At 72.5% G+C, this 113757-nt stretch carries 102 protein-coding genes, 1 tRNA gene and 4 pseudogenes (2 of these 107 running past the window's edge); 56 read left to right on the top strand and 51 right to left on the bottom strand.

Annotated elements, in window-relative coordinates:
• Together ABZ079_RS24450 and ABZ079_RS24445 are read left to right on the top strand one after the other, a co-directional pair.
• A protein-coding gene (locus tag ABZ079_RS24450) for a hypothetical protein (RefSeq protein ID WP_356941573.1) crosses the window boundary here: on the top strand, positions 1-318 show its 3' portion. Its footprint begins 63 nt before the window's first position; 318 of the gene's 381 nt are visible here — the last part of the coding sequence; its start codon lies off the left edge, out of view; its stop codon occupies positions 316-318.
• Positions 315-782 carry a peroxiredoxin gene (locus ABZ079_RS24445; RefSeq protein ID WP_356941572.1) on the top strand — a complete coding sequence of 156 codons (468 nt, stop codon included), beginning with the start codon at positions 315-317 and terminating at the stop codon, positions 780-782. Before ABZ079_RS24450 ends, ABZ079_RS24445 begins: the two co-directional genes overlap by 4 nt.
• 216 nt (positions 783-998) lie before the next feature.
• Here ABZ079_RS24445 and ABZ079_RS24440 read toward each other — a convergent pair whose 3' ends face one another.
• Complete coding sequence (locus ABZ079_RS24440) at positions 999-1433, bottom strand: cupin domain-containing protein (protein ID WP_356941571.1); 435 nt, start codon at positions 1431-1433, stop codon at positions 999-1001.
• Between the two features lie 405 nt (positions 1434-1838).
• Here ABZ079_RS24440 and ABZ079_RS24435 point away from each other — a divergent pair, with 405 nt between their 5' ends.
• Complete coding sequence (locus tag ABZ079_RS24435) at positions 1839-2813, top strand: TauD/TfdA family dioxygenase (protein WP_356941570.1); 975 nt, start codon at positions 1839-1841, stop codon at positions 2811-2813.
• Positions 2814-2994: 181 nt separating this feature from the next.
• Here ABZ079_RS24435 and ABZ079_RS24430 read toward each other — a convergent pair whose 3' ends face one another.
• From ABZ079_RS24430 to ABZ079_RS24405, 6 genes are all read right to left on the bottom strand, one after another.
• The gene (locus ABZ079_RS24430; RefSeq protein ID WP_356941569.1) at positions 2995-4491 is read right to left on the bottom strand and encodes a metallophosphoesterase; all 1497 of its coding nucleotides are present in this window, start codon (positions 4489-4491) and stop codon (positions 2995-2997) included.
• Positions 4492-4707: 216 nt separating this feature from the next.
• Positions 4708-5907 carry a glycoside hydrolase family 64 protein gene (locus ABZ079_RS24425; protein ID WP_356941568.1) on the bottom strand — a complete coding sequence of 400 codons (1200 nt, stop codon included), beginning with the start codon at positions 5905-5907 and terminating at the stop codon, positions 4708-4710.
• Between the two features lie 170 nt (positions 5908-6077).
• Positions 6078-6833, bottom strand: coding sequence for a dienelactone hydrolase family protein (locus ABZ079_RS24420; protein ID WP_356941567.1), 756 nt, complete (start codon positions 6831-6833; stop codon positions 6078-6080).
• A gap of 132 nt (positions 6834-6965) precedes the next feature.
• A complete protein-coding gene (locus ABZ079_RS24415) occupies positions 6966-7586 on the bottom strand; it encodes an L-threonylcarbamoyladenylate synthase (RefSeq protein WP_356941566.1) in 621 nt (206 codons plus the stop codon).
• Between the two features lie 477 nt (positions 7587-8063).
• Positions 8064-9314: a serine hydrolase domain-containing protein gene (locus ABZ079_RS24410; RefSeq protein ID WP_356941565.1), complete on the bottom strand. Its 1251-nt coding sequence runs from the start codon at positions 9312-9314 to the stop codon at positions 8064-8066.
• 475 nt (positions 9315-9789) lie between these two features.
• The gene (locus ABZ079_RS24405) at positions 9790-10257 is read right to left on the bottom strand and encodes a hypothetical protein (RefSeq protein ID WP_356941564.1); all 468 of its coding nucleotides are present in this window, start codon (positions 10255-10257) and stop codon (positions 9790-9792) included.
• Between the two features lie 340 nt (positions 10258-10597).
• Between ABZ079_RS24405 and ABZ079_RS24400 the strand changes: the two genes are divergently transcribed.
• Together ABZ079_RS24400 and ABZ079_RS24395 are read left to right on the top strand one after the other, a co-directional pair.
• Positions 10598-11947 (top strand): transaminase, encoded by a 1350-nt coding sequence (locus ABZ079_RS24400; protein WP_356941563.1) that lies wholly within the window; start codon positions 10598-10600, stop codon positions 11945-11947.
• 37 nt (positions 11948-11984) lie between these two features.
• The gene (locus ABZ079_RS24395) at positions 11985-12425 is read left to right on the top strand and encodes an Lrp/AsnC family transcriptional regulator (protein ID WP_356941562.1); all 441 of its coding nucleotides are present in this window, start codon (positions 11985-11987) and stop codon (positions 12423-12425) included.
• 90 nt (positions 12426-12515) lie between these two features.
• Here the strand turns inward: ABZ079_RS24395 and ABZ079_RS24390 are convergent, their stop codons facing one another.
• Complete coding sequence (locus tag ABZ079_RS24390; RefSeq protein ID WP_356941561.1) at positions 12516-13622, bottom strand: PP2C family protein-serine/threonine phosphatase; 1107 nt, start codon at positions 13620-13622, stop codon at positions 12516-12518.
• 245 nt (positions 13623-13867) lie between these two features.
• On the opposite strand from ABZ079_RS24390, the gene ABZ079_RS24385 reads away from it, so the two are divergent.
• Positions 13868-14776 carry a GNAT family N-acetyltransferase gene (locus ABZ079_RS24385; RefSeq protein ID WP_356941560.1) on the top strand — a complete coding sequence of 303 codons (909 nt, stop codon included), beginning with the start codon at positions 13868-13870 and terminating at the stop codon, positions 14774-14776.
• 176 nt (positions 14777-14952) lie between these two features.
• On the opposite strand, the gene ABZ079_RS24380 is transcribed toward ABZ079_RS24385, so the two are convergent.
• The 7 genes from ABZ079_RS24380 to ABZ079_RS24350 all read right to left on the bottom strand — a co-directional run bounded on the left by ABZ079_RS24380 (position 14953) and on the right by ABZ079_RS24350 (position 21397).
• Positions 14953-15840 carry a Gfo/Idh/MocA family oxidoreductase gene (locus ABZ079_RS24380; protein ID WP_356941559.1) on the bottom strand — a complete coding sequence of 296 codons (888 nt, stop codon included), beginning with the start codon at positions 15838-15840 and terminating at the stop codon, positions 14953-14955.
• 35 nt (positions 15841-15875) lie between these two features.
• Positions 15876-16859 (bottom strand): ATP-grasp ribosomal peptide maturase, encoded by a 984-nt coding sequence (tgmB, locus tag ABZ079_RS24375; RefSeq protein WP_356941558.1) that lies wholly within the window; start codon positions 16857-16859, stop codon positions 15876-15878.
• Positions 16860-16876: 17 nt separating this feature from the next.
• Positions 16877-17068: a putative ATP-grasp-modified RiPP gene (tgmA, locus tag ABZ079_RS24370; protein WP_250402083.1), complete on the bottom strand. Its 192-nt coding sequence runs from the start codon at positions 17066-17068 to the stop codon at positions 16877-16879.
• 245 nt (positions 17069-17313) lie between these two features.
• Complete coding sequence (locus ABZ079_RS24365) at positions 17314-18150, bottom strand: fructosamine kinase family protein (protein WP_356941581.1); 837 nt, start codon at positions 18148-18150, stop codon at positions 17314-17316.
• Positions 18151-18658: 508 nt separating this feature from the next.
• Positions 18659-19537, bottom strand: a complete 879-nt coding sequence (locus ABZ079_RS24360; protein WP_356941557.1) for a hypothetical protein — start codon at positions 19535-19537, stop codon at positions 18659-18661.
• 104 nt (positions 19538-19641) lie between these two features.
• Positions 19642-20637, bottom strand: a complete 996-nt coding sequence (locus ABZ079_RS24355) for a hypothetical protein (RefSeq protein WP_356941556.1) — start codon at positions 20635-20637, stop codon at positions 19642-19644.
• A gap of 241 nt (positions 20638-20878) precedes the next feature.
• Complete coding sequence (locus ABZ079_RS24350) at positions 20879-21397, bottom strand: hypothetical protein (RefSeq protein WP_356941555.1); 519 nt, start codon at positions 21395-21397, stop codon at positions 20879-20881.
• A gap of 349 nt (positions 21398-21746) precedes the next feature.
• On the opposite strand from ABZ079_RS24350, the gene ABZ079_RS24345 reads away from it, so the two are divergent.
• The gene (locus tag ABZ079_RS24345) at positions 21747-22331 is read left to right on the top strand and encodes a hypothetical protein (RefSeq protein ID WP_356941554.1); all 585 of its coding nucleotides are present in this window, start codon (positions 21747-21749) and stop codon (positions 22329-22331) included.
• A 153-nt stretch (positions 22332-22484) separates the two neighbouring features.
• Positions 22485-23156, top strand: a complete 672-nt coding sequence (locus ABZ079_RS24340) for a class F sortase (RefSeq protein WP_356941553.1) — start codon at positions 22485-22487, stop codon at positions 23154-23156.
• A 15-nt stretch (positions 23157-23171) separates the two neighbouring features.
• Here the strand turns inward: ABZ079_RS24340 and ABZ079_RS24335 are convergent, their stop codons facing one another.
• From ABZ079_RS24335 to ABZ079_RS24325, 3 genes are all read right to left on the bottom strand, one after another.
• The gene (locus ABZ079_RS24335; RefSeq protein ID WP_356941552.1) at positions 23172-24338 is read right to left on the bottom strand and encodes an SGNH/GDSL hydrolase family protein; all 1167 of its coding nucleotides are present in this window, start codon (positions 24336-24338) and stop codon (positions 23172-23174) included.
• Between the two features lie 28 nt (positions 24339-24366).
• Positions 24367-24936 (bottom strand): WHG domain-containing protein, encoded by a 570-nt coding sequence (locus ABZ079_RS24330; protein ID WP_356941551.1) that lies wholly within the window; start codon positions 24934-24936, stop codon positions 24367-24369.
• Between the two features lie 423 nt (positions 24937-25359).
• A complete protein-coding gene (locus ABZ079_RS24325) occupies positions 25360-25722 on the bottom strand; it encodes a helix-turn-helix domain-containing protein (protein ID WP_356941550.1) in 363 nt (120 codons plus the stop codon).
• 68 nt (positions 25723-25790) lie between these two features.
• On the opposite strand from ABZ079_RS24325, the gene ABZ079_RS24320 reads away from it, so the two are divergent.
• The 3 genes from ABZ079_RS24320 (at position 25791) to ABZ079_RS24310 (ending at position 30569) form a co-directional block, all read left to right on the top strand.
• A complete protein-coding gene (locus tag ABZ079_RS24320) occupies positions 25791-26678 on the top strand; it encodes an NAD(P)-binding domain-containing protein (RefSeq protein WP_356941549.1) in 888 nt (295 codons plus the stop codon).
• Between the two features lie 833 nt (positions 26679-27511).
• Positions 27512-28465, top strand: a complete 954-nt coding sequence (locus ABZ079_RS24315; RefSeq protein ID WP_356941548.1) for a LysR family transcriptional regulator — start codon at positions 27512-27514, stop codon at positions 28463-28465.
• A gap of 148 nt (positions 28466-28613) precedes the next feature.
• Positions 28614-30569, top strand: a complete 1956-nt coding sequence (locus ABZ079_RS24310) for a collagenase (protein WP_356941547.1) — start codon at positions 28614-28616, stop codon at positions 30567-30569.
• A gap of 72 nt (positions 30570-30641) precedes the next feature.
• Here ABZ079_RS24310 and ABZ079_RS24305 read toward each other — a convergent pair whose 3' ends face one another.
• On the bottom strand, positions 30642-32087 hold the full coding sequence (locus ABZ079_RS24305; RefSeq protein WP_356941546.1) for a glyceraldehyde-3-phosphate dehydrogenase: 1446 nt from the start codon (positions 32085-32087) through the stop codon (positions 30642-30644).
• 198 nt (positions 32088-32285) lie between these two features.
• On the opposite strand from ABZ079_RS24305, the gene ABZ079_RS24300 reads away from it, so the two are divergent.
• The 4 genes from ABZ079_RS24300 (at position 32286) to ABZ079_RS24285 (ending at position 36109) form a co-directional block, all read left to right on the top strand.
• Positions 32286-33494 (top strand): hypothetical protein, encoded by a 1209-nt coding sequence (locus ABZ079_RS24300; protein ID WP_356941545.1) that lies wholly within the window; start codon positions 32286-32288, stop codon positions 33492-33494.
• Between the two features lie 212 nt (positions 33495-33706).
• Positions 33707-34027 carry a hypothetical protein gene (locus tag ABZ079_RS24295; protein ID WP_356941544.1) on the top strand — a complete coding sequence of 107 codons (321 nt, stop codon included), beginning with the start codon at positions 33707-33709 and terminating at the stop codon, positions 34025-34027.
• A gap of 120 nt (positions 34028-34147) precedes the next feature.
• Positions 34148-34990 carry a PP2C family protein-serine/threonine phosphatase gene (locus tag ABZ079_RS24290; RefSeq protein WP_356941543.1) on the top strand — a complete coding sequence of 281 codons (843 nt, stop codon included), beginning with the start codon at positions 34148-34150 and terminating at the stop codon, positions 34988-34990.
• A 60-nt stretch (positions 34991-35050) separates the two neighbouring features.
• The gene (locus ABZ079_RS24285) at positions 35051-36109 is read left to right on the top strand and encodes an MASE1 domain-containing protein (protein ID WP_356941542.1); all 1059 of its coding nucleotides are present in this window, start codon (positions 35051-35053) and stop codon (positions 36107-36109) included.
• A 56-nt stretch (positions 36110-36165) separates the two neighbouring features.
• Here the strand turns inward: ABZ079_RS24285 and ABZ079_RS24280 are convergent, their stop codons facing one another.
• On the bottom strand, positions 36166-36414 hold the full coding sequence (locus tag ABZ079_RS24280; protein ID WP_356941541.1) for a hypothetical protein: 249 nt from the start codon (positions 36412-36414) through the stop codon (positions 36166-36168).
• Between the two features lie 263 nt (positions 36415-36677).
• Here ABZ079_RS24280 and selA point away from each other — a divergent pair, with 263 nt between their 5' ends.
• Together selA and ABZ079_RS24270 are read left to right on the top strand one after the other, a co-directional pair.
• Positions 36678-38000 carry an L-seryl-tRNA(Sec) selenium transferase gene (selA, locus tag ABZ079_RS24275; RefSeq protein WP_356941540.1) on the top strand — a complete coding sequence of 441 codons (1323 nt, stop codon included), beginning with the start codon at positions 36678-36680 and terminating at the stop codon, positions 37998-38000.
• Positions 38001-38005: 5 nt separating this feature from the next.
• Positions 38006-38425 (top strand): annotated as a pseudogene (locus tag ABZ079_RS24270) (GTP-binding protein); the annotation flags it as partial.
• A gap of 1050 nt (positions 38426-39475) precedes the next feature.
• Here the strand turns inward: ABZ079_RS24270 and ABZ079_RS24265 are convergent.
• Positions 39476-39643 carry a hypothetical protein gene (locus ABZ079_RS24265; protein ID WP_356941539.1) on the bottom strand — a complete coding sequence of 56 codons (168 nt, stop codon included), beginning with the start codon at positions 39641-39643 and terminating at the stop codon, positions 39476-39478.
• Here ABZ079_RS24265 and ABZ079_RS24260 point away from each other — a divergent pair.
• Positions 39623-39700: pseudogene (locus tag ABZ079_RS24260) on the top strand (SelB C-terminal domain-containing protein); the annotation flags it as partial. The gene ABZ079_RS24265 and the pseudogene ABZ079_RS24260 overlap by 21 nt on opposite strands.
• An 83-nt stretch (positions 39701-39783) precedes the next feature.
• Here ABZ079_RS24260 and ABZ079_RS24255 read toward each other — a convergent pair.
• Positions 39784-39876: transfer RNA gene (locus ABZ079_RS24255), tRNA-Sec, on the bottom strand.
• Between the two features lie 34 nt (positions 39877-39910).
• Here ABZ079_RS24255 and selD point away from each other — a divergent pair.
• The gene (selD, locus tag ABZ079_RS24250; protein WP_356941538.1) at positions 39911-40921 is read left to right on the top strand and encodes a selenide, water dikinase SelD; all 1011 of its coding nucleotides are present in this window, start codon (positions 39911-39913) and stop codon (positions 40919-40921) included.
• Positions 40922-40964: 43 nt separating this feature from the next.
• Here selD and fdh read toward each other — a convergent pair whose 3' ends face one another.
• A complete protein-coding gene (gene fdh, locus ABZ079_RS24245) occupies positions 40965-44222 on the bottom strand; it encodes a formate dehydrogenase (RefSeq protein ID WP_356941537.1) in 3258 nt (1085 codons plus the stop codon).
• Positions 44223-44489: 267 nt separating this feature from the next.
• Between fdh and ABZ079_RS24240 the strand changes: the two genes are divergently transcribed.
• Genes ABZ079_RS24240 through ABZ079_RS24225 form a run of 4 tightly spaced genes read left to right on the top strand, consistent with a single transcriptional unit; the run spans position 44490 to position 47714 of the window.
• On the top strand, positions 44490-45143 hold the full coding sequence (locus tag ABZ079_RS24240; RefSeq protein ID WP_356941536.1) for a cytochrome c oxidase subunit II: 654 nt from the start codon (positions 44490-44492) through the stop codon (positions 45141-45143).
• Positions 45140-46816 carry a cbb3-type cytochrome c oxidase subunit I gene (locus ABZ079_RS24235; RefSeq protein ID WP_356941535.1) on the top strand — a complete coding sequence of 559 codons (1677 nt, stop codon included), beginning with the start codon at positions 45140-45142 and terminating at the stop codon, positions 46814-46816. The genes ABZ079_RS24240 and ABZ079_RS24235 overlap by 4 nt, the downstream gene beginning before the upstream one ends.
• A complete protein-coding gene (locus ABZ079_RS24230; protein ID WP_356941534.1) occupies positions 46813-47172 on the top strand; it encodes a hypothetical protein in 360 nt (119 codons plus the stop codon). Before ABZ079_RS24235 ends, ABZ079_RS24230 begins: the two co-directional genes overlap by 4 nt.
• 5 nt (positions 47173-47177) lie before the next feature.
• The gene (locus tag ABZ079_RS24225; protein ID WP_356941533.1) at positions 47178-47714 is read left to right on the top strand and encodes a hypothetical protein; all 537 of its coding nucleotides are present in this window, start codon (positions 47178-47180) and stop codon (positions 47712-47714) included.
• A 22-nt stretch (positions 47715-47736) separates the two neighbouring features.
• Here ABZ079_RS24225 and nrfD read toward each other — a convergent pair whose 3' ends face one another.
• Genes nrfD through ABZ079_RS24210 form a run of 3 tightly spaced genes read right to left on the bottom strand, consistent with a single transcriptional unit; the run spans position 47737 to position 51376 of the window.
• Positions 47737-48762, bottom strand: coding sequence for an NrfD/PsrC family molybdoenzyme membrane anchor subunit (gene nrfD, locus ABZ079_RS24220; RefSeq protein WP_356941532.1), 1026 nt, complete (start codon positions 48760-48762; stop codon positions 47737-47739).
• A complete protein-coding gene (locus ABZ079_RS24215) occupies positions 48759-49772 on the bottom strand; it encodes a 4Fe-4S dicluster domain-containing protein (protein WP_356941531.1) in 1014 nt (337 codons plus the stop codon). The genes nrfD and ABZ079_RS24215 overlap by 4 nt, the downstream gene beginning before the upstream one ends.
• The gene (locus ABZ079_RS24210) at positions 49769-51376 is read right to left on the bottom strand and encodes a cytochrome b N-terminal domain-containing protein (RefSeq protein WP_356941580.1); all 1608 of its coding nucleotides are present in this window, start codon (positions 51374-51376) and stop codon (positions 49769-49771) included. Before ABZ079_RS24210 ends, ABZ079_RS24215 begins: the two co-directional genes overlap by 4 nt.
• 239 nt (positions 51377-51615) lie before the next feature.
• Here ABZ079_RS24210 and ABZ079_RS24205 point away from each other — a divergent pair, with 239 nt between their 5' ends.
• From ABZ079_RS24205 to ABZ079_RS24195, 3 genes are all read left to right on the top strand, one after another.
• Positions 51616-53343 (top strand): thiamine pyrophosphate-binding protein, encoded by a 1728-nt coding sequence (locus ABZ079_RS24205; RefSeq protein WP_356941530.1) that lies wholly within the window; start codon positions 51616-51618, stop codon positions 53341-53343.
• Positions 53344-53564: 221 nt separating this feature from the next.
• Entirely contained in the window at positions 53565-57836 is a 4272-nt protein-coding gene (locus tag ABZ079_RS24200; protein WP_356941529.1) for a HAMP domain-containing protein, read from the top strand.
• The gene (locus tag ABZ079_RS24195) at positions 57796-60309 is read left to right on the top strand and encodes a SpoIIE family protein phosphatase (protein WP_356941528.1); all 2514 of its coding nucleotides are present in this window, start codon (positions 57796-57798) and stop codon (positions 60307-60309) included. Before ABZ079_RS24200 ends, ABZ079_RS24195 begins: the two co-directional genes overlap by 41 nt.
• A 13-nt stretch (positions 60310-60322) precedes the next feature.
• On the opposite strand, the gene ABZ079_RS24190 is transcribed toward ABZ079_RS24195, so the two are convergent.
• The gene (locus ABZ079_RS24190; protein WP_356941527.1) at positions 60323-60772 is read right to left on the bottom strand and encodes an ATP-binding protein; all 450 of its coding nucleotides are present in this window, start codon (positions 60770-60772) and stop codon (positions 60323-60325) included.
• 289 nt (positions 60773-61061) lie between these two features.
• Entirely contained in the window at positions 61062-61235 is a 174-nt protein-coding gene (locus tag ABZ079_RS24185) for a CsbD family protein (RefSeq protein WP_356941526.1), read from the bottom strand.
• Positions 61236-61390: 155 nt separating this feature from the next.
• Between ABZ079_RS24185 and ABZ079_RS24180 the strand changes: the two genes are divergently transcribed.
• Positions 61391-61561, top strand: coding sequence for a hydrophobic protein (locus tag ABZ079_RS24180; RefSeq protein WP_356941525.1), 171 nt, complete (start codon positions 61391-61393; stop codon positions 61559-61561).
• Between the two features lie 105 nt (positions 61562-61666).
• Here ABZ079_RS24180 and sph read toward each other — a convergent pair whose 3' ends face one another.
• Positions 61667-62650: a sphingomyelin phosphodiesterase gene (gene sph, locus ABZ079_RS24175; RefSeq protein ID WP_356941524.1), complete on the bottom strand. Its 984-nt coding sequence runs from the start codon at positions 62648-62650 to the stop codon at positions 61667-61669.
• 378 nt (positions 62651-63028) lie between these two features.
• On the bottom strand, positions 63029-63205 hold the full coding sequence (locus tag ABZ079_RS24170; RefSeq protein ID WP_356941523.1) for a hypothetical protein: 177 nt from the start codon (positions 63203-63205) through the stop codon (positions 63029-63031).
• Between the two features lie 243 nt (positions 63206-63448).
• On the opposite strand from ABZ079_RS24170, the gene ABZ079_RS24165 reads away from it, so the two are divergent.
• Both ABZ079_RS24165 and pgm read left to right on the top strand, forming a co-directional pair.
• Positions 63449-64288 carry a chitosanase gene (locus tag ABZ079_RS24165; RefSeq protein ID WP_356941522.1) on the top strand — a complete coding sequence of 280 codons (840 nt, stop codon included), beginning with the start codon at positions 63449-63451 and terminating at the stop codon, positions 64286-64288.
• Positions 64289-65073: 785 nt separating this feature from the next.
• Complete coding sequence (gene pgm / locus ABZ079_RS24160) at positions 65074-66714, top strand: phosphoglucomutase (alpha-D-glucose-1,6-bisphosphate-dependent) (protein ID WP_356941521.1); 1641 nt, start codon at positions 65074-65076, stop codon at positions 66712-66714.
• A gap of 50 nt (positions 66715-66764) precedes the next feature.
• Here pgm and ABZ079_RS24155 read toward each other — a convergent pair whose 3' ends face one another.
• Together ABZ079_RS24155 and ABZ079_RS24150 are read right to left on the bottom strand one after the other, a co-directional pair.
• Positions 66765-67682, bottom strand: coding sequence for an SGNH/GDSL hydrolase family protein (locus tag ABZ079_RS24155; protein WP_356941520.1), 918 nt, complete (start codon positions 67680-67682; stop codon positions 66765-66767).
• 221 nt (positions 67683-67903) lie between these two features.
• Entirely contained in the window at positions 67904-68161 is a 258-nt protein-coding gene (locus ABZ079_RS24150; protein ID WP_356941519.1) for a DUF5133 domain-containing protein, read from the bottom strand.
• A 625-nt stretch (positions 68162-68786) separates the two neighbouring features.
• Here ABZ079_RS24150 and ABZ079_RS24145 point away from each other — a divergent pair.
• From ABZ079_RS24145 to ABZ079_RS24095, 11 genes and pseudogenes are all read left to right on the top strand, one after another.
• On the top strand, positions 68787-69314 hold the full coding sequence (locus tag ABZ079_RS24145; RefSeq protein WP_356941518.1) for a hypothetical protein: 528 nt from the start codon (positions 68787-68789) through the stop codon (positions 69312-69314).
• A gap of 400 nt (positions 69315-69714) precedes the next feature.
• Positions 69715-71841 carry a hypothetical protein gene (locus tag ABZ079_RS24140; RefSeq protein ID WP_356941517.1) on the top strand — a complete coding sequence of 709 codons (2127 nt, stop codon included), beginning with the start codon at positions 69715-69717 and terminating at the stop codon, positions 71839-71841.
• Positions 71842-71984: 143 nt separating this feature from the next.
• A complete protein-coding gene (gene pelF, locus ABZ079_RS24135; RefSeq protein ID WP_356941516.1) occupies positions 71985-73496 on the top strand; it encodes a GT4 family glycosyltransferase PelF in 1512 nt (503 codons plus the stop codon).
• Positions 73493-74887 carry a hypothetical protein gene (locus ABZ079_RS24130; RefSeq protein ID WP_356941515.1) on the top strand — a complete coding sequence of 465 codons (1395 nt, stop codon included), beginning with the start codon at positions 73493-73495 and terminating at the stop codon, positions 74885-74887. Before pelF ends, ABZ079_RS24130 begins: the two co-directional genes overlap by 4 nt.
• Positions 74888-74930: 43 nt before the next feature.
• Positions 74931-75932 (top strand): GDP-mannose 4,6-dehydratase, encoded by a 1002-nt coding sequence (locus tag ABZ079_RS24125; RefSeq protein WP_356941514.1) that lies wholly within the window; start codon positions 74931-74933, stop codon positions 75930-75932.
• 49 nt (positions 75933-75981) lie between these two features.
• Entirely contained in the window at positions 75982-76695 is a 714-nt protein-coding gene (locus ABZ079_RS24120; protein ID WP_356941513.1) for a sugar phosphate nucleotidyltransferase, read from the top strand.
• Between the two features lie 7 nt (positions 76696-76702).
• A complete protein-coding gene (locus ABZ079_RS24115; RefSeq protein ID WP_356941512.1) occupies positions 76703-77608 on the top strand; it encodes an NAD(P)-dependent oxidoreductase in 906 nt (301 codons plus the stop codon).
• Positions 77605-78276 (top strand): spherulation-specific family 4 protein, encoded by a 672-nt coding sequence (locus ABZ079_RS24110; RefSeq protein WP_356941511.1) that lies wholly within the window; start codon positions 77605-77607, stop codon positions 78274-78276. Before ABZ079_RS24115 ends, ABZ079_RS24110 begins: the two co-directional genes overlap by 4 nt.
• 39 nt (positions 78277-78315) lie before the next feature.
• Positions 78316-78903: pseudogene (locus tag ABZ079_RS24105) on the top strand (1,4-alpha-glucan branching protein); the annotation flags it as partial.
• Between the two features lie 320 nt (positions 78904-79223).
• Positions 79224-81080 carry a M1 family aminopeptidase gene (locus ABZ079_RS24100; RefSeq protein WP_356941510.1) on the top strand — a complete coding sequence of 619 codons (1857 nt, stop codon included), beginning with the start codon at positions 79224-79226 and terminating at the stop codon, positions 81078-81080.
• A 136-nt stretch (positions 81081-81216) separates the two neighbouring features.
• On the top strand, positions 81217-82065 hold the full coding sequence (locus tag ABZ079_RS24095) for a lysozyme (RefSeq protein ID WP_356941509.1): 849 nt from the start codon (positions 81217-81219) through the stop codon (positions 82063-82065).
• A gap of 2 nt (positions 82066-82067) precedes the next feature.
• Here ABZ079_RS24095 and ABZ079_RS24090 read toward each other — a convergent pair whose 3' ends face one another.
• The gene (locus ABZ079_RS24090; protein WP_356941508.1) at positions 82068-82550 is read right to left on the bottom strand and encodes a MarR family transcriptional regulator; all 483 of its coding nucleotides are present in this window, start codon (positions 82548-82550) and stop codon (positions 82068-82070) included.
• Between the two features lie 376 nt (positions 82551-82926).
• Between ABZ079_RS24090 and ABZ079_RS24085 the strand changes: the two genes are divergently transcribed.
• Together ABZ079_RS24085 and ABZ079_RS24080 are read left to right on the top strand one after the other, a co-directional pair.
• On the top strand, positions 82927-83124 hold the full coding sequence (locus ABZ079_RS24085; RefSeq protein WP_356941507.1) for a hypothetical protein: 198 nt from the start codon (positions 82927-82929) through the stop codon (positions 83122-83124).
• Between the two features lie 133 nt (positions 83125-83257).
• Positions 83258-83914, top strand: coding sequence for a hypothetical protein (locus ABZ079_RS24080; RefSeq protein ID WP_356941506.1), 657 nt, complete (start codon positions 83258-83260; stop codon positions 83912-83914).
• A 6-nt stretch (positions 83915-83920) separates the two neighbouring features.
• On the opposite strand, the gene ABZ079_RS24075 is transcribed toward ABZ079_RS24080, so the two are convergent.
• The 3 genes and pseudogenes from ABZ079_RS24075 to ABZ079_RS24065 form a co-directional block, all read right to left on the bottom strand.
• Positions 83921-84781, bottom strand: coding sequence for a hypothetical protein (locus tag ABZ079_RS24075; protein ID WP_356941505.1), 861 nt, complete (start codon positions 84779-84781; stop codon positions 83921-83923).
• Positions 84782-85355: 574 nt separating this feature from the next.
• Positions 85356-85747, bottom strand: a pseudogene (locus tag ABZ079_RS24070) (GNAT family N-acetyltransferase); the annotation flags it as partial.
• A gap of 75 nt (positions 85748-85822) precedes the next feature.
• Positions 85823-86995: an AI-2E family transporter gene (locus ABZ079_RS24065; protein ID WP_356941504.1), complete on the bottom strand. Its 1173-nt coding sequence runs from the start codon at positions 86993-86995 to the stop codon at positions 85823-85825.
• A 355-nt stretch (positions 86996-87350) separates the two neighbouring features.
• Between ABZ079_RS24065 and ABZ079_RS24060 the strand changes: the two genes are divergently transcribed.
• Positions 87351-87500, top strand: a complete 150-nt coding sequence (locus tag ABZ079_RS24060) for a hypothetical protein (RefSeq protein ID WP_356941503.1) — start codon at positions 87351-87353, stop codon at positions 87498-87500.
• Here ABZ079_RS24060 and ABZ079_RS24055 read toward each other — a convergent pair.
• Positions 87494-87859 (bottom strand): ANTAR domain-containing protein, encoded by a 366-nt coding sequence (locus tag ABZ079_RS24055; RefSeq protein WP_356941502.1) that lies wholly within the window; start codon positions 87857-87859, stop codon positions 87494-87496. The two genes, ABZ079_RS24060 and ABZ079_RS24055, sit on opposite strands and share 7 nt — an antisense overlap.
• A gap of 134 nt (positions 87860-87993) precedes the next feature.
• The gene (locus ABZ079_RS24050; protein ID WP_356941501.1) at positions 87994-88425 is read right to left on the bottom strand and encodes a DUF2267 domain-containing protein; all 432 of its coding nucleotides are present in this window, start codon (positions 88423-88425) and stop codon (positions 87994-87996) included.
• A gap of 1063 nt (positions 88426-89488) precedes the next feature.
• Between ABZ079_RS24050 and ABZ079_RS24045 the strand changes: the two genes are divergently transcribed.
• The 9 genes from ABZ079_RS24045 to hypE all read left to right on the top strand — a co-directional run bounded on the left by ABZ079_RS24045 (position 89489) and on the right by hypE (position 98663).
• Positions 89489-90016 (top strand): hypothetical protein, encoded by a 528-nt coding sequence (locus tag ABZ079_RS24045; protein ID WP_356941500.1) that lies wholly within the window; start codon positions 89489-89491, stop codon positions 90014-90016.
• Between the two features lie 334 nt (positions 90017-90350).
• Positions 90351-90575, top strand: a complete 225-nt coding sequence (locus tag ABZ079_RS24040; protein WP_356941499.1) for a hypothetical protein — start codon at positions 90351-90353, stop codon at positions 90573-90575.
• Between the two features lie 66 nt (positions 90576-90641).
• Positions 90642-92357, top strand: coding sequence for a hydrogenase maturation protein (locus ABZ079_RS24035; protein ID WP_356941498.1), 1716 nt, complete (start codon positions 90642-90644; stop codon positions 92355-92357).
• Positions 92354-92935 (top strand): hydrogenase maturation protease, encoded by a 582-nt coding sequence (locus tag ABZ079_RS24030; RefSeq protein ID WP_356941497.1) that lies wholly within the window; start codon positions 92354-92356, stop codon positions 92933-92935. Before ABZ079_RS24035 ends, ABZ079_RS24030 begins: the two co-directional genes overlap by 4 nt.
• 59 nt (positions 92936-92994) lie before the next feature.
• Complete coding sequence (gene hypB / locus ABZ079_RS24025; protein WP_356941496.1) at positions 92995-93720, top strand: hydrogenase nickel incorporation protein HypB; 726 nt, start codon at positions 92995-92997, stop codon at positions 93718-93720.
• Positions 93717-96128 carry a carbamoyltransferase HypF gene (gene hypF / locus ABZ079_RS24020; RefSeq protein WP_356941495.1) on the top strand — a complete coding sequence of 804 codons (2412 nt, stop codon included), beginning with the start codon at positions 93717-93719 and terminating at the stop codon, positions 96126-96128. The genes hypB and hypF overlap by 4 nt, the downstream gene beginning before the upstream one ends.
• Positions 96129-96131: 3 nt before the next feature.
• Positions 96132-96422, top strand: a complete 291-nt coding sequence (locus ABZ079_RS24015; RefSeq protein WP_356941494.1) for a HypC/HybG/HupF family hydrogenase formation chaperone — start codon at positions 96132-96134, stop codon at positions 96420-96422.
• A complete protein-coding gene (gene hypD / locus ABZ079_RS24010; RefSeq protein ID WP_356941493.1) occupies positions 96419-97561 on the top strand; it encodes a hydrogenase formation protein HypD in 1143 nt (380 codons plus the stop codon). Before ABZ079_RS24015 ends, hypD begins: the two co-directional genes overlap by 4 nt.
• Positions 97562-97673: 112 nt before the next feature.
• Complete coding sequence (gene hypE / locus ABZ079_RS24005; protein ID WP_356941579.1) at positions 97674-98663, top strand: hydrogenase expression/formation protein HypE; 990 nt, start codon at positions 97674-97676, stop codon at positions 98661-98663.
• Between the two features lie 19 nt (positions 98664-98682).
• Here hypE and hypA read toward each other — a convergent pair whose 3' ends face one another.
• The 9 genes from hypA to ABZ079_RS23960 all read right to left on the bottom strand — a co-directional run bounded on the left by hypA (position 98683) and on the right by ABZ079_RS23960 (position 105639).
• On the bottom strand, positions 98683-99039 hold the full coding sequence (gene hypA / locus ABZ079_RS24000; RefSeq protein ID WP_356941492.1) for a hydrogenase maturation nickel metallochaperone HypA: 357 nt from the start codon (positions 99037-99039) through the stop codon (positions 98683-98685).
• Positions 99040-99047: 8 nt separating this feature from the next.
• On the bottom strand, positions 99048-99227 hold the full coding sequence (locus ABZ079_RS23995) for a hypothetical protein (RefSeq protein WP_356941491.1): 180 nt from the start codon (positions 99225-99227) through the stop codon (positions 99048-99050).
• 20 nt (positions 99228-99247) lie between these two features.
• Complete coding sequence (locus tag ABZ079_RS23990; RefSeq protein WP_356941578.1) at positions 99248-99454, bottom strand: hypothetical protein; 207 nt, start codon at positions 99452-99454, stop codon at positions 99248-99250.
• A 21-nt stretch (positions 99455-99475) separates the two neighbouring features.
• Positions 99476-100072 (bottom strand): DUF5947 family protein, encoded by a 597-nt coding sequence (locus tag ABZ079_RS23985; RefSeq protein ID WP_356941490.1) that lies wholly within the window; start codon positions 100070-100072, stop codon positions 99476-99478.
• A complete protein-coding gene (locus tag ABZ079_RS23980; protein ID WP_356941489.1) occupies positions 100069-100635 on the bottom strand; it encodes a NifU family protein in 567 nt (188 codons plus the stop codon). Before ABZ079_RS23980 ends, ABZ079_RS23985 begins: the two co-directional genes overlap by 4 nt.
• Complete coding sequence (locus ABZ079_RS23975) at positions 100628-102421, bottom strand: nickel-dependent hydrogenase large subunit (protein WP_356941488.1); 1794 nt, start codon at positions 102419-102421, stop codon at positions 100628-100630. Before ABZ079_RS23975 ends, ABZ079_RS23980 begins: the two co-directional genes overlap by 8 nt.
• Before the next feature lie 62 nt (positions 102422-102483).
• A complete protein-coding gene (locus ABZ079_RS23970; protein WP_356941487.1) occupies positions 102484-103572 on the bottom strand; it encodes a hydrogenase expression protein HypE in 1089 nt (362 codons plus the stop codon).
• Entirely contained in the window at positions 103569-104114 is a 546-nt protein-coding gene (locus ABZ079_RS23965) for a hemerythrin domain-containing protein (protein ID WP_356941486.1), read from the bottom strand. Before ABZ079_RS23965 ends, ABZ079_RS23970 begins: the two co-directional genes overlap by 4 nt.
• Positions 104101-105639, bottom strand: a complete 1539-nt coding sequence (locus tag ABZ079_RS23960) for a hypothetical protein (RefSeq protein WP_356941577.1) — start codon at positions 105637-105639, stop codon at positions 104101-104103. The genes ABZ079_RS23965 and ABZ079_RS23960 overlap by 14 nt, the downstream gene beginning before the upstream one ends.
• A 659-nt stretch (positions 105640-106298) precedes the next feature.
• Here ABZ079_RS23960 and ABZ079_RS23955 point away from each other — a divergent pair.
• A complete protein-coding gene (locus ABZ079_RS23955) occupies positions 106299-107870 on the top strand; it encodes a hypothetical protein (protein ID WP_356941485.1) in 1572 nt (523 codons plus the stop codon).
• Between the two features lie 246 nt (positions 107871-108116).
• On the opposite strand, the gene ABZ079_RS23950 is transcribed toward ABZ079_RS23955, so the two are convergent.
• The 3 genes from ABZ079_RS23950 to ABZ079_RS23940 all read right to left on the bottom strand — a co-directional run bounded on the left by ABZ079_RS23950 (position 108117) and on the right by ABZ079_RS23940 (position 109913).
• Positions 108117-108530 carry an SRPBCC family protein gene (locus ABZ079_RS23950; protein ID WP_356941484.1) on the bottom strand — a complete coding sequence of 138 codons (414 nt, stop codon included), beginning with the start codon at positions 108528-108530 and terminating at the stop codon, positions 108117-108119.
• A gap of 131 nt (positions 108531-108661) precedes the next feature.
• Positions 108662-108892 carry a helix-turn-helix transcriptional regulator gene (locus ABZ079_RS23945; RefSeq protein ID WP_356941483.1) on the bottom strand — a complete coding sequence of 77 codons (231 nt, stop codon included), beginning with the start codon at positions 108890-108892 and terminating at the stop codon, positions 108662-108664.
• A gap of 202 nt (positions 108893-109094) precedes the next feature.
• Positions 109095-109913 carry a serine hydrolase gene (locus tag ABZ079_RS23940; RefSeq protein ID WP_356941482.1) on the bottom strand — a complete coding sequence of 273 codons (819 nt, stop codon included), beginning with the start codon at positions 109911-109913 and terminating at the stop codon, positions 109095-109097.
• A 194-nt stretch (positions 109914-110107) separates the two neighbouring features.
• Here ABZ079_RS23940 and ABZ079_RS23935 point away from each other — a divergent pair, with 194 nt between their 5' ends.
• The gene (locus ABZ079_RS23935) at positions 110108-111145 is read left to right on the top strand and encodes a permease (RefSeq protein WP_356941481.1); all 1038 of its coding nucleotides are present in this window, start codon (positions 110108-110110) and stop codon (positions 111143-111145) included.
• Positions 111142-111876: a TIGR03943 family protein gene (locus ABZ079_RS23930; protein ID WP_356941480.1), complete on the top strand. Its 735-nt coding sequence runs from the start codon at positions 111142-111144 to the stop codon at positions 111874-111876. The genes ABZ079_RS23935 and ABZ079_RS23930 overlap by 4 nt, the downstream gene beginning before the upstream one ends.
• A gap of 146 nt (positions 111877-112022) precedes the next feature.
• Here the strand turns inward: ABZ079_RS23930 and ABZ079_RS23925 are convergent, their stop codons facing one another.
• On the bottom strand, positions 112023-112418 hold the full coding sequence (locus ABZ079_RS23925; RefSeq protein ID WP_356941479.1) for an STAS domain-containing protein: 396 nt from the start codon (positions 112416-112418) through the stop codon (positions 112023-112025).
• A 430-nt stretch (positions 112419-112848) separates the two neighbouring features.
• Here ABZ079_RS23925 and ABZ079_RS23920 point away from each other — a divergent pair, with 430 nt between their 5' ends.
• On the top strand, positions 112849-113757 hold the 5' portion of the coding sequence (locus ABZ079_RS23920; RefSeq protein WP_356941478.1) for a zinc-dependent alcohol dehydrogenase family protein. 159 nt of this gene lie beyond the right edge of the window; only the first 909 of its 1068 coding nucleotides appear in the window; its start codon is at positions 112849-112851; its stop codon lies off the right edge, out of view.

Below are 113757 nucleotides of genomic sequence, written 5' to 3'. Positions count from 1 at the left end.
CACTTCGCCGCCCCACGCCAGTTCGACGCCACCGTTCCCCGGATGCTGCCGGGCTCGCCCCGGGCATGGACGTACGGCAGCGGCGCCGTCGAGCTCGCCCTGGCGGCCGCGATCGCCGCGCCCCGCACGCGCGCGGCGGCCGCGAAGGCGGCGGCGGCGTTCTTCGTCGGGGTGTTCCCGGCCAACGTCCAGATGGCCGTGGACTGGCGGCACCGGCCCGCGCCGCTGAAGACGGCCGCCCTGGCGCGGCTGCCGCTGCAAGTGCCGTTGGTGCTGTGGGCCCGCGGGGTCGCGCGGAACGGGGAGGGGCGGTCGTGACGGAACGCATCCAGGTCGGGGACAAGGCCGCGGACTTCGCCCTGCCCGACGAGACGGGCACCAACCGCCGGCTCACCGAGCTGCTTGCCGGGGGACCGGTGGTGCTCTTCTTCTATCCGGCGGCCCTCACCCCCGGCTGCACCGCCGAGGCCTGCCACTTCCGCGACCTCGCCGCCGAGTTCGCCGAAGTGGGCGCCCACCCCGTGGGCATCAGCGGGGACAGCGTGGAGAAGCAGCAGGAGTTCGCCGGGCGGCACACCCTCGGCATGCCGTTGCTCTCCGACGCCGACGGCGCGGTCCGCGAGCGGTTCGGCGTCAAGCGGGGCTTCTCCCTCGCCCCCACCAAGCGCGTCACCTTCGTCATCGCCGAGGACCGCACGGTGCTGGAGATCGTCCGCAGCGAACTGCGCATGAACACCCACGCCGACCGGGCCCTCACCGCCCTGCGTGCCCACCGGGGCTGACGTGAGCCGGTTCCGCGGCTGATGCGCCCGGACGACCGGATCGCAACGGGGCATTCGGAGCGTGTTCCCGCCGTGGCCGTCATCGACGGCCGGGGCGGTGTGACCGGACGGAGGTCGGGAGGGCGACTGCTGCCACCCGCGCCGGGCGCACGCCTGTGAGGAGGGGGGCGGCGGGCCGCTGCCGGCCGGCCGGCTCACCCGGCGCTGGACGCCCGATCACTGGAACGGGCAGCCGGGGTTCGGCGCGTCCTCCGAGAACGGGGAGCCGTGCGGCAGCACGTAGAGCACATCGAGGACGAGCGGGGTGTCGCCCAGATTGCGGCCGATATGGACGTGTCCCGGGCCGGACGGCTCCTGGATCGTCGCACCCGTCCGGTACACGCCGTCGGAGGCGCAACCGGAGTCGAAGTGGCTGAGGGTGCCCTGCTTCACCACGCCGTACAGCGGTCCGTCGTGGTAGTGCCATCCGGTGCTCTGACCGGGAGGGACCGTGATCTCCCGCAGGGTGTAGTCGGTGCCGCCGATGGTGGTCCGGCCGAGGAGCGTGGCCGTCACCCCGGGCCCTGGTGGGGTCGCACGGGCGGGGCCGCAGGTCAGAACGGTGGTGGCGGTCAGCGCGCCGATGACGGCGGTGCGGAGTGTGGTGCGCATGTGGGAACCTCCCGGGGAGCCGGCGGGTGTCGCCGCGAACATAGAGCCACGCACGGCCAGTTGGGGCCGGAACCCGGTGATCCGGATACAGCCGGCCGCGCGCTCCCGCGGTCTCACGTCCTCCCGCGGCCCGGGGAACCGCGGATGCCGCGGCATCCCGTGAACGCGCGTTGCGCGACCAGCTCCGGCTCCACCCAGCGGGCGCGCGACTCCCGTACCACGTCGGTGAACGGCGGGGTCCCGGCGCAGCCCGTACAGCCGCTCGGGCAGCGCCACCAGTGAGTCGGGGTCCCGTCAGTCGTGGCGGGTGAGCTTTTAACGCGGAGACAACAGGCTGCTGGTCACTTGGCATCCGGGAGTGCCACGATCTTCCCGGAGCCGGTACGGACGAGCATCGGAGCGCGCATGACGACGCACAGGACCACTGCCGACCAGACGGAGCAGGTGGCGGGTGTGGAGGTGAAGCCGGTCGCCGGGCACATCGGGGCCGAGATCACCGGCGTCGACCTCGGCGGGCCGCTCGACGACGCCGTGGTGGCTCTGATCCGGCAGGCCGTGCTGCGCTGGAAGGTGGTGTTCTTCCGCGGACAGGAGCTGGACCACACCGGGCATGTCGCGTTCGCCCGCCGGTTCGGGGAACCGGTCGTCCTCGGCCGGCGGGGCAGCGCCTCACCGGCCGGCTTCCCTGAGGTGGAGACCACCGCGGACCGGCTGGAGCTGGGCGGCCGCTTCGGCATGGAGCACGAGGAGTGGTTGCAGCGCCGTCGGCACACTCTGCTGCGCGGCTGGCACTGCGACCACGGTGCCCGGATCGATCCGCCGTCCGCGACCATCCTGCGCGCGGAGACCGTCCCGCCCTACGGCGGCGACACCACCTGGGCCAACCTGGCCGCCGCCTACGCCGGGCTGTCGGCGCCGGTCCGCGCCTTCGTGGACGGGCTGCGCGCCGAGCACCGGCTCGGCGTCGGCTATCAGCCACGGCCCGGCGACGACGCGTACCTCCGCCACCTCCTGGACCACCAGGTCGCCTCGGTACATCCGCTGGTGCGGGTGCACCCGGAGACGGGCGAGCGGGTGCTGTTCGTCAACGGCTACTACCTCGAGCAGATCGCGGACGTCTCCCGCCCGGAGAGCGCGGCGCTGCTGGAGATGCTGCTGGAGCAGGCGGTCCGCCCCGAGTACACGGTCCGATTCCGCTGGGAGCCCGGCAGCGTCGCCTTCTGGGACAACCGGGCCACCATCCACCTCGCCCCCGGCGACAACGCCCATCTAGGCTTCCCCCGGATCATGCACCGGGTGATGCTCGCCGGAGACGTGCCCGTGGGGGTGGACGGGAGGCCGTCCGAACCGGTCACGGGGACAGCGGTGGGCCGTTGGTGATCGGACGGGCGCGGCCGCCCGGACGGAGGTCAGCCCGACGGCAGCCACACCCGCGGCGGGCCCGGCTTCGTCGCCATGTCCGTCAGGATCCGGATGTGGTCCTCGTGCGCGTAGGCGAACGGCGGCGCGAACGCCGCGGCTCGGTTTCGACAGCCCCTGGGCCCGCGTGATCAGTCGCGTGTCAGTTCAGCAGGACGGTGACCTCGTCCTCGACCGGAGGATCGAGTTCCTGCGCGCGGTTGCCGGTCGCGGCGAAACAGCGCAGCCGGACCCTCTCCGCCGTGACGTCCAGACGCAGGAAGCTCTTGAAGAACGGCGGGCTGTAGGTGGTGGAGGACGGCGAGAACAGCTGGGTGTAGATCTTCCGCACCGGCAGCCGGAAGCGGGAGGCACGCTCGGGGCGGCGTCCGGTGCCGAGGAGGCCCGCGACCAGCCGGGTGCGCCGGGTGACCCGTGCGCCGGCGCCCGGCGCCCGGCCCGGCTCGATACCGAGGCGTTCGCTGACGACCGCGGTCGCCTCGTCCTCGGTCAGGGTGAAGAAGCGGCGCAGCCGCAGCCGACGGCCGTAGAGGCGGCTGTAGAAGGCCAGCGAGTCACCGCGCAGCGGATAGCACCGGCGCTCTGTGACGCCTGCGACCGACACCCGCGGGATGGTGTGCGTGGCGTGCATGAACGCGCCGCCGCCGCCCGCGACGACGTACTGGATCGTGCGGCCGTCCACGTCGACCGGATATCGCTGGTAGTTGTGGATGTCGCCGCCGATGGCGGCCACGTAGTGATGCTCCGGGGCCCGGACGATCTCGTCCACGGTGCCGCCGCCCTCGATGGGGCAGGGGTGGTGCTCGCCGTCGACGTAGAGCGGTGCCCCGGTGATCAGGATCTTCGGCTTCGGTCCCTGGGACACCTCGCGCAGCCAGGCGCCCTGTTCGGCGTCGATCCTGCCCAGCAGGCCGGTGTCGATGCCGACGATTCTCACCGGCCCGGCGTCCATCGCCCAGTACGGGCCGGGCTGTTCGGCCTGTTGAGCCGGGGCCGACCGCAACGTCCGTGCCGCCCCGAGACGTTGCTCGTCCGCGGGGCCGGGCCGGTGCCACAGCAGGGTGCGCCACCAGGCACGGGTGAGCGGGCGGGAGCGGGGCTGGGGATCGAGCGGTGGGGTGTCGGCGCAGAAGACGCGCATGAAGGAGCCGAGGTCCTCGTACCAGTCGTGGTTGCCCGGTATCGCGTAGATGGGCGCCGGATACTCCTGGTACGGCCGGAAGAACTTGTCGCCGTAGTCGTCGGCGCTGCCCACCGGATAGATGACGTCGCTCGCGATCACCGCGAACTCGGTGTCCTGACCCACCTTCAGAAAGCCCGGCACGACGGCGTACTGGGAGGCGTCGCCCTCGCCGGTGTCCCCGATGACCATGAAGGAGAACCGTTCCGGAACCTCGCGCCGGACCACCTTGTCGGCGGGTACCCCTACCGCTTCCCGCCGCGCGACCCAGCGGCTGCGGGTACGGCCGGTGGGATCACCGAACCAGGACGCCAGCACGCCGTTGCGTGCTGCCCACAAGATCCTGGGATTCAGCCAGGACAGCTTCTCGACGTGGTCCGGCATCAGTTGCCGGTAGGCACCGCGCTCGGCGGCGCCCCAGCCGGCGCCCTGGGGGGTATCGCGTGAGGAGTCAGACACGCCGTGCACCGTAACAACGTGCCGGACGGGAATGGGACCCGGGTCCGGGCCACGCCAACTCACCTGGTCGCACAGGGATGTTCGTGCCGGATTCAAGGGTGTGGAGGCCTCGTCGCCGCGGGCCGGCCTCGTCGTGGACGGCACGGCCCTGAGGACGAGCCGAGCCGTACGGCCGCGGTCCCGCACCCTGCTGTCCGGGAGCGGGACCGGGCCATGTCAGCTCAGCGGATCCAGCGTCAGATACGCCTGCCGCGGGCTGCCGTCGTGGACCAGTGACTCCTGGTGGCCGACGTCGTCGAAGGCGAACGCGTAGGCCTTCCCGTCGGCCATCTGCGCGTGCACCTTACGGGCGTAGTGGTTGGTCACCGTGTCCTGGTAGAAGTTCGCCGTCCCGGTGTCCGGCTGGTTGGGGTTGGTCAGCAGCGTCGAGCGGTTGAAACCGGCGCACAGGGTGCGGGAGATGGGGCCGCGGACGTTGTCGTTGGGTGCGTCCAGCAGCTTGTGGCAGCCGAAGACGCTGGAGGCGTCCGGTTTCCGGAAGCTGGTGACGACCGCGCCGGAGGAGTCGGTGAAGTTCATGACGCTGCCCGAGACCCGGCCGTAGTACTTCGTGTTCGGCTGGTCGGCGAAGGGCGTGACGGTCAGCGTCGACGTCGAGTACTTCTGCCAGACCCGGTTGACGTAGTCGTCCATCACGTTCGCCGGCAGCGCGCCGGTCTCCACGCCGTACAGCGGGGACAGGGCGCGCAGCACGGTGCCGTCGGAACGCGTCTGGATCAGCTTGGCCCAGCCGCCCGGCTGTCCACGCAGAGCGTTGAAGAAGCCGGTGTAACCACCCGACTTGAGGTGCCCGGTGCTGCTGAGACTGCCGTCGGCCCGTTGCACGCCGACCGCGTACGGTGCCGAGAACATGTCCACCTGGGTGCTGTTGAGCCACAGCCCGGAGTCGTTGAGCGTGTACTCCGACCAGTTGAAGAGGATGTCCCGGTTGGGGTCGGACGGGTTCTGCACGGCCGGCTGCACCAGCCCTCCGGTGGTCAGCCTGAAGTCGAGCTTGCGGCCGTAGGAGAAGTAGATCCGGCCGGAGAACTTCGGTATGCGGATCGTCTTCGACTGTCCGGCGGCCGGCCCGGGAATCGCCGCGTCCGGTGCGGGAGTCGGGGGATTGCCGCCCGCCGGCCAGGCGTGGAAGGCGCCGTTCGCGTCGGCCCAGCCCTGCTGTCCGGAGGACAGCTGGGTGCCGAGGTCGTAGACGTAGACGGGGTCGGAACGGCCCGAGTTGTTGGTGATCTTCAGCGGGATGGTGTCCGGTACGGCGGCATGGGCGCGGTCCGTCACGCCGAGCGCGAGCACTCCGCCGACCAGGGCCGCGGCGGCCGCCAAGGGCAGCGCGGGGCGTGTGAGCGTGTGAGGCACTCTCCACCTCCGTGTGGGGTCGGGGTCGTACGGACATTGGTCCGTACCTGTTCTGAGAGCGCTCTCAGATTGGTGCCGGGATGCGTCCATGTCAATAAGTTGGACCGGACCGGCTTGGCGCCCCCATGCGGCGGGCGCCGTGAGCCGGTGTCGGGACCGGGGGGTCGGTGTCAGAAGGTGCGCTCGAGCAGGTCGAGTAGTGCCGACCAGTGCCGCTCGTCGGCTTCGCGGTGGTAGGCGGTCGTGTCCGCCTGCGTGTAGCCGTGGGGAGCGCCCGGGTACACCTCGCAGGTGTGCCGGACCCCGGCGGCGGACAGGGCCTCCTCGAAACGCGCGATCTGCTCCGGGGGCAGTGAGGGATCGTCGTCGGCGTGCCCGAAGTACAGCTCCGCGGTGATGTCCGGGGCCCCCAGGTGCGGGCTGCCCGGGTCGTCGGTGGCGAGCCGTCCGCCGTGGAACCCGGCCGCCGCCACGACCCGGTCGGGGTGGGCGGCCGCCGTCCACAGGGCGAGGCGGGCGCCCATGCAGTAGCCGGTCAGCGCGACCGGGCCGTCGGCCGCCAGCGGGCTGTCGGCCAGCCAGCGCAGATAGGCGCCCGCGTCCCGCTCGACCAGGTCCGGCGTCAGCGAGGACACGATCGGGCCGAGCCGTTCCCAGAGGGTCGGGTCCGCGTCCGGGTCGATGAACTCGGGCAGGTCCACGACCGGGGCCCGGCCGAGGCGGTAGAACACGTTCGGCACCAGCACCGTGTAACCGGCGCCGGCGAGCCGGTCGGCCATCGACCTCAGGTGCGGGCGCAGGCCGTAGGCGTCCTGGTGGAACAGCACGGCCGGACGGGGGCGCCCGTCTGCGGGATGGGCGAGATAGGCGTCCGCGACGCCGTCTCCCGTGGGGATGTCGATGTCGGATCCCTGCACATCGGGCATGTCGAGAGGGGCCCTCCCTCGGGGAATTGAGTGGGCGAACGGGCGCCGGGGGGCGATAGCCGGCTCGACGCCGCGGCTATGGCCCATGCTGTCACGCAAGGTCCCGATCGCCGCACCCGGTGTGCCGCGTCCTCACTCGAAGCGGCTGGTGTCTCCCGCACCCCGCCGGACGATCTCCACCCCACCGCCGGAGAAGTCCACCACCGTCGTCGGCTCCGTACCGCAGTCGCCGGAGTCGACCACCGCGTCCACCGTGTGGTCGAGCCGGTCCTTGATCTCCCAGCCCTGGGTCATCGGCTCCTCCTCGTCCGGCAGCAGCAGCGTGCTGGACAGCAGCGGCTCGCCCAGCTCTGCCAGCAGCGCCTGGGTGACCACGTGGTCGGGGATGCGCACGCCCACGGTCTTCTTCTTCGGGTGCAGCAGCTTGCGCGGCACCTCGCGGGTGGCCGGGAGGATGAAGGTGTAGCTGCCGGGCGTGGAGGCCTTCACCGCCCGGAACACGTCGTTGTCCACATGCACGAACTGTCCGAGCTGCGCGAAGTCCCGGCACATCAGCGTGAAGTGATGCCGGTCGTCGAGCCGGCGGATGGAACGGATCCGGTCCATGCCGTCCCGGCTGCCCAGGCGGCAGCCCAGCGCGTAACAGGAGTCGGTCGGATATGCGATGAGTGCTCCCGAACGCACCGCGTCGGCGACCTGGGCGACGCTGCGCGGCTGCGGGTTCTCGGGGTGCACGTCGAAGTACTTCGCCATCCGCCGAGCTTATGCCGTCGCCGGGCGTGGTGCGCGCAGGCCCGGCGTCCGGCCGTACGCACCTGGCCGGCCCGTCCTCGCGGCCCGCGGCTCATTCCGGAATCCGGTGTGTACGGCGTCGATTCCGGGGCATCGGATGTACGAGCAGCCCGGGGCCTTCCCCCCGCTCCGGGCGCGGCGTCTCCGCCGGCGGCCCCACCCCCCCCGGGCCGCCGGCGGAGCCGTGCCCCGCCCGGCCAGGGCATGGGGGTGCGCTGCGTCGGGTCACGTCCTGGGGCGTATGCCCTTCAACGCGGAGTCGAGCGGAAGGGCCCCGTGGCCGGCCGGCCGGGCGGACAGGGGCCCGGCGTCCCCGCTCCGGCAGCGGCGCCGACCGGCCATGCCCGGCCCGGAGAACTCGCACCGACCGGACTCGCCTGTGCGCCGGTGCGCCACCCCGGCCCGGCTGTGGAACCGCCGGGCCGCCGTCACCTCACCTCACCTGGCCGCCGGCGCGGCCGGCAGGTTGAAGATGTGCCGCGGGGAGACGATCTGCGTGATCGCCTGGCCGAACAGAGTGCTGGGTTCCTCGTTGTCGTGGTCGATGTCGGTGTTGAGGAGCACCACGACGGTGGTACGCGTCGCCGGGAGGTAGATGGTCAGGGACTCGTAGCCCGGCAGGGAGCCGTTGTGGCCGACCCACCCCTCTACGTTGAAGATGCCCAGCCCGTAGCCGGCGCCCGGGATCGGTGTCGCCGGGGTCATGAGCCGCTGCTTCTGCGTTTCCGGGCTGATCATGCGGTTCCCGTCGGGCAGTTCGCCGGTGGCTACGGTGCGCGCCCAGATGTGCAGGTCGTCCAGTGTCGAGATCATCGCTCCGGCCGCCCAGCCCCAGGACGGGTTCCAGCCGGCCGTTTCGGTGACCTTCCCGTCGGCCGTCTGGTCGGTGTAGCCCTGCGCGTGCGGTGTGGGGAACTCGCTGCCCGTCGGGAAGAGCGTGTCCTTCATGCCGGCCGGGTCGAGGATGTGCCGCTCGATGTAGTCGCCGAGGTGCTGACCGCTCTCCTTCTCCACCAGCAGGCCGAGCAGGATCAGGTTCGTGTTGGAGTAGTAGAACTTCTGCCCCGGCTCGAAGAGCACCGGATGCTTGAAGGCGTAGTCGAGCAACTGCTGAGGCTTGAAGGGCCGTTGGGGATCGGATGTCAGGGCCTTGAAGAAGTCGTCGTCGTCGGAGTAGTTGAACAGCCCGCTGCGCATGCCGGCCAGTTCGCGCAGCGTGATCCGGTCGCCGTTCGGGACGCCGTCGATGTACTTGCCGATCGGATCGTCCAGCCCCACCCTTCCCTGGTCCACGAGTTGCAGCAGCGCGGTCACGGTGAACGTCTTGGTCTCGCTGCCGATGCGCATACGCAGGTCCGGCGCCATCTTCCGGCCGCTCGCCTTGTCGGCGACACCGAACGAGCGGACGTAACTCTCCTGCCCCGGCGTCCAGATGCCGACGGTCACGCCGGGCACGTTCGCCTCGCGCATCACCCGCTGTACCGATGCGTCGAGCTGGCGTGCCACGTCGGGGGTGAGGGCGCGGACGTCCGGCCCCGAGGGCCCCGGGGGAGACGGGCTGGGCGACTCGGCGGCGAACGCGGCCGGTACGGAGGCCGGTACGGCCCCTGCGGCGAGCGGTGCCAGCAGCGTACCCGCCGTCACGGCGACCAGGGCCCCCCTGCGCAGGCGTGCGGTTGGATGCGGCATGGGCTGACTCCAAGCACGTGAGGCGAGACCGTGCGATGAGCGGGACGTCGGAGCCCGGACCTTCCCAGCATAGGAGCGGCCGCCGCACCGCGCCCGTCGGGCCGAGGACGCTGGACCGGCGGGCGGGACGGGCCTGCGGGATGCTTGTCCGACGGGTGGAACGCACCCGTCGGGCGAGGGCCTCAACCGGCCGGTGAGGCGGAGCGGTACCGACGGCGGGTCAGGAACCTTGCCCCGGCACGAAGCGCCTGAGCCGGATCGGCCCCCTGGATCGGACTCGCCGGGTGGATCGGACTCGCCGGGTGGATCGAACGAGCCGGCTGGATCGGATCCGGGAGCCGAACCACGCCCGGCAGGTCGCGAAGTTGGCGGGCGCAGCAGCGGACCGTCCCCGCCGAACCGGACCGGCTCTGGGCCCCCTTCCCCGGGCTCGCCGCCCGGCGGGTGCGAGCCGAGCCCGAGCGCATGGGACCGGCTACCGCCCGCACAGCGGCGCCAGGACGGCCAGGGAGCCGTTGGCCTGCCGCAGCGCTTCCTCGAGGGTGCCGGGCGAGTGCAGCGCGCCGGTGCCGTCGGGCGGCACGAGCCACTCGAGGGAGCGGGCAGGCCGGTACGGCGGCGGTACGGCGACCCAGGAGCCCCTGCCGGAGTACCGCAGGCCGGCGCCCACCCAGCCACCGGACGGGTCGGGTGGCAGGAAGAACCCCACCCGGCCCGCCGCGGTGTCCACCAGGGTCGGGCCCGGTACCGGTAGCGAGGGCCGCCACAGCAGGTCCAGGGTGAGCATTCCCAGCCGGTCGGGAACGCTGAGCAGGTCCCAGAAGCGGCCCGCCTCCAGCAGGGCGATGCCCTCCCCGTGGTCCCACTCCCATTTGCAGGCTCGTGGGTCGGCCGCCGCCGCGGCCAGCCATTCCACGCCCCGCATCCACATCGTGTTCGTCATGCACTGCTCCGGGTGTCCTCGCTGGCCTGCTCTGGGCGCAGGGAACGGCTACGACCGGGCACTTCGTGCGCCTGCACCCCAACCCGGCACCTGCATGCTCGTAGATGGTCCTACCTGGCGGAAGGGGTGGCGCGGCCTGGCGTTTGAGGCGGGACGTTCGAACTCCGCTTGCTGGTTCGTCAGCCGCAGGAGGGGGGATACGTCACCCTTCCGGTCGCCGCATGTCGCTTCGCCATCGATTCCATCGTGGTGGCAATCGATTCGTGCTTCCTACCTTGAATGAGCCGCTGATCCAGTCGTAGAGTCACGGCATCCTTCATCGCCCGCAGCGAGGTACTCCATGGACCGCACGCGTCTGCACGCCCTCCTGGCCCGCGAGAGCGCCGAGGCCGAACGCCGCAACCCGCGTTCGCGAGCGGCCTACGCGCGGGCCGACCACCTCTTCGGCCGGGTACCGATGACCTGGATGAACAAGACGGCCGGCGCCTTCCCCCGCTATCTCGCCGGGGCCCGCGGCGCCCGGGTCACGGACGTGGACGGGCACGAGTACATCGACTTCTGCCTCGGTGACACGGGGGCGATGGCCGGCCACTCGCCGGCCCCCGTCACCGAGGCGGTGCGGCGGCGGTACGCCGTACTGGGCGGGGCCACCGCCATGCTGCCCACGGAAGACGCCGAATGGGTCGGCGCCGAGCTGACCCGCCGTTTCGGCCTGGCGCGCTGGAGCTTCTCGCTCACCGCGACCGACGCCAACCGCTGGGCGATCCGGCTCGCCCGGGCCGTCACCGGCCGTCCGAAGATCCTGGTGAACAGCTACTGCTACCACGGCAGCGTGGACGAGTCGCTGATCGTCGTCGGTCCAGACGGCGCGGGCACCGCACGCCCCGGCAACGTCGGCGCGCCCTGCGACGTGACGCTGACCAGCCGGGTCGCCGAGTTCAACGACCTGGCCGGACTGGAGCGTGAGCTGGCCCACGGTGACGTCGCCGCCGTCCTCATGGAACCCGCCCTCACCAACATCGGCATCGTGCTGCCGGAGCCCGGTTACCTCGCCGGCGTCCGTGAGCTGACCAGGCGGTACGGCACGCTGCTCATCAACGACGAGACCCACACCTTCTCCGCCGGCCCCGGCGGCTGCACGGCCGGGTGGGACCTCGAACCCGATCTGCTGACCATCGGCAAGGCGATCGGCGGCGGCATCCCGGCCGGTGCCTACGGGCTCTCCGCCGAACTGGCCGAGCGGCTGCTGGCCCGCACCGACCTCGACCTGGTCGACATGGGCGGCGTCGGCGGCACCCTGGCCGGCAACGCGCTGTCGGTCGCCGCGACCCGGGCCACGCTGGAGCACGTCCTCACCGACGACGCGTTCGCCCGGATGGTCAAGCTCTCCGAGCGGTTCGAGGCCGGAGTCCGGGCCGGTATCGAGGCGCAGGGACTGCCCTGGTCCGTCAGCAGGCTCGGCGCCCGTTCCGAGTACCGTTTCACCTCCCCGGCGCCGCGTACCGGCACCGCGTCCGCGGCGGCCTCCGACGAGGAACTGGAGGACTTCCTCCACCTCTACCTCGCCAACCGGGGGATCCTGCTGACCCCGTTCCACAACATGGCGCTCATGTGCCCCGACACCACCGAGCAGGACGTCGACACCCACACCGAGGTCTTCGCCGCCGCCCTCGAAGAACTGGCCGGCTGAGCGCGGATTCCGCCGCGGACGGCACGAAAGGAAACCCGTGGACGAGATCGACCGGGCCATTCTGCGCGAGCTGCAGACCGACGGCCGTATCGCCTACGCCGACCTCGGGCCGAAGGTCGGCCTGTCCGCCTCGGCGGCCCGGCAGCGGCTGCAACGCCTGCTGGACTCCAAGGCCGTTCAGGTGGTCGGGGTCACCGACCCGATGGCCATGGGCGGGCAGGCGATGGCCCTGCTCGGTATCGGCGTGGACGGCGATCCCCGTATCGTCGCCGACGCCCTCGCCGAACGCCCCGAGGTCGTCTACGCGGTGCTGACCTCGGGCGGATTCGATCTGTTCGCCGAGGTGGTGGCCTCCGGCCCGAAGGCCCTGCTGGACTTCGTCAACGACGTGGTCCGCCCCACCGAAGGCGTCCGCGAGATCCAGTCCTTCCCGTACTTCGGCATCCACACCCACCGCTTCCTGTGGGACGTGGGCTGACGGGGCTCCGGCCGAGGGAGTCGGGAGCCACGAGGCGGGTGCCCTGTGAGGCCGGTGGGCTTCGCGCGGAGGCCGGTGGGCTTCGCGCGGTCAGGCGGCCGGCGGCCCGGGCGCCAGCACCAGCATGGTGGCGTCGTCCCGGACCTCGTAGCGCAGCCGTAGCAGATCCGTCCACACCGCACCGGGCAGTGCGGCGGAGGGCGTGCCGGTCAGGGCGGCCAGCCGCTCCGTCAGCGGATAGAAGGCGTCGGTGGCGTCCCGGGCCTCCCACACGCCGTCGGAGGCCAGGAACAGCCGGTCGTCCGGATCGAGCGCCACGGTGACCTCCTTCGGCGGATCGACGCCCACCAGCCCGAGCCCCAGCGGCGGACCGGGCGCGACGGTCATCTCCAGGGCGTACCCCCCGCGCAGCAGCACGGGCGCCGGATGCCCGCACGACACCAGCCGCACGGCACGCGCGTCGGACGGGAATTCCAGCAGCACCCCGGTGGCGAACAGCTCCGCGTGCCGCACGCCCGCCGAGTCGACCCCCAGCCTGCGGTCCATTCGCGCCGCCACCGACTCAAGGTCCGGCTGGTCCAGCGCCGCCTCCCGGAACGCGCCGAGCAGCGACACCACCGTGGCGACCGCCGACAACCCGTGCCCCTGCACGTCACCCATCACCGCCCGCACCCCGGACGGCCCCTGCCGCACGTCGAAGAAGTCGCCGCCCACCAGCGTCCCGTCCTGCGCGGCCCGGTAGAAGGCCGCGCACCCGACGCTCCCGACCCGCTCCGGCAGCGGCGGCATGACCGCCCGTTGCACGGCCTCGCCGATCGCCCGCTCCGTGTTCAGCTGGGCGTCCCGGTGGCTGCGCACATAGGACACGAACACACTCAGCGCGGCCACGAAGACGATGGTGAGCAGATCGGTGCTGCCGGGGCGGTTCAGATGGGTGGCGGGAAGATGCAGCACCACGATCACGCCCAGGCCGAGGACCGCGGTCGTCAGTGGGCCGTAGGACAGGACCGCCAGCGGCGGAATCGCCCCCAGCAGGAACCCGAGATCGCGCGCATGGGGAGTGACCAGCGTCGCCGCGGTCACCGCCGTGAGCAGCAGCACGGGCAGCACCCGGATCCACCACGGCGGCGGCGCGCCCCGCAACCAGCCGCGATCCTCCCGGCGTCCCTGCGACACCCGGCCGCGCACCGATCCCACATCCCCACGCTACGCCGCCCACCACGACCGGGCCTCCTCCCGGCCGGGCAGGGCGGGAGCCGATGAAAAAGCGGTGGACGCGCGAGCCGCGGCCCGCGTACCGTCTGACCGCACGCCCGAGACCGACGGAAGGAGGCGAGCGTCATGGCCACTGTCATCCTGCGCTCCCCCCTCCCCGTCGCCCGGGTGTGCCACGCCTGACCGGGAGCGCGCCCGCTGAACGCAAGCCGCATCCCGGAGGATCCGTGACCGATCTGGTCATCCGCACACTCGACGAGAGCAGTGCGCACCTGTTCGACACCATGCCCGACCCGCTGGGCTTCCGCGAGAAGCACCGGCAGACCCGCTATCGCGCCGACTGGCGGCGCATCGCCGTCCGCGACGGCCGCACCGTGGCCCGCGCCGCCTGGTGGGGCCGGCCCGAGGACACCGAGCCGCTCCTGATCAACTGGTTCGACGTCGCCGCGGGCGAGGAGGAAGCCGGGGCCGAGCTTCTGCGGACCGCGCCCTGGCAGCCCGACGAACTCGACCTCGACCTGCCCGCCGGCTGGCGCGACGACCCGCACCTGCGGGCGGCCGCCGACACCCGTGCCGCCGCCGCGCGCGCAGCCGGCTACGAACCGCTGGTGGAGCGCTTCCTGTACCGCTGGACCCCGGACCGCGGCCTGCCTAAGCGGCCCGGACGCCTCGTGTTCGGCGCCGAACCGGACGACGCCGTCTTCTTCGACCTCCTGCGCCGCATCCACTCCGTCACCCTGGACGCACACGCCCGCCGGGCCATCGAGCAGGGCGGGGCGGACCAGGCCGCACAGGAGGAACTCGACGTCTTCCACTGGATGCCCTCACCGCGCACCTGGTGGCAGATCGCCCGCACACCCGAGGGCGAGCCGGTCGGCATGCACATCCCCGCCCGCAATCCCTCCGGACCGTGCATCGGCTTCATCGGCGTCGTGCCCGAACAGCGCGGCCACGGCTACGCCTACGACCTGCTCGCCGAGTGCACCCATTTCCTGGCCGAACGCGGCGCCGAGTTCATCGCCGCCGCCACCGACCAGGGCAACTTCCCCATGGCCGCACACTTCACCCGGGTCGGCTACCCGGTCGTGCGAGAACGCGTCAACTACTGGAGGGACCGCGCTGACAGCGCCGGGTGACGTGCTGACGGTGCGGTGATCGCGGGGTGCACGCGCCGCTCTTCCGTACCCGGCTCCCGGGAGCCGACCGGGCGGCGGATCAGGTGCCGGGGCGCGGGCCCCGGCACCTGATCCGGCGGAAGCCCGACGGGGGCGACCGGACCGCAGGACCCTCTCGCGCCGCCGGGTGAGCAGGCCTAGTCCGCGCCGCCCGCCAACCGGGTCTCGGCCGTCGACAGGATCTCGGTGACGCGCAGGCCGAACGCGGCGTCGCAGGCGTGCGGGCGGCCCGTGCGGACGGCCGTCACCAGAGCGTCGGTGGCACGGGTGAGCGCCGGGACCGCTCCCTCGGAGCTTCCCGGCAGCGACGACACTCCCGCCTCACCCCGGAGTTCCACATCGGCCCCGGCCGCCGCGGGCGGGGCCGTCAGGCTCAGCGTGAGGGTGCTCGACGCGCCGGTGGCATGGTCGAGGACCAGGTGGACGGTGTCCGCGGGGCCGTGCGCGGCCGCGACGACCTGCCGTACGTCACCGAGTACCGGCAGCAGCACCGACAGGGCGTGCGGGCCGACGTCCCACAGCGCTCCCTTCTCCCGCCGCCACGGCGACGCCGCGAACGGACTGTCGGTCGTGAACACCGCCCCCAGCCACTGCGCCCGCGCCGTGAACCAGCCGGACACGGCGGCCTGTTCCTCGATCCAGGCATCCGGCTCCTTCTGGAAGCGGGCGGTGAAGAAGACCACCGAGGCCACCCCGGCCCGCTCCACCGCCTGCGCCACGGCCCGCCCCTCGGCGACCGACACCGCCAGCGGCTTGTCGAGCAGCAGATGACGGCCCGCCCGCGCCGCGCGCACCGCCAACTCAGCCTGCACGGACGGCGGAAGGGCCACCGCAACCGCGTCCACGTCGGCCAGCAGCGCGTCCACGTCGGCATAGGCGGCGACGTCGTACTGTTCCGCCAGCTCGGTGGCCGCCTCCGGCCGGCGCCCCCACACTCCTGCGAACTGCACCCCGGTGTGCCCGGCGAGGGCGGGAGCGTACGCCGCCCGCGCCCACGGGCCCGTTCCCAGCAGTCCGATGCGCATGTCGCGTTCCCTTCTCCGAGCCGTTCCCCGCACCCTCAAGATGCTGGGCTCCGATCGCCCTCCGCACACGTGCGGCCCGAATCCCCCCATCCGGCGAGCCACTGGGCGATGGTGGCGGCGATCGGCTGTCCGGTGTCCATCTCGACGAACCCGAACTGGCCGGACTGGTTGCACTCCAGGAACCACCAGATCCCGTCGGCGTCCTCCGCGAAGTCGAAGGCTCCGTAGGTCAGTTCGGCGTCACGCAGATAGCGCAGCACGCTCTCGGCGATCCGCGGGGGCACGTCCGCGGGCAGCCAGGGGGAGACCGACGGGGCGAAGCGGACGTCCACGTCGTCCGGATGGGCGTCCGGATCGGCGGGCTTGCGCGCGGCCAGCAGCGTGTCGCCGACGGCGGTGAGGCGGATGTCGGCCCGTTTGGCGACACGCCGCTGCAACAGCGTCGGGCCGAAGGCGACCGCCGCGAAGTCGGTGTCCGGGGCGACCCGGCTGGTCGGCACCGCGCGCGGCGGCTCCTGCGGATGCGCGCCGGAGACCGGCTTGACCACCAGGTCCGGGAACCGCGCCGCGAACTCCCGTGCCGCCTGCGGGAACGTCGTGATCAGCGTGGCCGGCACCGGCAGCCCGCTGCGCTGGGCGAGGTCTAGTTGCCAGGGCTTGTGGCGGGCGCGGCGGGCGGCGTCCGGATGGTTCATCCAGCGCGCGTCGGTGGCGCGCAGCATGCCGTACAGCGCCTGCGACGACTCCTCCGTCAGCCAGGCGGACGGCTGGGCTGCGCGGGCGGCCGCGTCGCCGGGCCTGCGCACCCAGATGGAGCGCAGGCCGTTCATGCTCACCAGGCGCCCGCCGACGGACAGATGCCCGCGGCAGGCGCCCCGCACGTACTCGCCCGACAGCGCCACCCCGTTGGTGAGATCGGCGGGATCGAGCCGGACGACGGGCACTCCGGCCTCGCCCAGCCGGAGGACCACCATGTCCGCCGTCACGTCCTCTTCACTGGTCAGGATGAGCACGGTCATCTTCCGAGGCCCGCGGTTCAGTCGTCGAAGTGCGTCTTGGAACCGGCGGTCGACGTCGTCGTCCCCAGTGCTCTCAAGGTCGCGTGGTCGGTGGCGGCGATCCGCCCGTCCGGGAGAACGTTCAACTGCAGTCCGGAGTCGTACGCATACGGAGTGGCGACGTCCAACTGCACAGCCGGGCGCGCGTAGTTGAGCGTGAACGGTTGCATGGTCTCTCCCTGATTCGGCTTTCACGTCCTTATACGAATCGAACGGGTGAATGGTTTCCTTACGCTGCGTGACCATGGCTCGGAAGAGGTGCGCGCCGGTGCGGCATCCGAGGAAGGCCGCGGGGTCGCCGACGCACCGGATCACCCGGGACGCGGCATTCCTCGGCGCACCGCGGTCGGCGGCCGACCGCCACCGGGGCGGTGACGGAGTGTCGGATATCACAGTCGACGACACCACCGCCGGATCACCTCGCGAGCGCGTCCCGCGCCACCGCCAGGGCCTGGTCCGCGTACCCGCGCCCGAACAGCACCGCGTGGACCAGGAGCGGGAAGAGCTGATGCACCCCGACCCGGTCCCGCCAGCCGTCGGCCAGGGGCACCGCCTCCTCGTACCCGGCGAGCACCCGGTCCAGGTGCGGGCAGCCGAACAGCTGGAGCATGGCCAGGTCGGTCTCCCGGTGTCCGCCGTGCGCGGCCGGGTCGATGAGCCGGACCTCGCCGTCGGCACCCCACAGCACGTTCCCGTTCCACAGGTCGCCGTGCAGCCTGGCGGGCCGCTCGGCGGGCCCCGCCAGCTCCGGCAGCCGTTCGCAGACCCGCGCGAACACGGCCGCCTCGGCCGGGCGGAGCGTGCCGCGGTCGGCGGCGCCGCGCACATAGGGCAGTACGCGGTGCTCCGCGTACCAGCCGGGCCAGTCGGTCCCCGGCGCATTGCGCATCGGGGCGAGGCCGATGTACGCGTCCTCCGGGCCGCCGGGCGGTGGGGCCCCGAAGTGAGGTGCGCCGGCGGCGTGCAGCGCGGCGAGCGCCTGGCCGAAACGCAGCGCCGCCTCGGGGCCGGGACTCCCGGTCGGCACCCGCTCGGTCACCATCCAGCGCTCGTCGTGACCGAGCACCGCCGGCACCGCGACCGCCTTCGCCGCGGCCAGCCAGCGCAGACCGGCCACCTCGGCGCGTACGGCCCCGGGAGCGTCGCCACGCTTGACCATCACCGGCGTCCCGCCGTCCAGCATCACTTCGGCGGGCCACCCGGACGCCGCCCGGGTACCGGTGACCGGGCGTCCGGTGAGCCGGGACGCCACCTGTCCTGGATCCTCGTCTCGGTTGACCACGGTCCAAGCGTACGACCGGCAACAGGGGCCTCCCGTCAGGTGGTTCACCCACTGCCACGACTGTTTTCGGTCAAACCCAGGGAGTCGCTGCCCGTGCGCGGCACAGCGTCCGTGCTGCTGGCCGAGGTCGTCGGAGTCCAGCCGGAAACTGCGCACCGGTGTGCCGCACCGGCTTCAGGAATCCCATGCCGGAGCGGCTGCCGGTGACCTGGTAGCCCGCAGCCCTTCTCGGTACGGCGTCCCCGGCCCGGCATCCCGGGCGGGCCGCCGGCGGACGCGGTGTCAGCGGCCGATGGGGTATGTCCTCAGGGGCGGCCGGCCGGTTGCCGGGCGGCAGGCGATGCTGTCAGCGGCCGGCGGGGTGCGGGCCCGGGGCCGGCTCGATCGGATCGCCGGGTGGCAGGCGATGATCTCAGCGGCCCGCGGGGTACGGCCGCCGGGTCAGTCCCACGGGGTTGCCGGGGGGCAGGCGATGATCTCAGCGGCCCGCGGGGTACGGCCGCCGGGTCAGTCCCACGGGGTTGCCGGGGGGCAGCAGTCCCGCGCCCTCGACGGTGCGGGCCAGCGGTTCCAGCAGCTCGGCCAGGCGGGTGGTGCGGTCGGCGCCGAGCGCTCGCCACGGCCCTTCGGCCGCCGCGTCGGTCAGCGCCTCCACCTCCGCACGCAGGGCCGCCCCGGCCGGGGTGAGCGCCCCGTCCGCCGTGAGCCGGCCGCGCTCACGCAGCCGTGACTCGGCCGCCGCCCAGTCCGCCTGCTCCCATTTGCGCGTCTCCCGCAGAAACGACCCGTCGGACTCGCCGGCCGCCGCCTTGAGCACCATGGCGTCGACCGGCCCGAGCCCCTGGCTCACCAGCACCGCGACATGCCCGTCCCCCCGGTGCTCGCGAAGGGTCGTGAGGGCCTGCCACAGACGCGCGGCGGGCCGCTCCGGGCGCTCCAGCACCTGGTTGGCGGCGGCCAGCACCCGGCCCGTGGTGTCCGCGGCCGCCGCGGCCTGCCATGCGAGGTCCGCGGCCTCGGCGAACTCGGCCGAGCCGACGACGTCCGGTCCGAACAGACCCGTCATCGCCGCGTCCATGGCCTCGCGGCGCGCCGCCAGTACCTCCGCCGGAGTCGCGTACCCCCAGGCGTCCGGCAGTGCCCGGGCCACCCGGGCGGGGTGGAAGACGTAGAAAGAGCTGGTCACCACGGACGGGGAGACAGCGCCGAGCGGCGCGGCGCGCAGCGCGAAGTACCCCATCCAGAAGCCGCGCAACCCCAGCGTGTCCGCCGCCCGATGCGCCTCCGGGGCGAAGTACACGAGATCGTGCACCGGCTCGTACCGCTCCCACAACGCCCGCGCCATCCCGTGCGCCACCGCTTCCTCCCACCGACCAGGCCTGCCGTGCTGTCGGCACCAGCCTGCGTTATGACGGCGGTCATAACAAGGGGTGTGAGGAGATTCCGATGCGGTGTCCGGGCCTACCGGGGGAGCGCCTGGACGCGGCCGATGGCGTTGCCGAACAGTTCGGTGAACCACACCGCGCGGTCGGGGCCCGGTGTGACGCGGAAGGGGCCCTTGTCGGCGCCGCCCGGGACCGGGAAGGTGGTGACCTTGCCGTCCGGGGAGATCCTGCCGACGCGGCCGGCCTGGTCGGCGTACCAGACCAGGCCGTCGGGCCCGCGTGTGATGCCGCTCGGGAGGCTGTCCGGATCGGGCAGCGTGAACCGGGTGACGCGACCGCTGTAGGCGACCCGGTCGACCGAGTGCGCACCGGACGGGGTGAGCCACATGCCGCCCGGCCCGGCGGCGATGTCGTCGGGGAAGTCGGAGTCACCGGGCAGCGGGAACTCGGTGATCCTGCCGGAGGTGCTGATCCGCCCGACCTTGCGGCTGCTCAGTTCGGTGAACCACAGGGCGCCGTCCGCGCCCGCCGCGATGGAGTACGGGTGGGCGTTCGACGTGGGCAGCGGATACTCCGAGAACCGGCCCGAGGTCGTGATGCGGCCGATCCTGTTGCCGTTCGACTCCGTGAACCACACCGCCCGGTCCGGGCCGAGCGCGATCCCGGCCGGGCCGCTGGCGGCCGTCGGGATCGGGAACTCGGTGAGCCGGCCGGACGGGGTGATGCGGCCGATCCTCCCGGCGGTGGCCTCGGTGAACCACAGAGCCCCGTCGGGTCCCTGGGTGATCCCGATCGGACCGGTGTCCGGGCCGGTCGGGAAGTCGGTGACGGTGCCGTCGACCGCCACCCGGCCGATCCGCCCCACGCCGTTCTCCGCGAACCACAGGGCGTGGTCCGGACCGGAGGTGATGCCGGCGGGGATACTGTCGGCCGCGGTGGTGATCGGATACTCCGTCGTGTCCCCCACGTCGGCACGGGCCGGTCCGGCCACGGCGGTCATGGCGATCAGGGCGCCGACGGACGCCGTGAGCAGTCGGCGGCCACCTCGTCTCAGCGGGGTGGTCTCGGGCATGGGGCGGCTCCCTCCCGGCGAGCGGTCCGCTGGGCGACGCCGGAATCTGATGGAGTGTGGGATCCAGGCTAGGGCTGCCCGCATCGTCGTACGACTCGACCGCCCCGGAAGGGCTACGCCGGCTCCGCCGGGTGGCAGGGTCAGGCCGAGGCCCGTACCCGCTCCACAGCCGGACCGGGTGCGCGCCGCCCGGGTTCCCGGCGTTGTGCCCGGTTCACCGCGGGCGGCGCGAGGAGGCCCGTCACGGCGAACAGGACGCCCACGACGTACCAGCCCGGCCGCCCCAGGTGATGCGCAGCGCGATCAGCAGCCCCGGGCCGAACGCCTCGGCGAGGCCGGCGCCCAGCCCGAACACCCCGAGGTACTGGCCCGTGGCGTGGTCCGGGGCGAGCGCGAACGACACCTCGAACCCGGCGGCCGCGTGCCACAACTCGCCGCCGTAATGCCGGATGAGCGGACTGCGCGCGGCCACCCCCGCCCCCTTCGCCCCCAGCGCCACCGACACCACGAGCACGAACGACCAGAAGCCGTGCGCCAGCGTGAAGGCGGCCGTCGCCAGCGCCTGCACTCCCAGCGTGCCCGCGTAGACACCCCGCGCCCCACGCCGGTCCGCGAGATGACCGCCGGCGATGCCCAGTGCCAGCGCGACGCACCCGGCGATGCCGAGCCCGAGACCGACCTTGCCGGCGGGCAGGTCCACCGCCTCGGTGAAGTACAGCACTCCCGCGGTCAGATACAGCCCGCTGCCGATGGTGAACACGAGGTTCGAGAGGGCGAGGACACGCTGCGGACCGGTGTCGGTACAAGGCGAGGCATGGCGGAGCTCCGCATCCCGAGAAGGGGAGGTAAGGGATGCAATAGCCTCCTGATTATTACTTGCACAAGCAAGTCATTGCAGCAGCCTCGAAGGACGGCCCCGTGCACCCGCTGGTACGCCCGGACGAGGGGGCGCAGGGCGGGCGCGCTGGGTCAGATGGGTGGTGCGGTGCCCCGGCTGGGTGGCTCGAATGGTGGGAGGCGTGGCCCTCACTGACGGTGGTTCATGTCGAGGCCGGGTCTTTCCAGCTGATGAGGTATCCGCTGCCCGGCCACGTCGGAAGGACATCACTATGCGTTCTGCACGCATGCTTCTGGCCACGGCGGCCGCCACCGCTGCCCTCGCCGTCACCACGCCGGGCGCCGCGTTCGCCTCCCACGGCGGCGACGACGGAGGCCGTGACGACTCGTCCTACAGCCGGGACCACGACTCCGACGGCGACCACGACAAGGGCTCCGGCAGGGACCACGACAAGGACTACGGCAAGGAGCACGACGACGACGGCGGACGCGACGAGCCGCGCGGCGGAATGCACACGGGTGGCGGAGCACTCGCCACGGTGCTGCGGGGCGACGACTGGGGCTCGGGCTCCGGTCACGACGACGGCTACAAGGAGAAGGGACACGACAGCGGCCGTGGCAAGGACGAGTGGGGCGACGACGAGGAGAAGGAGAAGGAGAAGGGGCACGACAGCGGCCGTGGCAAGGACGAGTGGGGCGACGACCAGGAGAAGGAGAAGCCGCACGGTGGCATGCACACCGGTGGCGGCGCGCTCGCCACTCCCGGTGTCACCGCGGGCGGACTGGCCGTGCTCGCCGTAGGCGCCACCGGCATGTACGCACTGCGCCGGAAGAAGGCCGCCGCGCCGGCGTCCTGACGGGGCGGCACGTTCCAGGGGCTGCGGGCGCCGTCGGCGCGTCCACCGTGTCGGCGGCCCGCGCCACCTGCGAGACGCCCAGGACGCCGGTTCCGGCGCCCTGCCCCCCGTCCCGATCCCCGGTGCTGCCGTGCCCGAGTGAGGTGATGTCCGATGGCAGCAGATCCGTCCTCCCCGACCCCCGCCGAACCGGCACCGGCCGAGCCGGATTCCGGCCGCGGTGGGCGGCTGGCGCTGTGGGGCGTGGCGCTCGCCGTCCTCGCCGTCAGCATGTTCGGCGGCCACCACGGGTCCGGTGACGCGTCGGGCGCGTCCCACGCCTCGAGGGCGACCGCCGCCGCACAGACCGAGCCGCAGCAGGTCGGCAAGGCGCTGCCCCGCTCCGCACCGACCCGCCTGCTCATCCCCAAGATCTCGGTGGACGCGCCGTTCACGTCCCTGGCGATCGGGCCCTCGGGCCAGCTCCAGCCCCCGCCGGCGGGCGACACCAATCTCGTCGGCTGGTACGCCAAAGGCGCCTCGCCCGGTGAGCAGGGCACCTCGATCATCGCCGGGCACGTCGACACGACGACCTCCGCCGCCGTCTTCGCCGGCCTGGAAGCACTCGAGCGCGGCGACAGGTTCTCCGTGAAGCGGGCCGACGGGCGGACGGCGGAGTTCGTGGTGGACAGCGCCGAGTCCTTCGCCAAGGACGACTTCCCCAGCAAGCGGGTGTACGCCGACACGACGCGCCCGGAGGTCCGGCTGATCACCTGCGCCGGGGATTACGACCACTCGGTGCGGGACTACACCGAGAACCTGGTGGTCTTCGCCCACCTGGTGTGATCCGTCGCGTACGGCTCAGGCCGCGCGGTCGGCGAAGGGGCCGCCCGCGGCGAAGGCCAGCGCCGCGAACCGTTCGCCGATCCGGCGGTGCGCGGCGGCGTCCGGGTGCAGGTCGTCGGGCAGCGGCAGCTCGCCGAAGTCGGCCTCGCCGTACAGCTCACGGCCGTCGAGGTAGTGCAGGCGCGGGTCGTCGGCGGCCCGCTCGCGCACGATCCGGCACAGCTCCTCCCGGATGACACCCAGGGTGAGTTTCCCGGCCGCCTTGTCCGCCGGGTCGCCAGCGGCCCGGAACCGCAACCGCCCCTCGCTCAGGGCGGCGAGGTCCGGGAGGGTGGGACCCGGAGTGTCCTCGTGGAGGGGGCACAGGATCGGTGAGACGACGAGCAGCGGGGTGTCGGGATGCCCCTCGCGGACGGTGTCGAGGAAGCCGTGGACGGCGGGGCCGAAGGCGCGCAGCCGCATCAGGTCGGTGTTGACCAGGTTGATGCCCGGCTTGACGCTGATCAGGTCGGCGGGGGTGTCGCGCAACGCGCGAGCGGTGAACGGGTCGAGCAGGGCGCCGCCGCTCAGCCCCAGGTTGATCAGCTCCACCCCGCCGAGGGACGCGGCGCGCGCCGGCCAGGTGGTGGTGGGGCTTGCCGCGTCGGAGCCGTGGCTGATGGAACTTCCGTGGTGCAGCCACACCTTGAGGCCCCGGTCCGGTACGGGCTCCACGGGTGCGTCGGTGCGCAGCGCGACGAGTTCGGTCGTCTCGTTGTGCGGCAGCCAGATCTCCACGTCCTTGGCGGCGTCGGGCAGGCCGGTGAAGCGCAGGGTGCCGACCGGGCCGGGCCGGTGCTCGGCGGCACCGGTGGTCATGTCGATCGTGAGGGTGTTGCCGCCGGTGACCGTGGCGCTGCCGGCCGGGCGTCCGTCCACGAGCAGCTCGTAGAGGCCGTCCGGGCGGGGTGGTGCGCCCACGTAGACCCGCTTGGTCGGCAGGGTGTCCAGTTCCACGGCGGTCGCGCGGGTGCGGAAGGCCAGTCGTACTCCGGAGGGCTGGGACTCGGCCAGGGCCAGCTGCGGGTCGGCGCACTGGGCGCGGGCCCGTGCGGGCAGCCGGTGCGGCAGCAGGCCGTGGGCGGTGCGTTCCAGGTCGAGGGCGCCGCGGATCAGCTCAGGGGTGAGGGGCGTGGTGTGCATGGTGGGCCGTGTCTCCGGGGGAGTGGTGTCAGGGGCCGGGCCAGTTGCGCAGCAGGGCGTCGAGGGCGTCCAGGATCCGGGTCCACGACTCCTGCGAGTCGGGGGCGCTGTGGCCGAACCCGCCGGCCGTCTCCAGGCTCACGTAGCCGTGGAAGACGCTGCCGAGGAGGCGGACCGCATGGGTCTCGTCCGGCTCGGACAGGTCGTAGCCGCGCAGGATCGCCCGGGTCATCTGCGCGTGCCGGCCGCCCGCGCTCGCTGCCGCCATCCCAGGGTCCAGCGGGTGGCGGGCCGCCGCATAGCGGCCGGGGTGCTCGCGAGCGTAGTCGCGGTAGACGTTCGCGAAGGCGCTGAGGGCGTCCTTGCCGGCCCGCCCTGCGAGCGCGTCGGCGGCGCGGTCGGCCAGCTCCTCCAGGGCGAGCAGCGCGATCCGCGTCTTCAGGTCCCGGGAGCTCTTCAGGTGCGAGTAAAGACTCGCGACCTTGACGTCGAACCGCCGGGCCAGCGCCGACACCGTCACCTGGTCGAACCCGACCTCGTCCGCCAGCTCGGCACCCGCACGGACCAGGCGTTCCGTGGTCAGGCCTGCGCGGCCCATAAGCACCCTCCCATCGGCCGTAAGGGATTATGGCAGTTCCTAAAGCCTTTAGGCAAACGACGAACTTCTGTAGCCAGGCAAGTGCGCTGCGCCGTGCGACCAGCAGGGCGACCGCCCGCTGGAACACCCCGTCGAAGTCCAGCCCGGCGGCCCGCGAGCGCGCGAGGCCCGGCTCGCCGAGCAGGGCGTGCCCGTACGGTGCCTGGTCGTCGCGGACGGCTCGGCGGCCTGGTGGCGCCATGTGCCCGCGCGGGAACCGTCAGCGGCGCCTTGCCCTCTCCGCATGGCTCGTCCGGCGGTGCCGGGCTCTCCCGGATACCCACTTTTTTGTGGGTACTTGGCAGTGATCGGTTGGCCGGGAGAGGCTGTTCCACGAGGTCAGGGGCTGCCGGAAACGGGACGGGAGGTGACGGTGAGCGTGTCTCAGGATGCCGCTTCGCGTGCCGCCCCGCGCTCGCGGAGCTGTTCCAGACGGCGGTGGCCCCAGTCGGACAGGGGGCCCAGGGCATCGGCGAGGTCGCGGCCGAAGTCGGTCAGTGAGTACACGGTCTTCGGCGGCAGCACATCGTGCACCTCCCGGTGGACCAAGCCGTCCTCCTCCATCTCACGCAGCGCCTGAGTCAGCACCTTCTCGCTCAGCCCCGGCAGCCGACGGCGCAGTGCGCCGGGCCGGTGCGCGCCGGACTCCAGCACCCACAGCAGGGATGTCTTCCACTTGCCGTCGATCACGGCGATCGCGGCGGTCACTCCGCAGACGTCGGGGTCCAGGGCACGGCTGCGCGTCATCGGCGACCTCTTCGCTTCTCCACCGGCCGTTCGGCCGCTTTTTCCTTCACACGTACGGGAGTTCAAACATGTCCACATCCGCGAATCTTCCTGCCGTCACGGTGCTCGGCCTCGGTCCGATGGGCCGCTCGCTCGCAGGCGCCTTCCTGAAGGCGGGGCTGCGGACCACCGTCTGGAACCGCACACCCGGAAAGGACGGTGAGCTGATCGCGCAGGGAGCGGCCGGCGCCGGATCGGCCGGGGAAGCCGTCGCCGCGGGTGACGTGGTCGTCGTCTGCGTGGTGAACTACGACGCCGCCGACGCCGTACTGCGGCCGGACCCCGTCGCCCGGGCGCTGAAGGGCCGTACCATCGTGAACCTGACCGCCGACACCCCGGACCGCGCCCGCACCACGGCGGACTGGGCGGCCACGCACGGCGTCGGCTACCTGGACGGCGCGATCATGACACCGGCCCCCAGCATCGGCACACCAAAAACCGTCTTCCTGCACAGCGGACCCAAGGCCCTGTACGAGGAGTGCCGGTCCGTGCTGGAGGCGCTGGGTGGGACGCACACCCACCTGGGTGAGGAGATCGGGCGGGCCGCCACGTTCGACATCGCCCTGCTCGACATCTTCTGGACCGCGATGGGGGGCTACGCGCACGCCGTGGCGGTCGCCCGGGCCGAGGGTGTCACCGCCCGGGAACTGGCACCTTTCGCCCAGGGCATCGGCGCGATCCTGCCGCCGTTCTTCGCTGAGTTCGCGGAGGACGCCGACAGCGGCAGCTACTCCGGGGAGATCAACCCCATCACCTCGGCCGCCTCGACCATGGCCCATGTCGTCGCCGTCTCCGAGGCCCACGGTATCGACGCGGGAGTGATGCGGGCGGTGGAGGGCATGGCCCGCCGGGTCATCGGTCTCGGGCACGGCACGGACGGCTTCCTCCGCGTCGCGGAGGTGCTGGGCCGCCACTGACAGCGGCAGCCGGCTTGCCGGGCCGTCCTGAGGAGGGCGGCCGGGCTCGGCGGTCCGTTTCTGCGGGGGCGGCCGGATCCACCGGGCCCTCTCTGAGGGGGCAACCGGACTTGTCCACTGAGGGGGCTGAACTCGTCGTGCCGCCCTTCAGGAAAGCAGTCGGCTCGTCGGGCGGCTACTGAGGGGGGCGGCCGGGTTTGCCGGATCGTCATTGAGGGGGCCTGCGGATTGCTGGGCAGTCGCCGAGGAAGGCAGCCGGCTTGCCGGGCCGTCATCGAGGGCCGGCAGCTGAGCTTGCCGCCCCCCGGCACGGCACCGGTGCCCGCCCTGCGGCACTCCCTCACCCCCCCCGCGGCACTCCCTCACCGCCCTGCGGCATCCCTCACCCCCCCCCCGCGGCACTCCCTCACCGCCCTGCGGCATCCCTCACCCCCCCCGCGGCACTCCCTCACTGCCCTGCTGCGCCTCCCTCACCGCACCGCGGCCGTCGGCAGTGCCTCCCCGGTCGGCGCCCAGGACGTCGGGTCCAGTGCGCCGCGCCGGTTCCCGGGCGACCCGTATCCCGCGCCCGTTCGACTCGGCGTACCGGCGTACCGGCGTACCGGCGCACCCGCACCCGCGTAACGGCGCACCCGCGTACCGGCGCCCGGACGCAGGGTGGGCACAGCGTGTACGCGCAGGACGGCGCACCCGCGACTTGTGCGTACGAGGGCACAATGGAACGCTTCGGTCCGCCGGCCGCGACCTCGGCCGGCGGTGGCTGTGAGCACCGGTTCCACGAGTGGCGCGCGCTCTCGGGCGACCGGCCGTGGGACGAAACGGGGAGTGGACGGATGGAGCTGGAGCTTCGGCACCTGCGGGTGCTGTGCGCGATCGCCGACGCGGGCAGCGTGGGCCGCGCCGCCGCGCAGCTCGGGTATTCGCAGCCGGCCGTCAGCACCCAGCTGCGGCGCATCGAGAGCCACCTGGGCGAGCCGCTCTTCGAACGGGGCACGAGCGGGGTGCGCCCGACCCGCTACGGCGCCGAGGTGGTCGCCCAGGCCCGCGACGTCCTGGCCCGAGCCGATGCCATCGGCCACCGCCCGGCGGCCGAGCGGCCCCACCGTAGCCTGCGCGTGGCCGCGACCAACTCGCCCATGCTCTCCGGCACGGTCTCCCGCGTCCGCACCCGGCTGCCGGAACTGTCCCTCGCGGTGACCAGCGTCTACGCCTCCTCGCGGATCGTGGAACTCCTGGAGGAGGGCGCGGCGGACATCGCCATCGCCGCCGACTACCCGGGCATGGAGCTGCGCCACTCGAGCGCCGTGCGGCACCGGGGCATCGTCACCGAGCCGACGTTCGTCGCCCTGCCCTCCCGGCACCGGCTCCGGCAGTGCGCCCAGGTACAGCTCGCGGATCTGGCCGAGGACGCGTGGTTCGTGACCCCGGACGACGGCGCGGGCTGGCCCGGGGTGTTCTACGACGCCTGCAAGACGGCCGGGTTCACCCCGGTCACCGTTCATGAGTTCCTCGGCGACCAGACCCAGCTGCAGAGCATGATCGCCGACGGCCTCGGCGTGTCGCTCGTGCAGCCGACGCTGCGGCCGATTCCGCACGTCGTCGTCAAGCCCCTGGCCGGCTCCCCGCTGTGGTGCCGTTATGTGCTGGCATGGCGCCCCGAGACCGTCACCGACGACGTGGTGGAGACGGTGTTCCAGTCCGCCACCGCCGCGTACCGCGATCTCGTCGCCCAGGCTCCGCACCTGCGGACCTGGGCCTCGCGGACCTGGAGCGTCGCCGGGGCGTAGGGCCACGCCGAAGGCGGACCGCGATGTTATGAGCGGTGTGTGTCATGTGCTATGTCACACACCATTGTTGGGGCGGGTGGCCCGCTGGGACAGTGCGTCACACGCCTCAACACCCCACAGAGGCGCATCCTTTCGTGGAGGAATCCAGATGCGCTATCGCTTCGCGCTGCCCGGGCGCGGGTCCGGCCGGACGGCCAGACGCATGGCCGGCGCCGCCGCCGTCTGCGTCACCATAACCGGCCTGCTGTCCGCACCGGCTCTGGCAGCACCTCAGCCGCACACCGGCACGGCCATAGCCGTACCCCGCAAGGCCGTTCCCCCGCCGTCGCCCACCGGTGCGACCACCACGGCCACCGAGCGCCCCGCGAGCCAGGCCCGGCGACTCAGCCCGGCCCAACTTCCCCCGCGACAAACGACGCTGACGCGCTTTCGGCACGCCGGACGCAACGCCAAGGCGGCCTCCTGCACCCCGGCCGACTTCGGTAGCCGCACCGGATCCGCCCTCGTCTCCTTCGTGAAGGCCTCGTCCACGGACTGCGTCAACACCCTCTTCTCGGTCACCGGCAAGGACGCCCGCGACATCTTCCGCCAGCCCCAGATGCTGACCGTGGCGAACGCGTTCAAGAGCACGGCCGGCCAGTACCGCGGTGACAACTCCGGAAGCCTGGAGCAGCTGGTGCTGTTCCTGCGCGCCGGCTACTACGTGCAGTTCAACCACTCCGGTGACGTGGGCGCGTACACCTCCCGGCTCACCACCGCCGTCACCGCCGGCCTCGACACCTTCTTCGGCCGCTCCCACTCGCGTGACGTCAGCGCGGCCAACGGCGACATCCTCGGCGAGACGGTCATCCTCACCGACAGCGCCGACCAGCAGAACCGCTACCTGTACGTGTACCGGCGGCTGCTGAACAGCTACGACAGCTCCTACGACTCCGTCGACAGCATGATCAGGGCCGTCAACGACGTCTACACGCCTCTGTGGCGCGGCAACTGGAACCCGGAGTACGTGAAGGCGGTCGAGGCCGACCCGCGCATCATCGACACCCTGTACGACTTCGCGCTGGCCAACACGGACCAGCTCGGCACGGACCTGGCGTTCCTGGACTCCAACGCGGGAATGAACGTGGCCCGTTACGTCGAGCACCCGGGACTGCGGGACACCGTACGTCCGTTGACCAAGGACCTGCTGGACGAGACGGAGATCGACGGCCCGACGGCCGGCCTCTGGGTGGCCGTGGCCACGCAGGCGAACTACTACGACAGCGCCAACTGCTCGTACTACGACGTCTGTGACCTGCCGGACAAGCTCACCAAGGTTGTCCTGCCCACCGTCCACCGCTGCGACGCGCACGTCACCATCCGCGCCCAGTCCCTGACCGCCGCCGACTTCGACGCGGCCTGCGCGAGCGTCCTCCGCCAGGACGCCTCCTTCCGCTCGCTGGTGAAGGCCGACGGCCCGATACCGGGCCAGTACGTCTCGACCATCCAGCTCGTCGTCTTCGCCGGCCGTGCCGACTACCAGACCTACGCCGGCGCCATCTACGGCATCAGCACCGACAACGGCGGCATGACCCTGGAGGGCGACCCGTCGGACCCGGCCAACCAGGCCACCTCGATCATGTACCAGAAGGACTACGACGACGGATTCGTGGCTCGGATCTGGAACCTCAACCACGAGTACACGCACTTCCTGGACGCCCGCGACGACATGAAGGGCACCTTCACCCAGCAGATCTCCGTGCCGGACGTGTGGTGGATCGAGGGTCTCGCCGAGTACGTCTCCTACAGCTACCGGGGCCTCGCCGACGAGGGGGCGGTCCAGGAGGCCGGGAAGCACACGTACAAGCTCAGCACCCTGTTCGAGAACACCTACGACAACAGCGACGTGACCCGCACCTACCCGTGGGGCTACCTCGCCGTGCGCTACATGACCGAGAAGCACCCCGACGACATCCAGCGCATGCTCGCCCGCTTCCGTGTCGGTGACTACGCCGGCGGATACGCCGTCTACCACGACGGCATCGGCACCCGCTATGACGCCGACTTCGACCAGTGGCTCACGGCGTGCGCCGCGGGCGCGTGCGCCAAGCCGGCCTCGGCCTGACCGGACGCGCCCCAGCAGAACGGCCGCCGACCGGAACCCCGGTCGGCGGCCGCATGCCGCAGCGGATACCCGTCAGACCGCCGTCGCCGGGTACGTCGGGTACTCCACGCCCGAGACGTGCTGGACGACCCGGACGACCTGGCAGGAGTAGCCGAACTCGTTGTCGTACCAGAGGTAGAGGATCGCGTTGTCCCCGTCGACCTTGAGGGCGCCGGCGTCCACGATCGAGGCGTGGCGCGAGCCGATGAAGTCGCTGGAGACCGCGTCGGGCGCCGTGGTGAAGTCGATCTGGCGCTTGAGCGGCGAGGTCAGCGACACCTCGCGCAGGTACTCGTGGACCTCCTCGCGGGTGGTCTCGCGGGCCAGCTGGAGGTTGAGGATCGCGATCGAGACGTCCGGTACCGGGACGCGGATCGAGCTGCCGCTGATCTTGGCCTTGAGGTCGGGCAGCGCCTTCGCGACGGCGGAGGCGGCACCGGTCTCGGTGATCACCATGTTGAGCGGCGCGGAGCGGCCACGGCGCTCGGACTTGTGGTAGTTGTCCAGCAGGTTCTGGTCGTTGGTGAACGAGTGAACGGTCTCCACGTGGCCGCGCAGGACGCCGTACTCGTCGTCCATCGCCTTCAGCGGGGGGACGATGGCGTTGGTGGTGCAGGAGGCGCAGGACAGGATCTGCTCGTCCGGCTTGATGGTGTCGTGGTTGACGCCGTGCACGATGTTCGGGACGTCGCCCTTGCCCGGCGCGGTCAGCACGACCTTGTCGATGCCGGGGCGCAGGTGCTTCGACAGACCCTCGCGGTCGCGCCACTTGCCGGTGTTGTCGATGAGGATGGCGTCGCGGATGCCGTACTCGGTGTAGTCCACGAACGACGGGTCGTCGGCGTAGATCACCTTGATCTCGTTGCCGTTGGCGACGATCGTGCTGCTGTCCTCGTCCACGGTGATCGTGCCCTGGAACTGGCCGTGGATGGAGTCGCGGCGCAGCAGCGAGGCGCGCTTGACGATGTCCTGGGCGCCGCCGCCGCGGACCACGATGGCACGGAGCCGGAGGCCGTTGCCGGAGCCGGCCTTCTCGATCAGCAGACGGGCGACGAGCCGCCCGATGCGGCCGAAGCCGTAGAGGACGACGTCGCGCGGCTCGCGGCGCTCGATCTTGTTGGCGCCCGCGGCACCGGCGACGGTCTCGGCGGTGAACTCCTCCACGCTCAGGCCGCGGTCGTCGGCCGCGTGCATGGTGGCCAGCATGCCGAGGTCGATCTGGGAGGGCCCGAGGTCGAGGGTGGTCAGAGCCTTCAGGTACGGCATGGTCTCGGTGACCGACAGCTCCGCACCGGCGATCTGCCGGGCGAAGCGGTGCGTCTTGAGGATGCTGACCACCGACTTGTTCACCAAGGAGCGGCTGTGCAGCAGGACGGTCACGTCCCGCTCGCGGTGCAGCTTCCCGATGAGCGGGATCATCGACTCCGCGATCTCCTCGCGGATCTTCCAGTTGGTGAACGAGTCGTCGTTGACAGTCACAGATCTATCTTTCGAGCTAGGCAGCGCTCATATGGTAACCACACCCTACTTCGATCATCCGGCGGGTCCGTCACGGGGGTGCCCGGAGCACCGGATCCCGCCGCGGTCCCTGGGCTCGTTCCTGAATCAGGGTGGAAGTGCGTAGGAAACCCGGGTCGCGGATTGCATGTCCGAACGGGCCTGCCCAAGGTCAAAACCGTGAGCACCTCTTCCGTCCCCCGGCCCGAGCCGGCCGCCCCCTCGGGTCCCCTCCGCCGACCGGCCCTGCCACCGTTCGTCCGGCGCGGGATCGTCGAGGGCGCGCTCCCGGCCCTCGCCCTGTTCGCGGCCGTCCGGCTCGCCGGGATTCTCGTGGTGATCCTCACGAACGACCTCAGGGGACACCCGCTCGTCAGGAACCTGGCGCACTCCTGGGACTCCCGCTGGTACCTGCACATCGCCACCCAGGGCTATGGCCACCTGATCTGGATCACCCCGAAGGGCGCCATCCAGACCGACTGGGCGTTCTTTCCGCTGTATCCGGCGCTCATCAGGGCGCTGACCACCGTCCTGCCGGTCACCCCGGCCCAGGCCGCGATGCTCATCGCCTGGGCCGCGGCGGGCACGGCCGCGTACGGCGCCTACGCCATCGGCCACCACCTGTACGGGCGGGGTGTCGCCACCGCGCTGGTCGCCCTGTGGGCCGTACTGCCCCATGCCGTGGAACTGACCATCGCCTACACCGAGTCGCTGTTCGCCGCGCTCGCCGCCTGGTCCCTGTACGGCGTGCTCAAGGGCCGCTGGCTGTGGGCGGGTTCGCTGGCCGCGCTGGCGGGCCTGGCCCGGCCCAGCGGATTCGCGGTGGCGGTCGCCGTCGCCCTCGCGGCCGCGCACGAGGCGTGGCGGCAGCGCGGCCGGGTCCCGGCGAGCCTGTGGGCCGGGGCGGTACTGACGCCGCTGGGCTGGCTCGGCCATGTGCTGTGGGTGGGCAGCCAGACGGGTGACGTGCTCGGCGGCTACCTGGAGGTGCAGCGCGCCTGGGACTCCCGCTTCGACTTCGGCGCGGGCTCGCTGCGTTTCCTGAGGGCTCTGCTCCTGCACGGCGGCGGCTTCGTGTACCCGGCGGCCCTGGTGATCGTCGCGGCGGGCGTCCTGCTGTTCGCCCTGCTGTGCCTGGACCGGGCCCCGCTGGCCCTGGTGGTCTACACGGGGGTCCTGATGCTGCTCGTGGTCGGCGGCTCGGGTTCCTTCTCCTCCAAGCCGCGTTTCCTCCTGCCGGCCTTCCCCCTGCTCCTTCCGATGGCGCGCGCACTCGCGCGCACCTGGCGCCTGCGTCGGGCCCGGGCGGTGCTCGTCTACGCCGCCCTCACCGGGGTCTCCCTGCTGTTCGGCGCCTATGTGCTGGCGGTGGCCCACTCCCCGCTGTGAGCCACCGCCGGGTGGACGGCGAGCGGCTTCTCGGCGAGGTCGGGGGAGAACCGGACGACGGCCGCACCGCTCGTCCCCCACCCATTGCCGCGCGCGGGCCCGGCGGCCGGCGCGCGCGGGCACGTCCCCCGTCCGGAGGCGCCCGGATGGGCAGAGCGCTGTGCGAAGGCCGTGAATCGGGGTAGGCGAGGGGGCCCGAGGAAAGGATCGTCATGACGACCTACGTGATCAGCGTCCCCGGCACCTTCACCACGGCGGTCGCGGCGGACACCCGAACCCGGCTGGCCCGCTCGCTCCGGCCCGCCGATCCCCACGGCACGCGGATGGGCAGCGTCGAGGACCTGGACGTGCTCAGCGTCAACGAGGACAACACGTTCACCCTCCGCCTGACCGTCGAGGCGGACACCGGCCCGCATGCCGAGGAGGAGGCCCGCCGCCTCGCGGTCTCCGCTCTGTGGGACGCGGGACTCGATGAGGGGAGCGCACCTCTGGGGCCCGCCGTGATCACCGGTATCGACTCCGAGGTCCACTGACCGGGACCGCGCTGCGGCCACTGCAGGGGGCGAGATCATCCTCCCTGGGTAAAATCTAGGCGGTGCCGAAAGTCCAGGCGGCCGGTCCACCGCGGGCCACCGCCCCGCCGGAAGTGATCGATGCCCCGCAAGCGCTCCACGGACGAAGGCGACGAGCTGCTGGCCAGACTCGGTTCGCTCACCGCCCAGGCGCGCCAGCGCGCGGAGCAGCAGCGCACCCAGGTCGAGCTGGCCATCGCCCTGCAGCGGGGCATGCTGCCCCGGGACCTGCCCACCGCGCCCGGTCTGCGCCTGGCGGTGCGGTACGCGCCGGCCAACCTCGGTCTCAACGTGGGCGGCGACTGGTACGACGCCTTCGCCATGTCCGACGGCCGGATCGGGCTGTCCATCGGCGACGTCCAGGGGCACAACATCGAGGCCGCCGCCTTCATGGGCCAGGTGAGGGCCGGCCTGCGCGCACTCGCCTCCGTCACCGGCGAGCCCGGCGAACTCCTCGCCCGCACCAACGAGCTGCTGCTCTCCCTGGGCAGCGACCTGTTCGCCACCTGCACCTTCATGCGGCTCGAACCGGCCACCGGAGTACTGGAGAGCGCACGGGCCGGCCACATCCCCTTCGTGTGGGCCACAGCCGACGGTCAGTCCGGCGTCGCCGATGACGAGGGAGGACCGCCGCTCGGCATCGAGAAGGGGGTGCAGTACCCGGTCACCCGCCACCGGCTGACCACCGGCGGCGTCTTCGTCCTGGTCACCGACGGCGTGGTGGAGGGGCCGTCGCTGAACATCGAGGACGGGCTCGACCAGGTGGTGCGCCTCGCGGGCATCGCCGCCGTCGCCGGCCTGGAGGCCCGCGCCCTGGCCGCCGCCGTGATCAAGGGCGCGGAGAGCGTCGGACACGAGGACGATGCCGCCGTCCTCGTCGTGGGCCTCGACGGCCTCGGCGGCCGGCCCGGTATTCAGCCATAGGGCCGGACGGCACCGTCTCCCGCCTCGCAGACCCGGGGCCGCCGGTGTGAGATAGCTGCTGTGGTCGGTTACGAGGATCTGCGCCGGCCGGGCGGCTACATCGTCCAGGTGCTGGCCGTCACGGCCTGCTACTACGCGGCGAGCCGGCTCGGCCTGCTGCGGGAGCTGTCCGTCGAGGGCGCCGTCGTCACTCCCATCTGGCCGCCGACCGGCGTCGCCGTCGCCGCCCTGCTCATCTTCGGCCTGCGCTGCTGGCCCGGTATCACCCTCGGCGCCTTCTTCGCCGTGCTGTCGCTCACCACCCCCCGCCTCGACGTGCTCGGCGTCCTCGTCGGCAACACCGCAGCACCCCTGTGCGCGGTGCTCCTGCTGCGCCGGGCCCGCTTCCGCAACGACCTCAGCCGACTGCGGGACGGCCTCGCCCTGGTGTTCCTGGGCGCCCTGCCCGCCATGCTGATCAGCGCCACCGTCGGCGTCGGCCTCCTGTTCGTCACGGACCGGCTGGCCGCCCACAGCTTCTGGCCCGTCTGGCTGGCCTGGTGGGTCGGGGACGCGATGGGCGTCCTGATCGTCACCCCGCTCCTGCTGTTGCTCCACGGGACCCGCCGGCCACCACCGCCGACCCGCTGGAAGGAGGCGACCGCGCTGGCCGTCGCCGCCTGCCTTCTCGTACCGCTGGCCGCCTACAGCTCGCTCAGCATGCTCTTCCTCGTCTACCCGCTCATCATCTGGGCCGCCCTGCGCTTCCAGCTCGTGGGCAGTGTCCTGTGCGCGCTGTTCACGTCCGTCGTGACCACCGTGGCCGCGACCGACGGCGTCGGGGCCTTCGCCGGGCTGAGCCGGATCGAGGTCATGGTGAAACTGCAGGCCTTCAACGGCGCGATGGCCCTGACCGCGCTGCTGCTGTCCGCCGTGATCATCGAGCAGCGCAACACCCGGCGCTCGGTGGAGAAGGCCTGCCAGGAGCTGGTGGAGGTGCTGGAACACCTCACCGCGGGCGACGCCCCGCCACCCCGCCCGCACGCGGGCACCGACGACACCGACGACCGGCCGTCGCCCAGCGGCATGCCCGTGAGGCGTCCGGACCGGCTCGATGGTCCCTCGGAGCCGTCCTCGTGACGCGCGGCACGGCAGTGCGGGTGATCCATCCCCCGGGGGTCACCGGCCGGACCGGTTCACTCGTCGTCGCCGGCGGAGCCGGACCGGCCGCCGCCGGTCGTTCCCTCACCCCCGGGGATACCGGGCGGCGTGTCCGCGGCGGCCCCGGCCCGCTGATGCGGCGCCGGGCCCGGACCCCCCGCCCGGCGCTCCGGATACGGGTACTCGGAAGGCTGGGCGGCGGCACCCCCGCGCTCTGCCGCGTGCCGCCGCTGTGCGGCCCGCTCCGCGTCCGTGGCGGTCTCGTGCCGGCCGCGGTCGCTCATGCGGCGGCAGGTACCCGGGCGGGGCCGGCGCCGAGTCCGTCCGGCGTGTCGGACGGCCGGTCCTGGGCACTGGGAGACGATGGGCGGAGCCCGTACGGGCAAGGAGCCCGGACCGGAGGGACAGGCGCGGCATGGAGCAGCGGGTGGCACCGCGGACGGCTGGCGCGGCGGATGAGAAGCGCGGGGCGGCCGGCCCCGCGTCCGGCGGCCCGGGACGCTGCCGAGCCGGGGGCACAGTACGGTCTCCGGACGACGGCGGCGACGTGCGCCGCCGTATCCCGCGCACCGACCTGCTCCTGCGCGAGCCCCGCCTGTCCGCGGCCGTCGACCGGCTGGGCGCGCGGGTGGTGAAGGCCGCCGTCCGTCAGGCACAGCAGCAGGCCCGGGAAGGGAGCATCGCACCCGACCAGGTGTCCGAGACGGCCCTCGCCCTGCTGCCCGCCACCGCCGGCGGCCTGTGCCCGGTGATCAACGCCACCGGCGTGCTGCTGCACACCAACCTCGGCCGGGCCCCGCTGTCGGCCGCCGCCCGGCAGGCCGTCCAGGAGGCCGCCGGACCCACGGACGTCGAACTCGACCTGGCCACCGGTGTACGGGCCCGCCGGGGACGCTCCGCCCTCGCCGCGCTGCACGAGCGGGTCCCGGCCGCCGGTGCCGTGCACGTCGTCAACAACGGCGCCGCCGCGCTGGTGCTCGCCGCCACCGCGCTCGCGGCAGGCAGGGAGATCATCGTCAGCCGGGGCGAGATGGTGGAGATCGGCGACGGCTTCCGGCTGCCCGACCTGCTCGTCTCCACCGGCGCGCGGCTCCGTGAGGTCGGTACGACCAACCGCACGACCGCCGCCGACTACGCCGGCGTGATCGGCCCGGACACCGGGTTCGTACTGAAAGTGCACCCGTCCAACTTCCGCATCACCGGCTTCACGCGGGCGGCCGAGGTAGCCGAACTCGCCGGCCTCGGCGTCCCGGTCGTCGCCGACATCGGCTCCGGGCTGCTCGCGCCGCACCCGGCCCTGCCCGAGGAACCCGACGCCGACACCCAGCTCCGCGCGGGCGCCGCGCTCGTCACCGCGAGCGGCGACAAACTGCTCGGCGGACCCCAGTGCGGACTCCTGCTCGGAGACCGGGACCTGGTCCGCAGCCTCGCCCGGCACCCGCTGGCCCGCGCCCTGCGCGTCGACAAGCTGACCCTGGCCGCCCTCGAGGCCACGCTCACCGGCCCGCCCACCCCGACCGCCCTCGCCCTCACCACCGACCCGGCCCGTCTGCTGACCCGCGCCGACCGGCTCGCGGGCGACCTCGCCGCCGACGGCATCGACGTCCGGGCCGTGGAGTGCACCGCCACGGTCGGCGGCGGAGGCGCGCCCGGGGTCGCTCTGCCCAGCGCGGCACTCTCGCTGCCCGAGCCGTACGCCGCCGCGCTCCGCACCAGCCGCATCCCGGTCGTCGGACGCCTGGAGGCGGGCCGCTGCCTGCTGGACCTGCGGGCGGTGCCGGAGGAGGACGACGAACTGCTCGCGCAGGCCGTCCGCACAGCGGGGCCGGGAGACGGCGAGCGGCCGGCCCCGACCGCTGCGGAGAGGTAGGCGCGATGCGCGTCCTCGCCACCGCCGGGCACGTCGACCACGGCAAGTCGGCTCTGGTCCGCGCCCTCACCGGCATGGAGCCGGACCGCTACGAGGAGGAGCGCCGCCGGGGCCTGACCCTCGACCTGGGCTTCGTATGGACCAGGCTGGGCCCGGACGGAGAACACCTCGCCTTCGTGGACGTACCCGGGCACGAGCGGTTCGTCGCGACCATGCTGGCCGGTGTCGGACCCGTACCCGCCGTGCTGTTCGTGGTCGCCGCCGACCAGGGCTGGCAGCCCCAGTCGCAGGAGCACCTGGCGATCCTCGACGCACTCGGCGTCCGGCACGCCGTCCTCGCGGTGACCCGCGGCGACCTCGCGGACCCCGAGCCCGCACGCGCCGACGCCGTCGAGCGTCTGGCCGGGACCTCCCTCGGCAAGGTGCCGTCGGTCGCGGTCAGCGCGGTCACCGGCGCGGGCCTGGACGAGCTGCGCGGTGAACTGGCCCGGTTGGCGGACGGGTTGCCCGTGCCCGACGTCGATGCCGATGTCCGCCTGTGGCTCGACCGGTCCTTCACCGTCCGCGGTCACGGCACCGTGGTGACCGGCACCCTCGGGGCGGGCACACTGCGGGTCGGCGACCGGCTCGTCACCGGGGACGGCGGGGCCGTGCTCCGGGTGCGCGGGCTGCAGAGCCTGCACGAGGAGCGGACAGCCGTCAGCGGGGTGGCCCGGGTGGCCGTCAACGTGCACGGTCCCGGGGACGACTGCCTGTGCCGCGGGAAGGTCCTGCTGACCCCGGACCGCTGGCTGTCCACCGAGCTGATCGACGTCCGGATCACCGGCGAACCGGTGGCTGGCCTGCCCCGCTCCGTCACCCTGCACATCGGCACCGCCGCCGTACCGGTGGCCGTCCGTCCGCTCGGCGAGGACACCGCCCGGCTCACCCTGGGCCGGGGACTGCCGCTGCGGGTCGGCGACCGCGCGGTGCTGCGTGAACCCGGCGGGAGCCGCATGCCCTGCGGGGTCACCATCCTCGACGTACGGCCGCCCCGGCTGACCCGGCGCGGCGCCGGCCGGGCCCGCGCGGCCGAACTCGCCGGCCTGACCGGCCGCCCCGAAGGCGCCGCGGAGCTGCGCCGGCGCAAGCTGATCCGGAGCGCCGACCTCCGGGCGATGGGCGTCCCGGCACCCGTCGAACCCGTCGCAAAGGACTGGCTGGCCGACGCTGCGTACTGGAAGACCCTCGGGGAGCGGTTGGCAGCCGAGGTCGAACGACACGCCCGCGCACATCCGCTCGAGCCCGGGCTGCCCGCCGAGGCGGCCCGCCGTCTGCTCGGCCTGCCCGACCGCGTCCTGGTCGACGCGCTGGCCGAAGCGACGCCCCGACTTCACGCCCGGCAGGGCCGGCTGTTCGCCTCCGACAGCCTCCGGCCCGCCCTGCCCCCGCCCGTCGGCGCGGCCGTGGAAGCCGTGCGCCGCGACCTCGCCCGGTCACCGTTCCGCGCACCCGAGGCCGGCCGGCTCGGCGCACTGGGCCTCGACCGCAAGACGTTGGCCGCCGCGGTGGCCGGCGGTGCCCTGCTGCGCGTCGCCGAAGGGATCGTGCTGCTGCCCGGCGCGGACGCCGAGGCCGCCGCCGTGCTGCGCGCCCTGCCGCAACCGTTCACGCTCAGCGAGGCACGGCGCGCGCTCGACACCACACGCCGGGTGGCCGTACCACTGCTGGAGTTCCTGGACGCCCGGGGCTGGACCGAGCGCGTCGACGACCAGCGCCGGCGGTGCCGTACGGACACGGTGAACGGAGGCGGACAGGAATCGAACCTGCCTGCCCGAGATCCCCGGGCACCTCGGTTTTGAAGACCGGGAGGGCCACCAGGCACCCACACGCCTCCACCGCCCGCCAGGCTACTGCCCCAGGAGACCGGCATGACACGACCGACCCGCCGAGCGCCCGTACGGCTCACGCAGTTCGCCCACGGCGGCGGCTGCGCCTGCAAGATCCCGCCCGGGGAGCTGGAGGAGCTGGTCGCCGGGCTCACCGCGCCGCCGCTCGCCGGGGGCGACACCCCGCTGCTCGTCGGGCTCGCCACCGGGGACGACGCCGCCGTGGTCGGGCACCGGGGAACGGCGGTCGTCTGCACGGCCGACTTCTTCACCCCGGTCGTGGACGATCCCTACGACTGGGGGCGCATCGCCGCCGCCAACGCCCTGTCCGACGTGTACGCCATGGGCGGCCGGCCCCTGCTCGCCGTCAACCTCCTGGCCTGGCCGCGCGACCGGCTCCCGTTCGGCCTGGCCCGTGAGGTGCTGCGCGGGGGACTGGACGTCGCCACGGAGGCGGGCTGCCACGTCGGCGGCGGACACAGCGTCGACGACCCGGAACCCAAGTACGGCATGGCCGTCACCGGTGTCGCCGATCCCGGGCGGCTCCTGCGCAACGACGCCGGCCGCCCCGGGCTGCCCCTGTCACTGACCAAACCGCTGGGCCTCGGCGTCCTGAACAACCGGCACAAGGCCACCGGAGAGCGGTTCGAGCAGGCCGTCGCCACGATGGCGGCCCTGAACCGTGAGGCCTCCGAAGCCGCGCTGGCCGCCGGGGCCACCTGTGCCACCGACGTCACCGGGTTCGGCTTCCTCGGCCATCTGCACAAGCTGGCCCGTGCCTCCGGCGTCACCGCCGTGGTCGACACCGCCGCCGTGCCCTACCTGGACGGCGCCCGGGAGGCCGTACGGGACGGCTACGTCAGCGGCGGCACCCGGCGCAACCTCGAATGGGTCGCGCCGCACACCGACTTCGGGCGCACGGACGCCGACACCCGGCTGCTGCTGGCCGACGCGCAGACCTCCGGGGGTCTCCTCGTCGCCGGCAAGGTGCCGGGAGCGCCGGTGGTGGGGGAACTGGTGCCACGCGGGACGCATTCCCTCGTGCTGAAGTGACCCACTCGCCGGTCCGCTCCCCCCAGCCCGGGTAACCGCCGCGTCACGGCTCCGTGCCCGTGTGCTCGTCGATGCCCGCCCGCGTCCGGTACGCCCGCACCAGCTCTGCGGAGGCCGGGCCCCGGGGCCGGCGGCCCGGGCGGATGTCGACGGCGAACGCCTTCGTCTCCTGGATATGGGTGTTCGGGTCCAGGGAGAGATGCAGCAGCTCGTTGGCCGCGTCCCCGGTGCTGTAGCCGTTGGGGCCCCAGTGATAAGGGAGGCCCACCTGGTGCAGCGTGCGCCCGTGCACGGTGAGCGGCGTCATGCGGTCGGTGACCAGCACCCGTGCCTCGATCACGCCACGCGCGCTGACGATCGTCGCCCACCCGGTGTGCTCCAGACCCCGCTCCGCGGCAAGTTCCGGGGACACCTCGCAGAAGAACTCCGGTTGCAGCTCGGCCAGGTACGGCTGCCAGCGGGACATGCCGCCCGCGGTGTGGTGCTCGGTGAGCCGGTAGGTCGTGGCCACGTACGGGAACACCTCCGAGCCGGGCTCGTCGCCGCTCGGCTGGTAGCGGTTGTCCGGGTGCGGGGGCAGCAACTGGCGTACCGGGTTGCGCTGCTGCTCGTACAGCAGGTTCGGGAACGGCGAGTCCTGCGGCTCGTAGTGCGCCGGCAGCGGCCCGTCGGTGAGCCCGGACGGCACGTACAGCCAGGCCTTGCCGTCGGCCTGCATGATGAACGGGTCCGTGCCCGACAGCGCATCCGGGCCGGTCGCGTCCTTCGGTGGCCGGTGGCCGGGTGACCTGTCCTTCTTGAAGTCGGGCACGTCGTGCCCGGACCACTCACCCTTGTCCGGGTCCCACCACACCAGAGCCTTGCGTTCGCTCCAGGGCCTGCCCTGCGGGTCGGCGGAGGCGCGGTTGTACAGGATGCGGCGGTTGGCCGGCCAGGCCCACGCCCACTCGGCCGCCACCCAGTCCTGCTCCCGGCCGGGCTTGCGCCGGGCCGCCCGGTTGACGCCGTCGGCGTAGACACCGCAGTAGATCCAGCAGCCGCAGGCCGTCGAGCCGTCCGGCCTCAGCTGCTCGGAGGAGGAGAGCGGGCCGCCCTCGGCGTCGTGGCCGTTGATCTCGGCGAGGACGGCCTCCGCGTCCGGTTCGGCGTGCCGGCCCTTGACCGGATAGTCCCAGGCCAGGTCGAGCACCGGACGGTCCATCTCGTCGGTGGACCCGGCGAGCTTCTCCCGGATCCGCCGTCCCAGATGGTAGGCGAACCACAGGTCGCTGCGTGCCTCGCCCGGCGGCTCGACCGCCTGGTGGTGCCACTGCAGCAGCCGCTGGGTGTTGGTGAAGCTGCCGTCCTTCTCGGTGTGCGCGGCGGCCGGCAGGAAGAACACCTCGGTGCGGATGTCCTCCGTGCGCAGCTCCCCGGTCTCGATCTCGGGGCCGTCCTTCCACCAGGTCGCCGACTCGATCAGCGAGAAGTCGCGGACCACCAGCCAGTCCAGGTTCGCCATGCCGAGCCGCACCAGCTTGGAGTTGGCGTTGCCCACCGCCGGGTTCTCACCGACCAGGAAGTAGCCCTTGCAGGCGCCTTCCAGCTGGGCCATCGTCGTCTCGTACGTCGAGTGCGAGCCGGTCAGCCGGGGCAGGTAGTCGAAGCAGAAGTCGTTCTCGGCGGTCGCCGCGTCACCCCAGTACGCCTTGAGCAGGCTCACCAGGTACGCGCGCATGTTGCCCCAGTAGCCCTTGCGGGCCGCCCCGGCCCGCACGAAGGAGTCCAGGTCCTGGTGCTGGTGCGCGTGCGGCATCGGGATGTAGCCGGGCAGCAGGTTGAACAGGGTCGGGATGTCCGTGGAGCCCTGGATGGAGGCGTGCCCGCGCAGCGCGAGGATGCCGCCGCCCGGCCGGCCGATGTTCCCCAGCAGGGTCTGGAGGACGGCGGCCGCGCGGATGTACTGCACGCCCACGGTGTGCTGCGTCCAGCCGACCGCGTAGGCGAAGGCCGTCGTCCGGTCCCGGCCGGAGTTCTCCGTGATCAGTTCGCACACCCGCCGGAACAGGTCCCGCGGCACCCCGCAGACCTGCTCGACCATCTCCGGCGTGTAGCGGGAGTAGTGCCGCTTGAGGACCTGGAAGACGCAGCGCGGATGGGTCAGCGTCTCGTCCCGCTCCGGCTCGCCCTCCCCGATGTCGGCGCCGCCCGACCCGTGGGCCTCACCGCGCGCCGCCTCGGTCACCGAACCGCCACCGGTGCGCTTGTCGTACTCCTGGTCGCGTGCGCCGGAGGCCGCCTGCGTCTCCGTGCCCTCGTACTGCCAACTGCTGTTGTCGTAGGCGCGGTTGGCGGTGTCGAGGCCGGAGAAGACACCGGGCAGGTCCTCGGTGTCGCGGAAGTCCTCCCGCAGGATCACCGGGGCGTTGCTGTAGGCGACGACGTAGTCGCGGAAGTACTTCTCCCGCTGCAGGACGTGGTTGATGATCCCGCCGAGGAAGGCGATGTCCGTGCCCGCGCGCAGTGGCACGTGCACATCGGCCAGCGCGCTGGTGCGGGTGAACCGCGGGTCGACGTGGATCACCTTCGCGCCCCGCGCCTTGGCCTCCATCACCCACTGGAACCCGACCGGATGGCACTCGGCCATGTTCGAGCCCTCGATGACGATGCAGTCCGCGTTCTGCAGGTCCTGCTGGAAGGTGGTCGCGCCGCCGCGTCCGAACGAGGTTCCCAGACTGGGAACGGTGGAGGAGTGTCAAACACGCGCCTGGTTCTCGATCTGGATCGCTCCCAGCGCGGTGAACAACTTCTTGATCAGGTAGTTCTCTTCGTTGTCGAGCGTTGCCCCGCCCAGGCTCGCGATGCCCAGGGTGCGCCGGGTGCGGGTCTCGTCGACCTCCCACTGCCAGCCGGCCCTGCGCGCCTCGATCACCCGGTCGGCGATCATGTCCATCGCGGTGTCGAGGTCCAGCCGCTCCCACCCGGTGCCGTGCGGGCGCCGGTAGAGGACCTGGTGCTCGCGGGCGTCCCCGGTCGTCAGCTGCAGGCTCGCCGCGCCCTTGGGGCACAGCCGGCCGCGCGAGATCGGCGAGTCCGGGTCGCCCTCGATCTGGGTGACCCGCTCGTCCTGGACGTACACGTTCTGGCCGCAGCCCACGGCGCAGTAGGGGCAGACGGACTTCACCACCCGGTCGGCGGTGGCGACCCGCGGCTGGAGCCGTTCGCTGCGCGCGCTCCTGGCGGCGGCGCCCCGGCCCAGCGGGTCCGTGCCGGTGAGCTGGCGGTAGACCGGCCAGGAGTCGATCCAGGTGCGTACGCCCACAGCCACTCCTCTCCTGCCCGTTCCCTCGATTTTCCCGCAGCCTCGCCGCCGCGGCATCTCCTGCCGCTGGGCAGCGGTGTACCCCCGCCCGCCAGGGCCGGACGGACTCGCCTGGTCGTGCGGGGCGAGCGGGGGACTCCGCCGCGCGGCGGAGTGTCTGCGTCCGGACCGTGACGGCTGACCGTAATGTCCGGATGGTCGCCATCCCGGACGAGGCGACGGGAGTGATCGCATGAGGGTCAGGGTCGTCGGGGTGAAGGCGGCGCGGTGAGGCAACGTCACGTCTTCGGGATCGTCTTCGCCCTGGAGTCGATCGTCGCCTGCTTCGTGTTCCTCGTCGTGTGCGGCCTGCTCGCCTGGGTGCTGGTGCGCCGGCGGGCCGGCTGGCCCGCCGCCGTGTCCGAGCGGCCGGAACGGCCGCGGCCGGAGGCCTTCTGCGCCGGCGCCCTCGCCGCCTTCGCGGTCTTCCTGGTGGCCTGGACGGCCTGGCAGAACCACCAGGAACACCACGCCGCCGCTGCCAAGCCCCTGCGCGTCGACGTCACCGGCTTCCAGTGGTGCTGGACCTTCCGCTACCCGCAGTCCCCGGAGCACCGCGGCGTCTCCGGCACCTGCAGGGGCGAGAACACGCCCACGCTCGTCGTGCCGACCGGCCGTACCGTCCAGCTCCGCCTCACCTCACGGGACGTCATCCACTCCCTCTGGGTGCCGGGCCTGCGCTACAAGATGGACGCCTTCCCGCACCACGTGAACACGTTCACCCTCACCCTCGACCGGAAGGGCCGCTGGCGCGGCAGGTGCGCGGAGTTCTGCGGGCAACGGCACTACGCGATGGACTTCTGGATCAAGGCGGTCTCGCCCGAGGAGTACGACCGCTGGCTGCACGGCCACCCCGCCGGCGCCGGGACGGAGGCCGTATGACGGTCGCACCGCCCGATTCCGAGCGGCGGCACGACGCGGGCCGGCCGGTCCCGCCGGGCAGCTGGCTCGGCTGGGTCTCCACCACCGACCACAAGCGCATCGGGCTGCTGACCGCCGGCACCTCCCTCGTCCTGCTGCTGCTCATGGGCGTCTTCGCGCTCCTCATGCGCGGCCAGCTCACCCAGCCCGAGGAGACCTTCCTCACCGCACAGACCTACGACCAGCTGTTCACCCTCCACGGCTCCGGCATGATCTACATGGTCATGACGCCGTTCGCGATCGGCATGGGCGTCTATCTGGCCCCCCTGCAGATCGGTGCCCCCGGGATCGCCCTGCCCCGCCTGACCCTGCTCGGCTACTGGCTCTACGTCCTCGGCGCACTCACCATGCTCGCCGGCTTCGCCGCGCCCACCGGGGCGCACGCCGACGGCTGGTTCTCCTACCCGCCGCTGGCCGACACCGAGCACTCGCCGGGCACCGGCACGGATCTGTGGATCGCGGGTGTCCTCCTCGCCGCCACCGGAGCCCTCATCATGGGCTGGAGCGTGCTCTGGACGATCCTGCGCCGCCGCACCCGCGGGATGACCATGCTGCGGCTGCCCGTGTTCTGCTGGGCGATGATCGCCACCTGCCTCATGGTGATCGGCGCCTTCCCCGCCCTGCTCGCCGCGCTGACCCTGCTCGCCGTGGGCCGCGCCGACGCCTCGGTCTTCGCCTCCCCCGTGTGGAACATCGGCTACCAGCACATCTTCTGGTTCTACGGCCATCCGGTCGTGTACGTGATGTTCTTCCCCTACCTCGCCGCCGTGGCCGAGGTGCTGGCCGTGTTCTCGGGCCGCCGCTTCTTCGGCTACCGGGGCATGGTGCTGTCGCTGCTGGTGTTCGCCGCCCTGTCGATGAGCGTGTGGGGCCACCACATGTTCGCGACGGGCCAGGCGGCCAACGACTATTACTCCCTGACCTCCATCGCGCTCCTCGTCCCCGCCGGGGTCGAGTACTTCGGCATGCTCGGCACGCTCCTCGGCGGCCGCCTCCGCCTCTGCACACCGATGCTGTTCGCGCTCGCCTTCGTCCCGCAGTTCCTGATCGGCGGCCTCACCGGGATCATGGTCGGCACCCCGGTGATCGACTACCACGTCACGGACAGCTACTTCATCGTGGCCCACCTGCACTACGTGCTCTTCGCCGGCAGCGCCTTCGGCCTCTTCGCGGCCATCTACTTCTGGTTCCCGAAGGTCACCGGCAGCACGCTCGACGAACGCATGGGCCGCCTGCACTTCTGGCTGCTGGTGATCGGCACCAACCTGACCTTCCTGCCGATGTTCGCCCTCGGTTACCTCGGCATGCCGCGCCGGGTCGCCACCTACGCCACCTTCGACGGCTTCGGCCTGCTCAACCTGCTCGCCACCATCGGCGCGGCCTTCCTAGCGGCCGGAATGACGGTGTTCGTCGTCAACGTGCTGTGGACCCTGCGGCGGCGCAGCCTCGGCCGTGCCGCACCGGCCGGTGACGACCCGTGGGACGCCCACACCCTGGAGTGGGCCACCACATCCCCGCCCCCGCGCCTCAACTTCCCCGCCGACCGCCCGCTGCCGCCCGTCACGAGCTTCGCCCCGCTGCTCGACCTCAGGCGCCGGGAGAGCCGGGACGGCCGGGAGAGGAGCGGCGCGTGAAACGGCACCTGCCCGCCGCGGTGGTCGCCGGCTGGGGCCTGCTGAACGGCGTCCTCCTCGCCGTACTCGCTGTCTACGGCGAGAGCGCGATGGTGTACTGGCTGTGGGGCGGAGTGGTCCTCGTCCTCGAACTGGCCGCCCTCGCCGTGCTGTCGTCCTCGCGCACGGCCCCCGACCAGCACGTCCGCTACCACGTCCCGGACCGGGGAGCGGGCGCGGTCCCGCCCGCCGCGATCGGCCTGCTGCTGGTGGCCCTGTGCTTCGTCTACGGCCGCTGGCTGCTCTTCGTCGCCGTACCCCTGCTGGTCCTGGCGGTCGCCCTCGCGGCGCGCGGCACGACGGCGCGGGAGAGGTGACGGCGGTGGATCACTCCCCGCACCCGTCCTCGCCGGCGTCGGTGGCCGCGATGGCCTGGTCGGGCCTCCTCGTGGCCGCGCTAGTCCCGGCCGCCGTCCGGCTCCTGCGGCGGTCCCCGCTGTGGGAGCGGATCAGCCTGCCCGCGGCGGTGGCGCTTCCCCTGCTCGTGCTGCTGCACGCCTGGGCGGTCCTCGGGGACGCGGTGGGCCTCAGGCCTCCGGGCGGTGCCCTGGTCACGGAACCGGCGCTGCTCGTGGCCGCGGTCCTGTTCTGGCTGCCGGTCGTCGCCGGCACCCGGCACCGCCTGAGCGATCCCGGCCGCTGTCTGTACCTGTTCCTCGCCGCACCCCTGCTCGACCTGCCCGCGGTCGGTACCGTCGCGGCCGGGCACCCGGCGGCGGGACTCGCCATGATCGTCGCCATGCTGCCGGTCGGCGTCACCGCCGCCGCGATCACCTGGTTCTGGGTGAACCGGGAGGAACGCGAGGCCGCGGCCGGCCCGGACCCGTACCCGCGGGGCGGTGATCCCGTCGCCCGGTGACGGCCGGCCCCGCGTCCGGGCGTCAACGGCCGCGCGCCCCGGCCCTCTCCCGCTGCGGTACGACCGTGTACCTGGGGTCCTCGGCCGAGGTCACTCCCGCGTGGAACACCCCGAACCGCAGGGCCGCCGACCCGGTCAGCAGAGCGGCACCCGCGGCCACGGCCAGGCGGCGGTCGCACAGCCGCCCCGACAGAACCGCCAGCGCCGCGCCACCCGCAGTGAGCACCTCCGTCGCCCGCAGCAACCGGCGCGGCCCGCCCTGCTCGAAAGGCTCGGCGGTCAGGCCCATCCGCCGCTTCATGAGCTGGAAGGTGCCCAGTTCCAGCGCGGCCCCGAGCACGGCCATCCGGCGTGCGGGTCCGGCCTCGCCGGCCGGAACCGTGACCAGGGCGAGTCCGGACGCCGCGGCCGCACCGGAGCCCGCGAAGACGAACGGCAGCTGACGGTAGCCCTCGTGCCAGGACGGCACCGCCGTGTCCGCGATCAGCACCGCGGTGTAGGTCGTGACCGCCGGGCCCAGGACTGCGGCGGCCGCCGTCGCCGCCGAGCCCACCAGCCGGTAACGGCCGGCCACGTCGGTCGCCGCCGCGGCCAGCGTCAGCGGCGCGTAACCGGCCAGCAGCCACGAGCCCACGCTCATAGGCGAGGTGGGCTTGCACACCCGGAGCATGTTCAGGAAGCGGCCGGGCCGCCCCAGATCGTGCACCAGTGCCGCCAGCGACAGCGAGATGGCCCCGGCGGCCCCCAGCTTCGCCGGCCTGCCCAGGGCGGGCAGGCCGGTGGCCTCGGCCCCCGCCGCCAGCAGCGAGGACGCACCGGCCAGGCCGCCCAGGTACAGATAACCCGCGATGTCCAACGGCTTCCACGTCGGCTTGTTGAGTACGGGCCTGCCGTAGTACGACGAGAACTCGGCGTCCGGCACCATCGGCTGCTCGCCCCGCCCGCGCCCGCGCCTGCGCCTGCGGCGTCCGGCGTGAGCGTCGGGTCGCGCCTCCCGGCCGGGCCGCGCGCCCTGTACACCCTCGGGGGTGACATCGGAGCCGGTCATCGCGGCCTCCTCACGAAGCTGCCGACGGCCAGGGCGGCCAGGGAGACGGCGGCCAGCGCCGCGTGCCGCCACATGTCAGGCAGGTCCCGGGTGGTGACCACCGGGTCCGGGGGCAGGCCGTAGACCTCCGGTTCGTCCAGAAGCAGGAAGAACGCCCCGTCGCCGCCGACGCCGTCGTCCGGGCTCTCGCCGTAGAGGCGGGCGTCGCTCACGCCGGCCGCGTGCAGCTGCGCCACCCGGGCCCGCGCCCGCTCGCGCAGTTCCTCCAGCGGGCCGAACTGGATGGAGTCCGTGGGGCAGGACTTGGCGCAGGCGGGCTCCATCCCGACGCCGAGCCGGTCGTAGCACAGGGTGCACTTCCACGCTCGGCCGTCGCCCTGGCGCTGGTCGATGACACCGTACGGGCAGGCGGGAACGCAGTAACCGCAGCCGTTGCAGACGTCCTCCTGGACGACGACCGTGCCGAACTCGGTGCGGAACAGCGCCCCGGTGGGGCACACGTCCAGGCAGGCCGCGTGCGTGCAGTGCTTGCACACGTCCGAGGACATCAGCCAGCGCAGCTCGGTGCGCCCGTCGGGGGAGACCGGGGAGATCCGTGCCGCGGGCGCGCCCTCGGACGCCCCGCCCGGCGGGGGAGCGGTGGCGCCCGGGGCGGGTGACCCGGCGTCGGTGCCGAGCCGGGAGGCGGCCGCGAACACATCCACGTCCTCGTGCGCGACCGCGGGCCCCTGCCCGCCGAACGGCCGCCGCTGCTCGATGAAGGCCACGTGCCGCCAGGTGTCGGCGCCCAGCCCCCGCGTGTTGTCGTAGGACATGCCGGTCAGTTCCAGACCGTCCTCCGGGATGGCGTTCCACTCCTTGCAGGCCACCTCGCACGCCTTGCAGCCGATGCACACCGAGGTGTCGGTGAAGAAGCCCATCCGAGGGGGCGCGTCCGGATAGCCGGCGGCGCCGGCCACATCCGGTTGCGGTCCGTACAGAACGTTGCCGCGGTCCTCGTCCCCGCTCATCCCGCACCTCCTCGCTCACGGCTCCCCGTCTCCCCGGGTACCTCGCCCGGCGCCGCCCGCACGAACTCCACTCGGCGTTTCTCCCAGGCGGTGGCCGGCATCTGCACGCTCCTGCCGAAGTACCAGCGGCTGAGGGCGTTGCGCAGCCGGTGCCTGTGGAACCAGCGCCAGGCCTCCGTGCCCTCCGCGCGCGGCCTGGGGGTGTCGCGCACGAGGATGCGGTAGACCTCCTCGCGGGACAGCAGCGTGTACGCCTCCTCGTAACCGCCGCCCGCGGTACGCCGCACCTCCGCGGTCGTCTCGCCGTCCAGCAGCCGGCGCCGGTCGGCTGCCTGAAGCCCCAGACACGCCCGTCTGGTGGCGTGGTACGTCAGGAACGGCACCGCGAACAGCGCGGTACGGAAGGTCCGGGTCAGCGGCTCCACCGGCAGGTCGAACCGGTAGGCCAGCACGTCCTGCCCGCCCGCCAGCAGCAGTACCGCGTACCCCGAGACGGCCGCCGCGCCCAGCGCCGTGCGGGTGGGCTGGTTGCGCGGCCGGTCGCACAGATGCTGCTCCGGCCGGGGTCCGGTGATCCACCGCTCGAAGAAGGGATAGCCGTAGAGGATGAGGAAGAGCACCGTGGGCAGCATGACGCCCGGAAGGAACGCGTCCCAGGCGATCGTGTGTCCGGCGGCGTCCGTCTCCGCCGCCGGCATCAGCCGCAGGGCGCCCTCCAGATAGCCCACGTACCAGTCGGGCTGGGAGTCCAGGGAGACGTGGTCGGCGCGGTACGGCCCGAACGCCCACACGGGGTTGATCTGGAACAGCGCGCCCATCAGGCTCAGCACACCGGCGAGGACGAAGAACAGGCCCGCGGACTTCGCCGTGTACTGGGGGACGAGAGGCTTGCCGATCGCGTTCCTGTTGGTGTGGCCGGGCTGCGCCCACTGGGTGTGCTTGTGTACCACGACGTAGGTCAGATGCACCGCGACCAGCGCCAGCAGCAGGCCCGGTACCAGCAGAACGTGCGCCACGTACAGGCGGGAGATGATGTCGTGTCCCGGGAACTGGCCGCCGAAGACGAAGAACGACAGATAGGTGCCCACGACCGGGGCGGACAGCATGATGCCCTGTGCGGTGCGCAGGCCCGTGCCGGACAGCAGGTCGTCGGGGAGCGAGTAGCCGCAGAAGCCCTCCAGCAGGGCCAGCAGGAACAGCGTCACGCCGACCGTCCAGTTGACCTCCCTGGGCCGCCGGAACGCCCCGGTGAAGAAGATCCGCAGCAGGTGCAGGCCGATCGCCGCGACGAACACCAGCGACGCCCAGTGGTGCACCTGCCGGACCAGCAGACCGCCGCGTACGTCGAAGCTGATGTCCAGCACCGACGCGAACGCCTCGGTGGTCATCGTGCCGCGCAGCGGCAGATACGAGCCGCTGTACGGCCGTTCCGCCATGTCGGGGTGGAAGAAGAACGTCAGGTAGACGCCGGTCAGCACGAGCACGAGCAGGCTGTAGAGGGCCAACTCGCCCAGCAGGAACGACCAGTGGTCGGGAAACGCCTTGCGCAGGAACTCCTTGCCGGCGGAGGAGACCGGCAGCCGCCGGCCGAGCGCGGTCACCAGGCGTTCACCACGCCCTTCGCGCCCGGACGACCGCCGCTCCTCCGACACCGCCACTGCGTGCTCGCCCTCCACCCCGGTGCTGGTTCCTCACTCCCGGTGCTCCCCTCCGAGCCTGGCACGGGTGCCCCCGCTCCGCGCGCCCGAAGCGACCCGGACGGACGCGCACCGGCCACCCGGACCGTTTGCGGGGGCCCGCGTGCGGCTACCCGGTGCCCGGACGCCGGTCCGAGGAGGTCAGCGTGGTGAACGTGTCCGAGGTCGTCGCCGCCGGACTGCGGGCCCGGGGCGCGGACCGGGTATACGGCGTGCCGGGCCTCGAGATCGACCCACTGCTCAGCGCCCTGCGTGGCGGCGCGGAGGCCGCGGAGTTCGTCCAGGCGCGCGGCGCCGAGTCCGCCGCCCTGATGGCCTGCGCCCACGCCAAGCTCACCGGCCGCCTCGGCTGCTGCGTCGCCCCGCCCGGCGCGGGTGCACTCCGCCTGCTGGCCGGACTGTACGACGCGGCGACGGACCGGGCGCCGGTGCTGGCCGTGGTGGGAGAGGATCCGGCGCCGCGGGGGAGGGGCGGCCGTGGGCTGCGCCATCTGGCGGAGGTCTCCGTCTTCTGCGAGCAGGTGTCCGGGCCCGAGCTGATGGGCGACGCCCTCAACCGGGCCGTACGGGCCGCGCTCACCGACCGGGGCGTCGCGAGCCTCGTCGTGTCCCGTCGCGTTCTTGCCGCCCCGGCACCCACCGGGCCGCTCGGCGAGGGTGGCACTCGCCCCGTGCCCCTTCCGGTACGGCAGCCCGGGGAGGGGGACGTCCACCGCGCGGCCGAGGCGCTCAACGCCGCCGGCGAAGTGGCCGTCGTCGTGGGCAACGCGGGGCGGGCGGCGTCCGGGCAGGCGGTGGGCGTCGCCCAGCTCCTCGGTGCCGGCGTCGCCACGACGGCCCTGGCCCGGGACGCGCTGCCCGACGACCTGCCGTACCAGACGGGCGTGGCCGGCCGGCTCGGCAGTGAGGCCGCGGCGGCCCTGCTGCGGGAGTGCGACACGCTCCTGCTCCTGGGAGCCGAGGACCTGGACCGCGCCCTGTTGCCCGACCCCGGCCGGTGCCGCGTCGTCACGGTGGATCCGGAGCCGACCGACTGCCCCCTGGACCGCGGTCGCGCGGCCATCCGGGTGACCGGCGACGTCACCGCGGCCCTCGACGCGCTCATCCCCCAGCTGCGCCGCGCCACCGGCCGGACATGGCGCACACAGGTCGAGAAGGCGGTACAGGCCTGGCGGGCCGAGGGACGGACCAAGGCGAACCGCTACTTCGGTACGTCGGTGAACCCGCGCTCGGTCGTCGCCGAACTGTCCGAGCGGCTGCCCGACCGGGCCGTCGTCGTCACCGACTCCGGCACCTCGCTGGACTGGTGGACCCGCCATCTGCGGATCCGCAACGGCATGCGCTCCCTGCTCTCGGGCCACCTCGGTACGCCCGGCGCTGCCGTACCCTACGCCGTCGCCGCCCGGTTCGCCGCCCCCGACCGGCCGGTGATCGCCCTCGTCGGCGACGGTGCCTTCCAGAGCGGAGGCCTGAACGAACTGATCACCGTCCGCCGTCACTCGGAGTGGCTGGCCGGCCTGCCCCCACTGGTGTTCTGCGTTTTCAACAACGGGGACCTGAACCGGCTGACCTGGCGGCGCAGGGCCGCGGCCGGTGACCCGCTCATCCCGCTCTCCGCCGAGGTTCCCGCCATGCCCTACGCCGAGTGGGCACGCCTCGCGGGTCTGCCCGCAGTCCGCTGCGACCGGCCGCGGCACGTCGCCTCCGTCTGGGCCGATGTGCTCACCCTGCGCGGGCCGGTCCTGCTGGAGTTCGTGGTGGACGGGGAGAACCCGCCGGACTGGGCGGCCGGCACGGCCCGGACGATCAGCGCCAGCGATCCGGTCGAACCCCTGCCGGCGTCTTCGGTCAAACCTCTTCGACTACCCGGTTAGCTTGCTCTCATTCCTGTCATCCCTGGGTGACTTTCGTGATCCCCAAGGGTTGGCCGATTGCTTTGTCCCGGGCCCGGAAGGTGGGTTAGCCTGCGGCGTATTTTTCTCATCACGCAAATCCGTGAACAGCGGAAATGCACACACCAATCACCGGGTCAGGCCGTGTGCCCGGGAATGGTTCCGAGCCCTCCGCACGGGGGCTCCTGGGGAGCGGAACGAGGATGCGCATGGCCGGCAAGGTGACCGGGACGACCGACGTGGTCCCGGGGGACCACGAACTGAGAAGACTGCTCGCGGGGCTGACCGCGGTGCGCGACGGAGACTTCGGCACCCGGCTGCCGGACGACTCCACGGGGCTCATGGGTGACATCGCCACCGTGTTCAACGGCATGGTGGACCAGTTGTCCGTGTTCACCTCCGAGGTCACCCGCGTGGCCAGGGAAGTGGGCACCGAGGGCACCCTCGGCGGCCAGGCGCAGGTACCGGGTGTCTCCGGAACCTGGGCCGACCTCACCGACTCCGTCAACGCGATGGCGGGCAACCTCACCACGCAGGTCCGGGACATCGCGCAGGTCGCCACCGCCGTGGCCAAGGGCGACCTGTCCCAGAAGATCGACGTCCCCGCGCGCGGTGAGATCCTTCAGCTGAAGGAGACCGTCAACACGATGGTCGATCAGCTGTCCGCGTTCGCGGACGAGGTGACCCGGGTGGCCCGCGAGGTCGGCACCGAGGGCCGCCTGGGGGGTCAGGCGCAGGTGCCCGGCGTCGCCGGTGTCTGGCGCGACCTGACGGACTCGGTGAACTTCATGGCCGGGAACCTGACGGCGCAGGTGCGCAATGTCGCCCAGGTGACGACCGCGGTGGCGCAGGGTGATCTCTCGCAGAAGATCACCGTGGATGCGCGGGGCGAGATCCTGGAGCTGAAGAGCACCATCAACACGATGGTCGACCAGTTGTCCGCGTTCGCCGACGAGGTGACCCGGGTGGCCCGCGAGGTCGGTACCGAGGGCCGGCTCGGCGGGCAGGCGGACGTCAAGGGCGTCAAGGGCACCTGGCGCGACCTGACGGACTCGGTGAACTTCATGGGCGGGAACCTGACGGCGCAGGTGCGCAATGTCGCCCAGGTGGCCACCGCGGTGGCGCAGGGTGATCTCTCGCAGAAGATCACCGTGGATGCGCGAGGCGAGATCCTGGAGCTGAAGAACACCATCAACACGATGGTGGACCAGCTGTCCGCGTTCGCCGACGAGGTCACCCGGGTGGCCCGTGAAGTGGGTACCGAGGGCCGGCTCGGCGGGCAGGCGCAGGTGCGTGGCGTCGCCGGCACCTGGAAGGACCTCACGGACAACGTCAACGTGATGGCCTCCAACCTCACCGGACAGGTCCGCTCCATCGCCCAGGTCGCCACCGCCGTCGCCAAGGGCGACCTCTCCCAGAAGATCACCGTCGAGGCCAAGGGCGAGGTCGCCGCCCTCGCCGACGTCATCAACACCATGGTCGACACCCTCTCCGCGTTCGCGGACGAGGTGACCCGGGTGGCCCGCGAGGTCGGCACCGAGGGCCGGCTCGGCGGCCAGGCCCACGTGCCCAACGTGGCCGGCACCTGGAAGGACCTCACCGACAACGTCAACTCCATGGCCAACAACCTCACCGGCCAGGTGCGCAACATCGCGCTGGTGACCACCGCCGTGGCCAAGGGCGACCTGTCCAAGAAGATCGACGTCGATGCCCGCGGCGAGATCCTCGAGCTGAAGACGACCATCAACACGATGGTGGACCAGCTCTCCGCGTTCGCCGACGAGGTCACCCGGGTGGCTCGCGAGGTGGGCACCGAGGGCCGGCTCGGCGGGCAGGCCGAGGTCGAGGGCGTCTCCGGCACCTGGAAGCGGCTCACCGAGAACGTCAACGAACTCGCCGGCAACCTCACCCGGCAGGTCCGCGCCATCGCCGACGTGGCCAGCGCGGTCGCCGAGGGCGACCTGACCCGGTCCATCACCGTCGACGCCTCCGGCGAGGTGGCCGACCTCAAGGACAACATCAACTCCATGGTGGAGTCCCTGCGCGAGACCACCCAGGCCAACCAGGAACAGGACTGGCTCAAGACCAACCTCGCCCGGATCTCCGGCCTCATGCAGGGCCACCGAGACCTGCCGGTCGTCGCCGAACTCATCATGGACGAGCTCGCGCCCCAGGTGTCCGCCCAGTACGGCGCCTTCTACCTCGCCGAGGACGGCGAGTCCGGGTCCGAGCTGCGGCTCGTCGGCTCCTACGGCCGGCCCGAGGAGGACACCCGGCCCGTCCGTATCCCGTTCGGCCGTTCCCTGGTCGGCCAGGCCGCGCGCAGTCGCCGTACCATCGCCGTGGACCAGCTGCCGCCCGGGTACGTCACCGTCTCCTCCGGACTCGGACAGGTCGAGCCCACCGCGCTGCTGCTGCTCCCCATCGTCTTCGAGGAGCAGGTCCTCGGCGTCATCGAACTGGCCTCGGTCACCGAGTTCACCCAGATCCAGCGTGACTTCCTGCAGCAGCTGGTGGACACCATCGGCGTCAACGTCAACACGATCGTCGCCAACGCCCGTACCGACGAACTGCTCGAGGAATCGCAGCGCCTGACCAGCGAACTGCAGTCGCGCTCGGCGGAGTTGCAGGCCCGGCAGGAGGAACTCCAGCAGTCCAACGCCGAACTGGAGGAGAAGGCCTCGCTGCTGGCCGACCAGAACCGCGACATCGAGGCGAAGAACCTCCAGATCGAGCAGGCCCGCCAGGAACTGGAGGCGCGCGCCCAGCAGTTGTCGCTCGCCTCGAAGTACAAGTCCGAGTTCCTCGCCAACATGAGTCACGAGCTGCGCACCCCGCTGAACAGCCTGCTCATCCTCGCCCAGCTGCTGGCCCAGAACCCCTCCCGCAACCTCACCCCGAAGCAGGTCGAGTACGCGGGCATCATCCACTCCGCAGGCTCGGACCTGCTCCAGCTGATCAACGACATCCTCGACCTGTCCAAGGTCGAGGCCGGCAAGATGGACGTGACGCCCGAGCGGGTCTCGCTGCGCCAGCTGATCGAGTACGTCGAGGCCACCTTCCAGCCGATGACCTCGCAGAAGAGCCTGGACTTCACCATCATCACCGCTCCCGGGGCCCCCGCCGACCTGCTCACCGACGACTCCCGGCTCCGGCAGATCCTGCGGAACCTGCTGTCCAACGCGGTGAAGTTCACCGAGCAGGGCGGAGTCGAACTGCGCGTCGAACCGGCCGCCGACGACGAGGTGCCCAACGGTGTGGTGCGGGGCGGCCCGATCGTCGCGTTCCGGGTGAAGGACACCGGCATCGGCATCCCGGAACAGCAACTGGAGACCATCTTCGGCGCGTTCCAGCAGGCGGACGGCACCACCAGCCGCAAGTACGGCGGCACCGGACTCGGCCTGTCCATCACCCGGGAGATCGCCCACCTCCTCGGCGGCGCCGTCAACGTCGACAGCACCCCCGGCAAGGGCAGCACTTTCACCCTCTTCCTGCCCGTGGCCCGGCCGGACTTCGAGGAGATGCTGCGCAGCGGACGTACCATGCCGAAACCCGTCGAGCAGGCGCCTGCGGACGGCACGAGCGGGCACGCGCTCACGGTGGGGGCACCGCTGGTCACCGCCAAGCGGCCGCGCGCGCGCCGCCTGCTCGTGGTGGAGGAGCGACCGCGCGGTCTGCTGACGCTCGTCGCCGAGAGCGTGGTCAGAGACCTCGAACACGGCCGCGCCGACGGCGGCGGCACCCCCGTCGACATCATCACCGCGGTCGGTGCCCAGGAGGCGGCGGGCGCCCTGGCCGCCGAGCCCTGCCACTGCGTCGTCGTCGAGCTGGGCGTGCCCGACGGGGAGTCCGCCCGCTTCCTGGAAGCCCTGCGGGGGGACTCCGCCCTGGCGAGCGTCCCCGTCCTGGTGCACAGCTCCCACCGCACCGAGCAGGCCACCGACGGCGCTGACGGCCCGCTGGAGTACCTGTACAGCCTCGACGAGCTGCGTGAGCGGATCGCGCTGCACCTGTCGGCCGAGGAGCCCGGCGAAGTGCTCACCCTGGTCCGCAGCGACGAAGCGCAGCAGATCACGGCACCGCACTTGATCGACGAGCACACCCGCGGCCGTACCGTCCTCGTCGTCGACGACGACGCCCGGAACCTGTTCGCGCTCAGCGGCATCCTCGAACTGCACGGCTTCCGCGTCCTGCACGCGGAGGACGGCCGCAAGGGCATCGAGACGCTGATGAACAACCCGGACGTCGAACTCATCCTGATGGATGTGATGATGCCGGAGATGGATGGGTACACGGCTACGGCGGAGATCCGCAAGATGCCGCAGTACGCCGACCTGCCGGTCATCGCGGTGACCGCCAAGGCCATGCAGGGCGACCGGGAGAAGAGCCTCGCCTCCGGCGCCAGCGACTACGTCACGAAACCGGTGGACACCCATGACCTCATCGCCTGCGTGCGGCGCTGGCTCCCCGCATGAGGACACCACAGCGCGCCCGCCCGACCGCAGGCCGAGAGGTACGGACCCGGTGAACACCCATGAAGCCCCCGTCGCACCGGACACGCCCCACGGTGTCTCCGTCCAGTTCCCGGACGTGGACGTCGCGTTGTCCGACGTCCCGGCCGCCTCGCCGGTCGGCCGGCTCGCCGCCACCGTCGAGCGGCTGCGCCGGGAGGTGCGGGCGGCGCAGGCCGAGGCCGAGGGCCGGGCACTGATCGAGCTGGCCAAGGGCATCCTGGTCGAGCGGCTCGCCTGTGGCCCCGCCCAGGCCGCCCGCCAGCTCGCCGAACTCGCCGAGCAGGCCCGGATGACCCCGCTGGAGTTCTCGGTGGACGTCATCAACCAGGCGGCCCGGGACCGTGTCTCGGAGGTGACCGAGGCGTTCCTGTCCGTCGCCGCGGACCCGGCCGGACCGGTCGAGGAGTCCGCCGCCGTACGGCTGCGTGCCGCCGAGAGCGGCGTCCTCGCCGCGGACGACACCCAGGCGATGGCCGACTCCCTGCTCGAACACGCCCTGCGGCCGCTGGGCGCGGTGGCCGTGGCGATCTGGGCGGCGGGTTCGGACGGCTCGCTGACCCTCGCGGGCAGTGCCGGCTTCCCGCCGGCCGAGGCGGCCCGCTGGCGGTACGTCCCGCCCGACGTGGCCACCGTGGCCCGGCGGGGCCTGACCGAACCCGAGGGGCAGTGGCTGTCCTCGCTCGCCGCCTCCGGGCTGCCCACGATAGGCCGCCGGGAGTACGCCGACGGAGCACGGATGGCCGTACCCGCCGGCGCGGGCGGCCGTGTCCACGGCGTCCTGGAGATCGCCTGGTCCACCCCCGAGGAGCCGCTGCCCCGCCCGGTGATCCGGCAGGTGGAGGCCCTCGCCGAGCTGTGCTCGCACAGTCTGGAGACCCTCGCGCTGCCGCCCGAGCCCGGGCAGGAGCTCCGGGCGCTGCCCGACGTGGTCGAGCTGATGGACCTTGCGGACGGGCTGCACGACCCGGCGCTGGTGCTGGCGCCGCACCTCGACGACGCCGGGCAGCTCGTCGACTTCCGCATCCAGCACGTCAACGACCGTTTCCTCGACCCGGCCGGCCGCCCGCGGGCCGTCGTCAACGGCGCCCTGCTGCTGGAGGCCTACCCGATGGCCGCCGGCGCCAGCGAGCTGTTCCAGCGCGTGGAGCGCGTCTATGCCACGGGGGAGCCGTTCCGTGCCCGCCGCATGCGGCTGACCGCCCTGGTCGACGAGGTGCCGCTGTCGGCCGTCGCGGACATCAGCGTCAGCCGCCACGGCTCCAGCGTGCTGCTGATCTGGCGCATCGAGGACGAGACGGCCCGCCTGGCCAGCCTGCTCCAGAACGCGCAGCGGCTCGGCCGGATCGGCGGCTTCGAGGAGAACCTCCTCACCGGTGAGATCACCTGGAACGGACAGCTGTTCAGCCTCTACGGCCGTCCGCACACCAGCTCCCCGGTCGCCCTAGAGGACCTGCCCGCGCACGCACATCCCGACGACGCCGTCTCCATCCGCCGTTTTCTCCGCACCGTGCTGCACCACCGCAGGCCCGCGTCCGCCGCCTTCCGGCTGCTGCGCCCGGACGGGGTCACCCGGCACATGCGCGTGGTCGCCGAGCCGGTCCTCGACACCGACGGCCAGCTCTTCGTCGTCCGTGGCGCCTACCAGGACATCTCCGCCCAGCACTGGACCGAGGTCGCCCTCGCCGCCACCCGCGACCAGCTGGCCCACACCGAGCAGCAGGCCGACGAGCGCAACCGGCTCGCCCTGCAGCTCCAGCACGCGATCATGCCGCCCACGCAGGCCCCCCTGCAGGTGCCGGGCCTCCAGGTGGCGGTGCGCTACCGGCCCGCCGAGACCGAGCAGCTGGTCGGCGGCGACTGGTACGACGCCGTCGTGCTGCCCTCCGGCCTGGTCCTGCTGTGCGTCGGTGATGTCGCCGGGCACGGCATCGAGGCGGCGACCAGCATGGTCGTCCTGCGCAACGCGCTGCGTGGTCTCGCGGTCACCGGGGCGGGCCCGGCACAGCTGCTGTCGTGGCTGAACATCGTCGCCCACCATCTGACGGGCGCCGTCACCGCGACCGCCGTCTGCGGCCTGTACGACAGCGAGCGGCGGACCCTGCGCTGGGCCCGGGCGGGCCATCTGCCGCCGGTTCTGGTGCGGGAGGCGGAGGCCACCGCCCTGCCCACGCTCAAGGGCCTGCTGCTGGGCGCGCTGCCGGAAGCGGTGTACGAGGAGACCGAGGTGCGACTCGCCGCCGGTGACACCCTGCTGATGTACACCGACGGTCTGATCGAGCGCCGGGACCGCTCGGTCGAGGAGTCCCTGTCCCATCTGCTGGAAACGGCGCGCGCGGCGCCCAGGACCCTGGACCAGCAACTGGACCGACTGCTCACCTACAGCCGCTCGGACACCGACGACGACACCTGCATCGTGGGCATCAGGGTCGGCTGAGGCCCCGGCGGCCTCACATGGCCGGTTCGCAGGTGAGCGGCACAGTGGCGGTGACCCGTTTGCCGTGGGAGAACCGGGTCACCTCCAGATCGGTGGAGAGCATCGTCACCAGGTGCAGCCCATGACCGCCGACCCGCCGGGGATCGGGAGGGCGCCGCCGGGGCGGCTCGTCCGACGTGTCCGTCACGGTGATGCGTACCGCGGACGCGTCGGGCATCACCTCGAGGCGCAGGGCGCACGGGCCCGGGGCGTGCTTGGCCGCGTTGGTGACGAGTTCGCTGACGACCAGCTGGGCATCCTGCACGGAGCGCCGTTCCGGTGCGGGCCGTACCCGGGAGAGCACGGTCGCGACGGCGTCTCTGGCGTCGGCGATGTCGGTGACGCCGGTGTCCCAGGTGCGGCTGTAGCGCAGGGATGCGGGGCGGTCCTGCGTCGTCGCGTGCGTCCTGAGCGGGATGTCCATACCTCGTTGCCCTTTTCCTCTGGGGTCAGGGTCCCTTTCTGTACACGGGGATCGTGCCGTCCTGCTTCGGCTACCCGCTGAACCGTCGATCAAAGGGACGTCCGCAAGGAATCCTCCGGTTGCACACGGACTCCTGGTGGGAGGCGGCCGATCGGGGTGGCGACGCGGGAGGGGCACGCCGCATGGACGGCGAGGCGGATCCCGTCGCCCGCGCACAGCGGAACGGGTCCGGGAAATCCGCTTCCGCGCGATTTCCCGGACCCGTTCCGAATCCGAATAGCCGGCCGATTCAGTGCTTGAAGACGTCCTTCACCTTCTCCTTGGCCTGCTGGGCGTCCCCGCGTGCGCCTTCCATGCGGCCTTCCGCCTCCATGCTCTCGTTGCCGACTGCGCGGCCCGCGGTCTCCTTGGCCTTGCCCTTGGCCTGCTCCACCTTGCCCTTGGCCTTCTTGTTGCCAGCCATGGGGTTCACATCCCAACGTCTTCGCGGTGTGTGGTCACCCTTCGGTTTGCCACTGTGCCGCCATCCAAACCGGAAAACGGGATCCGGCACTAGATCGAATACGGGGGGCTGAGCGCTTGATTCGCGGGAACCCGCCGGTCCGGAGGTTGATAAACATGGTTCCTTTGCTTCTGGTTCTCCTGCTGGCCCTTATTCTTTTCGGTGCGGGCTTTGCGTTGAAGGCGCTGTGGTGGATCGCGGTCGTCGTGCTCGTACTGTGGCTGCTGGGCTTCTTCGTCCGACCGGCCGGGGCAGGAGGCCGGCGCGGTCGCTGGTACCGCTGGTAGGCGCGGTCCCCGTCGGTGAGCGGGCCCCGGCTTCGGCCGGGGCCCGCTGCCATGCCCGGAGGAGCCGGACCGTTCGGCCGAAGGCCGGCCGCGCGTTCCCTCGTCCTAGCCCGCGTGGGCCCGCAGCGGATAGTGGTCCGAGAGGTCGGTGTACGTGTACGACGTACCCCAGCTGGTCACGGTCCAGGGGGCCGACTGCTCCCTGACGACCTCGTTGTGCCAGCCGGCCGGCCGGGTGTGACCCGAGCGGCTGAGGACGTAGTCCAGGTCCTCACGCGGATCGTCCGGATAGCGCTCGTGGGCGATGGAGTTCTCCCGCGTGTCGAAGGAGTACGGGTGCCCGGTGCGCGCGTCGGCTCCGACCAGATCCGCGTCGGCGAGCAGGGAGGCGTACTCGCCGCCGCGGGAGTCGACGTTGAAGTCGCCCGCGACCAGGACCTCCTCGTCCGCGGGGATGTTCTTGGCGTCCAGGAAGGCGTCGACGGCCCGGAACTGCCGGCTGCGCATCGTCACCGCCTCACCCGGGCCGCATCCGGGGTCCGTGGACTGCGCGTGGGTGCCGACGACGTGCACCTTGGTGCCGTTGACGTTCAGCACCACGTAGGCGAAGCCCTTGTTGGACCACCAGTCCGCGCCGCACGCGTCCCGGTAGACGTACTGCTCCTTGTGCAGGATCGGCCATTTGCTCAGCACGGTCACCCCGCCGTCCTCGGGCGTGGTGGACGAGTACGCCCCGCCGGTCGCGTCCCAGCCTGAGCGGCTGCGCCCCAGCACCGGTGTCTGGTAGGGGTACCCGGCCGCGGCGGCGCTCTTGAGGGCGTCCGACGAGGAGTTGTCGAACGCCTCCTGGAGGACGACCACGTCGTTGCCCCGGAAGAAGGACGCCTTGGGTATCTCCGTGGCCCGGTGGTCCTGGCCCCAGTTCGGGTACAGGGTTTTGCTCATGAGGAAGACGTTGTAGGTCAGCACCCTCAGCGCGGGTGCCGGCTCGGCGGCCGCAGACGGCGTCGGAGAGGCGAGTGCCGCTGCGGGCAGGGCGAGGGCGAGCGCGGCCGCGGCGAGGGCACGGTGCGGTGCGGAGGGCGTCACTGGATCTCCCTGTCGATGGAGTCGATGCAGAGCTGAGTGGCGCCGCACATCAAACCATCAGGGATTACCCGTAGGTAACGCCCGGACGCGCACCAGGTGGCGCACAGTGGAGGAACAGGGGACGTCCCGGCGGAGTCCCCCTCGGCCCGCCGCCGGCCCCGGCAGCCGTCGGTGCTCGCCCCGCCGCCGTGCCGGGGTGCCGTACGGCAAAGGCCGCGAGCGTCGTGCACAGCGGGGTGGGCCTGTAATGCCTGGGCTTCAGCGCGTCCACCAGCGCCTCCGCCTCCGATCCGGTGAGCCGGACCGACAGGCCGACGGCGAGCAGGCGTCGGGATCGTCACCGCGACAGGCGCTGAGCAACTGGGCAGGGGGGAACCGCTAGGTGGTGGGGCCGCTCTCGGCGTCGCCCGGGTCGGGCTGGCAGGTGCGGCACAGTTCGTGGCTTCCGTCGCGGGTGACGACGGTTCCCCAGCCGAGGCAGTGCTCGCAGTCGCGGGCGAGTGCCAGGTCGGGGTGGGGAGACAGGTAGGGGCTGTGGTGAGCTCCGTAAGCCATGCGGGGAGCGGCTCCTTGACGTAGCGGGGAAGTCGCGGTCCGAATGACATCCATTATGTCCGACTTTTTCGCTATGTCCAGGCCGGATGTCACTGAGTGCCAGGGATCACCGCCGGGGGCTGTGCGATCCTACGAACTTCTCGCGCGCCGGGTTACCGGCCACTCCCACCTTTGATAGGAAACTTTCCTACCAGTACGGTACGGACCAACCCCCCACACCCCCGCCCCTCACCTGGAGTCCCTGTGGTGCATCCAGACCGCGGAACAGCAGCCCCCGACCGCCTCTCCCGCCGGACCGTCGTCGCCGTGTTCGGCGCCGTCGCCACCGGCTCCCTGCTCGGACCCCGGCGCGCCGCCGCAGCACCGGCGGCCGCGCCGGGCCTCGACGACCCGGCGAAGAAGGAGACAGCGATGCAGCTGGTGTCGAGTGCGGAGAACTCCTCGCTCGACTGGAAGGCCCAGTACCGGTACATCGAGGACATCGGCGACGGCCGCGGCTACACCGCCGGCATCATCGGCTTCTGCTCCGGCACCGGTGACATGCTCGACCTGGTCCAGCTCTACACCGACCGCAAGCCCGGCAACGTCCTCGCCACGTACCTGCCCGCCCTGCGCAAGGTCAACGGCACCGACTCACACGCCGGCCTGGACCCCGACTTCCCCGAGACCTGGCGCAGGGCCGCCCGGGACACCGTGTTCCAGCGGGCCCAGAACGACGAACGCGACCGCGTCTACTTCAACCCCGCGGTCGCGCAGGGCAAGGCCGACGGACTGCGGGCCCTCGGCCAGTTCATCTACTACGACGCCATCGTCATGCACGGCGACGGCGACGACCCGACCAGCTTCCGCAACATCCGCAGGCGCGCCCTGCGCAGCGCCGAGCCGCCGGCGCAGGGCGGCAACGAGACGACGTACCTGAACGCCTTCCTCGACGCCCGGGTGTGGGCGATGAGGCAGGAGGAGGCGCACAGCGACACCAGCCGCGTCGACACCGAGCAGCGCGTCTTCCTGCGCAAGGGCAACCTCGACCTGAACACCCCACTCGACTGGAAGGTGTACGGCGACAGTTACCACGTCGGCTGATCCGCCGATGCCATGAGGGGTGCGGCGGGGTGCGGCAGGTCGCCGGGCGTGGACACCGGGAACCCGGAGTGCGGCTCGGCGGCGGGGCGGCGGGGACCAGGCCCTGGGTCTGTGTGACGACGAGAAGGACCGGCGAAGTCCCGCCCCCCGGCCGGCTGGTCACCGTGACGGCCACCGCATGCCCCGCCCGCGCCGCCCGGCAGACGTCCACCAGCACCTCGTCGCGCTCCTCGGCTCGGCCTGAGTCACTCGCGCGCTGGACACCGGGGACGCGTCCACGCGGCGCCGACAGGTTCCCACCGGGATCAGCCGGGCGGGCACGGACGGCGGAGCCGCGGACGGTGCCGGGGGAGAGGAGTTCGGTGTTGCCACGGCAGCGGGAGAGCGGGAGAACCACGTCAGGAAGAGGACGGCCGCTGCCGTCATCACGCGCAGGTACACGATCGACGCGTGCCCGGACCCGGTCGACGCGGTGTCCTCGGGGCAGAGGGTGAGCCCGTCGGGCCATGGCCCGACCGCCTCCGCGCCGGCCGCGGCCGCGACGGCGAGCCGGGCGGAACGGCCGAGGCGCCAGGGAGCCGTGGCGGTGCATCCGGACGGTGGCAGACCCGCCCGGCGTGAGGCGGTAGGCGGGGACGCGATGCCGCGTGATCGCCGGAGGACCGGAACGTGGGGCAGGGCGGTCCCGATGTGTCCTGCCCCGAGGGGCGCACTCGCATGACAGGCCCCTGACGAGGAAAGATGGACGTTCAGCGAACGATCCACCGATGCGGAGGAGCGGACTCATGCCGCACGAGCGAGCCGGTCGGCCGGCCGGCCCCGAGGACCTTGTCGACGTGGCCCGGCTGGTCACGGCGTACTACGCGCTGCACCCGGATCCGGCCGACCCCGGCCAGCGGGTGGCGTTCGGCACCTCGGGGCACCGGGGCTCGTCCCTGGCGACCGCGTTCAACGAGGACCACATCGCCGCCACCAGCCAGGCCATCTGCGAGTACCGCGCGGCCCAGGGCACCGACGGCCCCCTCTTCCTGGGCGCCGACACCCACGCCCTGTCGGAGCCCGCGAAGGTGACCGCGCTGGAGGTGTTCGCCGCCAACGACGTGACCGTGCTGATCGACGGCGAGGACGGCTACACACCCACCCCCGCCGTCTCGCACGCGATCCTCACGTACAACAGGGGCCGCACCTCCGGCCTCGCGGACGGTGTGGTCGTCACCCCCTCGCACAACCCGCCCGCCGACGGCGGCTTCAAGTACAACCCGCCGAGCGGCGGCCCGGCGGCCTCCGACGCGACCTCCTGGATCCAGGACCGCGCCAACCAGATCATCACCGGCGGCCTGAAGGACGTCCGCCGGGTGCCGTACGCCGGCGCACTCGCCGCGGACACCACCCAGCGGTACGACTTCCTCGGCACATACGTCAGCGACCTGCCGAGCGTGCTGGACCTGGACGCCATCCGCGCGGCCGGCGTGCGCATCGGCGCCGACCCGCTCGGTGGGGCCTCCGTCGCCTACTGGGGCCGGATCGCCGAACAGCACCGCCTCGACCTCACGGTGGTCAACCCGCACACCGACCCCACCTGGCGGTTCATGACGCTGGACTGGGACGGCCAGATCCGCATGGACTGCTCGTCGCCGTACGCGATGGCCTCCCTCATCGAGCAGCGCGACCGGTTCCACATCGCCACCGGCAACGACGCCGACGCCGACCGGCACGGCATCGTCACCCCGGACGCCGGCCTGATGAACCCCAACCACTACCTCGCGGTCGCCATCTCCTACCTCTACCGGCACCGCGAGCAGTGGCCCGCCGGCGCGGGCATCGGCAAGACCCTTGTCTCCTCCACGATGATCGACCGCGTGGCCGGCGACCTCGGCCGGCAACTGGTCGAGGTGCCCGTCGGCTTCAAGTGGTTCGTGGACGGACTGGTCAGCGGTGCCCTCGGATTCGGGGGCGAGGAGTCGGCCGGCGCCTCCTTCCTGCGCCGGGACGGCTCGGTGTGGACCACCGACAAGGACGGCGTCATCCTGGCCCTGCTCGCCTCGGAGATCACGGCGGTCACCGGCAGGACGCCGTCGCAGCACTACGCCGAACTGACCACACGCTTCGGTGAACCCGCCTACGCCCGCATCGACGCGCCCGCCACCAGGGAGCAGAAGGCCCTGCTCGCCAAGTTGTCGCCGGCGCAGGTCACCGCGGACACGCTGGCCGGAGAGGCGGTCACGTCCGTCCTCACCGAGGCGCCCGGCAACGGCGCGGCCATCGGCGGCATCAAGGTCAGCACCGAGAACGCCTGGTTCGCGGCCCGCCCCTCGGGCACCGAGGACGTCTACAAGGTGTACGCAGAGTCCTTCCTCGGCGCGGACCACCTCGCCCGGGTGCAGGAGGAGGCCCAGGCCGTGGTGCTGGGCGCGCTCGGCGGCTGACGGCACCGTATGGCGGCCTCCGGTACGGCGTCACGGAGGCCGCCCTCGGCTCAGCCGCGCCCGCGTCCCGCGTCCAGCCGCTCCAGCACGGCCTGCGCCATGGCCGCCTCCCCCGTGGCGTTGGGGTGGGCCGGAGCCGCGGGCGAGGCCGGCTGCAGCGGCTCGATCCAGCGGTCCGCGGGTGCCTTGCACATGTCGTGACCGACCGTGGGGCCGTAGGTGTCGGCGTACTCCGCCCGGTTCACGCCCGCCACCAGACGGAGCATGAGGTTCAGCCGCTTCTGGGTGTCGCGGAGGTAGGGGAAGTCCTTCTGCGCGAACGGCACCTGCGGAAAGCAGCCGCTGCCGTCGTCGGGAAGCAGGTCCGGGTAACCGACGACGAGCACCCTCGCGTGCGGCGCCCGGGCGTGCACGGCCCGCAGCACCCGGTCGACCTTCGGTGCGGTCCGCACGATCGCGAGGGTCAACTGGTCGTAACCGGACGCCTTGTAGGAGCGCTCGCAGGGATTGCCCGTCGGATCCTGGGCGGCCAGGCGGCTACAGGTGCCGATGACGCGGCCGAAACCGACGTCATTGCCGCCGATCTGCAGCGTGACCAGGTCCGTGTCCCGGTGCAGCGCGTCGAGTTGAGGGGCGTTGGTGCCCTGCGCCTGCCACATCTGCGCGGTCGTGGCTCCGCCGCAACTGACGTCCGTGAACGAGGCCACCTGCCGCCGCGCCGCCAAGAGAGAGGGGTAATTGTGGTCCGAGCGGGCGCAGTCTGCGTCGACCTGCTGCGGAATACCGGGCCCCGAGGTGTACGAGTCGCCGAGGGCGACGTAGGAGACATCGCGGCCGTGTCCGCCGGAGTGCGCGGCGGCCGCGGTCGTGGAGGCGGCGACGAGGGCGCACCCGCCCAGCGCCGCTCCCAGCACGGAGGTCCGCCGCCGGCCTCTCGCCCCGTCCGCCGCACGCGTGTCGGTCCTCATGAATTCTCCCCCTCAGGCCGGTGCATCGCGCGCGGGCGGCATCGGAGAGCGGCCCACGGGCGTTCGACTGGGCCTGTATACCGTCCGGTAGGTCTCGCGGACCAGAAGCGGGAGGCAACGACTTCAGGGGGATTCCTGGTTCAACGCGCCCGGGGGAGGGGTCGGTTCAACGGAGGTCGGCACACTGGCGGGTTCGCTGCCGGCCGGTGTGCCGACCTCCGTCACACTCCGGCCACCGGTTCCGCCGAGGCCGCCACCTGGAGCAGGGAATCGTCCTCCGGGCGGGCCCCGGAGAGGCGGTGCCGGGCGGCGATGAGGGCCATGTCGACGTCCTTGGTGCCGGTGGCCACGCACAGCGTGTAGGAGATGTCCGCGAGTCGCTGCCGCACCTGCGGAGTGCTCTCCTCGGCCCCGAGCAGCGTGAGGGCCTCGTACTGGGCGATGAGGTCCTTCAGTACCGCGGGGTGTGCCATCAGCATGTGTTCCGCCTCCCTGGCGTGTCGGCGACGTATGAAGTCGCAGCGCGGATACCCGCGTCCGCGTCCCGTATGCCACCCCGCGTTGCCTCGGCCGCCTGAAGTGTGAGTGGTTGATGACACGACTTCGCCCTCACCCGGGAAACACGTCGTCTTCAAGGACGGCACCGTCGCCCCGCGGCGCGGCCTGCCGGCACCTCCCTGCGGACAGCCCGAGGGCGCGGCTCGAGTGGCGCCGGGAGGCCGCCTTCGCCGCCTTCGAGCAGACGCGGGCCCGCGCGGACCACTGACCGCACCCATGGGACGCCGGGGCGGTCGGAGCGGAGCCCACCCCGGCGCCGTGGGCGGACCGGAAAGCATCCTTTGGCCGAGAAGGAGCCCACCTCACATCCGGTGGCCGTTGTTCCGTCGGCGCCGGGAGGTCTCGTCCGCGCCAATAGCGCCGCGCGACCCACCTCCCCGGAGACACCCGCCGACGCTCTCGCGAGGCGGGGGTACACGGCCTGCGGCCTACCGTCACGACATCACCGCAGCTTCTTCACGTGGCGAAGATTTTCAGCCGATCGCCGTCCGTGGCCGGCCCGGCGGGGCAGACGCCGTGCCGAGCGCCTGCCTAGCCTCCCGGGCCATGCGATCACCTCTGATGAGACGCCTCGGCCTCACCGCCGTCCTCGCCCTCGTCCTCGCCGTCTTCGGCTTCGCGCCCGGCGCGAGTGCCGCCGACCCCGCGCCGGCCGCGCTCACCTTCACCACCGACAGCGCCACCACCACACCCGGCGGCACGGTGCGGCTGTCGATGACGCTGACGAACAACAAGACCTACGACATCTGGTTCGTGTACCAGACCATCGACCCGACCTGGCTGACCACCCAGCGCCCGGACCTCAAGTACAGCTTCACCGGATGCAGCCTGGCCACCGCCGCCGGCAGCACTCCCTGCTCCGGCACCGGCCCGAACAACCTCGGTGCCGACTACGGCGCCACCATCCCGCCCGGCCAGAGCCGGACCGTCACGCTGACCCTCCAGGTCGCCGCCGACTCCGGCTGCAACGGCAACATCGGCTTCTACTCGTACTACTACGCCGAGTTCAGTGACAGCGCCAACAGCAGCGGGGGACCGGTCTACACGCCCGAGACGCGCGTGCTCTGCGCCTGACGGACCCCCGGTTCCGCGGCACGGGTGACCTGAAATCGGCCTCCCCGCCGGACCCGCGCCGCAGCACGGATCACCGGAACGCCGCCCGGCGGACCACCACGGTCCGCCGGTGCGTCGTAGAGCGGCCAAACCAGTGGTCCGCAGCCGTCTGTGCGCCTGGGCCCCCTCGCGGCGACGACGGAGGAAGCGGGCGTCGGGTTGCTTCGGGGCGCCGCTGATCACCTGCACTTTTCCGTCAGGTTTCGTAACTCGCCCACAAAACCTACACAGAGGCATCACCATGTGACGCGACGGATGCGTCGACGACCGGCTTCTGAGGGGGACGCCGGCGTCACGCGAGGGGGTGCGTCCGCTCCATGGGAGCCGTGCTCGCCCCTGCCCGGGGAGGGGACTTCACCGCATGAAGCGGACCATACGCACCACCGCGGCGACGGTGGGCGTGCTCATCACCGCGCTCGGCCTCCGGGCCGGCCCGGCACAGGCCGACACCACCGCGCCGCGGATCGACCTCAGAGTTCTGGTGGTGAGCGACGGTGGTCCGGCCACCGATGCCATCGCCTCCCAACTCGACGTCTCAGGAACGCCGTACACCAAGGTCGATCTCACACACTCCGACCGGCCCGCCATCGACGCCGCCTTCCTCGCGGACACCGCCGACGGCCGGCCCCGGGCGAAGTTCCAGGCCGTCGTCCTGCCCAACGACAACCCGTTCACCGCGGGTTCCGCCGAGATGGCCGCGCTCTCCGCCTACGAGAAGACGTACGCGATCCCCCAGGTCGACGCCTATACCTACGCCCGCCCCGAGGCCGGCCTGCAGTATCCGGTCCACGGCGGCTACTCGGGCAGCGTCGACGGCGTCCGGGCCCAGGTCACCACCGCCGGCAAGGCCGGGGCCTTCGGCTACCTCGACGGCGCCGTCCCGTTCGAGGACAACGCGCCGTCGGTCGGCGAGAGTTACGCCTACCTGTCGACTCCGGCCACGGGCGCCGACTTCACCCCGTACGTGCAGGCCCCCATCCCCGGTACGGCGAAGCAGGGCTCCCTGGTCGGCGAGTACCGGCACGACGGGCGGCGCGAGCTGGTCGTCACCTTCGTCTACAACGAGTACCAGCAGCAGTTCCGGCTGCTGGCCCGCGGGATCGTGGAGTGGATGACCGGCGGGGTGCACCTCGGCGCCGCCCGCAACTACTTCGCCGTACACGTGGACGACGTGTTCGCCGCCGACGACCGCTGGGACACCCGGCTCAACTGCACACCCGGTGACGTCGACTGCGCCAACGGCGCGGGTACGCCCAGTCCGATCCGGATGACCCCGGCGGACGTCGACCACGCCACCGCCTGGCAGGACAGCCACCACTTCACCCTCGACCTGGTCTACAACGGCGCCGGCAGCGTCGACCAGCGCGAGGACAACAACGGCGTCGACCAGCTCGCCGACAAGCTCGTCGCGGACCGGAACCGGTTCCGCTGGATCAACCACACCTTCACGCACGCCTTCCTCGGCTGCGAGCAGAACGTCACCGTCGTGCCGTGGAAGTGCGCGACCGACACCGACGGCGGCACGAAGTGGGTCAGCCGCAGCACGATCGGCTACGAGATCGCCGTCAACCGCGCCTGGGGACAGGCGGCCGGACTCCCTCTGGAGACCGACGAGCTGGTCACCGGGGAGCACTCCGGGCTGAAGATCCTGCCGCAGCAGCCCCAGGACAACCCCAACCTGGCGCTCGCGCTCGCCGACGACGACGTCAAGTGGCTCGCCTCGGACAACTCCCGTGACCCCGAACAGCGCCGGGTCGGCCCCGCCACCACGGTCTCCCGCTACCCGATGAACGTCTTCTACAACGCGGGCAGGGCCGCCGAGCAGGTCGACGAGTACAACTGGCTCTACACCGGCCGCGCCCAGGGCGGCAGCGGCATCTGCGAGGACAACCCCGCCACCACCACCTGTCTTCCGGCCCCGCTGGACACCGGCACCGGATACGGCGACCACATCGTGCCGCTGGAGACCCGGATCGCCTTCGGCCACGTGCTGTCCAACGACCCCAAGCCGCACTTCATCCACCAGTCCAACCTCGCCGAGGACCGCATCGCCTACCCGGTGCTGAACGGCGTACTCGACGGCTACGACGCCCTCTTCGCCGACAGCGCCCCGGTGGTGAACCTGCGGATGAAGGACATCGGCACCGAACTCCAGCGCAGGGCCGCCTGGAAGAGCGCCCTGAACGCCGGCCAGGTCACCGCCTACCGCATCGGCGACTCCGTGACCGTCCAGGCGCCGGACGCAATCGCCGTCTCCGCCACCCTGCCCACCGGCAGCACCCTGCGCGGCGACGCCTTCGGCAGCGCCTACGCGGGCGGGGTGTCCGGGTGGACCGCCTCCTCCGGCAGCGCGCTCACCTTCACCCTGCCGTCCTCCTCCTCCGCCGCCCCGGCCGGCAGCGCGGGCGCCACGGTCACCGACCCGGCCCCGCGCACCAGGGTCCCCACGGGCGTGACCGAGCAGGTCCCCTACACCCCGGACCACTGAACGGCGCACCGACCCGAGGGCCTGTCCGGCGCCTTACGCCCGCCCTGTGACGGGAGCCGACCGGACGGACCCGGGCTCCCGGCCGCCCACCGGCGGCCGCGACCCGCACCACCACCCCACACCTCGGCCGTGGAGCGCAATCGATGCATGTTCACCACGGCGTGCGCCGCCCCGGCGCGGCGCACGTCACCCTGCTCACCGAAGGCACCTATCCGCACAGCCACGGCGGCGTCAGCGTCTGGTGCGACCAACTCGTCCGGGGCATGCCCGACCTCGGCTTCGACGTCATCGCCGTCACCGGCACCGGACGCGAACCCCTTGTGTGGGACCTGCCCGCCCACGTCAACGAGGTGCTCTCCGTCCCCATGTGGGGTGCCCCGCCGGACGGCCGTCCGCCCCGGGGCCGCGCCCGGAACCGGCTCGCCGCCGCCTACGAACGCTTCCTGACCGCGCTGCTCGACCCGCACACGGAGGACCAGTTCGCGCCCGCGCTGTACACCATGGCCCGGGCCGCCGCCGACGGCGCGCTGAGCCCGTTCCTGCGCGGCGACCGGGCCATCACCCTCCTCACCGCGGTGTGGAACCGCCCCGGACTGGCCGTCCACGAGGCCCGGCCCACCGTGCACGACGCGGTCACCGCCACCGCCCTGCTCGAACACGCCCTGCGCCCCCTCGCCGCACCGCCACCCCGGCAGGGTGTCGCCCACGCGGTCAGCGGAGGGGTCGCCGTCCTGCCCGGCCTCGCCGGCCTGGAACGGTACGACGTCCCGCTGCTGCTCACCGAGCACGGCGTCTACCTGCGCGAGCGCTATCTCGGCTACCGCACCGCCCCCTACCGCTGGCCGGTGAAGGCCGTCGTCCTGGGCTTCTTCCGGCTGCTGGCCGAGGAGAGCTACCGCCGGGCCGCCCTGATCACCCCGGGCAACCGCTACAACCGGCTCTGGGAGGAACAGGGGGGCGCCGACCCGCGGGCGATCCGTACGGTCTACAACGGCGTGGACCCCGCCGCCTTCCCGCCCGCCGGACCGGAGCCGGACGTGCCCACGCTCAGCTGGGCCGGCCGGGTCGACCCCATCAAGGACCTGGAAACCCTCATCCGGGCCTTCCGCCTGGTCCGGGCGAAGATACCCGAGGCCCGGCTGCGGCTGTTCGGCGGAACCCCGCGGGGCGGAGAGGCGTACCGGGAGCGGTGCGAAGCACTGGCGGCCGGGCTGGGGCACGCGGACGCCGTCACCTTCGAGGGCCGGGTCGACGACATCAAGGACGCCTACGCGGCCGGGAGCGTCGTGATGCTCTCCAGCATCAGCGAGGGATTCCCGTTCACCCTCATCGAGGCCATGTCCTGCGGACGGGCGACCGTCTCGACCGACGTGGGCGGCGTACGCGAGGCCGTCGGCGACACGGGACTCGTCGTCCCGCCGCGCGACCCGGCCCGGATGGCCGCCGCCGCACTGGAGCTGCTGGGCGACGCCGAGCGGCGCCGGGCGATGGGTGAGGCGGCCCGGCTGCGGGTGATCGAGCAGTTCACCCTGCGCCAGACCATCGACACCTTCCGCTCCATCTACCTCGAACTACCCACGCACGCACGGCCCTTCCCCACACCGGCCGACCAGGGCCAGGACATCCGGATCGCCGCGGGGAGCCTGGCCGGATGAGCGGACCCATGGCCCTCGAACCGGGTGGCACCGAACAGGACACCCTCGCGCTGCGGCTCGCCGGCACATCCGTGCGCCGCGACGACCGCACGCCGGCCCTGCGTCCGCCCGGCCACGGCGCCGGCGAGGAGGCGGTGAGCCGGCTGGCCGCCGAACTCGCCGACCGCATCGGCCCGGCCGTCCACCCCTACGAGGTGGCCGCCCTGCTGGAGGCCGAGGGCCTGACCGCCGACCAGATCAGGGAAGGGTACGGCCACCCGGACCTCTTCTCCCTCGCCGCCGCCCTCTACGAACAGGTGCCCCGGACCTTCCCGGAGCCCGCCCCGGCGGCCGACCCCTGGCGCCCGGACCACGTCCGGTGCCTCCTGCGCGGCGTGCTGTTCGCCCTGCCGGGACTGGCCTACCTGCTCACCGCGCCCCTGTGGCACCCCGGGCGGCACACCGCGTCGCTGATCGTCGCGGGCCTCGTCTCCTGGGCGTGGGGCCAGGGGCTCGGCCACCGCGCCCACTTACGGATGGCGGCCGGACGCCGGGAGGCCGCCCGCACCCTCCTGACCGGCGCGCCCCTGGGAGCGGCACTCGCCACGGTCACCGCCGTACCGGTCCGCGGTGACGGACCGGTGATCCTGGCGGCGGCGGCGCAGTCGCTGTATCTCGCGGCGGCGGGCGTCCTGCTCGTCCTGGCCCGCGAACGGCTGCTGCTGGCCGCGCTCACCCCGCTCATCGCGGGCGCCGCCGTACTGCCCTGGTGGGATCCCGGGACCCCGCTGCGCACCGGGCTGCCCCTGCTGGCGCTGCTGGCCACGCTCGCCGTGACCGGACACGCCCTGCACGGTGCCCTCGCCGCCCCGGCCGCGGCCGACGGCAAGCGGCCCCCGCTGCTGTGGTCCCTGCCGTACGGCCTGTTCGGGCTCGCCGCCGGTCTGCTCGTCCTGCTGGAAGGCCGCCGGGAGCCGTACGCGGTGATCGTGCTGACCGTCAGCATGGGCCCCGCCGAATGGCTGCTGTACCGCTACCGGGGCCTTACCGTCGCCGCCCTCCGGGCGAGCACCACACCTGCCGGCTTCCTGCTGCGCTCGGTGGCCGTCCTCGGCCTGTGCCTGCCGGCTTATCTTCTGCCGTTGCTGCCCGCCGCATACCTCACCGGCGCCTCACCGGCCACCCTGCTCCTGCTCGCGGCCACCCTGTGGACCGCGCTGCTCCTCCAGGCGTTCGGGACCGCCTGGCCCCCGGCCGCGATCTGTCTGGCCGCCGCGTGCGCCGCCGGCGCGGTCACGCTGCTGCACCTGCCACCGGGTCCGGTCGCGCTGCCGCTGTGCTGCGGCGCCGCCGCCCTGTCTCTCGTGGCATGCGCGACGCGGCTGCTCGGCCGCCCGGCCCGGCACGCCTGATGCCGTTCCCTGTCCCGATCAACCCAATGGAAGGACACCGCAGTTGACCTCCGCACCGCTCGCCGCCGTCACCGGAGCCGAGGGCTTCATCGGCTCCCACCTCACCGAGGCGCTGGTCGCCTCCGGGCACCGGGTCAGAGCCATGGCCCAGTACAACTCCTTCTCCTCCTACGGCTGGCTGGAGACCCTCGCCCCGGACGTCCTCGACCATGTGGAGATCGTCCTCGGCGACGTCCGCGACCCCGGCTCGGTCCGCGGCCTGCTCGAAGGCGCCGACGTCGCCTACCACCTGGCCGCCCTGATCGCGATCCCGTACTCCTACCAGGCCCCGCACAGCTACGTGGAGACCAACGTCACCGGCACCCTCAACGTGCTGGAGGCCGTGCGCGCCCTGGACACGCCCCGGCTCGTGCACACCTCCACCAGCGAGACCTACGGCACCGCGCAGACCGTGCCCATCACCGAGGACCACCCCATCAACACCCAGTCCCCGTACGCCGCTTCGAAGGCCGGCGGGGACCGGCTGGCCGACAGCTACCACGCGAGCTTCGGCACCCCGGTCGTCACCCTCCGGCCCTTCAACACCTTCGGGCCGCGCCAGTCCATGCGCGCGGTCATCCCGACCGTCATCGGCCAGGTGGCGGCGGGGGAGCGCACCATCACCCTCGGTGACCTACGGCCCACCCGCGACTTCACCTTCGTCAAGGACACCGCGCAGGCGTTCCTCGCCGTGGGCACCGCGCCCGCCGAGAAGGTCGTCGGCCGCACCTTCAACGCCGGTACGGGTGGCGAGATCTCGGTCGGCGACCTCGTCGCGCTGATCGGGAAGGTCATGGACACCGCCCTCGACGTCCGCGCGGACCCCGCGCGCATCCGGCCGGCGGGCTCCGAGGTCATGCGGCTGGTCGCCGACGCCACCCGGCTCGCCGAGGCCACCGGCTGGCAGCCCGCCCACACCCTCGAGCAGGGCCTCGCACACACCGTGGGCTTCTTCCGCGACCCCACCCACCTGGCCCGCTACAAGACCGGCATCTACAACATCTGACCCTGTCCGGCACGTCCCCCGTGTCCTTACGTCAATGAAGGAGGAGCCCATGCACGCAGTGATCCTGGCGGGAGGCAAGGGCGTCCGGCTGCGGCCCTACACCACCGCGCTGCCCAAGCCGCTCGTCCCCATCGGCGACCAGCACGCCATCCTGGAGATCGTGCTGCGCCAGCTGTCGGCGGCCGGCTTCACCCGCTGCACCATCGCCATAGGTCACCTCGGTGAGATCATCCGCGCGTACGTCGGCGACGGCTCGCAGTGGGGCATGAGCGTCGACTACGCCACCGAGGAGAGCCCGCTCGGCACCATGGGCCCGCTGCTCAACCTCGGAGACCGGCTGCCCGAAACGTTTCTGGTGATGAACGGCGACATCCTCACCGACCTCGACTACGCCGACGTGCTGCGCCGGCACGAGGAGTCGGGCGCGCCGCTGACCATCGCCACCTACGCCCGCAAGGTGCACATCGACTTCGGCGTCCTCACGACGGCCGCGAGCAAGGTGGTCGCGTTCACCGAGAAACCCAGCATGGACTACCGCGTCTCCATGGGCGTCTACGGCCTCAGCCGCACCACCCTCGACGGCTACACGCCGGGGCTGCCGCTCGGCTTCGACGAACTGGTCCTCGATCTCCTCAAGGCCCGGAACCCGCCGCACGCCTACGACTTCGACGGCTACTGGCTGGACATCGGCCGCCCCGACGACTACGACCGTGCCAACGCCGAGTTCACCAGCCGCAAGTCCCTGCTGCTCAAGGGAGCCTGAGTTCCGCATGCGCATTCTCGTCCTCGGCGGCACCGGATACCTGGGCCGCCACGTGACCGAGCGGCTGCGCGCCCTCCCGGGCGCGCGAGTCCTCGCCGCCGGCCGCTCCTCCGCGGCCGAGTTCCGGGTGGACCTCGCCACCGACCGGCCGGAGCGGCTCGCGAAGACCCTGGCGGCGGCCGCTCCGGACGCCGTGGTCAACTGTGCGGGCGCCACCGGCGGCGACCCCGTGACCCTGGCCGAGGTCAACGCCCGGGGTCCCGCCGTGCTGTGCGCCGCGCTGCGCGAGGCGGCACCCAGGGCCCGTCTGGTGCACCTCGGCTCGGCCGCCGAGTACGGGCCCGGCACCCCGGACGTGCCGGTCGCCGAGTCGGCGCCCGCCTGCCCGGTCACCCCCTACGGCGTGACCAAGCTCGCGGGCACGATCGCGGTCACCTCCGCCGTCCTGGGCGGCGTGGTGCTCCGGGTCGGCAACCCGGTGGGTCCCGGAGCACCCGTCGCCAGCCTGCCCGGGCGCATGGCCTCACTGCTCCGCTCGGCCGGCGCCGGCCCGGAGGCGGTGCTGCGGCTCGGGGACCTGTCCGCGTACCGTGACTTCGTCGACGTACGCGACGTCGCCGGCGCGGTCACCCTGGCTGCCACGACCCCTGGGCACCTGCCGCCCGTGATCAACATCGGCGGCGGAACGGCCATGGCCGTACGGGAGCTGGTGCGCGGTCTGGCCCGGCGAGCGGGTTTCCAGGGGAAGCTGGAGGAGAGTACGGGCGGCTCGGCCCGCTCGGTCCGGGTGTCGTGGCAGTGCTCCGACATCACCGCCGCCGACCGTGCCCTCGGCTGGCGCCCCGCCCACGACCTGGAGGACGCCCTCGACGCGTTGTGGGCGGCCACGACGGAGAGCGGGCCCGTGCCGTGAGCCTGCTGATACCGCTGTACGTGCACCCGGCCGAGGAACCCGGTGCCTGGCACCGCCTGATCACGGCGGCCGCCCGCACCTACGCCGTCGTCCTCAACCCCGCGAGCGGACCGGGCACCGGCCCCGACCCCGCGTTCAGGGCGGCCGCCCGGGCACTGCGCGCGGCCGGCGCCCGCCTGCTCGGCTATGCCGACACCGACTACGGCGTACGGGACCGGGCCGAGATCGCCGAGGACATGCGCCGGCACCAGGCCTGGTACGGGGTGGACGGCTGCTTCCTCGACCGCGTCACCGCCGACCCGGCGGGCCTGCCCGCCTGCCGCCGCCTGGTCCGGGAGCTACGCCGGCTCGGGGCGGCCACCGTCGTCCTCAACCCGGGCGTCCACCCGGCCCCGGGCTACGCCCGCCTCGCCGACCTGACCGTCACCTTCGAGGGCCACTGGACCACGTACGTCTCCGCGTTCGCCCGGCCCGCCTGGACCGCGCGCCACCCGGCCGGCCGGTTCTGCCACCTCGTGTACGGCGTCCCCGAGGCCCTCGTCCCGCTCGCCGTGCGCACCGCGCACGAGCGGGGCGCGGCGGTGTGCGGACCGGTGACGGGTGAACCGCCCAACCCCTGGGCCACGTTGAGCCCGGCGCTGAACGGCGGGGAGGGTGTGGAAGGCTGAGGAGGGTCCGCAACCGCGCAACGGGAGGCAACCACCGGCATGGCCGTCATCCATCACACCACGCTCAAGCCCACCAAGCTCGAACTGCTCACCGACTGGCTGCCCGCCCGCCCCTGGTACCGGGGCGCCGGCGCCCCGGTGCTGGAGAGGTCCGGTGGCTTCCGGCTGGACGACCCCGAGGGCGAGGTCGGTATCGAGTTCATGGTGGCCACCGACACGACGAGCCCCGAGCGGACGGCCTACCTGGTACCCCTCACCTATCGCGGGGCGCCGCTGGAGGGGGCCGGGCACGCCCTCATCGGCACGATGGAGCACGGGGTGCTGGGCAAGCGCTGGACCTACGACGGCTGCCACGACCCCGTGCTGGTCACCGAGTTGCTGTCGCTGATCGAGGGGAAGGCACAGGCGATGGCCCAGAGCATCACGGACACCCCCGACCACGAAGTGGTCCGCTCCTGCACCGGCGGGCCCTTCGCCCCCGACGCCTTCACTCCCGAGCCGACCGACGACCAGGACGGCACGCACCTGCCCACACCGCACGGCGCGATCCTCCACGTCCACCGCGTGCTCAGCCCCACCGACGAGAACCCGCCGCTGCTGCCCGAGGGAGCCCTCGGCCATGTCGCCACCGGCTGGGCGGGCCCGCCCCACCCCCGTCGGGGGCCCGTCCTCAGGCCGCGGCGCACCCCCTCACCCGGGGGCCCCCCGCGGGGGGGGGGGCGGCACCGACGGCACCGCCCGGGGTGGACGCCCTCACGTTTCGCTCTGGCATGGACCGGTCAAATCTGTCACTCTTTCGGCAGTCGTCGCCCCGACCCCATGAGGGCACGACAGGCTCCTCGGCACACCGAACGCGCAAGCCCCATCCGCGGCCCCCCCGGCGCACCCCAGCCGACCGGGCGGCCTTCGAGCAGGCCGGGACCCCGGCCTCCGCAAAGGAGTAGCGTGTGAGATCGACCCCCCACAAGGCCCTCGGCACCGGTGCGCTCAGCGTTGCCGCGGTGGCCGCCCTCGTGCTCCCCAGCACCCCCGCCGCCGCCCGCCCGGCCGCGGCACCCGCCGCCTGTACTCCGGCCCAGGCGGTCACCAACGGCGGCTTCGAGAGCGGGACAGCACCATGGGTCCCGTCCTCGTCCACCGTGATCACCAGCCGCTCCGGACAGACCCCGCACGGCGGCAGCTCCTACGCCTGGCTGGACGGAGTCGGCGGCACCCACACCGACACCCTCACGCAGAGCGTCACGATCCCGGCCGGGTGCAGCACCGCCACCCTGACCTTCTGGCTGCACATCGACACCGCCGAGACGACCTCGTCCACCGCGTACGACAAACTGACGGCCAAGATCGGCAGCACCACGCTGGCGACCTACTCGAACCTGAACAAGAACTCCGGCTACGTGCAGAAGTCGCTCGACGTGTCGTCGTTCGCGGGCCAGACCGTGAACCTGTCCTTCACCGGCACCGAGGACTACAGCCTCCAGACGAGCTTCGTCCTGGACGACATCGCCCTCGACACCTCCGGCGGTACCACACCACCGCAGGCCGACCCCACCCGCACCCCGGCGGCACCCTCGTACACCGTCAGCCTCGCCAGCGACGCCAGCGGCACCGTCTGGACCGGACACGAGAGCGTCAGTTTCACCAACGCCTCCGCCACCGCGCTCAGCGAGGTCTACCTGCGGCTGTGGGACAACTACCACGGCACCTGCGACGCGATGCCGATCAAGGTCGGCAACGTCACCGGCGGCAGTGCGGGCGCCCTCTCCGTGGCCTGCACCGCCCTGAAGATCGACCTGCCGTCCCCGCTCGGCCAGGGCCAGAGCACCACCATCGGCTTCGATCTCGGCATCACCGTGCCCAGCGGCGCCGACCGCTTCGGCCACGACGGCGCGTTCAGCTTCATCGGCAACGCCCTGCCCGTCCTCGCGGTCCGCGACGGCGCCGGCTGGCACCTGGACCCGTACACCAACAACGGCGAGTCCTTCTACTCCCTGGCCGCCGACTTCAAGGTGACCCTCGACCACCCCAGCACCCTTCTGGTCCCGGCCACCGGCACCTCCACCGACACCCCCGGCTCCAGCGGCCGTACGGTGACCACGGCCACCGCCGCCAAGGTCCGTGACTTCGCCTGGGCGGCCGGCCCCTTCAGCAAGATCTCCGGCACCTCGGCCGGCGGCGTCCCGATCAACGTCTACTCCGTCTCGGGTATCAGCTCCTCCGGCGCCCAGTCGATGCTCAGCACCGCCAAGACCGCCGTGGACGCCCATGCGGCCCGCTTCGGTGCCTACCCGTACGGCGAGCTGGACGCTGTCATCGACAACAACTACTGGTTCGGCGGAATGGAGTACCCCGGGTTCGTCCTGGACCTGGTCAGCACCACCGCCCTCACCCACGAGATCGGCCACCAGTGGTGGTACGGCATCGTCGGCGACGACGAGTACAACAGCCCGTGGCTGGACGAGTCGTTCACCGACTACGCCACCGACCTCGCCCTCGGCAAGACCGGCAGCAACTGCTGGAGCAGCGTCTCCTGGGCCTCCAGCGCCGAGAAGATCACCAACTCGATGGCCTACTGGGACGCCCACTCCTCGCGCTACTCCACCGTCGTCTACGGCTACGGCAAGTGCGCCCTGCACGATCTGCGGCGCCTCATCGGCGACACCGCCATGACCAAGCTGCTGAAGGACTACGCGACCGCGCACTGGTACGGCGTGTCGACCACGGCCGAGTTCAAGGCGGCAGCCCAGGCCGCCACCAGCACGGACCTCACCTCCTTCTGGACCCAGCACCGCATCGAAGGCTGACCCGGGGAGCCGGCCGGCCGGGGAGGCGCGGGGCGCCGCTCCCGGCCGGCCGGAGCCACCCGTATGGGCCAACCGCGGCCCCGGATGGCTCCGTTGGGCGGTACCCGGAGTGCGGTGCCGCCCGACCACGGGTCAGATGTATTCCGTGCGAAGCTCCCTGTGCCTTCACCGCAGCCGCTCACGCCCGGCCGTCACGGCCGCCCTGACCGGCCTCCTCCTCTCCCTGTCCATACCGGCGGCCCTGCCCGCCGCGGCCCCGGACCCGCCCGCCCGGGGCAGCGCCTACATGGGCATGGGCGTCCTCACCCACGACGGAGGCGGCACCGGTCCCCAGGCCCCACCGACCGCCAGCCGCGCCACTCAGACGGAAGGCGTGGACGTCTCCAGCCACCAGGGCCGGGTCGACTGGCCGACACTGTGGAACGCCGACACGAAGTGGGCCTACACGAAGGGCACGGAGGGGACGTACTACACCAACCCCTACTTCGCCCAGCAGTACAACGGCTCGTACGACGTCGGCATGGTCCGCGGTGCGTACCACTTCGCCACCCCCGACACCACCGGCGGCGCCGCACAGGCCGACTACTTCGTGGATCACGGCGGCGGCTGGTCCAAGGACGGCAGGACACTCCCCGGTGTCCTCGACATCGAGTGGAACCCCTATGGCGACGCCTGCTACGGCAAGTCGCGGAGCGGGATGGTCAGCTGGATCCGCGACTTCCTGAACCGCTACAAGTCCCGCACCGGCCGCGCCGCGGTCATCTACACGGCCACCAGCTGGTGGACCCAGTGCACCGGCGACCATGCCGGCTTCGGCGCGACCAACCCGCTCTGGATCGCCCGCTATGCCTCCACGGCGGGAACGCTCCCGTCGGGCTGGTCGTCGTACACGATGTGGCAGTACACCTCCACCGGGAGGACGGTCGGGGACCACGACCGTTTCAACGGCTCTGAGCGCCAGCTGCGGGACTTCGCCACCGGCTGACCTCAGTCCACCTCCACGTCGTCGAACAGCGCGTGCATCGCGCTCAGCACGCGCAGGCAGGCGTCGACGTCCGCCATGGTCAGATCGCCGCCCACGCGGCGCAGCAGCGCGTGCTCGCGCGCCCGTACCGCACCGATCGCGGCCCGGCCGGGATCGGTGAGCCGGATGAGCGAGGACCGGCGGTGCGCGGGGTTCGCGACGCTCTGCACCAGGCCCTGCCGGGCCGCGTCGTTCACCATGCGCTGGACGAACTGCCGGCTGAGCGCCTGTGCCCGCCCCATCTGTGGCACCGTCAGGGGTCCCCGCGTCCGCAGGAGATCCAGCACGGCGCGTACGCCGACCGACAGGCCCTCGACCGGCGTCGCCTCCTCCACCTTGCGGTGCACCCTCCGATAGAGCGGTCCGACCAGGTCGAAAACCTCCGTGAGGCGTTCGGCCAGCTCGTCGGGGGAGGGCTCGGTGGCTGTGGTGCGATCGTCCTTCATGCCACCAGGATGACACCTCGGTTGCCAACTCGCGAAAACCGACGACGTGATCGCCGTGATGGGTGGCTTCGCTACCGCGCGGATCCGCCAGCTGGTGAAGGGTGCCACCGGCGGTGAGGCGATGCGGAGCGCTGGGCGGGCTCGACGCGTGCCGCATCCTCCGGCCGCCGGTCTCCCCGGTGCACCGACTCGCCGGCCGGCCGGGCGAGGGCATGCCCGGGCTGCCACGCCACGAACTGGTGAAGACGGCCGAGGTGCGCACGGGACTCGGCATCGTCGGCGACCGGTACTTCAACCACCCCGCCCACCGCAACGCGTCGATCACCCTCACGCCGGCGGAACGGATTCCGCGGCGGGGCCGCACGAGGCGGATCTGTTGCGGACCCGGCGCAACGTCCTGCTGCACGGCGCCGACATGGACGCCTGCATGGGCGCCACCGTCTTCCTCGACTGCTGGGTCGGGCCGGTCGAACCGGCGGTGCGCACGGTGGCCCGGCCCTGCGCCTGGATGGGCCTCTGCCCCGGCGCGCCACGCGAGCTGCGCGGCGGTGGGGAGTCCGCTGCCGCTCGCTGACCGACGGCATCCTCACCATGGGCCCCGCCGTGTTCGGAGTACGGGAACCGAGCCCGGCCGTAGGGGCACGACGCACGACCGGATGAGTACGGCTACTCAGGCGCCGCGCTTCGAAGATCATCAAGCTGAGGGCATGACCACGCCTTCGCCGATGACCCATCCGCCCCATCCCTACCCCGCACCGCAGCCCGCGCCTTCCCGGTCGCGCCGGGGACCGGTGGCCGGCCTCGTGGCGCTGCTCCTCGTCGTCGCGACCGCGGCTGCGGCCTTCTGGTGGACGCGCGGCGGGGACTCCGGCCCGCTGGCGGGCCGCCCCCGGGTCACCGACACGCGGGCCGGCCTCTCCTACGGCGTCCCGGAAGACTGGAAGCACGACCCGGCCAAGGACAAGGGGCTGATCGACGCGTTCTCCTCACAGATCACCAGCAAGAGCCACGGCGCGTCCACGTCCGCCGGCGGCACCGTGCTCACGGGCCGCGCCGGGCAGACCGTGCCCAGCGCCGAGTTGCGCCGTATGACGGAGTCGGCCGCCCGCTCCAACGCCGAGTTCTTCTTCCCCGACCAGCCCGCCACGCTGGAGGGGTCGCACGCCGCCGTCGTGGACGGCCAGCCGGCGCACACCGTCGTCCTGACCATCCCGGGCGACGACGGCCGGGCACGCCTGGAGATGACTCTGGTGACCGCCCACGGTGAGCGCACCTCCTTCCTGCTCGGGCTCATCACCGGCGCATCGGACCCGGCACTCACCGCGGACCTCCACGACGTACTCGCCAGCACCACCGTGTCCTGACGGCGGTCAGGTCCCCGAGACGACCAGCCGGTCGGCCAGCCGGTGGGCCTGAGCGAGCAACGCGCCGTAGGTGGCGACCTCGTCGGGGTCGTCCGTCGTGGAGCGGGCGAGGTCCCGGCGCAGGTCCTGCAGCGTGCCGCGCAGCCCCGTCACGGCCTCGCACAGGTCGTCTTCGCACTCGTCACCGAACCGGCTGTGGCTGTAGAGACGCAGCGTGTGGGCGGTCTGGCACAGGAACTCCGCGTAGCGGCGGGCGAGTTCCGGGTGCGGCCGGGGCGCCGAGCGGTCCCCGGCGGCGGCCTCCAGCACCGTCCGGGTCACTCCCGCGGTGTGGACGGCCGCGTAGTCCAGGACCACGACCGCGTCGTCGAACCCCTTGTCCGCCGGTGTCACGGTGCCGGTGCGGCGACGACGCAGGTTTGCGCGCAGGCTCTCCCGGCTCCATACGACCGCCGAGTGGGCCTGCTCCACCAGCCGGTGCAGCCGCAGGGCCCGCTCGTGCCAGGTACCGGCCTCCTCCGCGTCCCAGCGTCCCTCGGCCAGCCCGGCCCCCACGGTCCGCAGGATGTCGTGGGCCTCCTCGGTCGCGTCCCGCAGCACGGCACGACTGTCGCGCAGATACAGCGGCGGCCGGACCAGCGCGTTGACGGCGATGCCTACCAACGCCCCGAACAACGCCTCGCCGAGCCGGGCCGCGGAGGTGGCGACGCTGACGGACCCGTTGGTCAGCACGAACAGGGCTCCGGTGGCCGCGTAGATGCCCTGGCTGCCGAGGCGCCCCCATTGACCGAGCAGCATCGCGAGGGGCAGCACGAGGGCCATCGCGACGACCGTGTCGTGCAGCAGCAGTCCGACGGCTGTGGCCACGATCGTGCCGGCCGCGATCGCCCCAGCTGCTGCAGGCCGTGCGCGATCGACCGGTACACGGTCGACTCCACCAGCACCACCGCCACCCACGGCGCGACGAACGCCACCGGCGCGTGCAGCCACCAGCCCGCCACCGCCCAGGCCACCCACGCGGCCAAGGCCGCCTTCATCGCCTGGACGGCCAGATCCCGCTCCCGGCACGGCCCCGCACAGGCCCGGCGTACCCCGTTCGCCGCGGCGACCAGATCACGCCACAACGCCTGCCATGTCACTCGTATCCCACGCACACCGACCCGGGTGCCACCCGGAAACCCTCCCATGCCACATTCCGCATCACATACCGTCCCGGGTGGCCGGCGGCGACCGTGGGCACGACGGACGTCGATGCGGAGAGAAGGGCGGTCCCCCCCCGCGATCTACGCCCGGCGCGGGGGGCATATCGCGGAACTCCTCTACCGGGCCGTCCCCCACATCGAGCACCGGCGCCGGGGCCTCGGTGACACCACGGACGCCGACCGCCCGGAGGAGACGCCGGTCGCCACCGCCTGCCGAGCCGTGGTGCCGGCGGGGCGGCAACGGCCGGCTCGCGCGCCATGAACACGTCAACGGGATCCTCGGTCTCGAGGGTGAACACGTGCCGCTCGTACAGCCGCCGGGCCGGACTGCCCCGCAGCACGCTCAGCCGGACCAGGGTGCCGTCGCGGTCGCACCGCTCCAGAAGCCCACGAAGTGCGCCAGCCAGTGGGTGTCCCCGGCCGGCCGCTGCGACACGCAGCCGGCGAACGCGCCACCCACCTCGATCACCCGGGTGTGCGCCGGGGCGAAGGCGTCCCGCAGCCGCTGCCGCACCCGGTGCTCGTCCTACCGCCCGGGCCGCTCCAGATCGGCCCGCAGCACCACGGCCCGCAGCACCACGGCCCGCGACTCGGCCACCGCCTCGACGTCCGCCACCGAAGCCCGTCGCATCTCCCAGTCGCCGCCCTCCTTCACGCACCCCGCCGGCACGCCGACCGTAAGACCGCCGGGCGGGGCACCGATCCGTCACGGCGGCACCGCGCGCAGGGTGCTCAGCACCGCCCAGACCACCGAGACGAGCGGGACGGCCACGACCGCGCCGATCACCCCCGCGAGGATGCTGCCCGCGATGACGGACACGGCGACGACGAGCGGGTGCAGCTGTACCGCCCAGCTCATCACCAGCGGGTGCAGCACATGGCCTTCGAGCTGGCCGATCACGACGATGAGCACAAGCACGGCCGCGGCCGTGAGCGGTCCGCGTCCGGCGAGCGCGACGACCGTGGCGACCGCGAGCGCGACCGGCGAGCCCACCAGCGGCACGAACGCCGCGAAGAACTCGAGCAGGGCCAGCGGCAGCGCGAGCGGTACCCGCAGCACGAGCAGGGCGACACCGACCAGCGCGGCGTTGGTGGCGGCCACGATGATGATGCCGCGCGTGTACCCGGCGAAGGTCCGCCATGCCGCCCGCCCCGCCCGGTCCCAGGCCGGGCGGGCACCGCTCGGCAGCAGCCGGTCGCGCACCCAGCCCCACAGATGCTCGCCGGAATGGAGGAAGAAGACCGAGGCGAACAGCGCGAGCGCGCCGCCCGTGACCAGCTCGACCACCCGGCCGAACTCGCTGACCGCGTTGCTGAGCAGAGCCGACCGGTGCGCGGAGACATAGCGCGTCACCTGGTCCTGCAGATCGTTGAGCTTGCCGGGACTGAGCCGCAGCGGCGGCCGTTGCAGCCACTCCTCGATGCGATGCACACCGCCGCGGAAGTCACCCACCAGCCGGGTCCACTCGCCGGCCACGGCGTTGCCCACCAGGGCGAGCAGGGCCAGCAGAAGCAGCAGGCTGCCCACGAGGGCCACGGCCACGCTCAGCGGCCTCGGCAGCACCCGGTTGAGCAGGTCGGCCGGCGGGCGCAGCACGGACGTCATGATCAGCGCGAGGAACAGGGCGACGGCGATGAGCTGGAAGCTGCCGAGGAGGCTGAAGACGCCATAGACGACGATGCCGACGAGAATGAGCCGCCAGGCGTAGGCCGCACCGATCCGCAGCCAGGGCACCGTCCGCTCGGCCCCCGCCACCTTCGGTCCGGGGCGCGAGGCCGGGAGCCGCACGGAGTACGCGGGCCGGCTGCCCAGCACCGCGCCCCCCGCCCGGCGTCCGCCTCCCGGCCCGGCCGCCCGCCGACGCGCATCGCCCACCACTGCTCCCGCCTGCTCTCCGTCCCGGTTGCTGACGGCCGGTCACATCTAGAGAACGGTAAGCGCCAGCCGGGGGAGCGGCCCGCACAACGCGCCCGCGCACGGGTTCCGGCGGACGGTGGCGTATTCGAGCGGACGGCGTGTGCCGCGCCCAGGCTCCGGCAGATGAAGCACAAGCAGCGGATGAAGCACAGCAGCAGCGGAAGCACAGCAGGAGACAGGGCGCGACGAGACACTCCCAGTTCGCCGCGCCGGCCCTGCGTCGTACGCGGGGGGCACAGGACATTCACAACCGCGGAGGGTGTGCGGGCCCCGGCCGGGCACCCGGGAGGCGTCGTCGGCGGAGGGGGAAACCTCCATGATCACCATCGCGGTTCTGTTGCTTCCCGTTCTCAGCATCCTGCTGTACGGGCTGGACCGGGTGGAGGACCGGTGGGTCGTCCGGCCCCCGACCTCCCGGCACGCGCGTCCCCGCCGGCACCGCCGGGCGAGGGCGGGCCGTCACTGACCCGGCTGCGTGACCTCCTGGGCGGCGCACCGGCGGTAGCGGGTGATGGCCTTGCCCAGTTCGACCCGCTCCGGTTCGGGCAGCCTGCCGCCCTGGGCGTAGTCGAGGATGTGCCCGGCGACCGTACGCAGTTTGGTGTTGGTGCGCTGTGAGACGTCCCGCAGCGCCCGCCAGGCCTCCTCCGGAGGTAGCTGCCCGAGAACGACGACGGCCCCGATGGCCTGGTCGATGACGGCGTGGGACGACACCGCGCGCTGCAACTGCTGGTTCTCGCCCACCAGCCGGTCGTACTCCGCGGCCAGATCGGTGGCGGACAGCAGGACCAGCGGCTGGTGCCGAGAGAGGGCGAAGAAGGCCATGGAGCACCTTTTCCGGGTGGGAGCGACACTGCTCGTCTGCCCCCGGTGAGCGCTTGCACACGAATTGAACCAGCAACCAGGATCACCGTCACGGTGTGCCGGTACACGTCGTGCGGAAGCGCCGTACGCCCTGCTCAACCGGCCTCCTCGGGGTTCTCGGTCGCGCGGCCCACCGGCAGGAGCTCGCGGATGTCCGCGGGCAGTGCGCCGGCCATCCGCTCGGTCAGTTCCGGGGCGAGGGCGGCGTCGAGCACCTCCAGTACGGCGACGGCCTCCCGCAGCGCCCCCTCCTCATCGGTGCACGCCCGGTCGGCGATGCGTCCGGCGAAGGCGGTCAGGCCGAACCGCTCGCCCGCCGTGCCGGAGTCGGCCCCGGACGCGTCGGCCGCCTCCCGCATCGCCGCAGCCATGTCGGGTGGCAGCTGGGCGGCCACATGCCGGGCCAGCCCGGCCGGCAGCCGTTCCGACAGTGTGGTCACGACCGCGTGCGCGGCCCGCTCGGCGGAACCCCGGTCGGGCAGGTGGGCGAGCGCCTGCACCTTCCCGATCATCTCGTCGTGATGCATGAGGCCGGTCCCTTCTTCAGGAAGTCCCCTCGACGCGTGGACCGAGTACCCCGGCCCCGCTCACCCTTGCGGTCCGGCCGCAGCGGAACAGCGGCGAAGCGACGTGTGTTCTGGGACATCCACGACGGCCAGCGACCACGGCAGCCGGCCGAGCCGGGGCCGGCGCTGCTGCTGCCGACGCTGATCCGCTGGGGGTGGACGGCTCAGCGGAGGCCGCCGCCGCGCATCGTGTCCGGGATCGGGTTCATCGGTGGTGAACTGATCTTCGTATGCCGGGACGCCGTCCGGGCCTGCCGACGGCCGCCACGCCCTGGCTTGCCCCCGTTCGGCATGGCCCGCGGCGGAGGACTGCCCCTTCTCGCGCCGGCGACGGCCCCGCACTTCCGGGTGTGCGCGGCTGTCCCCCCTTGCCCTCCGTCCGATCCCCGGCACGGCCGCCGCCACCTCCGAGGCACGCCTCACGCACCGAGGACCCGTCCCGGCCGACGTCGGAGCCGTTCCGGGACGAGCGCGTGCTCGGCGTCGAGCTGGTCGTGGCGAGGGACGACGAGCAGCCGCAATGGCCGCTGCCGCTGCCGCGGCGGCCCGGCTCAGCTCTCGGTCGTCGCTCACCTCGCCCTCGCCCGAGCGGTGTGTGAGCGGCGCCCGGAGAAAGTGCGGCGTTTCCCTGGCCGGCAGGCGCGACGTCCTGTACGTCGCCGCGCCCGGCGGCACCGCGTCCCACGGCGGCACCTCCTGCGGCAGCCGTACGCCCCGGTGCCGGGCCGGCGGCGCGAAGGCGCCGGCGCTCACCGCGAACACGGAAGCGAGGACGGCACAGCCTCCCAGCGGAACTTCGCCCTGGTCGTCGTGAGCGGACGGTGTCCGTCGTCGGGAGACCTCCCGGACCTCCCCGCGCGAGGGGGGCGAGCACGCGACCAGCGGCCGCAGGGGCCGTCGCCGGGCAGGGGGCGACGTGGGCGAAGCCACATATGACCTGGTTCGCACCCCCTCCCTGACCGGCCGGGTGCCGGGCTACCGTTGCGTGGAGCCCTGTACCCCTCGCACCTCGGACGGCCCGGCTGTGCTCACTGATCTGTCCCCCCTCATCGCCGCGACGGCACGCTGGCTGACGACCGCCTACCCGCCGTGCGGCGGCGCCCTTGCCTCCGCCCTGTGCGAGGCGCAGGCCCGGCAGGCCGTGACCGTCGCCGCGTGGCTGCGGTACCCGACCGAGATCGACGCCGCCCTGGTCACCATGGCGGGACCCGGGGGCGCGGACCGCCTCGACTGGATCAGCGGAGCCGAGCGGGCCGGCGGTGAGCCGGCCGAGGAGTGGGCCTGGCGCACCTGGGTGGACGAGGTCGTGGCCAGCTGGGCGGCCGGCCTGCTGACCGACCCCGAGCTGGCCGGACTGGCCGTCGACGCACTCGCCGACGGCGAGCACGCCTCGGGCACCCCGGTCGAGTTCCGGCGGCTGGTCGACCCGGACGACGGCGACCGGCGCGCCGCCGCCCTGCTGCGCCACCCCGACTTCCTCGCACCCGTGGCCGGACTCCACCACGACCAGCTCCTCGACCGGCTCAGGCCCGGCAGGGCCCTCGCCGCCTGACCGTCCGTGTCGGCGTCGAACACACCAGCCGCGGTACCGCGGCGCTGATGCGGGAGCCGGCCGCCGGACACGCGGGCCGGGGCGGCCGCGGCTGGCGGACGGTGGCCGCAAGCGGACGCGGGGAGCGGCCCCGGCCGCCGTATGACGCCCGGACGGCGGCCGACGCACCGGCCGCCGGGGGGTAAGGCTCGGCCATGACCTTCAAGAGTCCCGTGCAGCGTGGCGGCGCGCGCCGCGGCCGGTTCGAGCGGTTCACCGAGTACGCCTCCAACTTCACCAGCTCCCCGGGGCTTCCTCTTCGGCCTGCTCCTGGCCGGCTTCTTCGTCGCGGCCCATGCCGCGCATCCGCGGCTCGAACTGCTGCTGCTCGCGGGAGGGCATGACCGCGGTGGCGCTGCTGCTCCTGGCGCTGCTCAAGAACGCCGAGGTGCGCGCCGAGCACGCCATCCAGCGCAAGCTCGACGCGATCGCCGGGGCACTGCTGGAAGCACACACGGGCGAGCCCGGCCAGGCGTTCGAGGACCTGCGGAATGCGATCCGGATGGAGGAAGAGACCTGACGTGGGTGGACGAAACGCCGCCGCGGTTCTTCACGGCACCCCGTTCAGGGACGAACATGCCGTGTCATGGACATTCTGCTCGTCGCCAGCGCGTTCAACAGCCTCTCCCAGCGCCTGTACGCCGAACTGTCGGATCATGGGCACCGCGTCGACGTCGTACTCGCCTCGCACGGACCCGGACCGGTCCGGGCCGCCGTACGCGAGCTGCGGCCGGAACTGGTCGTCGCGCCGATGCTCAAGACGGCCCTGCCCGAGGACGTGTGGCGGGAACACACCTGCCTGATCGTGCACCCGGGGCCGCCCGGTGACCGCGGGCCGTCCTCGCTGGACTGGGCCATCGCCGCACAGGCACCCCGATGGGGCGTGACCGTGCTCCAGGCGGAGGCGGCGATGGACGCGGGCGCGATCTGGGCGGCCGAGCCGTTTCCCGTGCCGCCCGTCGGCAAGAGCGACCTGTACCGCAACGAGGCCTCCGACGCCGCCGTGACCGCCGTCCTCACGGCGGTACGACGCTACTCCGAAGGCTCCCACAAGCCCCTCCCGCAGACCGACGAGTCGGTCAGCGTCGTCTGGCGCGATCCCTTCCGGCAGGAGCGGCGGCGCATCGACTGGCAGCGCGACGACACCGCGACGGTCCTGCGCAGACTGCGCGGCGCCGACTCACAGCCGGGTGTCCTGGACGAACTCCTCGGCCGGGAGGTGTTCCTGCACGGCGGCCACTCCGAGGACCGGCTGCGCGGCCGCCCCGGCGAGCTGCTGGCACAGCGCGCGGGAGCCGTCTGCCGGGCCACCCGGGACGGCGCGGTCTGGATCCCGGAACTCCGCCCCCGCAAGAACTCCGGCGACCCCGCGCCCTTCCGGCGCCCGGCCGCATCCGTCCTCGCCGCCTTCACGGGCGAGGCCGCACCGCGCCTCCCGGAAGCCCCCGTCCCGTTCGAACTGCCCCCGGACCGGCGCACCTGGACCGACATCCGCTACCGGCAGCGCGGCGACGTCGGTTTCCTGACCTTCTCCTTTCCCGGTGGCGCGATGAGCACCCACCAGTGCCGCCGGCTGCTGGCCGCGTACGAGTTCGCGCTCACCCGCCCGACCCGCGTCCTCGTGCTGGGCGGAGCCCGCGACTTCTTCTCCAACGGCATCCACCTCAATGTCATCGAGGCGGCCCCCGACCCGGCCAAGGAGTCGTGGAGCAACCTCAACGCCATGGACGACCTCGTCGAGGCGGTGCTGCGCACCACCGACCGGCTGGTGGTGGCCGCGCTCGCCGGCAACGCGGCCGCCGGCGGCGCCATGCTCGCCCTCGCCGCCGACCAGGTCTGGTGCCGCACCGGCACCGTCCTCAACCCGCACTACCGGCGCATGGGCCTGTACGGCTCGGAGTTCTGGACGTACACCCTGCCCCGCCGTGTCGGCCCGGAGCACGCCCTCCGGCTGACCACCGACGCCCTGCCCGTCAGCGCGGCGGCCGCCGAACGGCTCGGACTCGTGAACCGGCTCGTACCGGCCGCACCGCAGGACTTCATGGCCGAGATCGAGCGACTGGCGGCCGGCCTCGCCACCGCCCCCGACCTGGACCGGCGCATCGCCGCGAAGGCCGCCGCGCGCGCGACGGACGAGCGGCGACGCCCCCTCGCCGACCACCGGCAGGACGAACTCGCCCGCATGCACGCCATCTTCTTCGACCCCCAGGCCCCCTACCACGCCCTGCGCTCGGCCTTCGTCCGTAAGACGCCGAGCGGCTCAGCCCGGCCCCTCGCCGCACCCACCGGGGACGTCCGTTGACGCCGCGGCTCCTGGTGGCCGGCGTCGGCAACATCTTCCTCGCCGACGACGCCTTCGGCCCCGAGGTGATCCGCGCACTCGAACACCGCCCGCTGCCGCCCGAGGTCCGGGTGCACGACTACGGCATCCGCGGCATGGACCTCGCCTACGACCTGCTGGACGGCTACGCCACCGCCGTCCTGGTCGACGCGGCCCCGCGCGGCCACCGGCCCGGCACCCTCTCCCTGATCGAAGCCGAACCCCCCGACGGCACCGTCCCGCCCGAAGCCCACGGCATGGCCCCGGCGAAGGTGCTGGCCCTGGCCGCACACCTGGGCGACGAGCCCCTGCCCCGGGTACTCGTCCTGGCCTGCGAGCCCGAAACGCTGCCCAGCAGCGAGGACGACATCCTGCCGGGCCTCAGCACACCGGTCCGGGAAGCCGTCGACCGGACCGTGGACGCACTGCACGCGCTGATCCCGGCCCTGCTCGCCGATCCCGCCCGGCCCGTACCCCCGTTGGGCCGGGCGGTGGAATCCGGGACCCCACGCCCGGCTGCGCTGCCCGGCACGGCGGCCGCCAGAGCCGAAGATCGGTGAGACCCCGGGCCGTACGCGAACGCGGCCCGGGTCCACCGCCGCATCCGAGGAGCAGCGCCATGTGCCGGTCCGACGTCAAACAGGCCATCCTGGCGAAGAACGACGACCTGGCCGCGAACCTGCGCGGCGACCTCGCCCGGCAGGGCGTGACCGTGGTCAACCTGCTGTCCAGCCCCGGCAGCGGCAAGACCGAACTCCTCGGCCGGGTCCTGGCCCGCGCGGTGGAGCGCGATGTGGCGGTGGCAGCGCTGACCGCGGACCTGGCCACCGAGAACGACGCCGTCCGGCTGGCCCGTTCCGGGGCGCCCGTCCAGCAACTGCTCACCGACGGGCTCTGCCACCTGGAGGCCCGTCAGGTCCGCGCCCGGCTGGCGGGCTGGCTGCCGCCGGGCACCTCCGTGCTCTTCGTGGAGAACGTCGGCAACCTCGTCTGCCCGGCCGCCTACGATCTCGGCGAGACCCTGCGGATCGTGCTGATGGCGGTCACCGAGGGCGAGGACAAGCCACTGAAGTACCCCACCGCCTTCGGCTCCGCCCACCTGGTCGTCATCACCAAGACCGACCTCGCCGAGCCGGCCGGTTTCGACGAGACCGCCTTCCGGGCGAACGTGCACCGGGTGAACCCGGGCGTGGAGATCGTACGGTCCTGCGCCCGTACCGGCGCCGGTGTGGACACACTCCTGGACCGCGCCCTCGCCGCCCGGGAGGGAGCCCCACCGCACCGGCCGCCCCTCGCCCCGCACCCGCACGGCCATCACCACCCCACGTCCGCCCCCGTCGCATGACCGCCCCCGCCACCGGTCTGGTCCGCCGCAGGCTCACCGTGCACGGCACCGTGCAGGGCGTCGGTTTCCGCCCGCACGTGCACCGCCTGGCGGCCGGCCTCAACCTCGCCGGATTCGTCGGCAACACCGGCGACGGCGTGCTCATCGAGGTCGAGGGGCCGGCGGACGAGGTGGACCGCTTCTGCGACCGACTCGCTCGTGAAAAGCCACCGCTGGCCGCCGTCACCGGTATCACCGGGGAGGCCCTGCCCGCCACGGGCGACACCGGCCCCTTCACGATCCGCTCCACCGAGCGGGCCACCGGCCGCACCCAGCTCCCGCCCGACACCGCGACCTGCGCCGACTGCCTGCGCGAACTGTCCGATCCGGCCGACCGCCGCCACCGGCACCCCTTCGTCACCTGCACCCATTGCGGCCCCCGCTTCACCATCGCCACCGGCATGCCGTACGACCGCGTGGCCACGACCATGGCCGGCTTCCCGATGTGCCCCGCCTGCACCCGGGAGTACGGCGATCCGGCCGACCGGCGCTTCCACGCCCAGCCCGTCGCCTGCCCCGACTGCGGCCCGAGGCTCAGCCTCGTGGCGGCCGGCGGCACCGGCGTCCGCCCGGCCCGCGACGCGGAAGCCGTCCGGACCGCCCGCGCCCTGCTCGCCGCGGGGCGGATCGTCGCCGTCAAGGGCGTCGGCGGCTACCATCTGGCCTGCGACGCCACCGACGCCCGGGCCGTCACCACCCTGCGCAGCCGCAAGGAGCGGGGCGGCAAGGCCTTCGCGGTGATGTGCGCGGACCTCCCCACGGCCGAGGGGATCGCGGTCCTCACCGACGCGGAACGGGACGCTCTCACCAGCGCCCGCCGCCCCATCGTCCTGCTGCGCCGCCGCACACCGGCGTCCGGCCCCCGCCTCGCCACCGAGGTCTGCCCGGGCAGCCCGCACGTCGGCGTGATGCTGCCCTACACCCCGGTCCACACCCTGCTGTTCGGGCTGCCCGGCGATCCGCCCGGTCCCCGGGTGCTGGTCATGACGAGCGGCAACCTCTCCGGCGAGCCCATCGTCACCGACGACGCCGAGGCGCTCACCCGGCTGGCCGGCCTGGCGGACGCCTGGCTCTCCCACGACCGGCCCATCGCCTCGCCCTGCGACGACTCCCTGGTGCGGGTCCGCCCCGACGGCACCGAACAGGTGCTGCGCCGCTCCCGCGGATACGTCCCCCGCCCCCTGCGCCTCCCCGTCCCGGTCCGGCCCACGCTCGCGGTCGGCGGCGACCTCAAGAACGTCCCCTGCCTGGGCGAGGACGGCCAGGCCTGGTTCGGGCCGCACATCGGCGACATGGGCGACCTGGCCACGCTGGAAGCCGCCCGGCGGGCGGAGCTGCACCTCACGCGCCTGACCGGCGTCACGCCCGCCCTGGTGGCCGCCGACCGGCACCCGGGATACCACTCGACCGTCCGGGCCCGCCGGCGAGCCGCACGGATCCCGCTGCGGCTGGTCCAGCACCACCACGCCCACACCGCCTCCGCTATGGCCGAACACGGCCTCGACGGCACCACGCCCGTCATCGGTGTCGCCTTCGACGGCACCGGATACGGCGACGACGGCACGGTGTGGGGCGGCGAGATCCTGCTCGCCGACTACACCGGCTACCGGCGGTTCGCCCGGCTGACCCCCGCCCCGCTCCCCGGCGGCGACGCCGGTGTGGCCAACCCCTGCCGGCTGGCGCTGGCCCGGCTGTGGGCGGCGGGGCTGCCGTGGGAGCGGGAGCTGCCGAGCGTCATCGCCTGCTCGGACACCGAACGGGCGGTACTGCGCAGGCAGTTGGAGCGGCAGGCGGCCTGTGTTCCGACGTCCAGCATGGGGCGGCTGTTCGACGCGGTGTCGTCCCTCGTGGGTATCCGCCATCGCGCGGGATACGAGGCGCAGGCCGCGATGGAGCTGGAGGCTGCGGCGCTGGAGGCGAGGGACGCCGACACCGTCGCATACCCCTTCGAGTTCCAGGCGGGCCGCCTCTCACCCGGGGTCCGGGGCGGAACCCCGTCTCGTCAGCCTCCTGGCCGGCAGACGCGAGCCGACGGGTGGGAGATGAACCCGGCGCCCGCACTGAGCGCGCTGCTCGACGACCAGCGCCGCCGCACCCCCACCCCCGTACTCGCGGCCCGTTTCCACCGGGGCGTCGCACGGGCCGTCACGGAGATCTGCCGCCGGGCCCGCACGGCGACGGGCCTGAGCACAGTCGCCCTCACCGGAGGCGTCTTCACCAACGCCCTGCTGGAGGAGGAGTGCGCCGCCCTGCTGGCCGCAGACGGGTTCACGGTGCTACGGCACCGTGAGGTGCCGCCGAACGACGGCGGGTTGGCGCTCGGCCAGCTGATGGTCGCGGGAACAGCAAACCACCACGAGACGGAGTGACCCATGTGTCTGGCAGTGCCCGGCAAGGTCGTGTCGATCGACCATCACGCCGACCCCCTGACCGGGCTGATCGACTTCGGCGGAGTGCGGAAGCAGGCATGTCTGGAGTACCTGCCCGACGTACGGGTGGGGGAGTACGTGATCGTCCACGTCGGCTTCGCGTTGCAGCGTCTGGACGAGGAGTCGGCCCGAGCCTCCCTGGAGCTGTTCGAGCAACTGGGGCTGCTGGATGAGGAGTTCGGTGACGCCTGGGAGCAGGCGGCGCGGCAGGAGAGCGGGAGTGAGGCCCGGTGAAGTACATCGACGAGTTCAACGACCCGCAGCTGGCACGGCGGCTGCTGGACGAGATCCGCGCCACGGTCACCCGGCCCTGGGCCCTGATGGAGGTGTGCGGTGGCCAGACCCACTCCATCATCCGCCACGGCATCGATCAACTCCTGCCCGACGAGGTGGAGCTGATCCACGGCCCTGGCTGTCCGGTGTGCGTCACGCCCCTCGACGTCATCGACAAGGCCCTGGAGATCGCCGCCCGGCCCGACGTGATCTTCTGTTCCTTCGGGGACATGCTCCGGGTGCCCGGCACCGACCGGGACCTGTTCCGGGTCAAGGGCGAGGGCGGTGACGTACGCGTGGTGTACTCACCGCTCGACGCCCTGGACCTCGCCCGCAGACACCCGGACCGCCAGGTGGTGTTCTTCGCCATCGGCTTCGAGACGACCGCCCCCGCCAACGCCATGGCCGTGCACCAGGCCCGCCGCCTCGGCCTGGACAACTTCAGCCTGCTGGTGAGCCACGTCCGCGTCCCTCCGGCGATCGAGGCCATCATGACGGCCCCCGCCTGCCGGGTGCAGGGCTTCCTGGCCGCCGGGCACGTGTGCAGCGTGATGGGCACCGCCGAGTACCCGGACCTGGCCGAGAAGCACCGGGTGCCGATCGTCGTGACCGGCTTCGAACCGCTGGACATCCTCGAAGGCATCCGCCGTGCCGTCCACCAACTGGAGCGCGGGGAGCACCGGGTGGAGAACGCCTACGCCCGGGCCGTCCAGGACCGGGGCAACCCGGCCGCCGTACGCATGATCGAGGAGGTGTTCGAGGTCACCGACCGCAACTGGCGGGGCATCGGGCGCATCCCGGCCAGCGGCTGGCGCCTCACCGACGCCTTCCGCGCCTACGACGCCGAGCACCGCTTCGACGTCGCCGGTATCCGCACCGAGGAACCCGCCGTGTGCCGGGCCGGGGAGGTCCTGCAGGGGCTGATCAAACCGACCGAGTGCGAGGCGTTCGGCACGGCCTGCACTCCGCGCACCCCGCTCGGCGCCACCATGGTGTCCAGCGAGGGGGCCTGCGCGGCCTATTACCTGTACCGCCGGATGAACGCTCCGGCACCGCAGGGATCCCGTATCCCGCAGGAGGAGATGAACCCCGTTGGCTGACCTCGCCACCGAAGCCACCGTAGCCGCAGAAGCCGCCGTGCCCGCCGCGACGGCCGTCGACCCCGCCGACTGGACCTGCCCCGCGCCCCTGCGCGACCAGCCGGTCGTCGTCATGGGACATGGCGGAGGCGGAGCCCTGTCCGCCGAACTGATCGAGCAGGTCTTCACCCCCGCCTACGGCAACCCCACCCTGGCCGCCCTCGCCGACTCGGCCGTCCTCGACCTGGGCGGCGCGCGGCTGGCCTTCTCCACCGACTCCTACGTCGTACGGCCGCTGTTCTTCCCCGGGGGCAGCCTCGGCGACCTCGCCGTCAACGGCACCGTCAACGACCTGGCGATGAGCGGCGCCCGGCCCGCCTACCTCTCCACCGCCTTCATCCTCGAGGAAGGCGTGGAACTGGCCGTCGTCGAGGGCGTCGCGCGTGCCGTCGGCGCGGCGGCCGCGGCGGCGGGTGTCACCGTCGCCACCGGCGACACCAAGGTCGTGGAGTCCGGGCACGGCGACGGCGTCTACGTCACCACCGCCGGCGTCGGCCTCGTACCCGACGGAGTCGACATCCGCCCGCAGCGTGCCCGGCCGGGCGACGCCGTCATCGTCAGCGGCCCGATCGGCCTGCACGGCGTGGCCATCATGAGCGTACGCGAGGGCCTGGAGTTCGGGATCGAGATCGCCTCCGACACCGCGCCCCTGGCGGACCTCGTCGCCGCGATGCTGGCGGTCACCAAGGACATCCACGTCCTGCGCGACCCCACCCGGGGCGGCCTCGGGGCGTCCCTCAACGAGATCGCCCGTGCCTCCGGTACCGGTGTCCGGCTGCGCGAGCGTGCCATCCCGGTCCCGGACGAGGTCGCGAACGCCTGCGGCTTCCTCGGCCTCGACCCGCTGTACGTGGCCAACGAGGGCCGGCTCGTCGCCTTCGTACCCCCGGCGCATGCCGAAGCCGTCCTGGCGGCGATGCGCGCGCACCCCCAGGGCTCCGGCGCCGCCCTCATCGGGGAGTGCGTGGCGGACCACCCGGGGATGGTCGTCGTCGCCACCGGTCTCGGCGGCACCCGGGTGGTGGATCTGCCCCTGGGGGAGCAGCTGCCCCGTATCTGCTGAACGCCCCCCGGCCCCGCCGTCAGGTCGGGGCCGGGGCCGGCTCGACGCCCGTGATCTCCAACTCCCGCCCGCTGCGCAGCTCCTGCGAGGGGTGGTCGCAGCGCGGGCACCAGAAGAACGGGGGCATGCCGACCTCGAACTCCTCGGCACACCCACCGCACCAGGCCCGCGCGGTGACCTGCTCCACGACGAGCCGCGCTCCGGCGAGCGCCGTGCCGTCGCGAGCCACCTCGAAGGCGAAGTGCAGGGCGTCGGGCACCACACCGGCCAGCTCGCCGACCCGGACGGTCACCGACGACACGCCGTCCGCGCCGTCCGCGCGTGCGATCTCCTCCGCCCGTTCCACGATCGCGGTCGCGATCGACAACTCGTGCACGGCCGGGCTCAGGGGTACCGGCGGTGCGCGCGGAGGCCGCCGGTCATCCGGTAGATCCTCACCTCGCGGACCATGCCGGGCAGTTCCTTGACCAACAGAGCCAGCAGCAGACCGCTCACCAGGCCGGCCTGTGCGATCAGCACCTGACGTCCGGACATCGCCGACCTCGCGATCGCATAACGCTTCATCACGGTCACTCCCTGCTTCCTCATCCCGGTGAGATGCTCGGCATGGCCTTCAGCAGGGCGTCATGCCGCTTCCAGTGGATCCCCGTGGAACGGCGCGCGTCCGAGGTGCCGTCCTCGTGGTGTCCGGTCTGATGCCCGTACGGGCCTTTGTTGCCCTGATGCAGACCCCGTACGTGCGTGGGTGTGTCGGGCTTCGCCTGGGGGCGGCCCACTCGGATGGTGCCCATCATCGATCTCCTTCCAGGTCCTCACGACCGCTCGGTGAGCTCCGCGAAGAACCGCTCCACGGCCGGCCACACCCGACCGCCACCGGACAGGCCCCGCCACTCGCGGCGGACCAGGGCGACCATCCGGTAGCAGTCGTCGACCGGCACGATCCAGTGCTCGTCGAGGCCGCGCACGGTGTTCACGAGCAGCGCCTCCACGTCGGGTGCCATGGAGGCGAGCTGCGGAAACGTGGTGGCCAGTCGCTGCCAGGCCGCCGCTTCCACCTCCCACCGCATCGCCCCTGCCGGGCTCGGGCCTTCCGCGGTGACCGTGCCGTCGGCGTGCGGCACGAAGAACACCAGTCCCACCGGCACGCCCAGCACCGCGCTGTCCACCGCCGGCAGCCGAACCCGGCGCCGGGGCACGAGCCGGTACCGGCCCTGGCCCGCCCCGTCCTCGGCGAACAGCACCGAGCACGGCCCGCACACACACCGCACCTCCGCGGCCCCGGTGTCGTACAGATGCGGGTGGCCGCCGGACACATGGGCTGCGCACAGCTCGCAGCGCTCGGCCTCGGCCGCCGCCGCACGGTCGGCGGCGGAACGGATGACCCGGGCCAGTGCTCCGTCCACGGTCACGGCGTCTCCTGCGGCTGCGGCGCGGCTCGGCGGGTCAGCGTGGCCAGCGGCACGAACGCCGGAGCCGACCGGCGCTCGTCGGCGCCCGGCACGGTCTCCACCGCCGTCAGCTCCGGCGCGGCGGCCAGCACCGCCGCCCGGACCGCCTCGGCGGCGTCGGCGCCCCCGCTGCCGCACCCGCCTCCGCATCCACCGCCCGTGCTCAGCCGCACCCGGGCCACCTGCCCGTCCACGCCCGCCCACTCCAGGTCACCGCCGCGTTCGCGTACCGCGGGCCGCAGCCGCTCGACCGCACGGGCGGCCCGCCGCTCCGGAGGATCGGGGTGGATGGTGTGCAGCACCAGCAGATGCCCGAGCAGCTCGTCCGCGGCGAGGCGCTCCCGCAGCGAGGCGTCGGCGTGGTCCAGGACACGGGCGAGCGCCTCGCCGTAGACCTCGGTCAGCAGAACCACCGCCTCCAGCGCCGGGCCGCGTACGGACTCCAGCTCGGCCAGCACCTCGTCGAGCCGGGCGAGCCGGGCCTCCACGGCGGGATCCGGGAGCCGTACGGCGGTGTCAGCCATGGTTGGCTCCGTATGTCGGAGAGTGCACCGTGGTCAGCGTCTTGCCCTTGCCCATGTACATGTGGACCCCGCACGGCAGACACGGGTCGAAGCTGCGGACGGTGCGCATGATGTCGACGCCCTTGAAGTCGTCGGGCCCGTTCTCCTCGAAGATCGGCTGGCCCTGGACGGCGTCCTCGTACGGGCCCGGGGTGCCGTAGATGTCACGGGGGCTTGCGTTCCACGGGGTGGGCGGGTACGGGTGGTAGTTGGCGATCTTCTTGTCCCGGATCACCAGATGGTGGGAGAGGACCCCGCGCACCGCCTCGTGGAAGCCGCAGCCGATCGCCTCGTCCGGCACCTCGAAGTTCTCGTACACCTTCGTGTCCCCGGAGCGGAGCATCTGCATCGACTCCTCCAGGAACTGCAGGGCCATGGCGGCCGCGTAGGCGATGAAGTAGGGGCGGGCGCGGTCCCGTTCGATGGTGTTGCTCCACTTCGGGATGCGCCACTCCAGGGTCGTCTCCGGCAGGGACTCGCCCTTGGGCAGGGAGATGCGCACGCTGTCACCGGTCGCCTTCACGTACGGCGTGTCCACCAGGCCGCTCAGCGCGGTCGACCACAACCGGGCCAGCGGCCCGCCACCGGTGTCCAGCGCCAGATGCTGACCCGTCTCCGGGTGGTACCAGCGCGGGCTCATCACCCAGCTGTAGTTGCCGTCGAAGTCCCGCTTCTGCGGCACCGGGACGGTCGTCTGGTTCCACGGGTGCCGCATGTCGACGGGGTTGCCGAGCGGGTCGTGGGTGACGAACGGCTGCTCGTTGACCCAGTCCTCGTAGAAGGAGCTGCCCAGCATGACGCGCAGGCCGAGGTTGATGTCGATCAGGTCGTTGGTGACCAGCTTGCCGTCCACGATGATGCCCGGGGTGACGTACATCGCCTTGCCCCACCGGTTCATGTTCTCGTAGCGGTAGTCGACCACGTCCGGGTTCTGCCAGGCACCCCAGCAGCCCAGCAGGATGCGGCGCTTGCCGACCTCCTCGTAGCCGGGCAGGGCCTCGTAGAAGAAGTCGAAGACGTCGTCGTTCATCGCCACCGCCTTCTTCACGAAGTCGATGACGCGCATCAGCCGGGCGAGGTAGTCGGTGAAGGTGTTCGGCTGCGGCATCGTGCCGACACCGCCCGGGTACAGCGTGGACGGGTGGACGTGCCGCCCCTCCATCAGGCAGAACATCTCCCGGGTGACCCGGCTGACCTTCAGCGCCTCCTTGTAGACCTCGCCCTCGAAGGGGTTGAAGGCCTTCATGATGTCGGCGATGGTCCGGTAGCCGTGGATGTCCCCGCGGGGCGCGTCGGTGCGCTCGGCACGGGCCAGGACACCGGGGTTGGTCGCCTTGACCATCGCCTCGCAGAAGTCCACGAACACCAGGTTGTCCTGGAAGAGCGTGTGGTCGAACATGTACTCGGCGGCCTCGCCGAGGTTGGTGATGTGCTCCGCCAGCTTCGGCGGCTTGACTCCGTAGGCCATCTGCTGGGCGTAGTTGGAGCAGGTGGTGTGGTTGTCGCCGCAGATCCCGCAGATACGCGAGGTGATGAAACCGGCGTCGCGCGGGTCCTTGCCCTTCATGAAGACCGAGTAGCCGCGGAAGAGCGACGAGGTGCTGTGGCACTCGACGACTTCCTGGTTGGCGAAGTCGATCTTCGTGTAGATGCCCAGGTTGCCGATGATCCGGGTGATCGGATCCCAGGACATGTCGACGATCTGGGCGGGCTTGCGTCCTGTGGGCCGGGACTCGGTGGTGGTCATGTGCGGTGGTGCCCCTCGCTGTTCGGTTCGGGCGGTCTGTCGGGGAGACGGCAAGGACGGCGTCAGGCGCGCCAGTGCGGGTCGTAACCGCTGGTCAGCTTGCGCTTGTTGTGGCGCCACTTCGGTTCGTGGTTCACCATGTCGTTGGTCATCCCGCGCAGCCGGCGGATGACGGCGCCGTACGGCTTGATGACCATGGACGACAGCGTGCCGCCGGGCGGCTCGTCCATGAACGGCATGAACGCGTCGGGGAAGCCGGGCATCGTGCAGCCGATGCAGATCCCGCCCACGTTGGGGCAGCCGCCGATCCCTGCCATCCAGCCCCGCTTGGGCACGTTGCAGTTCACGACCGGACCCCAGCAGCCGGTCTTCACCAGACACTTGGGTGAGTTGTAGTCGAGGCCGAAGTCGGCCTGCTCGTAGTACGAGCCGCGGTCGCAGCCCTCGTGCACGGTCTTGCCGAACAGCCACTGCGGGCGCAGCATGTGGTCCAGCGGCGGCGGGGGAGCGGCACCGGCCGCGTGCTGGAGCACCCAGACCAGGGTCTCCATGAAGTTCTCCGGCTGGATGGGACAGCCGGGCACGTTGACCACGGGCAGCCCGGCCTCCGATTTGAAGTCCCAGCCCAGATAGTCAGCGAGCCCCATGCAGCCGGTCGGGTTGCCGGCCATCGCGTGGATACCGCCGTACGTCGCACACGTCCCGGCCGCCACCACCGCCCAGGCCCTCGGCGCGAGTTGGTCGATCCACCAGTTCAGGGTTAGCGGCTCCCCGGTCTCCAGGTCGTTGCCGAACGACGTCCAGTAGCCGTCGCCCTCGATGATGTTCTGGTTCGGGATCGAACCCTCGATGACGAGGATGAACGGGCCCAGCTCACCCCGGGCCGCCGCCCGGTACGGTGCCAGGAAGTCCTCGCCGCCCAGGCTCGGCGACAGCACCTTGTTGACGAGGTTCACCTTCGGCAGGCCCGGGATGAGGCCGAGCACCACGTCCTCGATGGAGGGCTGGCCCGCGGCGGTCAGCGAGACGGTGTCCCCGTCACAACTCATGCCCTCCGAGATCCACAGGATATGGATCTCGTCGAACCCTTTGCGCGCCTCGGCCCTGCTGGGCTCGCCACTTACCTCGCTCGTACTGCTCTGTGTCGTCATGTCTGCGGCCTCCGTTGCAGCCGGTCTCGGAGTCGGTCGTAGGCCGCGGCCAACGGGGCCGCGAGGATCAGTGCCGGGGGTTCGTCGGGCGCGTTCGGGTGCGGACGGGTCGGCGCGTCCCTTTTAGCGCGGACGATCAGCTCGCCGAGCCCGTCCAGGTCCTGCTGGGAGACGCACCCGCGCAGCCGGGGCATGAAGACGCCCTCCTCCTCGCGGATGTGCTCCTCCACCTCGCGCCGCAGCTCGGCCACCAACTCGTCGGTGCGCCGATCGCCCTCTTCCAGCCGGTCGAGCGCGAGCAGTGTCTTCTTCACCGCCATGTGCTCGTTCAGGTGCTCGTCCACCTCCCGAGCGCCGTCCGGCAGCACCTTCCCGGCCAGCGGATAGACGAGCATCTCCTCCAGCGCCGCGTGCTTGGACAGCTCGCGCACCAGCAGCTCCACCACCCCGCGCCGCTGCCGGTCGGAGGCGGCCGCGTCGTAGTCGCGGAACAGCTGCTCGACCATCCGGTGGTCGTGCGCCAGCACCTCAAGAGCATCCATCGAACCGTCCCTCCTCCGACCGGTCGGCCGGACGCGCGGGCCGCGGGGACTGCGGCCGGGGTGGTTGGTCCGGACCCGGCGCGTCCGCGCTTGCGAGCGGTTCCACCTCGTCGGGCCGGAAGTAGTGGAAGCGGCCGTACCAGCCGTGGAGTTCGGCCGCGGGGTCGTCGTCCACGGTGACCGCCAGACGCACGCTGCCGTCCACGTCGTGGAAGACCGCGGCGACCTGGGCGGTCCGCCCGTCCAGGAACATGTCCTGGGCGTCGGCGCCTCGGCGGCGCGGACGCAGCCGCACCCGGCTGCCGCCGCCGACGGGCGCCCCGTCCACGAGCACCGTGTCGGTGGCCGGGCACAGCCCGTCGTCACCGCCCTCCTGCCACCAGGCGGGCCGACCGGAAGCGGGCGTCTGCGCCGGGGTCAGGGAGCGGATGGTGCCGTGCAGCCGGGCCAAGACCTCCCGGGGCATGGTCTCCACGCGGTCGAGGATCTGTGCGGCCCGCGGATCGGTGGCCCGCGCCTCGGCCTTCTCCTCGTCGGTCAGAAGCATCGTGCGCAGTGTGAGGATCTCGTCGATCTCGGCCGCGTCGTGCAGATCGCCGGGGCTCTCCGGCGCCACCTGCGGATGGTCCGGGAGGATGATCGGGGCGGAGAGCATGACGGCACCGGTCCCGCACTCCTGAGACGCGCCGCGCGTGACGGCGCCCCTCCCGCACTTCTGAGACGCGCCGCCGAGCACGGGAAACGTGAAGGCGTTGCGGCAGTCGCGCACCTGCTCCGCGTAAGACGAGGGCGGATCGACCAGCGACACGAACTCCACGCCGTCCCCGCCGAGGAGGGTGTGCGTGGCGATCATCGCCTGCCGAAGTGCCGCACCGCGCGGTGCCCGGGGGTCCGCCGCCTCCCCGGAGTTCTCGGTGAGCACCCGCAGCCGGCACAGGCCCGGGGCGATCGGCTCGGCCACGACCGTCGTATCGGCCCGCACTTCTTGGCGCCGCCGTACCGTCTGCCCCGCCCCCGACGGCAACGGCTCGTACTCCGCACCGGCGGGCGCCCCCACCGCGGCGGTACGTCCGCCGCGCAGCAGCTCCTCCAGCGGCAGCACCAGCTCGCTCTCGCGCGGTACCGCCTCCTCGAACGACAGATGGGTGATGCCGTCGTCCGTTCGCAGGGACTCCACCGGGCGGTGCCTCCCGTCCCCGTCGGCGGCCTCCACCTGCTTGTCCTGCATCTGCAGATAGCGCACCCGCACCCGCACGACCGCGTCGTCGCGGCGCACGCGGAGCAGACACTCCGTCTGCTGGTACCACGAGTCCGCGGAGCCGGAGATCCCGGGCGTGACCGGCCCGTCCCCCTCCACCCAGTTGCGGGGCAGCAGCACCCCGAACTGCCAGCGCACCCGGTTCTTCGGCGAGGACCGCCGATACGGATAGAGCAGGTAACCCTCGTACAGCACGGCGTCCGCGACGGCACTCAGCTGCGCGAAGGTGCCGTCGGGTCCTCCGTCCGCCGCGTCGGCGCCGTCCATCACGGCGGCGCTCGCCGTGCCCGTCACGCAGGCTCCGTCCGCCATGCCGCCTCCTCGCCATCGGTGCACCCGGACATTTCTTCCACCACGGTCACACCCGTCACGGACCCTCGCCTCTCCGGCGCACCGTCATTGGGCCGCCCAGGTGATGCGGGCACCGAAACGCCCTGGGTCAGCGCCGCGCCGATGCCATCCGGCCGCTGTGGTGGGCCGGGTGCTGGGCGGGAGGAGGGGGACGGAAGGCGGCCGGAGCGGCCGGACTCCTCGGCCCGCTGGGCGTCCGCGCGTCGGGGATCGCGGCCGGTGTCGGCCAGGTGCTCTTCCACGTCGGCGCGGTGGGCGCCCGTGCACGGGCGCGGGCGTTCAGGCGCCCGTGTAACAGGAACGTCGTTGCTGGCCGCGGCCCGCTGCTTGGCGGCGGCACCGCTCGCCGGGCCGGAACCCGGACCTGGCCTCCGGGGGTACGGCTACGAGGACGCCGAGCGGGCATACAGCGGGGAATGTGTTGGGGCGTGGGCCCGCAGCCCCGACCTGGGACGGACAGCCTGTTCACATCTCAACAAGCGAACCGGCGTTCGATCCTCTGTCGGGTGGGGGCCCGCGCCCATAGACTGCGGGTCCGCAGTCTATGGGGGCGCGGTACGTGGGGGGAGTTCATCATGTCCGGAGGTCCGTACGGTCCGAGCCAGGGGTTCGCGGGGCCGCCGCTGCCGCCCATGCCGTCGAGCCCACCGCCCGCACCACCGGACGCCTTGCGGGCCGTCGCGGTCGCGCTGCTGAACCTGAGCGGTCTGGGACTCGGGTACGCGCTCGTACGACGCTGGCTGCCGATGGCCGTCTGCTCGCTGGCGACCGGTGTCCTGCTGTTCGTGGCGCTGCCCGCCGACGCCGACGGCGTCTCGGGAGCCGCGGTCGTCGGCTACGCCGTCCTCCTGCTGCTGGCGGCCGTTCACGGCGGGTTCGTCGGACTGCGCACCCGGCTGTCTTGGCCGGGCAAGGCCCCCCTGGCGGTTCTGCTGGGCGTGCTGTTGCTCGCCGTGCCGGCCGGTGGCGCCGTCTGGTACGAGGACGCCCACGACGAGGCTGTGGAGCAGGCGCTCCTGGACCGTCTGGACCAGGCGGACCGCCTGGTCGCGAAGAGCGGCCGGCAGACGTTCGGCGTCGCCTCCTCGGACTACCGGTCGGCCCTGGAGGTCTACCGGGACCTCGCCGTGAACCACTCCGGCTCCCGCGCGGCCCAGCAGGTCCCCGACAGCCTGCGGACCTACTACGCGACGGTCGGCGCGGCCTACGGCCATCAGGACTACTGCGCGGCCGTGGAACCGCTCGCGTACCTGCGCTCGGTGCCCGGCACCATGCCGAAGGAGCAGCTCGGATCGCTGGCCCGGTGGCCCGACGGCCGGCTCGCGACCTCGCTGTACGAGTGCGGGTCGCAGCGCCTCGAGCGCGGCGACGCGGACTGGGTCACGCGCTTCGGCGACCTGTTGGACACCTTCCCGGAGTCCGGGCCGGCGGCCAAGGTGGTGCCCGCCGTCGACGCGGCGGTGCGGAAGGCGCAGAAGGCCGTCGGCGGGGACCAACCCTGCGCGGCCGTCGAGCGGTTGCGCGACCTGAACACCCGGATCGGCGTCTTGTCGAGTTCGTCGGGCGACACGCACGGCGGACTGGCGAAGGCCGCCGGGCGGGCGGAGAAGAGCGGCGACGCGGGGGAGTACGCCTGCGGAGTCGACCAGTACAAGGACGGCGACTTCGACACGGCGCAGAAGACCATGGAGCAGTTCGTCTCGGACAACAAGCACGGCACGAACCGGGACCGCGCCAAGAAGATCGCCATAGCCGCCGAGGTCGCCCAGACGCTCCCGGCGGCCGGCAAGAAGCTGCCCACCACCGCCTCCGGCGGCAGTATCCCCGTCACCGTCAAGAACGACAGCCCGGACGCCATCACCGTGCTCTACACCGGCCCGGTCACCGGCAGTTTCACCCTCAAGGGCTGTGGCAGCTGCAAGTCGTACTCGCTCGGCAGCACGCTGCTCAGAGGCTTCAAGCCGTGCAACGACGGCAAGAACTACCCGCAGCGCACCATCAGCCTCCCGGTCGGCACCACGTACTTCGTGCACAAACCGAACGGCGGCACCACCGCCACCCCGGCCTCGGACACCGCCAGGCTCCGGTCGGGCTACATCTACACGGAGTGCGCCTACACGACCCGGACGCTGGGCTCCGGCTACTGACCGGCGGCCGGGAGCCTGACCCGGGCCTGGCCCCGGCCGACCGCAGCGATTCTGCCGGCCCGCGTGGAGTACGCGTGATCCGCGATGACACTCTCCGGCCTGCGGCGGGGCCTCCCACGTCTCGGCGACCGGGCCGTCCGGCGGTCCCGTCCGGCCCCGCCGGTCGGCCAGGGACCGCCCGCCGAAGACGTGCCGCTTGACGGGCGTGCTCAGCCGGAGGGGACACCAGGCACGGGGCCCGGCATCTCACCCGGCCGCGTTGTCGACGCGCATCCGCACCTGCTCCTCCAGGCGCCGCAGACTGCCGTCGAGCGCGTCGTACACGGCTTGCTCGCCCGGGTCGTGGCCGGCGTCGAAGAAGGACAGGTGCACGGTCACCTCGCTGGCGCCGCTGCCGATGCCGGCCACCTGCAGCCAGCCGGTGTAGCCACCCTGTTCCCGGGTGCCCCACTCCATGCGCATCTGGTCCGGCTCGGACCGCAGCAGGGCCGGCATGTCCTGACCGGAGCGGTCCTCGTGCACGGTGACCGCGGCCGGGTCCTCCGCATCGACGTGCAGGGCGTCCGGGAGCCAGGCGTCGAGCTGGGCGACGTTGGCCGCCTGGTCGAAGACGTGCTCGGGCTGTGCGGGCATGGTACGGGAGCGTTCGTACTCGGACATGGTCGTACCGCCCCTCCGGTCGGAAGTCGTACCCCGACCGCGTGCCCCGTTGACGGCGGCCGAAAAGCCCCACCGTGGCCGGGCGGAAGATCGCGGTGCAGCCGGCCCCGTCCGCGGCGCCGCCCCACGCGTCACAGGCCCAGGGAGATGGCCACGCGGGTCAGCTCGGCGGTGTTGGTGATGTTGAGCTTGGCCCGGATGCGGCGCAGGTAGGCGTCGACGGTGTGCGTGGAGAGTCCCATGTGGCGGGCCGTCTGCAGGTAGGTGCGGCCGGCGGCGATGTGCCGGAGCGTCTCCCGCTCGCGCGGAGCCAGCGCGGGGGCGGGGGCTTCGGTGTGCGGAAGGGCGAGAGTGGCGCTCATGGGGTTCCTCCGGCGGACGGCTCGGGGGTCGCTGTGCTGACGACAGCGGGGCGGTCTCTGACCGATAAGGGCGATTTGCCCTTGTTTCAATAGATTGCGCGCCCGATTTCATGGGGATGTCCGCCGACTGTCACAAGCGCGTCACAGGGGCGGAAGGGTGGTTTCAGCCACCCTTCCGCCCCTGTGCGGTGCCGGTCCGCCGTTATGCCATGGCGCCGCGCGCCGTCCGCTCCACCAGTGAGATTCCGTCGCTCATGGACGTGCTGCCGTCCGACAGGACCGCGACGAGGTACCGGTGCCCCTTCACGGTGACCTGCCCGACGCTGTTGACGTCCCACAGGCCGGTGGTGTTGCGCTGCAGCCAGCCGTTCTTCAGTGCCCCGTGGGCTCCGGGTCCGGAGAGCGCCGAGACGCCCCAGGCCTGCTCCGGTACGACATGGCTCATCAGGGTGCGGATGTAGGCCCGGGACTCCGGGTTCAGCGCGGCGGGGCCCCCGTTCGCCGTCTTGCCGCCGTCGAACACGGCGCGCAGCAGCCGTATCTGGTCACTCGCGGTCGTCCGGGTCAGCCCCCATCTCGCGCCCGGGCCGCCGGTGGTCGAGGTCAGCCCCAGCCGCTTGTTGGCGGCGGCCAGACCGGAGGACCGGCCGATCTCCCGCCACAGGGCGTTGGCCGCCGCGTTGTCGCTGCGCTGGATCATCGGCTCGGCGCGCCCGCGTTCCTGGGCGGTGAGGTGCCGTCCCGCGTCCTGCGCCCTGAGCAGCAGCGCCGCGAGGATGTCGACCTTGACGATGCTGGCGGTGTCATACGCCGTGTCCGCGCCGTGGATCACGGGTGTGCGGCCGGCGCCGTCCAGGTCGAGCACGGCAGCCGTCGCGTGCGCCGCCTTCCCCTTGCCGGACGGGGCACTGGCGGCGGCCGCCGGTGCCGGGGACAGCAGGCCGATGGAGAGCAGGGCTGCCGCCGAGGCCGCGAGGGCGCCGGCCTTGGGGCGTGCGGTGGGGGAGCGGTGGGACGACATGGGTCACGAACGTAAACAAAATGCGCGTCCGGCGACGTGGCTCCCGTCACATCGACCCCTGTCCACCCCGGATTGTGAGAAGAGCCACCGTTGGGGCGCATCGCGGAGCCCGGTCGTTTCCGCGGCGGCGTGTACGCGCGGTCGGATCGCCGTCCTCGCTTATCGTCGGCCGGACACCGACATCCGGAGTGATAATGAAAAAAACGGATGAATTGGTTGGTGTGGCCGAAGGCGCGGTGGTCGTACCCGTCGCTCCGCCCGTGCGCCGCATCCGGCCGTGGCCGTTCGGCGCCGCCCTCGCGATCGCGGCCGGTGCCACGGCCGTGCCCCTCCTCGCAGGCACACAGTGGCTGAACCAGCCGGCCGTCCATGCCTGGCGCACCGTCTGCCTGGCGATCACCATCCAGGCCCTTCCCTTCCTCCTCCTCGGCACCGCCCTCTCCGGTGCCATCAACGCCTTCGTCCCGGCCGGCCTGTTCACCAGGGTGCTGCTGAAGCGGCCCGCCCTCGCCGTGCCCGTCGCCGGAGCCGCGGGCGCGGTGCTGCCGGGATGCGAGTGCGCCTCCGTCCCCGTCGCCGGCAGTCTGATCCGCCGGGGTGTCACCCCGGCCGCCGCCTTCGCCTTCCTGCTCTCCGCGCCCGCCATCAACCCCGTCGTGCTGACGGCCACCGCCGTCGCCTTCCCGGGCAATCCCGCGATGGTGGCCGCCCGGCTGCTCGCCTCGCTCGCCACAGCGGCCGTGATGGGCTGGCTGTGGCTCTGGCTGGGCCGGGAGAAGTGGCTGCGGCCCGTCCTGCGGCACCGGCACACCGGCCACCAGCACGGCCACAGCCGCTGGAGCGAGTTCCGCCTCGGCTTCCAGCACGACTTCCTGCATGCCGGCGGCTTCCTCGTACTCGGCGCCATGGCCGCCGCCACCTTCAACGTGACCGTGCCGCGCTCCGTCCTCGACACCTTCTCCGGCTCGCCCTGGCTGTCGGTGCTCTTCCTGGCCGCGCTCGCCGTACTGCTGGCGGTCTGCTCGGAGGCCGACGCGTTCGTCGCGGCCTCGCTCGCCGGCTTCTCGCCCACCGCCCGGCTCGCGTTCCTGGTCGTCGGCCCGATGGTCGACCTGAAACTCATCGCCCTGCAGGCGGGCACCTTCGGGCGCGCCTTCGCCTGGCGGTTCTCCACCGCGACCACCGTCGTGGCCGTCGCCGCGAGCGTCCTGGTCGGAGGCGCGCTGCTGTGAAACGCTCCGTACAGTCACTGCTCCTGACGCTGACCGGCATCGGCGTGCTGCACGCGGCACTCTTCACCGACACCTACCTGCGCTACGTCAAGGCCGGGCTGCGTCTCCCGCTGATCGTCTCCGGTGCGGTCCTGCTGCTGCTCGGCCTGGCGGGAGCGGCCGCCCGGGGCGGGCATCGGACCGCCCCGGACGCCGACCACGGGCACGGCCACGACCACTCCGGCACCCCGCGCATCGCCTGGCTGCTGTTCCTCCCCGCGCTGAGCCTGCTCTTCTACGCCCCGCCCGCCCTGGGCGCCTACACCGCGGCACGCTCGAGCAACCAGCCGGTCACCGTCCAGAAGGGATTCGCTCCGCTACCCGGGACCTCCCCGCTGCCGCTGACCCTCACGGACTTCACCAAGCGCGTCCAGCAGGACCGCAGCCAGGCCATCAGGAGCCGCACGATCCGGCTGACGGGCTTCGCCACCCCGTCCGAGGAGGACGACGGCTGGTACCTCACGCGGATCGTCTTCACCTGCTGTGCCGCCGACTCACAGACTGTCAAGGTGCGGATGTACGGCACCGAGGCACCATCAGCCGACACCTGGCTGGCGGTGACCGGCACCTGGCATCCCCAGGGGACCCTCGGCACCAAGACCGCGGAGGCGGCGCTCGATGTCAGGGACACCCGGCCCATCGCCCAGCCGGTGAACGCCTACACCGACGACCTGCCCCTGCGGCCGTCCTGACCCACGGCCCCGCCCCTTCAGCTGAACAGGCTCCGGACCCGGATCGCCCACTGCCCGCCGGCCCCGGGGGCCGCCGGCGCAGCGTACTGCTCCGCAGCAGCCACAGCCGCTTTCGCGCCCATCAGGACGTCGGCTCAGTGTGACCGTCAAGGGGGCCCGCTGGTCCCCAGCAGGTGCCCGGGGAGCCGTGGATGCACCTCGAAGACGTCCCGGAGACCCGTCACGCGAAGCGTCCGCAGCAAGCCCGCGCTCTCCGTGATCAGCCGCAGCCTGCCCCGCCGGGCCAGCACCCGGTTGCGGGCCCGGCACAGGACGCCCAGCCCGGCACAGTCGATGAAGTCGACCGGCCGGAGATCCAGCACCAGGTCGGGGTGCGGGTGGCCGGTGAGCGCGTCGAGCTGTTCCGACAGAGCGGGCGCGGCCAGCAGGTCGATCTCCCTGTGGAGTGGGAGAAGTGTCGTACCGCCGGGCGCACGGTGGGCCGTGACCGCGGCGGGCCCGGCCTGCTCCGCGGCCCCGGACCGCGTGTGGTTCTTGGACATGGGAAAGAGCGAAACGCGGCCGCGGGGGTGGCGGGAAGGGCCGATCGGCCCCAGCCCGGGCCGCCAGGGCACCGGGACCGCTCGCCGGCCGCCGCTCGGGACGACGAGGACTCCCGTCGCGGCCGACCCTCCCGGCAGCCGGCCCGCCTCGACCGCGATCAGGCGGTGTCGCGCCTGCGGGGCAGTGCCCTTCGCCCGATGTCGTGAACGCGCGGCGGTGTGCCCGGTCCGGTGCCGTGCCCGGGTGGTGCTCCTCATCCGCTTCCGGTCCGGCCGTCGGAGCGATGAGCGCCGTCCGGTCGCCTGCCGGGGCCGGACAGCCCAAGCGGAACCGCTCGCCACCGGCGAAGCTGTACCTGTGGGGCGGCTCCGGCACCGCGCCGGAACCCATGGCCCCGCGCCGGACCGACCGAAGAGGGTGAGGCGCGCCATGAAAGGCTTCGTCTTCCACGGTCCCGGACAGGCCTCCTGGCAGGACGTCCCGGACCCAGTCGTCAAGGAGCCGACCGACGCGATCGTGAAGGTCGGCGTCGTCACCATCTGCGGGACGGACCTGCACATCCTCAAGGGCGACGTGCCCGAGGTGCGCCCCGGCACGGTGCTCGGCCACGAGGCGGTCGGCGAGATCGTCGAGGTCGGCAGCGATGTGGGCACCGTACGGCCGGGCGACCGGGTGCTCATCTCCTGCATCACCTCCTGCGGCCGCTGCCGCTTCTGCCGGGAGCGCTGCTACGGCCAGTGCCGGGGCGGCGGAGGCTGGATACTCGGCCACCTGATCGACGGCACCCAGGCCGAGTACGTCCGCGTGCCCTACGCCGACCTGTCCGTTCATGCGCTGCCCGCCACCCTGCGCAGCGAGGACGCCGTCCTGCTCGCCGACATCTTCCCGACCTCCTACGAGGTGGGTGTCCTCAACGGGCACGTACGGCCCGGGGACACCGTCGTCATCGTCGGCGCCGGCCCCATCGGACTCGCCGCGATCGCCACGGCCCGCCTGTTCGCGCCCGAGCGGATCATCGCGGTCGACCTTGCCCCGGCCCGGCTGGAGGCCGCCCGGCGGCTCGGCGCCGACGCGGTGGCCGATGTCCACGAGGCTCCCGGCCAGTTGGTGGCCGATCTGACCGACGGGCTCGGCGCGGACGTGGTGATCGAGGCGGTCGGCGTACCCGAGAGCTTCGAGCTGTGCACCCGCATGGTGCGCCCCGGCGGGCATGTGGCGAACGTCGGCGTCCACGGCAAACCGGTCACGCTGCATCTCGAGGACCTGTGGAGCAAGAACGTGACCCTCACGACCGGGCTGGTGGACACCTACTCCACCCCCACCCTGCTGCGGATGGCC

It is taken from the genome of Streptomyces sp. NPDC006314 (assembly GCF_040613075.1).
Taxonomy (GTDB): Bacteria; Actinomycetota; Actinomycetes; order Streptomycetales; family Streptomycetaceae; genus Streptomyces.
The sequence above is the reverse complement of the archived record's forward strand: the minus strand, read 5'-3'. Positions and strand labels throughout refer to the sequence as shown.

What these genes read in the sequence shown, in the direction of transcription:
- ABZ079_RS24320 (WP_356941549.1), top strand. Translation starts at nt 25,791, where the DNA reads ATGTCCACATCCGCGAATCTTCCTGCCGTCACGGTGCTCGGCCTCGGT.
- ABZ079_RS24130 (WP_356941515.1), top strand. Translation starts at nt 73,493, where the DNA reads ATGAGCGGACCCATGGCCCTCGAACCGGGTGGCACCGAACAGGACACC.
- ABZ079_RS24140 (WP_356941517.1), top strand. Translation starts at nt 69,715, where the DNA reads ATGAAGCGGACCATACGCACCACCGCGGCGACGGTGGGCGTGCTCATC.
- ABZ079_RS24355 (WP_356941556.1), bottom strand. Translation starts at nt 20,637, where the DNA reads ATGCCCGAGACCACCCCGCTGAGACGAGGTGGCCGCCGACTGCTCACG.
- ABZ079_RS24410 (WP_356941565.1), bottom strand. Translation starts at nt 9,314, where the DNA reads ATGCCGCATCCAACCGCACGCCTGCGCAGGGGGGCCCTGGTCGCCGTG.
- ABZ079_RS24015 (WP_356941494.1), top strand. Translation starts at nt 96,132, where the DNA reads ATGTGTCTGGCAGTGCCCGGCAAGGTCGTGTCGATCGACCATCACGCC.
- ABZ079_RS23950 (WP_356941484.1), bottom strand. Translation starts at nt 108,530, where the DNA reads ATGTCCGAGTACGAACGCTCCCGTACCATGCCCGCACAGCCCGAGCAC.
- ABZ079_RS24115 (WP_356941512.1), top strand. Translation starts at nt 76,703, where the DNA reads ATGCGCATTCTCGTCCTCGGCGGCACCGGATACCTGGGCCGCCACGTG.
- ABZ079_RS23940 (WP_356941482.1), bottom strand. Translation starts at nt 109,913, where the DNA reads ATGTCGTCCCACCGCTCCCCCACCGCACGCCCCAAGGCCGGCGCCCTC.
- pgm (WP_356941521.1), top strand. Translation starts at nt 65,074, where the DNA reads ATGCCGCACGAGCGAGCCGGTCGGCCGGCCGGCCCCGAGGACCTTGTC.
- ABZ079_RS24405 (WP_356941564.1), bottom strand. Translation starts at nt 10,257, where the DNA reads ATGACGAACACGATGTGGATGCGGGGCGTGGAATGGCTGGCCGCGGCG.
- ABZ079_RS24170 (WP_356941523.1), bottom strand. Translation starts at nt 63,205, where the DNA reads ATGGCTTACGGAGCTCACCACAGCCCCTACCTGTCTCCCCACCCCGAC.
- ABZ079_RS23935 (WP_356941481.1), top strand. Translation starts at nt 110,108, where the DNA reads ATGAAAAAAACGGATGAATTGGTTGGTGTGGCCGAAGGCGCGGTGGTC.
- ABZ079_RS24090 (WP_356941508.1), bottom strand. Translation starts at nt 82,550, where the DNA reads ATGAAGGACGATCGCACCACAGCCACCGAGCCCTCCCCCGACGAGCTG.
- ABZ079_RS23955 (WP_356941485.1), top strand. Translation starts at nt 106,299, where the DNA reads ATGTCCGGAGGTCCGTACGGTCCGAGCCAGGGGTTCGCGGGGCCGCCG.
- ABZ079_RS24195 (WP_356941528.1), top strand. Translation starts at nt 57,796, where the DNA reads ATGACCTCATCGCCTGCGTGCGGCGCTGGCTCCCCGCATGAGGACACC.
- ABZ079_RS24055 (WP_356941502.1), bottom strand. Translation starts at nt 87,859, where the DNA reads ATGGCCTTCTTCGCCCTCTCTCGGCACCAGCCGCTGGTCCTGCTGTCC.
- tgmA (WP_250402083.1), bottom strand. Translation starts at nt 17,068, where the DNA reads ATGCAACCGTTCACGCTCAACTACGCGCGCCCGGCTGTGCAGTTGGAC.
- ABZ079_RS24315 (WP_356941548.1), top strand. Translation starts at nt 27,512, where the DNA reads ATGGAGCTGGAGCTTCGGCACCTGCGGGTGCTGTGCGCGATCGCCGAC.
- hypE (WP_356941579.1), top strand. Translation starts at nt 97,674, where the DNA reads ATGGGACATGGCGGAGGCGGAGCCCTGTCCGCCGAACTGATCGAGCAG.
- ABZ079_RS24050 (WP_356941501.1), bottom strand. Translation starts at nt 88,425, where the DNA reads ATGCATCACGACGAGATGATCGGGAAGGTGCAGGCGCTCGCCCACCTG.
- ABZ079_RS24035 (WP_356941498.1), top strand. Translation starts at nt 90,642, where the DNA reads ATGGACATTCTGCTCGTCGCCAGCGCGTTCAACAGCCTCTCCCAGCGC.
- ABZ079_RS23925 (WP_356941479.1), bottom strand. Translation starts at nt 112,418, where the DNA reads ATGTCCAAGAACCACACGCGGTCCGGGGCCGCGGAGCAGGCCGGGCCC.
- selD (WP_356941538.1), top strand. Translation starts at nt 39,911, where the DNA reads ATGACACGACCGACCCGCCGAGCGCCCGTACGGCTCACGCAGTTCGCC.
- ABZ079_RS23965 (WP_356941486.1), bottom strand. Translation starts at nt 104,114, where the DNA reads ATGGATGCTCTTGAGGTGCTGGCGCACGACCACCGGATGGTCGAGCAG.
- ABZ079_RS24190 (WP_356941527.1), bottom strand. Translation starts at nt 60,772, where the DNA reads ATGGACATCCCGCTCAGGACGCACGCGACGACGCAGGACCGCCCCGCA.
- ABZ079_RS24420 (WP_356941567.1), bottom strand. Translation starts at nt 6,833, where the DNA reads ATGCCCGATGTGCAGGGATCCGACATCGACATCCCCACGGGAGACGGC.
- ABZ079_RS23990 (WP_356941578.1), bottom strand. Translation starts at nt 99,454, where the DNA reads ATGGGCACCATCCGAGTGGGCCGCCCCCAGGCGAAGCCCGACACACCC.
- ABZ079_RS24290 (WP_356941543.1), top strand. Translation starts at nt 34,148, where the DNA reads ATGCCCCGCAAGCGCTCCACGGACGAAGGCGACGAGCTGCTGGCCAGA.
- ABZ079_RS24155 (WP_356941520.1), bottom strand. Translation starts at nt 67,682, where the DNA reads ATGAGGACCGACACGCGTGCGGCGGACGGGGCGAGAGGCCGGCGGCGG.
- ABZ079_RS24330 (WP_356941551.1), bottom strand. Translation starts at nt 24,936, where the DNA reads ATGGGCCGCGCAGGCCTGACCACGGAACGCCTGGTCCGTGCGGGTGCC.
- pelF (WP_356941516.1), top strand. Translation starts at nt 71,985, where the DNA reads ATGCATGTTCACCACGGCGTGCGCCGCCCCGGCGCGGCGCACGTCACC.
- ABZ079_RS24185 (WP_356941526.1), bottom strand. Translation starts at nt 61,235, where the DNA reads ATGGCTGGCAACAAGAAGGCCAAGGGCAAGGTGGAGCAGGCCAAGGGC.
- ABZ079_RS23980 (WP_356941489.1), bottom strand. Translation starts at nt 100,635, where the DNA reads ATGGCTGACACCGCCGTACGGCTCCCGGATCCCGCCGTGGAGGCCCGG.
- ABZ079_RS24150 (WP_356941519.1), bottom strand. Translation starts at nt 68,161, where the DNA reads ATGCTGATGGCACACCCCGCGGTACTGAAGGACCTCATCGCCCAGTAC.
- ABZ079_RS23960 (WP_356941577.1), bottom strand. Translation starts at nt 105,639, where the DNA reads ATGGACGGCGCCGACGCGGCGGACGGAGGACCCGACGGCACCTTCGCG.
- ABZ079_RS23975 (WP_356941488.1), bottom strand. Translation starts at nt 102,421, where the DNA reads ATGACCACCACCGAGTCCCGGCCCACAGGACGCAAGCCCGCCCAGATC.
- ABZ079_RS23970 (WP_356941487.1), bottom strand. Translation starts at nt 103,572, where the DNA reads ATGACGACACAGAGCAGTACGAGCGAGGTAAGTGGCGAGCCCAGCAGG.
- ABZ079_RS24180 (WP_356941525.1), top strand. Translation starts at nt 61,391, where the DNA reads ATGGTTCCTTTGCTTCTGGTTCTCCTGCTGGCCCTTATTCTTTTCGGT.
- ABZ079_RS24345 (WP_356941554.1), top strand. Translation starts at nt 21,747, where the DNA reads ATGCGTTCTGCACGCATGCTTCTGGCCACGGCGGCCGCCACCGCTGCC.
- ABZ079_RS23995 (WP_356941491.1), bottom strand. Translation starts at nt 99,227, where the DNA reads ATGAAGCGTTATGCGATCGCGAGGTCGGCGATGTCCGGACGTCAGGTG.
- ABZ079_RS23945 (WP_356941483.1), bottom strand. Translation starts at nt 108,892, where the DNA reads ATGAGCGCCACTCTCGCCCTTCCGCACACCGAAGCCCCCGCCCCCGCG.
- ABZ079_RS24235 (WP_356941535.1), top strand. Translation starts at nt 45,140, where the DNA reads ATGACGGTCGCACCGCCCGATTCCGAGCGGCGGCACGACGCGGGCCGG.
- ABZ079_RS24120 (WP_356941513.1), top strand. Translation starts at nt 75,982, where the DNA reads ATGCACGCAGTGATCCTGGCGGGAGGCAAGGGCGTCCGGCTGCGGCCC.
- ABZ079_RS24335 (WP_356941552.1), bottom strand. Translation starts at nt 24,338, where the DNA reads ATGCACACCACGCCCCTCACCCCTGAGCTGATCCGCGGCGCCCTCGAC.
- hypF (WP_356941495.1), top strand. Translation starts at nt 93,717, where the DNA reads ATGACCGCCCCCGCCACCGGTCTGGTCCGCCGCAGGCTCACCGTGCAC.
- ABZ079_RS24435 (WP_356941570.1), top strand. Translation starts at nt 1,839, where the DNA reads ATGACGACGCACAGGACCACTGCCGACCAGACGGAGCAGGTGGCGGGT.
- ABZ079_RS24145 (WP_356941518.1), top strand. Translation starts at nt 68,787, where the DNA reads ATGCGATCACCTCTGATGAGACGCCTCGGCCTCACCGCCGTCCTCGCC.
- ABZ079_RS24280 (WP_356941541.1), bottom strand. Translation starts at nt 36,414, where the DNA reads ATGAGCGACCGCGGCCGGCACGAGACCGCCACGGACGCGGAGCGGGCC.
- ABZ079_RS24060 (WP_356941503.1), top strand. Translation starts at nt 87,351, where the DNA reads ATGATCACCATCGCGGTTCTGTTGCTTCCCGTTCTCAGCATCCTGCTG.
- tgmB (WP_356941558.1), bottom strand. Translation starts at nt 16,859, where the DNA reads ATGACCGTGCTCATCCTGACCAGTGAAGAGGACGTGACGGCGGACATG.
- ABZ079_RS24095 (WP_356941509.1), top strand. Translation starts at nt 81,217, where the DNA reads ATGTATTCCGTGCGAAGCTCCCTGTGCCTTCACCGCAGCCGCTCACGC.
- ABZ079_RS24325 (WP_356941550.1), bottom strand. Translation starts at nt 25,722, where the DNA reads ATGACGCGCAGCCGTGCCCTGGACCCCGACGTCTGCGGAGTGACCGCC.
- ABZ079_RS24310 (WP_356941547.1), top strand. Translation starts at nt 28,614, where the DNA reads ATGCGCTATCGCTTCGCGCTGCCCGGGCGCGGGTCCGGCCGGACGGCC.
- ABZ079_RS24400 (WP_356941563.1), top strand. Translation starts at nt 10,598, where the DNA reads ATGGACCGCACGCGTCTGCACGCCCTCCTGGCCCGCGAGAGCGCCGAG.
- ABZ079_RS24040 (WP_356941499.1), top strand. Translation starts at nt 90,351, where the DNA reads ATGCCGCGCATCCGCGGCTCGAACTGCTGCTGCTCGCGGGAGGGCATG.
- ABZ079_RS24080 (WP_356941506.1), top strand. Translation starts at nt 83,258, where the DNA reads ATGACCACGCCTTCGCCGATGACCCATCCGCCCCATCCCTACCCCGCA.
- ABZ079_RS24295 (WP_356941544.1), top strand. Translation starts at nt 33,707, where the DNA reads ATGACGACCTACGTGATCAGCGTCCCCGGCACCTTCACCACGGCGGTC.
- ABZ079_RS24415 (WP_356941566.1), bottom strand. Translation starts at nt 7,586, where the DNA reads ATGGCGAAGTACTTCGACGTGCACCCCGAGAACCCGCAGCCGCGCAGC.
- ABZ079_RS24440 (WP_356941571.1), bottom strand. Translation starts at nt 1,433, where the DNA reads ATGCGCACCACACTCCGCACCGCCGTCATCGGCGCGCTGACCGCCACC.
- hypB (WP_356941496.1), top strand. Translation starts at nt 92,995, where the DNA reads ATGTGCCGGTCCGACGTCAAACAGGCCATCCTGGCGAAGAACGACGAC.
- ABZ079_RS24340 (WP_356941553.1), top strand. Translation starts at nt 22,485, where the DNA reads ATGGCAGCAGATCCGTCCTCCCCGACCCCCGCCGAACCGGCACCGGCC.
- ABZ079_RS24215 (WP_356941531.1), bottom strand. Translation starts at nt 49,772, where the DNA reads ATGAGCGGGGACGAGGACCGCGGCAACGTTCTGTACGGACCGCAACCG.
- ABZ079_RS24380 (WP_356941559.1), bottom strand. Translation starts at nt 15,840, where the DNA reads ATGCGCATCGGACTGCTGGGAACGGGCCCGTGGGCGCGGGCGGCGTAC.
- ABZ079_RS24200 (WP_356941529.1), top strand. Translation starts at nt 53,565, where the DNA reads ATGCGCATGGCCGGCAAGGTGACCGGGACGACCGACGTGGTCCCGGGG.
- nrfD (WP_356941532.1), bottom strand. Translation starts at nt 48,762, where the DNA reads ATGACCGGCTCCGATGTCACCCCCGAGGGTGTACAGGGCGCGCGGCCC.